This is a genomic window from Yinghuangia seranimata, from assembly GCF_029953285.1.
Classification (GTDB): domain Bacteria; phylum Actinomycetota; class Actinomycetes; order Streptomycetales; family Streptomycetaceae; genus Yinghuangia; species Yinghuangia seranimata.
The window spans coordinates 1-114,133 of the sequence record NZ_JASAOI010000042.1 but is presented as its reverse complement, the minus strand read 5'-3'; the positions used below and the strand labels follow the sequence as shown (position 1 = coordinate 114,133).

The 114,133-nt window shown below is 73.2% G+C and carries 103 protein-coding genes (1 of these 103 cut by a window edge); 48 read left to right on the top strand and 55 right to left on the bottom strand.

The genetic code is table 11. The annotated features are described in order from the left end of the window. The 4 genes from QI554_RS26215 to QI554_RS26200 form a co-directional block, all read right to left on the bottom strand. Positions 1–197, bottom strand: the 5' portion of a protein-coding gene (locus tag QI554_RS26215; RefSeq protein ID WP_281472918.1) for a hypothetical protein. It extends 145 nt beyond the left edge of the window; the window shows 197 of its 342 coding nt (coding positions 1–197); its start codon is at positions 195–197; its stop codon lies beyond the left edge, outside the window. A gap of 55 nt (positions 198–252) precedes the next feature. Next, entirely contained in the window at positions 253–1,767 is a 1,515-nt protein-coding gene (locus QI554_RS26210; protein WP_281472917.1) for a GMC family oxidoreductase, read from the bottom strand. Positions 1,768–1,899: 132 nt separating this feature from the next. Continuing rightward, positions 1,900–2,811, bottom strand: a complete 912-nt coding sequence (locus QI554_RS26205; protein ID WP_281472916.1) for a GlxA family transcriptional regulator — start codon at positions 2,809–2,811, stop codon at positions 1,900–1,902. Positions 2,812–2,821: 10 nt separating this feature from the next. Beyond that, positions 2,822–3,424 carry a cysteine hydrolase family protein gene (locus QI554_RS26200; protein WP_281472915.1) on the bottom strand — a complete coding sequence of 201 codons (603 nt, stop codon included), beginning with the start codon at positions 3,422–3,424 and terminating at the stop codon, positions 2,822–2,824. Positions 3,425–3,593: 169 nt separating this feature from the next. Here QI554_RS26200 and QI554_RS26195 point away from each other — a divergent pair, with 169 nt between their 5' ends. Together QI554_RS26195 and QI554_RS26190 are read left to right on the top strand one after the other, a co-directional pair. After that, positions 3,594–4,745 carry a C40 family peptidase gene (locus tag QI554_RS26195; RefSeq protein ID WP_281472914.1) on the top strand — a complete coding sequence of 384 codons (1,152 nt, stop codon included), beginning with the start codon at positions 3,594–3,596 and terminating at the stop codon, positions 4,743–4,745. An 85-nt stretch (positions 4,746–4,830) separates the two neighbouring features. Further along, complete coding sequence (locus tag QI554_RS26190) at positions 4,831–5,334, top strand: GNAT family N-acetyltransferase (RefSeq protein WP_281472913.1); 504 nt, start codon at positions 4,831–4,833, stop codon at positions 5,332–5,334. Between the two features lie 13 nt (positions 5,335–5,347). On the opposite strand, the gene QI554_RS26185 is transcribed toward QI554_RS26190, so the two are convergent. The 7 genes from QI554_RS26185 to QI554_RS26155 form a co-directional block, all read right to left on the bottom strand. Next, a complete protein-coding gene (locus QI554_RS26185; protein ID WP_281472912.1) occupies positions 5,348–7,777 on the bottom strand; it encodes a hypothetical protein in 2,430 nt (809 codons plus the stop codon). After that, positions 7,774–8,961 carry a VWA domain-containing protein gene (locus QI554_RS26180; RefSeq protein ID WP_281472911.1) on the bottom strand — a complete coding sequence of 396 codons (1,188 nt, stop codon included), beginning with the start codon at positions 8,959–8,961 and terminating at the stop codon, positions 7,774–7,776. The genes QI554_RS26185 and QI554_RS26180 overlap by 4 nt, the downstream gene beginning before the upstream one ends. Then, entirely contained in the window at positions 8,958–12,386 is a 3,429-nt protein-coding gene (locus QI554_RS26175) for a DUF5682 family protein (RefSeq protein WP_281472910.1), read from the bottom strand. Before QI554_RS26175 ends, QI554_RS26180 begins: the two co-directional genes overlap by 4 nt. Positions 12,387–12,392: 6 nt before the next feature. Continuing rightward, complete coding sequence (locus QI554_RS26170; RefSeq protein WP_281472909.1) at positions 12,393–13,520, bottom strand: ATP-binding protein; 1,128 nt, start codon at positions 13,518–13,520, stop codon at positions 12,393–12,395. A 25-nt stretch (positions 13,521–13,545) separates the two neighbouring features. After that, positions 13,546–16,707 carry a DUF4132 domain-containing protein gene (locus QI554_RS26165; protein ID WP_281472908.1) on the bottom strand — a complete coding sequence of 1,054 codons (3,162 nt, stop codon included), beginning with the start codon at positions 16,705–16,707 and terminating at the stop codon, positions 13,546–13,548. Positions 16,708–16,783: 76 nt separating this feature from the next. Next, entirely contained in the window at positions 16,784–19,864 is a 3,081-nt protein-coding gene (locus tag QI554_RS26160; RefSeq protein ID WP_281472907.1) for a DUF4132 domain-containing protein, read from the bottom strand. A 99-nt stretch (positions 19,865–19,963) separates the two neighbouring features. Next, on the bottom strand, positions 19,964–23,362 hold the full coding sequence (locus tag QI554_RS26155) for a DUF4132 domain-containing protein (RefSeq protein WP_281472906.1): 3,399 nt from the start codon (positions 23,360–23,362) through the stop codon (positions 19,964–19,966). A 205-nt stretch (positions 23,363–23,567) separates the two neighbouring features. Between QI554_RS26155 and QI554_RS26150 the strand changes: the two genes are divergently transcribed. Next, positions 23,568–25,574, top strand: coding sequence for a hypothetical protein (locus QI554_RS26150; protein WP_281472905.1), 2,007 nt, complete (start codon positions 23,568–23,570; stop codon positions 25,572–25,574). A gap of 230 nt (positions 25,575–25,804) precedes the next feature. Here QI554_RS26150 and QI554_RS26145 read toward each other — a convergent pair whose 3' ends face one another. The 3 genes from QI554_RS26145 to QI554_RS26135 all read right to left on the bottom strand — a co-directional run bounded on the left by QI554_RS26145 (position 25,805) and on the right by QI554_RS26135 (position 27,976). Continuing rightward, complete coding sequence (locus QI554_RS26145) at positions 25,805–26,131, bottom strand: hypothetical protein (protein ID WP_281472904.1); 327 nt, start codon at positions 26,129–26,131, stop codon at positions 25,805–25,807. Positions 26,132–26,222: 91 nt separating this feature from the next. Continuing rightward, a complete protein-coding gene (locus QI554_RS26140; protein ID WP_281472903.1) occupies positions 26,223–27,134 on the bottom strand; it encodes an alpha/beta fold hydrolase in 912 nt (303 codons plus the stop codon). Beyond that, positions 27,110–27,976, bottom strand: coding sequence for a class I SAM-dependent methyltransferase (locus QI554_RS26135; RefSeq protein ID WP_281472902.1), 867 nt, complete (start codon positions 27,974–27,976; stop codon positions 27,110–27,112). The genes QI554_RS26140 and QI554_RS26135 overlap by 25 nt, the downstream gene beginning before the upstream one ends. A gap of 228 nt (positions 27,977–28,204) precedes the next feature. Between QI554_RS26135 and QI554_RS26130 the strand changes: the two genes are divergently transcribed. The 4 genes from QI554_RS26130 to QI554_RS26115 all read left to right on the top strand — a co-directional run bounded on the left by QI554_RS26130 (position 28,205) and on the right by QI554_RS26115 (position 31,122). Next, positions 28,205–29,026, top strand: a complete 822-nt coding sequence (locus QI554_RS26130) for a nucleotidyl transferase AbiEii/AbiGii toxin family protein (protein WP_281472901.1) — start codon at positions 28,205–28,207, stop codon at positions 29,024–29,026. A 79-nt stretch (positions 29,027–29,105) separates the two neighbouring features. After that, positions 29,106–30,089 (top strand): hypothetical protein, encoded by a 984-nt coding sequence (locus tag QI554_RS26125; RefSeq protein ID WP_281472900.1) that lies wholly within the window; start codon positions 29,106–29,108, stop codon positions 30,087–30,089. A gap of 75 nt (positions 30,090–30,164) precedes the next feature. Beyond that, positions 30,165–30,653 (top strand): GNAT family N-acetyltransferase, encoded by a 489-nt coding sequence (locus tag QI554_RS26120; protein ID WP_281472899.1) that lies wholly within the window; start codon positions 30,165–30,167, stop codon positions 30,651–30,653. 148 nt (positions 30,654–30,801) lie between these two features. Then, positions 30,802–31,122 (top strand): nuclear transport factor 2-like protein, encoded by a 321-nt coding sequence (locus QI554_RS26115; RefSeq protein WP_281472898.1) that lies wholly within the window; start codon positions 30,802–30,804, stop codon positions 31,120–31,122. 82 nt (positions 31,123–31,204) lie between these two features. Here QI554_RS26115 and QI554_RS26110 read toward each other — a convergent pair whose 3' ends face one another. The 3 genes from QI554_RS26110 to QI554_RS26100 form a co-directional block, all read right to left on the bottom strand. After that, positions 31,205–32,068: a ferritin-like domain-containing protein gene (locus tag QI554_RS26110; protein ID WP_281472897.1), complete on the bottom strand. Its 864-nt coding sequence runs from the start codon at positions 32,066–32,068 to the stop codon at positions 31,205–31,207. Next, a complete protein-coding gene (locus QI554_RS26105; protein WP_281472896.1) occupies positions 32,065–32,763 on the bottom strand; it encodes a ferritin-like domain-containing protein in 699 nt (232 codons plus the stop codon). The genes QI554_RS26110 and QI554_RS26105 overlap by 4 nt, the downstream gene beginning before the upstream one ends. A gap of 125 nt (positions 32,764–32,888) precedes the next feature. After that, positions 32,889–33,332: a hypothetical protein gene (locus QI554_RS26100; protein WP_281472895.1), complete on the bottom strand. Its 444-nt coding sequence runs from the start codon at positions 33,330–33,332 to the stop codon at positions 32,889–32,891. 407 nt (positions 33,333–33,739) lie between these two features. On the opposite strand from QI554_RS26100, the gene QI554_RS26095 reads away from it, so the two are divergent. Further along, positions 33,740–34,087: a DUF1330 domain-containing protein gene (locus tag QI554_RS26095; RefSeq protein WP_281472894.1), complete on the top strand. Its 348-nt coding sequence runs from the start codon at positions 33,740–33,742 to the stop codon at positions 34,085–34,087. Positions 34,088–34,095: 8 nt separating this feature from the next. Here QI554_RS26095 and QI554_RS26090 read toward each other — a convergent pair whose 3' ends face one another. Beyond that, positions 34,096–36,303: an RICIN domain-containing protein gene (locus QI554_RS26090; RefSeq protein ID WP_281472893.1), complete on the bottom strand. Its 2,208-nt coding sequence runs from the start codon at positions 36,301–36,303 to the stop codon at positions 34,096–34,098. 325 nt (positions 36,304–36,628) lie between these two features. Between QI554_RS26090 and QI554_RS26085 the strand changes: the two genes are divergently transcribed. From QI554_RS26085 to QI554_RS26070, 4 genes are all read left to right on the top strand, one after another. Next, a complete protein-coding gene (locus QI554_RS26085; protein ID WP_281472891.1) occupies positions 36,629–37,678 on the top strand; it encodes a porin PorA family protein in 1,050 nt (349 codons plus the stop codon). 110 nt (positions 37,679–37,788) lie between these two features. Continuing rightward, complete coding sequence (locus tag QI554_RS26080; RefSeq protein WP_281472890.1) at positions 37,789–38,091, top strand: putative quinol monooxygenase; 303 nt, start codon at positions 37,789–37,791, stop codon at positions 38,089–38,091. Positions 38,092–38,207: 116 nt separating this feature from the next. Further along, a complete protein-coding gene (locus QI554_RS26075) occupies positions 38,208–39,056 on the top strand; it encodes a hypothetical protein (RefSeq protein ID WP_281472889.1) in 849 nt (282 codons plus the stop codon). Positions 39,057–39,152: 96 nt separating this feature from the next. Further along, on the top strand, positions 39,153–41,342 hold the full coding sequence (locus tag QI554_RS26070) for an MMPL family transporter (protein WP_281472888.1): 2,190 nt from the start codon (positions 39,153–39,155) through the stop codon (positions 41,340–41,342). On the opposite strand, the gene QI554_RS26065 is transcribed toward QI554_RS26070, so the two are convergent. Continuing rightward, positions 41,332–41,877 (bottom strand): CGNR zinc finger domain-containing protein, encoded by a 546-nt coding sequence (locus QI554_RS26065; protein WP_281472887.1) that lies wholly within the window; start codon positions 41,875–41,877, stop codon positions 41,332–41,334. The two genes, QI554_RS26070 and QI554_RS26065, sit on opposite strands and share 11 nt — an antisense overlap. Before the next feature lie 39 nt (positions 41,878–41,916). Here QI554_RS26065 and QI554_RS26060 point away from each other — a divergent pair, with 39 nt between their 5' ends. Beyond that, positions 41,917–42,924 (top strand): DMT family transporter, encoded by a 1,008-nt coding sequence (locus QI554_RS26060; RefSeq protein ID WP_281472884.1) that lies wholly within the window; start codon positions 41,917–41,919, stop codon positions 42,922–42,924. A 22-nt stretch (positions 42,925–42,946) separates the two neighbouring features. On the opposite strand, the gene QI554_RS26055 is transcribed toward QI554_RS26060, so the two are convergent. Continuing rightward, positions 42,947–43,546: a CGNR zinc finger domain-containing protein gene (locus tag QI554_RS26055; protein ID WP_281472883.1), complete on the bottom strand. Its 600-nt coding sequence runs from the start codon at positions 43,544–43,546 to the stop codon at positions 42,947–42,949. An 83-nt stretch (positions 43,547–43,629) separates the two neighbouring features. On the opposite strand from QI554_RS26055, the gene QI554_RS26050 reads away from it, so the two are divergent. The 4 genes from QI554_RS26050 to QI554_RS26035 all read left to right on the top strand — a co-directional run bounded on the left by QI554_RS26050 (position 43,630) and on the right by QI554_RS26035 (position 48,710). Continuing rightward, positions 43,630–44,892 (top strand): MFS transporter, encoded by a 1,263-nt coding sequence (locus tag QI554_RS26050; RefSeq protein ID WP_281472880.1) that lies wholly within the window; start codon positions 43,630–43,632, stop codon positions 44,890–44,892. A gap of 318 nt (positions 44,893–45,210) precedes the next feature. Continuing rightward, positions 45,211–46,485 (top strand): metallophosphoesterase, encoded by a 1,275-nt coding sequence (locus QI554_RS26045; protein WP_281472997.1) that lies wholly within the window; start codon positions 45,211–45,213, stop codon positions 46,483–46,485. Positions 46,486–46,610: 125 nt separating this feature from the next. Further along, the gene (locus QI554_RS26040) at positions 46,611–47,462 is read left to right on the top strand and encodes an SAM-dependent methyltransferase (protein ID WP_425528051.1); all 852 of its coding nucleotides are present in this window, start codon (positions 46,611–46,613) and stop codon (positions 47,460–47,462) included. Positions 47,463–47,777: 315 nt separating this feature from the next. After that, complete coding sequence (locus tag QI554_RS26035) at positions 47,778–48,710, top strand: helix-turn-helix domain-containing protein (protein ID WP_281472877.1); 933 nt, start codon at positions 47,778–47,780, stop codon at positions 48,708–48,710. A gap of 33 nt (positions 48,711–48,743) precedes the next feature. On the opposite strand, the gene QI554_RS26030 is transcribed toward QI554_RS26035, so the two are convergent. Next, positions 48,744–50,270, bottom strand: a complete 1,527-nt coding sequence (locus tag QI554_RS26030; RefSeq protein ID WP_281472874.1) for an AMP-binding protein — start codon at positions 50,268–50,270, stop codon at positions 48,744–48,746. 197 nt (positions 50,271–50,467) lie between these two features. Between QI554_RS26030 and QI554_RS26025 the strand changes: the two genes are divergently transcribed. The 3 genes from QI554_RS26025 (at position 50,468) to QI554_RS26015 (ending at position 53,670) form a co-directional block, all read left to right on the top strand. Further along, positions 50,468–50,647: a hypothetical protein gene (locus QI554_RS26025; protein WP_281472872.1), complete on the top strand. Its 180-nt coding sequence runs from the start codon at positions 50,468–50,470 to the stop codon at positions 50,645–50,647. Beyond that, on the top strand, positions 50,641–52,587 hold the full coding sequence (locus QI554_RS26020; protein WP_281472870.1) for a hypothetical protein: 1,947 nt from the start codon (positions 50,641–50,643) through the stop codon (positions 52,585–52,587). The genes QI554_RS26025 and QI554_RS26020 overlap by 7 nt, the downstream gene beginning before the upstream one ends. 177 nt (positions 52,588–52,764) lie before the next feature. Beyond that, entirely contained in the window at positions 52,765–53,670 is a 906-nt protein-coding gene (locus tag QI554_RS26015; protein WP_281472868.1) for a 3-hydroxybutyryl-CoA dehydrogenase, read from the top strand. On the opposite strand, the gene QI554_RS26010 is transcribed toward QI554_RS26015, so the two are convergent. Next, entirely contained in the window at positions 53,661–54,986 is a 1,326-nt protein-coding gene (locus QI554_RS26010) for a LysR family transcriptional regulator (protein ID WP_281472866.1), read from the bottom strand. The genes QI554_RS26015 and QI554_RS26010 overlap by 10 nt on opposite strands. A 16-nt stretch (positions 54,987–55,002) precedes the next feature. On the opposite strand from QI554_RS26010, the gene QI554_RS26005 reads away from it, so the two are divergent. From QI554_RS26005 to QI554_RS25985, 5 genes are all read left to right on the top strand, one after another. Next, positions 55,003–56,466, top strand: coding sequence for an MFS transporter (locus tag QI554_RS26005; RefSeq protein WP_281472864.1), 1,464 nt, complete (start codon positions 55,003–55,005; stop codon positions 56,464–56,466). 117 nt (positions 56,467–56,583) lie between these two features. Next, on the top strand, positions 56,584–57,108 hold the full coding sequence (locus QI554_RS26000) for a PadR family transcriptional regulator (RefSeq protein WP_281472863.1): 525 nt from the start codon (positions 56,584–56,586) through the stop codon (positions 57,106–57,108). Then, positions 57,105–57,926, top strand: a complete 822-nt coding sequence (locus QI554_RS25995) for an ABC transporter ATP-binding protein (RefSeq protein WP_281472861.1) — start codon at positions 57,105–57,107, stop codon at positions 57,924–57,926. Before QI554_RS26000 ends, QI554_RS25995 begins: the two co-directional genes overlap by 4 nt. Continuing rightward, entirely contained in the window at positions 57,923–60,166 is a 2,244-nt protein-coding gene (locus tag QI554_RS25990) for an FtsX-like permease family protein (RefSeq protein ID WP_281472860.1), read from the top strand. Before QI554_RS25995 ends, QI554_RS25990 begins: the two co-directional genes overlap by 4 nt. A gap of 76 nt (positions 60,167–60,242) precedes the next feature. Next, the gene (locus QI554_RS25985; protein ID WP_281472859.1) at positions 60,243–61,637 is read left to right on the top strand and encodes a M1 family metallopeptidase; all 1,395 of its coding nucleotides are present in this window, start codon (positions 60,243–60,245) and stop codon (positions 61,635–61,637) included. A gap of 83 nt (positions 61,638–61,720) precedes the next feature. Here QI554_RS25985 and QI554_RS25980 read toward each other — a convergent pair whose 3' ends face one another. From QI554_RS25980 to QI554_RS25970, 3 genes are all read right to left on the bottom strand, one after another. Further along, complete coding sequence (locus tag QI554_RS25980) at positions 61,721–62,290, bottom strand: hypothetical protein (RefSeq protein ID WP_281472857.1); 570 nt, start codon at positions 62,288–62,290, stop codon at positions 61,721–61,723. A 291-nt stretch (positions 62,291–62,581) separates the two neighbouring features. Then, the gene (locus tag QI554_RS25975) at positions 62,582–62,911 is read right to left on the bottom strand and encodes a cupin domain-containing protein (RefSeq protein ID WP_281472855.1); all 330 of its coding nucleotides are present in this window, start codon (positions 62,909–62,911) and stop codon (positions 62,582–62,584) included. A 10-nt stretch (positions 62,912–62,921) separates the two neighbouring features. Further along, entirely contained in the window at positions 62,922–63,293 is a 372-nt protein-coding gene (locus tag QI554_RS25970; RefSeq protein ID WP_281472853.1) for an ArsR/SmtB family transcription factor, read from the bottom strand. Positions 63,294–63,426: 133 nt separating this feature from the next. On the opposite strand from QI554_RS25970, the gene QI554_RS25965 reads away from it, so the two are divergent. The 4 genes from QI554_RS25965 to QI554_RS25950 all read left to right on the top strand — a co-directional run bounded on the left by QI554_RS25965 (position 63,427) and on the right by QI554_RS25950 (position 67,100). Continuing rightward, on the top strand, positions 63,427–64,425 hold the full coding sequence (locus QI554_RS25965; protein ID WP_281472851.1) for a zinc-dependent alcohol dehydrogenase family protein: 999 nt from the start codon (positions 63,427–63,429) through the stop codon (positions 64,423–64,425). A 175-nt stretch (positions 64,426–64,600) separates the two neighbouring features. Beyond that, positions 64,601–64,948: a YciI family protein gene (locus QI554_RS25960; RefSeq protein WP_281472849.1), complete on the top strand. Its 348-nt coding sequence runs from the start codon at positions 64,601–64,603 to the stop codon at positions 64,946–64,948. A 5-nt stretch (positions 64,949–64,953) separates the two neighbouring features. Beyond that, a complete protein-coding gene (locus tag QI554_RS25955; protein ID WP_281472847.1) occupies positions 64,954–66,198 on the top strand; it encodes an RNA polymerase sigma factor in 1,245 nt (414 codons plus the stop codon). A gap of 191 nt (positions 66,199–66,389) precedes the next feature. Beyond that, positions 66,390–67,100, top strand: a complete 711-nt coding sequence (locus tag QI554_RS25950; RefSeq protein WP_281472846.1) for a polysaccharide deacetylase family protein — start codon at positions 66,390–66,392, stop codon at positions 67,098–67,100. 426 nt (positions 67,101–67,526) lie between these two features. Here QI554_RS25950 and QI554_RS25945 read toward each other — a convergent pair whose 3' ends face one another. Both QI554_RS25945 and QI554_RS25940 read right to left on the bottom strand, forming a co-directional pair. Next, complete coding sequence (locus QI554_RS25945) at positions 67,527–67,889, bottom strand: hypothetical protein (RefSeq protein WP_281472844.1); 363 nt, start codon at positions 67,887–67,889, stop codon at positions 67,527–67,529. 187 nt (positions 67,890–68,076) lie between these two features. Continuing rightward, positions 68,077–68,844: an alpha/beta hydrolase gene (locus QI554_RS25940; RefSeq protein WP_281472842.1), complete on the bottom strand. Its 768-nt coding sequence runs from the start codon at positions 68,842–68,844 to the stop codon at positions 68,077–68,079. A 239-nt stretch (positions 68,845–69,083) separates the two neighbouring features. On the opposite strand from QI554_RS25940, the gene QI554_RS25935 reads away from it, so the two are divergent. Then, a complete protein-coding gene (locus tag QI554_RS25935) occupies positions 69,084–69,629 on the top strand; it encodes a DinB family protein (RefSeq protein WP_281472840.1) in 546 nt (181 codons plus the stop codon). Positions 69,630–69,727: 98 nt separating this feature from the next. On the opposite strand, the gene QI554_RS25930 is transcribed toward QI554_RS25935, so the two are convergent. The 5 genes from QI554_RS25930 to QI554_RS25910 all read right to left on the bottom strand — a co-directional run bounded on the left by QI554_RS25930 (position 69,728) and on the right by QI554_RS25910 (position 75,456). Continuing rightward, positions 69,728–70,768 (bottom strand): winged helix DNA-binding domain-containing protein, encoded by a 1,041-nt coding sequence (locus QI554_RS25930; RefSeq protein WP_281472838.1) that lies wholly within the window; start codon positions 70,766–70,768, stop codon positions 69,728–69,730. Positions 70,769–70,797: 29 nt separating this feature from the next. After that, on the bottom strand, positions 70,798–72,582 hold the full coding sequence (locus QI554_RS25925) for an arabinofuranosyltransferase AftB family protein (RefSeq protein ID WP_281472836.1): 1,785 nt from the start codon (positions 72,580–72,582) through the stop codon (positions 70,798–70,800). Positions 72,583–73,189: 607 nt separating this feature from the next. Beyond that, positions 73,190–73,426, bottom strand: a complete 237-nt coding sequence (locus tag QI554_RS25920; protein ID WP_281472834.1) for a hypothetical protein — start codon at positions 73,424–73,426, stop codon at positions 73,190–73,192. A 192-nt stretch (positions 73,427–73,618) separates the two neighbouring features. Beyond that, positions 73,619–74,263 (bottom strand): LuxR C-terminal-related transcriptional regulator, encoded by a 645-nt coding sequence (locus tag QI554_RS25915; RefSeq protein WP_281472832.1) that lies wholly within the window; start codon positions 74,261–74,263, stop codon positions 73,619–73,621. Next, positions 74,227–75,456 (bottom strand): sensor histidine kinase, encoded by a 1,230-nt coding sequence (locus tag QI554_RS25910; protein ID WP_425528054.1) that lies wholly within the window; start codon positions 75,454–75,456, stop codon positions 74,227–74,229. Before QI554_RS25910 ends, QI554_RS25915 begins: the two co-directional genes overlap by 37 nt. Positions 75,457–76,411: 955 nt before the next feature. Here QI554_RS25910 and QI554_RS25905 point away from each other — a divergent pair. Beyond that, entirely contained in the window at positions 76,412–76,999 is a 588-nt protein-coding gene (locus QI554_RS25905) for a nuclear transport factor 2 family protein (RefSeq protein ID WP_281472828.1), read from the top strand. A gap of 52 nt (positions 77,000–77,051) precedes the next feature. On the opposite strand, the gene QI554_RS25900 is transcribed toward QI554_RS25905, so the two are convergent. The 6 genes from QI554_RS25900 to QI554_RS25875 all read right to left on the bottom strand — a co-directional run bounded on the left by QI554_RS25900 (position 77,052) and on the right by QI554_RS25875 (position 82,221). Continuing rightward, positions 77,052–78,203, bottom strand: a complete 1,152-nt coding sequence (locus QI554_RS25900) for a low temperature requirement protein A (protein WP_281472827.1) — start codon at positions 78,201–78,203, stop codon at positions 77,052–77,054. 555 nt (positions 78,204–78,758) lie between these two features. Beyond that, a complete protein-coding gene (locus QI554_RS25895) occupies positions 78,759–79,565 on the bottom strand; it encodes an inositol monophosphatase family protein (protein WP_281472825.1) in 807 nt (268 codons plus the stop codon). A 135-nt stretch (positions 79,566–79,700) separates the two neighbouring features. Further along, a complete protein-coding gene (locus QI554_RS25890) occupies positions 79,701–79,949 on the bottom strand; it encodes a hypothetical protein (RefSeq protein WP_281472823.1) in 249 nt (82 codons plus the stop codon). A gap of 174 nt (positions 79,950–80,123) precedes the next feature. Then, positions 80,124–81,104: a hypothetical protein gene (locus tag QI554_RS25885; protein WP_281472821.1), complete on the bottom strand. Its 981-nt coding sequence runs from the start codon at positions 81,102–81,104 to the stop codon at positions 80,124–80,126. A 187-nt stretch (positions 81,105–81,291) separates the two neighbouring features. Further along, on the bottom strand, positions 81,292–81,696 hold the full coding sequence (locus QI554_RS25880) for a hypothetical protein (protein WP_281472819.1): 405 nt from the start codon (positions 81,694–81,696) through the stop codon (positions 81,292–81,294). A 93-nt stretch (positions 81,697–81,789) separates the two neighbouring features. Further along, a complete protein-coding gene (locus QI554_RS25875) occupies positions 81,790–82,221 on the bottom strand; it encodes a DUF5959 family protein (protein WP_281472995.1) in 432 nt (143 codons plus the stop codon). Positions 82,222–82,359: 138 nt separating this feature from the next. Between QI554_RS25875 and QI554_RS25870 the strand changes: the two genes are divergently transcribed. Together QI554_RS25870 and QI554_RS25865 are read left to right on the top strand one after the other, a co-directional pair. Next, on the top strand, positions 82,360–82,752 hold the full coding sequence (locus QI554_RS25870) for a hypothetical protein (protein WP_281472817.1): 393 nt from the start codon (positions 82,360–82,362) through the stop codon (positions 82,750–82,752). 55 nt (positions 82,753–82,807) lie between these two features. Continuing rightward, positions 82,808–83,740 carry an alpha/beta hydrolase gene (locus tag QI554_RS25865; protein ID WP_281472815.1) on the top strand — a complete coding sequence of 311 codons (933 nt, stop codon included), beginning with the start codon at positions 82,808–82,810 and terminating at the stop codon, positions 83,738–83,740. A gap of 513 nt (positions 83,741–84,253) precedes the next feature. Here the strand turns inward: QI554_RS25865 and QI554_RS25860 are convergent. From QI554_RS25860 to QI554_RS25845, 4 genes are all read right to left on the bottom strand, one after another. Then, complete coding sequence (locus QI554_RS25860; protein WP_281472813.1) at positions 84,254–84,514, bottom strand: hypothetical protein; 261 nt, start codon at positions 84,512–84,514, stop codon at positions 84,254–84,256. Continuing rightward, positions 84,511–84,861: a DUF6247 family protein gene (locus tag QI554_RS25855; protein WP_281472811.1), complete on the bottom strand. Its 351-nt coding sequence runs from the start codon at positions 84,859–84,861 to the stop codon at positions 84,511–84,513. Before QI554_RS25855 ends, QI554_RS25860 begins: the two co-directional genes overlap by 4 nt. 112 nt (positions 84,862–84,973) lie before the next feature. Further along, the gene (locus QI554_RS25850; RefSeq protein ID WP_281472809.1) at positions 84,974–85,822 is read right to left on the bottom strand and encodes a hypothetical protein; all 849 of its coding nucleotides are present in this window, start codon (positions 85,820–85,822) and stop codon (positions 84,974–84,976) included. Between the two features lie 46 nt (positions 85,823–85,868). Next, positions 85,869–86,261 (bottom strand): DUF302 domain-containing protein, encoded by a 393-nt coding sequence (locus QI554_RS25845; protein ID WP_281472807.1) that lies wholly within the window; start codon positions 86,259–86,261, stop codon positions 85,869–85,871. A gap of 117 nt (positions 86,262–86,378) precedes the next feature. On the opposite strand from QI554_RS25845, the gene QI554_RS25840 reads away from it, so the two are divergent. The 3 genes from QI554_RS25840 to QI554_RS25830 all read left to right on the top strand — a co-directional run bounded on the left by QI554_RS25840 (position 86,379) and on the right by QI554_RS25830 (position 89,434). After that, positions 86,379–88,592 carry an MMPL family transporter gene (locus tag QI554_RS25840; protein WP_281472806.1) on the top strand — a complete coding sequence of 738 codons (2,214 nt, stop codon included), beginning with the start codon at positions 86,379–86,381 and terminating at the stop codon, positions 88,590–88,592. 61 nt (positions 88,593–88,653) lie between these two features. Next, positions 88,654–88,920 carry a metal-sensitive transcriptional regulator gene (locus QI554_RS25835; RefSeq protein ID WP_281472804.1) on the top strand — a complete coding sequence of 89 codons (267 nt, stop codon included), beginning with the start codon at positions 88,654–88,656 and terminating at the stop codon, positions 88,918–88,920. A 52-nt stretch (positions 88,921–88,972) separates the two neighbouring features. Then, complete coding sequence (locus QI554_RS25830) at positions 88,973–89,434, top strand: hypothetical protein (RefSeq protein ID WP_281472803.1); 462 nt, start codon at positions 88,973–88,975, stop codon at positions 89,432–89,434. A 27-nt stretch (positions 89,435–89,461) separates the two neighbouring features. Here QI554_RS25830 and QI554_RS25825 read toward each other — a convergent pair whose 3' ends face one another. From QI554_RS25825 to QI554_RS25810, 4 genes are all read right to left on the bottom strand, one after another. Continuing rightward, positions 89,462–90,319: a hypothetical protein gene (locus QI554_RS25825; RefSeq protein ID WP_281472801.1), complete on the bottom strand. Its 858-nt coding sequence runs from the start codon at positions 90,317–90,319 to the stop codon at positions 89,462–89,464. Next, positions 90,306–91,046, bottom strand: a complete 741-nt coding sequence (locus QI554_RS25820; RefSeq protein ID WP_343230818.1) for a SigE family RNA polymerase sigma factor — start codon at positions 91,044–91,046, stop codon at positions 90,306–90,308. Before QI554_RS25820 ends, QI554_RS25825 begins: the two co-directional genes overlap by 14 nt. 155 nt (positions 91,047–91,201) lie before the next feature. Continuing rightward, the gene (locus QI554_RS25815; protein WP_281472800.1) at positions 91,202–91,387 is read right to left on the bottom strand and encodes a hypothetical protein; all 186 of its coding nucleotides are present in this window, start codon (positions 91,385–91,387) and stop codon (positions 91,202–91,204) included. Between the two features lie 122 nt (positions 91,388–91,509). Continuing rightward, positions 91,510–92,712, bottom strand: coding sequence for a M28 family peptidase (locus tag QI554_RS25810; RefSeq protein ID WP_281472799.1), 1,203 nt, complete (start codon positions 92,710–92,712; stop codon positions 91,510–91,512). Positions 92,713–92,794: 82 nt separating this feature from the next. Here QI554_RS25810 and QI554_RS25805 point away from each other — a divergent pair, with 82 nt between their 5' ends. The 3 genes from QI554_RS25805 (at position 92,795) to QI554_RS25795 (ending at position 96,040) form a co-directional block, all read left to right on the top strand. Beyond that, positions 92,795–93,862, top strand: coding sequence for a DUF2804 domain-containing protein (locus QI554_RS25805; RefSeq protein ID WP_281472797.1), 1,068 nt, complete (start codon positions 92,795–92,797; stop codon positions 93,860–93,862). A gap of 108 nt (positions 93,863–93,970) precedes the next feature. Then, entirely contained in the window at positions 93,971–94,897 is a 927-nt protein-coding gene (locus QI554_RS25800) for a hypothetical protein (protein ID WP_281472796.1), read from the top strand. 102 nt (positions 94,898–94,999) lie between these two features. Then, positions 95,000–96,040, top strand: a complete 1,041-nt coding sequence (locus QI554_RS25795) for an NAD(P)-dependent alcohol dehydrogenase (RefSeq protein WP_281472795.1) — start codon at positions 95,000–95,002, stop codon at positions 96,038–96,040. Between the two features lie 23 nt (positions 96,041–96,063). On the opposite strand, the gene QI554_RS25790 is transcribed toward QI554_RS25795, so the two are convergent. Continuing rightward, positions 96,064–97,563, bottom strand: a complete 1,500-nt coding sequence (locus tag QI554_RS25790) for an MFS transporter (RefSeq protein ID WP_281472794.1) — start codon at positions 97,561–97,563, stop codon at positions 96,064–96,066. Positions 97,564–97,663: 100 nt separating this feature from the next. Between QI554_RS25790 and QI554_RS25785 the strand changes: the two genes are divergently transcribed. Further along, positions 97,664–98,293 (top strand): TetR/AcrR family transcriptional regulator C-terminal domain-containing protein, encoded by a 630-nt coding sequence (locus QI554_RS25785; protein WP_281472792.1) that lies wholly within the window; start codon positions 97,664–97,666, stop codon positions 98,291–98,293. A 94-nt stretch (positions 98,294–98,387) separates the two neighbouring features. On the opposite strand, the gene QI554_RS25780 is transcribed toward QI554_RS25785, so the two are convergent. Then, positions 98,388–98,738, bottom strand: a complete 351-nt coding sequence (locus QI554_RS25780; protein WP_281472789.1) for a 5-carboxymethyl-2-hydroxymuconate Delta-isomerase — start codon at positions 98,736–98,738, stop codon at positions 98,388–98,390. A gap of 222 nt (positions 98,739–98,960) precedes the next feature. Here QI554_RS25780 and QI554_RS25775 point away from each other — a divergent pair, with 222 nt between their 5' ends. After that, a complete protein-coding gene (locus tag QI554_RS25775) occupies positions 98,961–99,773 on the top strand; it encodes an alpha/beta fold hydrolase (protein WP_281472788.1) in 813 nt (270 codons plus the stop codon). Between the two features lie 91 nt (positions 99,774–99,864). On the opposite strand, the gene QI554_RS25770 is transcribed toward QI554_RS25775, so the two are convergent. Both QI554_RS25770 and QI554_RS25765 read right to left on the bottom strand, forming a co-directional pair. After that, positions 99,865–100,488, bottom strand: coding sequence for a dihydrofolate reductase family protein (locus tag QI554_RS25770; protein WP_281472787.1), 624 nt, complete (start codon positions 100,486–100,488; stop codon positions 99,865–99,867). Positions 100,489–100,695: 207 nt separating this feature from the next. After that, positions 100,696–101,043, bottom strand: a complete 348-nt coding sequence (locus QI554_RS25765) for a hypothetical protein (RefSeq protein WP_281472785.1) — start codon at positions 101,041–101,043, stop codon at positions 100,696–100,698. A gap of 178 nt (positions 101,044–101,221) precedes the next feature. Here QI554_RS25765 and QI554_RS25760 point away from each other — a divergent pair, with 178 nt between their 5' ends. Beyond that, the gene (locus QI554_RS25760) at positions 101,222–101,803 is read left to right on the top strand and encodes a hypothetical protein (RefSeq protein ID WP_281472783.1); all 582 of its coding nucleotides are present in this window, start codon (positions 101,222–101,224) and stop codon (positions 101,801–101,803) included. A gap of 21 nt (positions 101,804–101,824) precedes the next feature. Here QI554_RS25760 and QI554_RS25755 read toward each other — a convergent pair whose 3' ends face one another. Further along, the gene (locus QI554_RS25755) at positions 101,825–103,342 is read right to left on the bottom strand and encodes a peptide MFS transporter (RefSeq protein ID WP_281472781.1); all 1,518 of its coding nucleotides are present in this window, start codon (positions 103,340–103,342) and stop codon (positions 101,825–101,827) included. A 124-nt stretch (positions 103,343–103,466) separates the two neighbouring features. Beyond that, entirely contained in the window at positions 103,467–104,072 is a 606-nt protein-coding gene (locus QI554_RS25750) for a TetR family transcriptional regulator (RefSeq protein WP_281472779.1), read from the bottom strand. Positions 104,073–104,149: 77 nt separating this feature from the next. Here QI554_RS25750 and QI554_RS25745 point away from each other — a divergent pair, with 77 nt between their 5' ends. Then, the gene (locus QI554_RS25745) at positions 104,150–104,653 is read left to right on the top strand and encodes a pyridoxamine 5'-phosphate oxidase family protein (RefSeq protein ID WP_281472777.1); all 504 of its coding nucleotides are present in this window, start codon (positions 104,150–104,152) and stop codon (positions 104,651–104,653) included. Positions 104,654–104,697: 44 nt separating this feature from the next. Here the strand turns inward: QI554_RS25745 and QI554_RS25740 are convergent, their stop codons facing one another. The 3 genes from QI554_RS25740 to QI554_RS25730 all read right to left on the bottom strand — a co-directional run bounded on the left by QI554_RS25740 (position 104,698) and on the right by QI554_RS25730 (position 108,088). Continuing rightward, entirely contained in the window at positions 104,698–105,702 is a 1,005-nt protein-coding gene (locus QI554_RS25740; RefSeq protein ID WP_281472775.1) for a carbohydrate kinase family protein, read from the bottom strand. Continuing rightward, positions 105,699–106,730, bottom strand: a complete 1,032-nt coding sequence (locus QI554_RS25735) for a LacI family DNA-binding transcriptional regulator (protein WP_425528050.1) — start codon at positions 106,728–106,730, stop codon at positions 105,699–105,701. The genes QI554_RS25740 and QI554_RS25735 overlap by 4 nt, the downstream gene beginning before the upstream one ends. A 92-nt stretch (positions 106,731–106,822) precedes the next feature. Beyond that, positions 106,823–108,088: an AGE family epimerase/isomerase gene (locus QI554_RS25730; RefSeq protein WP_281472773.1), complete on the bottom strand. Its 1,266-nt coding sequence runs from the start codon at positions 108,086–108,088 to the stop codon at positions 106,823–106,825. A gap of 287 nt (positions 108,089–108,375) precedes the next feature. Here QI554_RS25730 and QI554_RS25725 point away from each other — a divergent pair, with 287 nt between their 5' ends. From QI554_RS25725 to mscL, 5 genes are all read left to right on the top strand, one after another. After that, the gene (locus tag QI554_RS25725; RefSeq protein ID WP_281472771.1) at positions 108,376–109,137 is read left to right on the top strand and encodes an ATP-binding cassette domain-containing protein; all 762 of its coding nucleotides are present in this window, start codon (positions 108,376–108,378) and stop codon (positions 109,135–109,137) included. Continuing rightward, entirely contained in the window at positions 109,134–110,279 is a 1,146-nt protein-coding gene (locus QI554_RS25720) for an ABC transporter permease (protein ID WP_281472770.1), read from the top strand. Before QI554_RS25725 ends, QI554_RS25720 begins: the two co-directional genes overlap by 4 nt. A 124-nt stretch (positions 110,280–110,403) precedes the next feature. Further along, entirely contained in the window at positions 110,404–111,375 is a 972-nt protein-coding gene (locus tag QI554_RS25715; RefSeq protein WP_281472768.1) for an ABC transporter substrate-binding protein, read from the top strand. Between the two features lie 181 nt (positions 111,376–111,556). Continuing rightward, positions 111,557–113,377, top strand: coding sequence for a hypothetical protein (locus tag QI554_RS25710; protein WP_281472766.1), 1,821 nt, complete (start codon positions 111,557–111,559; stop codon positions 113,375–113,377). Between the two features lie 216 nt (positions 113,378–113,593). Next, positions 113,594–114,037 (top strand): large conductance mechanosensitive channel protein MscL, encoded by a 444-nt coding sequence (gene mscL / locus QI554_RS25705; RefSeq protein ID WP_281472764.1) that lies wholly within the window; start codon positions 113,594–113,596, stop codon positions 114,035–114,037. Positions 114,038–114,133: the final 96 nt, after the last annotated feature.

The following is a 114,133-nucleotide window of genomic DNA, read 5'->3' as shown; positions in this document are numbered from 1 at the left end:
AGCGGCGACCACCAGCTGGTCAGGTCGTCGTCGCCGGTCGCGAAGTCCGGGTATTCGTGGAAGCGGTAGAACCAGTACGCCCCGCAGGACGCGCACCGCATGAGCGACTCCACGCCGTGGTTGCCGGACGAGAACAGCCGGACCCTCTCGACCGACGCCGCGGTGCAGCAGTCCAGGAAATCGTTCGCTCGCGCCATGCCGGACCTCCCGTGTGCGGACGCCGACCAGCCTGAACCACGGGCGCGTGCACTGTCACGCCTCCGCGGCCACCAGCTCCGCCCCGAGTTCGCCCAGCGCCGTCGCCAGCAGGTGGGTGTTCGCCCGCGGCACCGTCGGCACGGCCGAGGCGTCGACGACGCTGAGGCCCGCGAGGCCGTGGACCCGCAGACGTTCGTCGACCACGCTCGACGCCGGGTCCGCGCCCATCCGGCACGTGCCGACGCCGTGGTAGAAGGCGTAGTGGGACTCCGCGATCATGGCGTGCAGTTCCGCGTCCGGCGTGCCCTCGGCCGCGGCCCGCGCCGCCGCCGGGTCGAGCGCGAGACCGGACTCGGCGACCACGCGCGCCGCGAGCCGCCAGCCGTCCGCGAGCCGCGCCACGTTCCCGGGCAGGTCGGCGAACGGCCAGGTGATGACCGCGGGATCCTCCGGGGCGGGGCCGCCCGGCACGACCGAGCCCGCGCCGTCGGGCAGTTGCAGTGCGACGCTGATCTCGATCTCGCGCGTCCCGTCGGCGTTGCGCCGCGCGATCGGGGTGAGCTGGAGGTCGTGGACGCGGTCGCTGCCCGGAGCGGTCGCCCGCGCGATGGTCTGGAGCACCGGGCCGCCGTCCGGCACCGACGCGGGCGTCACCGGGGCGCGGAACGACACCACCATGTGGTCGGTCAGGTTCGCCCCGACCGCCGCGAGCTCGTGCACCGGCGTGACGCCGAGCGCGGCGACGCCCGCCGCCGGGCCGACACCCGAGCGCCACAGCAGCAGCGGGTTCTGCACGACGCCCGCCGACAGCACGACGTGCCCCGCGTACAGCCGCGTGCCGTCCGCCAGTTCGACCCCGACCGCGCGCCCGCGCTCGATCAGCAGACGGCGCACATGCGCGTCACCGCGCACGGTGAGGTTCGCGCGCCCGCGCGCCGGGCCGAGGTACGCGGAGGCGTTGGACACCCGCTCGGTGCCGCGCCGGTTCATCGGGATCGCGCCGACGCCGGTGGAGTCGGGCCGGCTGTGGTCGGGGCAGAAAGGCAGCCCCGCGCCGACGCAGCCCGTGACGAAGCCGGCCTGCAGCGGCGTCCAGTCGGCCTCCGAGTGCCGGACGACCGGGATCGGGCCGCGGTCGCCGTGGTACTCCTCCGCGCCGAAGTCCAGGTCGTGCTCGACGCGGTTGAGGTACGGCAGCATCGCGTTCCACCCGAGGGCCTCCGGCCACGCGGCGAAGTCCGCCGGCTCGGGCCGCAGGGCCACCGCGCCGTTCGTCTGCGACGAGCCGCCGACGCCGCGCCCGCGCGCGTAGTTCAGCGTGCGGCTGGGACCGGAGCGGACGTGGTCGCCCCAGTTGTACGGCCAGGCCACCGGCCGCGACAGATGCCGCAGCTGTTCGGGCAGGTCCGCCCCGTGGTCGGGCCCGGCCTCCAGCAGCAGCACCCGCCGGTCGGCTCGCTCGGACAGGCGGGCGGCGACGACGCAGCCCGCCGAGCCCGCGCCGACGACGATGACGTCGTGTTCGGCGGTGGTGGCCGGGACGGATGCCTGGTGCGGTGCCTGTGCCATATCTGACCCCTCCGTAGCGCGCGCTTGCGCTGGCCATCATAGCTATGATGACTATGTTGACCAGGGGGGCATGACAGAACGTCAGCAACCGCCGGGGTGCAGGGGGTGGTGGCTTCCGGGGCTCCGGACCGGTCAGACCGTTCGGGCCCGCAGCCGCCTCAGCATGCGCGCGTCCTCGAACCCGACCGCCCGCGCCGCGGCGTCCACGGTCGAACCGTGGTGGATCATGTGCTCCGCGCGTTCGAGGCGCAGCGACTGCTGGTAGCGCAGCGGCGTCAGCCCGCCCGTGGCGCGGCTGAACAGGCGGGTCAGCGTCCGCTCGCTCACGCCGACCTTCGCGGCCAGCTCGGGCAGCGGCAGGGTGCGGTCGAAGCCGGCGTCCAGCAGGTCCTGGGCCCGGTGTACGACGTCGTCCAGGTGCGACCGGTGGCGCAGCATGGTGCTGGCCTGCGGCTCGTGGCCGTTGCGCCGGGCGTACACGACCATCGAGCGGGCGACCTGTGCGGCGGTCGCGGGGCCGTGCCGCGTGGCTATCAGGTGCAGCGCCAGGTCTATGCCGCTCGCGATGCCCGCGGACGTCACCACCCGGTCGTCCGTCGTGAACAGCACGTCGCGCACCACGGTGGCCTTCGGGTGGCGGCGCGCCAGCTCGTCCTGGAGGTCGTGGTGCGTCGTGCAGCGCCGCCCGTCCAGCAGCCCGGCGCGCCCGAGCGCGTCCGCGCCCGCGCACACGCTCGCGACCGTGCCGCCGCGCGCGTGATGCGCCGCCAGCCACGCCAGGCACGCCTGACTCACACTCGGCCCGTCGGCGAGCGACGGCGCCTCCCACCCCGGGACCACCAGCAGATCGTCGGGCCCCGGCTCGGGCCAGTCCGTCTCGGCGACCAGGGGAAGCCCTTGCGCGGTCGGCACCAGTGGTTGCTCGGCGACGTACGTGAGCGCATAGGCGTGGCCGAACCACGCGGCGCTGGAGAACGCCTGCGCGGGCCCGGCCACGTCCAGCAGGTGGACCCCGGGGGAGAGGTAGAAGACGACGCGGTTCACGATCCGGTCATCATGCCTCGGCCGACGCGGCGGCTTCCAGGCCTTCCACTGTGGCGATCGTCGCGAAGCGGCCGGCCAGGGCGTAGACCGTGCGCTCGATGACGGCCTCGGCGCTCAGCGTGCGCGGGTCCGAGAGCAGCTCGGCCGGCCCGAGGTCGGCGGGTGCCTCCGGGTGCGGGATCGGGTTGGTGGCGGTCGCGTCGACCACGAAGGTCACGCCGTAGCCGAGGTCGCTCGCCACGCGAGTGGTCGTCTCCACGCACTGCTCGGTGCGGATGCCGCACACGGTCACCTCGGACACCCCGCGCGCCGTGAGCAGCTGCTGGAGGTTCGTCGTGGTGAACGCGTTGTGCGAGGTCTTGTGGACGACCGGGTCGGCGTCGTCCGCGGCCAGTTCAGGGAACAGCCGCACGTGCCCCGACGCCGGGTCGAAGAACGGGTCGCCGCTGCCCGGCTCGGTGTGCAGCACCCACACCACCAGGTCGCCCGCGCCGCGGGCCAGCCGCACCAGGCGGTTCACGCGGTCGGCGATCTTCGGGTCGGACATGGTCTCCCACAGCGGGCTCGCGCGGAAGGACTCCTGGACGTCGATGACGATCAGTGCTCGGGTCATGGCACCAGGCTGGCCCGCGCGCGCCCGCCCGCGACAGGCCGCATCGGGTCCCACGGCGGACCGATCCGGTCACACCGGCTGCGCCGAACGGGCGGACTCGCCGCGCGCCGCCCCCAGCCTGACGGCCGACGCGCGCCGCCGTGATCTGGTGGGCGCCGTGGGACGAACCGTGGGACACACCCTGGGACGAACGCACGACCTGCCCGGCCGCCGAGCGCGCCGGGCCGCCGCACTGGCCGCAGCCGCCGTACTCGCCGCCGCCGCACCGCCCGCACTCGGCGGGGCACCGGCCTGGGGCGCACCGACACCGACCGCCCCGTCACCCGGCACCGGGGCCGGTCAACCTGCCGACGGCCTGCCCGCCGTCGGCGCCACCCCCACCGGGGCGCTGCCGACGCCCCCGCCCAACCTCGAACTCCTGCGCGTGGGAAAGCGCGTCGCCGAACTCGCCAAGGCCCTCGACGAGGCCGGCGAACGCGCCACCAAGACCCGCGCCGCCGCCGACGCCGGCCGCGCCCGGCTCACTGGACTCCAGGAACAGCAGGCCGTTTTACAGGACCGCATCGCGTCCATGAAGGACGAGATGGGGCAACTGGCCGCCATCCGCTACCGGTCCGCCGGGTTCTCGCCGACCGTCGAGGTCCTCATGCGTGGCGGCGCGGGACTGCACATGGGTGCGATCTACGAGCGCGTCGCCGCCGCGCAGACCGACATCGAGAAGACCTACACCACGCGGCGGCACGAGCTCGACAAGATCACCGACGAGGCCCGCCGCCAGGCCCGGCAACTCGCCGAGGAGCAGGCGGCCGCCGACCGCGACACCGCCGCGCTGCGCGCCGCCGCGGCCGAGGCGACCCGCGCCCTGACCGGCATGGACGTCGCCGGACTGCTCGGCGGGCCCGTCCAGAACCAGGACCCTGTCGCGCGTGCCGCCGTGCGGTTCGCGATCCAGCAGATCGGCCTGCCGTACGTATGGGGTGCCACCGGGCCCGACTCCTACGACTGCTCCGGCCTGACCCAACGCGCCTGGGAGGACGCCAAGGTGGCGGTCCCGCGCACATCGCAGGAGCAGTGGGCCGAACTCCCGCGCGTCCCGCTCGACCAACTGCGGCCGGGCGACCTGGTGGTGTACTTCCCGGAGGCGACCCACATCGCCATGTATCTGGGTGCCGGAATGATCGTCCACGCGCCGCGCCCCGGACGGCACATCACCACGGCACCGCTCACCTCGATGCCGATCCTGGGCGCGGTCCGGCCCGACGGGGTCCGGGCCGCACCGGCGGTCGTCGCCGCGGCTCCCGCACCGGCGGCCGCGGGCTGACGACAGGGCCGCGCCGGCCACGCCGGTCGCGCCGGCCGTTTCGGGCTGACCGCAGGCCCGCACCGCGCCTGGGCGACAATCGCCTATGCGCATCCGCCCGGCGACCGCCGCCGACTCCCCGGTCCTCCAAGACATCGAGACCGCCGCGGGAGAACTGTTCCGCAGCACCGGTATGGACGCCATCGCGGACGACGAGCCGTTCCCCGCCGACGTCCTGGCGAGGTATGCCCACGACGGCCGCTCGTGGGTGGCGGTGGACGATGACCGGCCAGTCGGTTACCTGCTCGTCGATCTGGTCGACGGCAACTGGCACATCGAACAGGTCTCCGTGCACCCCGACCACGCCGGACACGGCATCGGGCGCGCGCTGATCGACCACGTCGCGGACGAGGCGCGGCGCGCCGGATCGCCCGCCCTGACGCTGACCACCTTCACCGAAGTCCCGTGGAACGCCCCGTACTACGCACGATGCGGATTCCGTGCGTTGCCGGACGACGAGGTGACGCCCGGCCTGCGCGCGGTCCGGGCGACCGAGGCCGAGCACGGCCTGGACCGATGGCCGAGGGTGTGCATGCGACGGGAGCTGTGAACGCGGTGGCCGGTCACCCCGCGTCGTGCAGCTCCGCGGCGACCCACAGGTGCAGCCGGGCGTCGACCCAGGGCTGAACAGCGCCGGCGTAACCGGACGTCCGCCACGCCGCGGCGAACGCGCGCAGGGCCGCGGCCGAACCCGCCAGGCCGATCCGCGCCAGTCCTGCCGCCGCCTCGTCCACGCGCTGCAACGCCGCCGCGTCGAGGTGGCGGAGGCCTTGGCGGGCCGCCTCGGCGAGCACGGCGCGTGCCTCCGCGATCGCCTCGCCCAACGGGTCGCTCGCGCGGACCGGCGGACCCGTCGGCGCGGCACGCGGAACCCCCGCTGCCAGATCCGGCACCAGCACACCTTGCGCCGTCTCGACCGCGACCGGGTCGACGACCAGCCTGCCGCCGGACCTTCGGACCTCGCCCGAGACCCGGCGCACGTCCCCGTCCCGCAGCGCGGCCTCCAACGCGTCCGAACCGCCGGGCGCGTACGGGTTGTACGGCGCGGACAGCAGCGCTGTGTTTCCGTGCGCGTCGTGGAGCTCGGCCTCGACGCACTGAGCGGCCGCGTCGTACCAGACCTCACCGACCGCGGACACCTCCAGGACCCGCACCGCGTCCGCCGCCACCCGCGGCCGCACCGGCTCGGGCGGACGCGCGGCGAGCGCATCCCGGCAGGCCGTGAAGTCCCGGACCAGCAAAGGCTCAGGGAGCTCCGCCCAGGACCGGCCGCTCAACGGCGTGACGCTCGTCGGCGCGACCCGGCTCGCGCCGATCGTGACCACCCGGCCCGCGGTGCGGACCGCGCGTTCGGTGAGGATGTTCGCGGCGGCCGACACGCCGAGCGTCGAACCGAAAACCCGACGCGCCGCCAAGTCCGGACCCGCAGGCGGCGGCTGGTCAGCCGGGTTCGGCCACGCCCGCCGCCACACCAGCACGACACCCGCCGACGGGTGCGCGAAGTAGACTTCCACCGAACGCTCGTCGTCCGGTCGGCCGCCGTCACCGACCCGACACCCCAGCGAGACCAGGCGCACCCGGCGCAGCGCCGTCTCGCCGGCCTCCCGCGCGCCCAAGATGTCAGGGCCCGCCGAGGCCCGCCGCCGCGCGTGCAGTTCGGCGACCAGATCCGCACACCGCTCCGGCCGATGCCGCGCCGCGCGTTCCGCGTACGCCTCGGCCTGATCGACGAGTTCGCCCACGGCGTCCGCCGGCCAGTGCAACCCGGCCCCTGCGAGCGCGTCCCGATGCCGACGCAGCGTCGCAAGCCCGACCGGGCCCACGTGAGCGAGCCCGTCGACGAGCAACGCGTCGACCTCCCCGAGCACGGCCCCCAACGGTGCCAGATCGAGCACCCGAGTGGCCCCACCGACATCCAATGCCACGGAGCCTTCACCGGGCCGGGCCTCGTCTGCGGCCCGACACGCCCACACGGCCAACACGATGACCCCCGCCCGCGCCTGAGCCGACGCGTCGGTCAGCGCATAGGCGAGCTCACCGGGAACGGGGAACCGGACGGTACAGGTGGGCAGTTCGACGGAGGTCTCAGGCGGATCGCCGGGTGCGGGCCGGTGCACCGTGGCGCGATAGCCGCGGGTGAGGGTGCGGCGAGCGTCGGTGAGGGTGCGGGCGCCGAAGAGCTCGGCGAGGACGGTGTCGGGGACGTCGCCGGGCGACCAGGCGTGTGCGGGCGTGGAAAGGGTGGCGGGATCGGGGACGACGCCGGCCCGCGTGGTGGCGGCGGCGGTGTCGGTCGGGTCCGACGGCAGGGCGGAGCCCGAGCCTGCACCGCGCTCGGTGGGCACAGGCCGCTCCGATGCTGTGGCTTGCCGTGGCACTGCGGGCTGCCCCTGCGCCGTACCAGACGCCGACGAGGCAGGGGACGCTGTGGAGTTCGTCCCTACCCGGCGCGTCGCGGGCGCGGACCGACCGGGCACAGCGAGTGCCGATCCGTCGGGTAGAGCCGCCGACGCGGGTGTGTCGGCCTCGCTGCCAAGGGCCGGGTGAGATGGTGCGGCGTCCCGGACCGGAGTTTTGAGGCTGGCCTCGGACGCGGCGGCCTCGGTGGCGGACGTCGGCGCCGGCGTGCGTCCGCGCGCGGCCGTAGCGGAGCCTTCGCGGGTCGTTGGCACCATCCGCTCAGCCGAGGCCTCAGCCGGGTTTCCGGTCTCGTTGGAGGCGTTCGCCCGCTGGTAGGCCAGCACTACGCCGAGGACGTGGCGGCACACGCCCGTCGCGCCGCACGTGCACACCGCCGTGTCCAGACCGCCGCCCGGCGGTAGTTCGGTGCGCGTGCCGTCCGCGAACACGCCGCGCACGGCGCCGTCGTCCGCCAGTGTGACGTCGGCCCCGGCGCCCGCCTCCAACTCCTTGGCGGCGCGTTTGACCAGGCCTCGGTTCGTGAGGGCCGCCAGGGTGTCGGCGGTCAGCGCCAGGAGGTCCGGGCGGTTCATCGGCCCATCCGTTCTGCGACGAACTCCGCCAGTCGGCCCGGGGTCATTGCGCCTACGTGGGCGCCGACGTCCGCCAGCCGTTGGGCCAACTCGCGGTCGTAGTCGGGGTTCGCGTCCTCGTCCAGCGCGGCGAGGCCGAGGACGGTCGTGCCCTGGTCGACCAACTCGCGCACGGTGCGCACGAGCCGGTACGGGTCGCCGCCCTCGTAGAAGTCGCTGATCACCGCGACGATCGTCCGCCTCGGGTTGTCGACCAGGCTCGCCGCGTAGTCGACCGCCCGTGCGATGTCCGTTCCGCCGCCCAGCTGTACGCGCATCAGCAGTTCGACGGGGTCCGTCACGTCGCTCGTCAGGTCGACCACCGACGTGTCGAAGGCCAGCAGGTGCGTGCGCAGCCCCGGCAGCCCCCACAGGCACGCCGCCGTCACCGCCGAGTGGATCACCGATCCGACCATCGACCCGGACTGGTCGACGACGAGGATCAGCTGCCACTGCGACAGGTGCCGCTGCGTCCGCGCGTGGAACTTCGGCCGTTCGATCAACAGGCGGCGCTCGGCGGGCTGGTAGTGCGCGAGGTTGGCGCGGATCGTGCCCTTGAAGTCGAAGTCGCGCGCGAGCGGGATCCGGCTCGGCCGACGGGTTCGGGTGCCCGTCAGGGCGCGGCGTACGTCGGGCCGCAGGCGGGCGAGCAGGTCGCGCACCACCTGCTCGACGATCCGCCGCGCCAGCGCCAGCACCTGGGGGTTCATCAGGTGCTTGGTTCGAAGCACGGCCCGCAGCAGGGCGGGGTTCGGCTCGACGCGGGCCAGGACGTCGGGGTCGGTGACGATCTCCTCGATGCCGTACCGCTCGACGGCGTCCCGCTCGAGGCGCTCAATGGTCTCCTTTGGGAACAGCGCGTGCACGTCGTCGAGCCAGTCGACCGGGCTCACGACGGACGGGCAGTCGCCGCCCTGGCGTTCGGCCCCGTGCAGCGGCTTCGGCCGCGCGGCACCGGACGTGCCCGGCCCGCCGCGGACACCGCGCCGGGCGGCGTCCGGGTCGCGCCCGTACAGCCACTCCAACGCGGCGTCCCGCGCGGCCGCCTCGCCCGACAGCCCGCAGGTGTGCCGCTCGGCCGGCGCGCCGAGGATCAGCCGCCAGCGCTCCAACGCCGGGTCAGGGGTCGGTTGGGGGTTGGTCACTGCCCGCTCCGTAGTCCGTGCCGGTCCAGTACGCGCGCCACATCGGCCTCCAACGCGGCGGCCCGCGCCAGCACCAGCGGATCCGCGGGCAGGCGCAGCAGGCCGCGCGCCGAGCCGCGCAACGCCCTTGCGGCGAGCAGGCGTTCGGCGATCCGCTCGCGCTCGCGCGGGGGGAAGTACGCGAACGCCTGGCGCAGCGCGGGCAGCGCGACGAGGAAGTCGTCGTCCGTAAAGGCCGCGACGAGGCTGTCCAACGCCCGCAGGACGCCGTCGTCGCCCGCACCCGCGACCTCGCGGCGCGCCAGCGCGAACAGCCCGGCGAGCCAGTCCCCGAGGCTCTCCGGCGCGGCCGCGGCGCGCAACGCGGCCGGGACGTCGCCGGGATCGCCGAGCACCCAGGCGAGACCTGTCATCGCACCGCGCAGATCCGCAGGCGCGCGCGAGTCGGCGGCGATGCGCTGCGCGGCGGCCAACACGGCGTCGGGACGCACCGGCAGCACCTCGGGGGCGTGCCGCAGCGCGTCCCGCACCCCGCACAACGCGCCGAGCCGCGCGGCGTCCACGCCCCGCCCTCCGTGCGCGCCGTCGACGAGCCACAGCACGCGCGCGACGCAGCGCCCGATCACGGCGGCGAGCATCGGGTCGCCGGCGACGTGGTAGATCCGGTCGTGACGCCACAGGTCGAGCGCGACCCCGAGCACATCGCCGAGGGCTCCGACGTCCCGCACTCTGCGGACCTGCTCGGCCAGCGCGGTGACAACCTGCTCAGCGGTCGCACCGACGCCGCACTGCACGGCATCGAGCAACACCCCGGCCAGCTCCCGAGGTTCGGCCCGGGCCTCACGACACCGCCGGTCGAGCACCGCGGCCACGGCCTCGTCGAGCCCGGCACCGTACGCCCCCGCCTCGACGAGCGCCGCCTCCCGACCAGCGGTACCGGACGGCTCCCAACGCTCACGCACGACCAGCCCCGAGCCTTCGACACGCTGATGCCCGGGAACGCCGAGGACACGGAGCGAGTGAAGGAGCCGACTGCGGAGGAGATCGAGGGACGGAGGAGGGGTGGGGAGCGACGAGGAAGGCGCGGACGGGACAAGCGTGTTCGGCGACAGGGTGGGCGAGCCGCCCGACGCGGCGAGCGGTCCGGGCGTGGAGACGAGGCCCGACGCAGGTGAGCCGGGCTTGACCGGGGAGGTTGGTGTGGTCGAGGGCATCGCGACTGTGTCGCGCGGGTCTGCGGGTGCATGCGCGGGAACGGCCGCGGACACGAAGCCGTCCGACGCGGAGAGTGACTTGGCGGCAGATTCGACGCCGGGCGACCGCGCCGTCGAGCCGCTGGAGGAGGCAGGTTCCACCGAAGGCGCTGTGGAGCTGTCGGCCAGGGGCCCGGAAGAACGCCGCGATACGTCGCCCGCGTCCGGAGAGTGGGCAGGCGAACCGCCCGACTCGACGAGCAGCCCCTGAGCGCCGGGCTCTGTCGGCTCTCCGTCGGCATGGCCGGCCTGGCCGGCTGAAGTACCCAAGGCCCCGGCGGCGTTCGGCATGCGAGCGCCGTCCGCCTCGCTGGGAACGAGGCCGCCGACGGCGACATCGGGCCGCGCAGGGGGTGCGGTGGCACCGTGGCCTGCGGACTCGGTCGGGTGTGTGGGCTGCGCAGCGCGCGGGGTCGTACCGGCCGTGGGGCTGGGCCCCGGTGACGGCGAGGTCGCGTCGGTGGCGGGGGACGCGGTGGCGGTGCCGTGACCCGCTGACTCGGGCGGACGCGCGGGCAGGGCCAGACCGACCGTAGGGCCGGGCTCCGCCGACGGCGCCGACGAGCGGGTTCCCTCGCGCGTGGTGGGTGCCGCTTGGGTCGGCGGGGCGGGTTCGCGGGCGACGGGAACGTTCGTCGCGGTGGTGGCGAGAGGCCGCTGGCCGGGCGAACCGGCCCCTTGGCGGGTGTCCGCTGTGTCGGTCTCTATCGGCTCTCCGCCGACCTGGCCTGGCTCCAGTGACTCGCTTCGGAGACCGCCGACGGCAGTTTCGACTCCCGGCGTTCCCGAGGGCGCACTAGGGGCGTCGCCGTCGGAGGGCACCGGCTCGTCGGTCTGCGCCTCGGCGAGTGGCGGACGGCCGGATTCCTGTGTCGATGTGGCCGCAGCGTCCGCCCTCAGGGGCAGCGCTGTGGTGAGTTCCGGCGCCGCGCCTGGCGTGTCGCCGACGCCGGACGGGTCCACCTTCGCCAGGTCCAGCTCCACCGGCGCCGTCAGCTCGACCCCCAGTGTCGCGAGGCGTTCCTCTACGTCCACCACCAGCGGTGGCACTGGGGTGTCCGGGTGAAGGCTTCCCGTCCGTTCGCCTGTTCCGGTTGCGACCATCTCTACGACGGCCGGGTGTGCGCCCGGGAGCAGGGGGCCTCGTCGGGTCCAGGGGAGGGGCTGGTCTAGAGCATCGCTGATCAGGGTCGTGGCCAGGGCGTCCAGGACGTCGGTGCGGGTCGGGGTCGCGTTGCCGCGCAGGGCGGCCAGGCCGTCGGTCAGCGTGCGGGCGGCGATCAGGTCGGCTGTCGACACCGGTTGGCCGCGTCCTCGCAGGCGGGCCGTCACGCTTTGGGCCAGGCGCTTGCCGGCTTCCTCCGCGCCGTGTTCCCAGACGTCCTGGTAGAACGCCGGCGACGGCATGCCGGACTGGTAGCCGGTGAACGAGTCCAGCCTCGCGAAGGAGTACGGCACGAGGAAGCTGCCGCCGATCGCGTCCGCCGGGGGCTCCGGGACGGCCGGCCAGCCCTTGTTCGTCGCCGATGCGGAGGCCAGCGCCCGCAATGCGGGCTGGTGGAACCCGCCCGTCACCACCAGCACATGCCGGTCACCGGCGCGGGACACCGCCTCGCGCACCCACGCCGCCATGTACTCCTCGCGGGCCCGGTCCCCGTCCTCGGCCTCGGTGTCGCCGCGCATGAGGGCGAAGTAGGCGTTGAGCCGCTCGGCGAGCCCGTCGTCCGGCGCGGCCTCGAACAGCCGGTCCCACAGGGCGTCGGAGTCGCCGACCTCGAACCGGTCGAACAGCCGTGCCATCGCCTCCGCGTAGCGTGCCTCCGCGTCGGCGTAGCGGTTGGCCCGGTTCTCGGCGGTGAACGCCGCATGCCACGCCGGCAGGTCGATGAACAGGGTCTCGGCCCCGGCCTGCCGCCCGCGATACAGCGCGACCCACTCCGGCGAGTAGTCGCACAACGGCGTCCACGAGCTGAACACCCGTTCCGTGTCCCGGTAGTGGCTGAACACGGCGACCGGCAGCTCGTGCCCGAGCAGCAGCTCGTCGAGCCGGCCGTTCATGTCGGCCGGGCCCTCGACGAGCACGTACGCGGGCCGCAGCTCGTCGATGGCGCGGGCGACCAGCCGGGCACACGCGGGGGAGTGGTGCCGGACCCCGAGGAACGTCGCGGGCACGGCCGGTCAGGCCTCCGCGCCGGCGAGCAGGTGCCGGGCGGCGTGCATGGCCCGCCACTGCGCTCCGCTGCGCCGTCCGACCCGCTGTTCGAGGTAGCGGCGCAGCCGGGCCAGGTCCTCGGGGCTGTCCTTCGCCGCGGTCCCGGCGAGGCACGCGACGACGTCGGCGGCGCTGCCGGGTTCGCCGCGCTGGAACCACCCGCGCAGCCCGACGGCGTGCGCGACCGACACCGCCTCGGCGGTGCTCATGACCGACGTCAGCCGGTCCATCACGGCCCCGTCGGCGGTGGTGCCGTCCCGCAGTTCGCGGAACGTGGTGACCAGCACCTCGAGGACGTCCCGGTCCGGTGCGGCCTCAACGCCGGAGCGGCGCAGCAGCGCGGTCGCCTCGGCCTCGACCAGGTCGAGCTCGATCCGCGCGTCGGCGATCGGGAACACAGTTTCGAAGTTGAACCGCCGCTTCAGCGCCGCGCTCATCTCGTTGACGCCGCGGTCACGTGTGTTGGCCGTCGCGATGACGTTGAAGCCCTGCCGCGCGAACACCATGCCCGCGCGGGCGTCCTCGCCGCCCAGTTCGGGGATGGCCACGACCCGCTCGGACAGCAGCGACAGCAACGAGTCCTGGACCTCCAGCGGGCACCGGGTGATCTCCTCGAACCGGACGATCCGCCCCTCGCTCATACCGCGCAGCATCGGCGCGGGCACGAGCGAGCGCGGCGACGGCCCTTCGGACACCAGCAGCGCGTAGTTCCACGAGTACTTGATCTGGTCCTCGGTGGTCGCGGCGCCGCCCTGGATGGTCAGCGTCGACACCCCGCTGACCGCCGCCGCGATCAGCTCCGACAGCAGCGACTTCGCGGTGCCCGGCTCGCCGACCAGCATCAGCCCTCGGTTGGTGGCGAGCGTGACCAGCGCCCGGTCGACGAGCGACGCGTCGCCGACGAACTTGCGGCTGACGCCCGCGGCCGGGTCGCCGACGATGAACCTGCGCGCCGCGCGCGGGCTCAGGAACCAGCCGGGCGGACGCGGCGCGTCGTCGGCCTCGCGCAGCGCGGCCAGCTCGGCGGCGTACCGGATCTCGGCGGGCGGCCGCTGGAGTTCCTCGTCGGGCGCGGTGGTGGTGACGATGTCCATGGATGCCGTCCTGGTCTCGGGCGGGTCAGCGGCCGGCCTGGCTGGTGAGCCAGGTCAGGTCCGCGATGATCTCACTGGCGGCGACGGGCGGCAGGTCCGAGGGGCGGCGCTTCTCCCAGGCCCGGAAGTACTCGGCCGGCTGGGTGGCCACCCACACGCCCTCGAAGGTCTGGTCGCCGTCGAACTCCTCGACGAAGCCTGTCGAGATGCCCTGTTCGTACGTCCCGACCACGTACAGGTCGTCGGTGAGCCGGCGGGCGATCCACTGCTCGACGCCGTTGTCCAGCGCCGGTCCCCGTTCCCAGCCGCGGTGCACGAGGCCGAGAACAGCACGCGTCGGCACGGCGACGCCCTCGAACCGGGTCAGCCGCTCCGCGGCCGCCTCCTCGTCGGTCAGCCGGAACACCTGCCGGCCCAGCTGCGCGAACGGCTGGAGGATCTCGTAGTCGGCGAACACCTCCGACCAGACCGCCAGTCCGTCGCCCAGTTCGAGCGGGTGGGGGATCCGGACGGCCGCCGTGTCGGGGACGGTCAGCGCGTCGTCGGCGCCGTCCGCGTACGTGCGGTCCTCCGCGACACGGAAGGTCACCGGGCCGCCGTCCGTCTCGGCCAGCCAGACCAGCCGCCGCGTCAGGTGCCCGACGAGCGGATGCCCGACCAGCAGGTCCCGGAACTCCGCGGCGGTCCACGTCCGTCCGGTGACCATCGCGGCTTCGAGGCGGCGGATCGTGTCGGACGCGGCGGTGCGGACGTCCTTCTTCAGCGTGGCGTAGCGCTTGCGTTCGGCGGGCGCGAGCTCGGCGTCGTCACGGGCACCGGGCGCGGGCAGGTCCTTGCGGCGCTTGCCGTCCTGGTCGAGGACGTACGGCTTGAGCTGCTCGTCGAAACCGACGGTGAACCGGCGCGTGCCGTAGTCGACGGTGGTGCTGCCGGACGCGTCCAGCCCGAAGTCGGGCACGAGTCGGTCCGCGAGCTGGTCGGCGGTCAGACCCAGCCCGTCGGCGACCTCGGCGATCAGCTCCTTGGCGCGGGCCTTGAGGGCGGTGAACTTCACCCGCTGGGATATGCCGTGCAGGTGCATGAGCGCGATGTCGGTCCCGATCGCGGCGAGGACCGAGAGCCCGTCCACCGCGCGCTTGTGGGCGCCTTCGCCCGGCCACGCGCGGATGATCGGGTCGAGCCTGCGGACGACCTCGTCGTCGCCGAGCGTGCCCAGGGCGGTCAGCGCCCAACTCTCCTTGGCGGGCATACCGGAGAGCCGCCAGGCCTCGAACAGCGACCAGGCGAAAGCGGCGAGGCTGTCGGGGGTGCACGCCTCCTGGATCTCGGCGAGCGTCGGGTACGGATTCCCCGGCTCCGAGACGGCAAGCGTCGTCAGCAGGTGCCGGACGGCCTCCTCGGGCAGCCCGCCCGCGCCGTCGCGAAGCTGCACCTGGGCGAGACTGTGAGGCGCGGCCCAGGACGGAAGCTTGGGCATCCGGGCCGGGAGGGCGATCACCAGCGGGTCGGCGGCGAGCACGGCCGCGATGGCGTCGACGGCCTCGGGCCCGTACTCGGCGGCAGCGGCCTTGACGAGGTCGGGGCCCTGCGATTCGGCGAGGTATCGGAGAGCGTTACCTGCGGCGTGCGCGTCGGCGTTCGGTTTGCCGACCGCGTCGGGGATCAACAGCGCCACGGCATCGTGGGCGTGGCGGTCGAGCCATGCCTTGCCGGAGGCCCGCACGTCGGCCGTCTTCGCGCTCAGCCGCTGTGCCATACGGCGCGCGACGTCGAGGGTGACGAGGGGGGCCAAGACCGGTTCGTAGCGTGCGCTGCGGCGGATCAGGTGGAGCGCCATCGGGATCGCCGTGTCCCCGAAGCGGCCGACCATGCACTGGAACATCTCGGCCGGGTGGTAATCGTCTCCCGGACGCCAGGCGGCGACGTGGTACGCGACCTTCTCGACCGGCTCGCGAACGAACAGGTCGTACTTCTGGTCGTCGTCGAGCGAATCCACGTCGTCCCAGCGGGGCTCCGACCGATAGCCGATGCTGTACGGCCGCCGCATCGCCGCCCACTCCTCGCGTTCTCCGGGCTGCCAGGCGAGGTAGGCCAGGGCCGGTGGCGTGAGGCTCAGCGGCGTGTACGCGGGCTTCCCCGCGCCGGGACGGGCCCACGGCGGCGAGACCAGGGCCTCCGGCAACGCGGCCACGGACGCCTCGGGGCCGCGCCGGCCGGTGTCCAGCACCGGCGCGACGAGCGCCGCGACGCCCGAAGGCAGTTCAGGGAGCGCCGCCTCCGCGACGTCGCGGTGGGCCGCGACGTGGGCCTGCAGGAGCGTTCGTGCGAGCGAGGCCGGCTTTCCGGTGCCCAGCGACGCCGCGCCCAGCAGGCGCAGGGCGCGGCGGGGGAAGTTGCGGGCCGCGGCGACCAGAGCGGGCTGTGCTTCGGCGCGCTCGATGTGAGTGAGGAGCATGAGGAAGGCCGCGTCGGTGGGTACTTCGGGCAGGCCCGTCATCCAGTTTCGCCAGGTCTGCCCCGTGTTGTACGGCGTGTAGTCAACCTGCTCTTGCATCAACGGAAGCCAGGCGTCACCAAGGCTTTCGCACAGGGTCATGACCAGCTCCAGCGGCCATCCGCCGTAGAGGATGCTCTTGCCGCGCAGCGGTTCAACCTGGCTCGCCCGGTCGAGCGAGCACAACAGCATGCTGCGCAACGTGTCGTCCATGAACGACGTTTGGCGCGCCTCGTCAACGCACTCGTTCACCCACGCTGTCTCGGTCGGCACGAGGTAGCTGACGGCGGTGCGTCGCCGCTCGCCTTCGCGCATCGGGGCCAGCGCCTCGACCACCGATGCGTAAATCTCGTCGTCGGCCGCGACGAGCAGGGCTCGCAGGCGGTCGAGGGCGGGATACGACTGCTCGTCCAGCGAGAACAACTCCACAGCGGCCCGCACTGCGAAGACGAGGCCGTGCCGGGCGACCCATGCGTCCGCGACCACCTCGCGACGGAGTCTCGACCCGTTGGCACGGGCGACTGCCGTGGTGAGGTCCGGCCCACCCAGGTCCGTCCCCACCGCCTTGTCGACGACCTTCGTCGGAGCCGGGACCGGCGATCCCCCGCGCCGAGGGTGCAGCTTGCGCCGCCACGCTTCCGGCAGCACGAACGTGTCCTCGTCCGGTCGCACGAGCTCCCCGGTGCCGCTCACGGACTCTCCACTCCTCAGCAGGCTTCCGACCGGTTGTCCGGCCGGCGGCGAAACAGTAGCGACCGTCGGTGACACGTCAGCGCGTCGCGCCCCTGGTCAACTCGTGCAGGTCCGACAGCACCTCGCTGAACAGCACGGGATCAACGTCGCCGCCGCTCAACGAGACGTGCCGCAGCGTCTGGGTCCCGCCTGCGTCCCCGACCCGGATCCCCGGATCCAGCGAGATCGTGACCGAGCAACCACCGTCGAGGGACCGGTCTATCCAGCCCTGGAAGCCCGCGTCCTGCGGCGCCCCGCGCTGCCAGCCGCGCCGTTCGAGGCTCAGGACTCGGCCGGTGGGCACCGTGAAGCCCTCGAAATCCTCCACGCGGGCGTCCACCGCGTAGCAGGGACGTCCCAGTTGCGCGAACGGCTGGAGGATCTCGTAGTCGGCGAACACCTCCGCCCACGCGCCGAGCTCGTCGCCGAGGTGCAGCGGGTGGGCGACGCGTACCGCTGCGTCCTCCGGCGGTTCCATCGCATCGTCGGAGCGATCCGCGTACGTGCCGTCCTCGGCGATCCGGAACGCCGCCACCCCGTCACCGGTTTCGGCGAGCCAGACCAGCCGCTTCGCCACGTGTGTCAACAGTGGGTGCCGGACGAACAGCGTCTCGAACTCCGGCACACTCCAGGTCCGTTGCGTGACCATCGCGGTTTCGAGCCGGAGCAACGCGCTTGCCGCGGCCCCGCGCACGTCCTTCTTCAGGGCCGCGTAGCGCTTGCGTTCGGCGGGTGCCAGCTCCGCGTCATCGCGCGCGCCCGGCGCGGGCAGATCCTTGCGCCGTTTGCCGACTTCGTCGACGACGTACGGCTTGAGCTGCTCGTCGAAGCCGACCGTGAATCTCCGCGGCCCGTAGTCGACGACCGTCGTGCCGGACGCGTCGAGCCCGAAGTCCGGCACGAGCCGGTCGGCCAGTTGGTCGGCCGTCAGACCGAGCCCGTCGGCGACCTCGGTGATCATCTCCTGAGCGCGGGTCTTCAGGGCGGTGAACTTCACCCGCTGGGATATGCCGTGCAGGTGCATGAGCGCGGTCTCGGTTCCGATCGCGGCGAGCACCGAGAGTCCCTCGACCGCGCGCTTGTGCGCGTTCTCGCCCGGCCACGCCCGGATGATCGGGTCGAGCTTGCGGACGACGTCGTCGTCGCCGAGCGTGCCGAGGGCCGTCAGCACCCAACTGTCCTTCGCGGGCATGCCGGCCAGCCGCCACGCCTCGAACAGCGACCACGCGAAGGCGGCCAAGCTCTCCGGGGTGCACGCTGCCTGCACATCGGCGAGCAGCGGATAAGGACTGTCGGGCTCGGAGATCGCGAGGACGGTCAGCAGGTGCCGGACGGCCTCGTCGGGCAGGCCGCCCGCGCCGGCGCGGAGCTGCACCTGCTCGAGAGCACTGGGGGCGGCCCAGGTCGGGATTGCGGGTAGTTTGCCGGGCAGCGCGACGAGGAGCGGGTCCGCGCCGAGCAGGGCCGTGACGGCGGCGACCGCCGCGGGCCCGTACTCGCCGGCCGCGGACGTCACGAGGTCGGGGCCCTGGGTCTCGGCGAGGTAGCGGAGGGCGAGGCCCGCGGCGCGTGCCAGGACCTTCGCCTTGCCGACGGCATCGGGGACCAACAGGCGTGCTGCGTCCGGCGCGTGGCGGGTGAGCCAGGCCTTGCCGGGAGCGCGGTCGCCGACGGACTTTCGGGTCAGTCGCTGGGCCATGCTGCGTGCGACGTCGAGTGTGACGACAGGATGGAGGAGGTCCGTGTAGGTGTACGGATCGGTGCCGACGAGACGCACCAGCAAGGGGAGTGCGGCGTGGTCGAGGCGGCCGAGCAGCGACTTGACCTCATTCCCGTGCATGTAGATGGACGGCCGCCATTTGGCGACCAGGTGGGCGACCTCGTCGGCCGGCTCGGTGACGAACACCCGGTACTTCTCGCTGTCGTCGAGGGTTCCTCGAGTAAGCCGGTCGCGCCAGTCGGCGGGGAGCGGCCGTTGTGCGTACCAGGGCGTGTCGGCGGCCCACGTCTCACGCTCTCCGGGCAGCCACGACAGGTGGCAGAGCGGCGGCGCCGTGAGGTCGAGCGGCGCGAAATCCGGCCCGCGCTTCACGTTCCGCGTCCAGGGCGGCGAAACCAGGGCTGCGGGCAGCGCCTCGGCGGGTGCCTCGGGGCCCCGCTGCCCCGTGTTCAGCACAGGCGTCACCAAGGCCGCGATCCCGGCTGCCAGCGAGGGGAGTTCGTTCCTCACAAGGTCGCGGTGGGCCGCGACATGGGCCTGCAGGAGCGTGCGTGCGAGCGCAGCCGGCTTTCCGGTGCCCAGCGCCGCCGCGCCCAGCAGGCGCAGGGCTCGGCGCGGGAAGTTGCGTGCCGCTTCGTGGAGGGACGCGACGACGTGCTGCTTCTCGATGTGGGTGAGCAGCATCTCGAACGCCGCGTCCGTGGGCAGTTCCGCCATTCCGGTCGCGAACAGCTTGAGGGCCCGGATGTCGTACCAGCGCGTGCCCTGGAGTTCGTTGTCGATGACCGACAGCCAGTTGTCGCCGGCGCCGTCGCAGAGCGTCGCCACGATGTCGAGCGTCCAGAACCCGTACGGCCTGTGGTCGTGGCGAAGCGGCTCGAAGTGTTCGGCGGTGCTCAGAGAGCACAGAAGCATGCTGCGCTGTGCGGCGTTGCTCCAATGCAGGACGGGTGCTTCCGCGGCGCATTCGGCCGCCCACAGGGTTTCGGTCGGCAGCAGGTAGCTGACGGCGAGACGACGTTTCCGGCCCTCCCGCAACGGAGCCAGTGCCTTGATCGTCCCCGCATACACCTCGTCGTCGGCTGCGACGAGCAGCGCCCGGATACGGTCGAGGGCCGTGCGCGCGTCCTCGTTCCGCTTGAACCGCTCCACCGCCGCCTGCGCGGCGAACACCAACCCGTGGCGTGCCACCCACGCGTCGGCGACGACCCTGTGGGCGAGATCCGTTCCTACGGCGAGCCGGGCCGCCGCAGCCGGGTCGTCCGGCCCACCCAGGTCCACCCCCACCGCCTTGTCGACGACCCTCGACGGCGCCGGTACCGGCGATCCCCCGCGCCGCGGGTGCACCCTGCGCCGCCATGCCTCCGGCAGCACGAACGTGTCCTCGTCCGGTCGCACGAGATCTCCCGCACCGCTCACAACTACCCCGTCCCTGGTGGAAGGCCGCCGACCGGTTGTCCGGTCGGCGGCGAAACGGTAGCGACCGCGGGTGACAGGTCAGCGCGTCGCGCCGGCGGTCAGCTCCTCCAGGTCCCGGAGGACCTCGCTCAGCAGCACCGGGTCGAGGTCGCGGAGCGCCACCGTCGTGGTGTCGGTGGGGCGGTAGCGGATGCGGTAGTCGCCCGGGTTCGTCGTCGCCGACACGTGCCGGAGCGTCTGCTCGGGGATGCCGTCCACGTACCCGATCGAGATCCCGGGGTCGAGCGCGATCGTGATCGAGCGGCCGGCGCCGAGGTAGCGGGAGATCCACAGCTGGGCGCCGGCGTCCTGCGGCGCCCCGCGTTCCCAGCCGCGCCGCTCCAGGCTCATCACCTTGCCGGTCGGCACCGTGAAGCCCGCGAAGCGCTTCAGCTCGTGCCCGTCCGCCTCGTCGGCCGCCAACGCGTAGGAGGGGCGCCCGAGTTGCGGGAACGGCTGGAGGATGTCGTAGTCGGCGAACAGCTCGGACCACGAACCGAGTTGGTCGCCGAGGTGCAGCGGGTGGGCGACGCGTACCGTCGCGCCCTCGGCCAGCTCCACCGGATCGTCGACGTGGTCGGCGTACGTGTTGTCCTCCGCGACCCGGAAACCCACCGTCGCGTCGTCCGTCTCCGCGATCCAGACCAGCCGCTTCGCGACATGTGTCACCAGCGGGTGCTGGACGAGCAGCGTCTCGAACTCCCTTACACTCCAGGCACGTTGCGAAACCATCGCGCCTTCCAAACGGAGGAGTGTGTCGGCCGCGGCCGTGCGGACGTCCTTCTTCAGGGCCGCGTAGCGCTTGCGTTCGGCGGGCGCCAGCTCGGCGTCGTCCCGTGCGCCCGGCGCAGGCAGGTCCTTCCGCCGCTTGCCGTCCTCGTCGAGGACGTAGGGCTTGAGCTGTTCGTCGAAGCGCACCGTGAACGTCCGCGTGCCGTAGTCGACGACCGTGCCACCGGACGCGTCCAGCCCGAAGTCCGGCACGAGCCGGTCGGCGAGCTGCTCGTCGGAGAGCCCGAGCCCGCGCGCCACCTCGGAGATCATGGCCTGGGCGCTCTCCTTCAGCGCCTTGAACTTCACGCGCTGCCCGATGCGGTGAAGGTGCATCAGGGCGACGTCGCTGCCGATCGCCGCGAGGACGCCCAGCCCGTCGACGGCGCGCGCGTGCCCGCCTTCGCCCGGCCAGGCCCGGACGACCGGGTCGAGGCGGCGCACCGTCTCGTCGTCGCCGAGCACCCCGAGCGCGGGCAGCGGCCACGCCTCCTTGCTCGGCATGCCGGCCAGCCGCCAGGCCTCGAACAGCTGCCACCCGAAATCCGCCAGGCTGTCCGGTGTGCAGGCCTCCTTGACCGGATACAGGCAGGGATACGGCATGCCGGGCGGGCTGATCGCCAGCATCGTCATCACGTGCGCGGTCGCCTCGTCCGGGAGCATGCCCGAGCCGTCGCGCAGCCGGATCTGGGGGAGTGCGGCGGGGTCGGCCCAGTCGGGCAGTGCGGGCACGGTGTCGGGGAGCGCGGCGACGAGCGGATCGGACGAGAACAGGTCGCCGATGGCCTCCGAGGCCTCCGGCCCGTACTCGGCGGCGGCGGAGCGGACCGTCTCCTCGCCGTGCAGCGCCGCGAGCAGCCTCAGGGCGCGCTCGGCGGCCCGCCGCGGGGTGCCCGGCCTGCCCACCGCGTCCGGAACCAACAGCCGTGCCGCGTCGGCGCCGTGGCGCTTCAACCAGGCCTCGCTGGTGCGCTGCAACACCTGCCCGCGCAACTGCCACGTGGCGGCGAGGCGCGCGGCGCCCAGGCTCAGCATGGGGTCGATCAGGTGGTCGAAGTCGGACGGATGCGCGGCCGCCAGGCGCAGGACGGGCGCGATCCCGGCCGTCCCGAAGCGGGCGACGAACGGCTTGAACGCGCGCCGCAGTCCCCACTGGTGCGCGGGCTTCCACGCGGCGACGTCGGCGAGCCAGTCCTCGGGTCGGCCGGTCATGAACAGCGCCACCGCCCGGTCCGGCGGCAGTGTGCCGTCGCGCAGCAGGTCGACCCACTCGGGCTCGGCCCTGATCTGGTCGAGCCACGGCACCGGCTCGGCCCAGCGGGCCTGTTCGCCCTCCCGCCAGTCGACCCGCTCGACGGCGGGCGGCACGAGCCCGGTCACCACCTTCGGGTCGACGCGCGAACGGTCGCGCAGCCACGGCGGGTCGACGAGCACGGTGGGCAGCGCGTCGGCGGGGGCGGCGGGGTCGCGGCGCGTCGCCCCCAGCACGGGCGCGACCACGGCAACGACGGACGCGTCGAGTTCCGGCAGGACGTCCTCGACCAGCGCGCGATACGCCGCCACATGCGCCGTCAGCATCTGCCGCGCGATGGCCGCCGGCTTCCCGGTGCCCGAAGCCGCGGGCGCGAGCAGCCGGAGGGCACGCACCGGCGAACGCCGGGCGGCCGTCTGCAGCCCGGCCTGCCCGTGCCGGTCCTCGATCTGCCCGAGGAGCAGCGTGAACGCCTCGTCGGTGGGGAGTTCGGCGAGGATGCCGGTGTACTGCTTGCGGGCCTGCGAGCCGAGGTGCCGGCTCGTCAGCTCGTGCGCGAACAGGCCGGCGAAGGCCGGGCCGACGCCGTCCGCGAGCGCCCCGATGACGTCCGGCTCCGCGCCGTTCCAGCCGAAGCGCCCGTCCCCGTCGGCGAAGGACAGCTGGACGGGGTCGCTGAGCGAGCACAGGAGCATGTGGCGGAACCGGGCGTCCCCGGCGTCCGGGACCGCGGCCTCGAGGCACTCCTCGAGCCAGTCACGCTCGGTGGGAACCAGGTATGACGCCACCACGCGGCGGCGTCGCGTGCCGCGGTGCGCGGCCAAAGCGCCGACGACCGCGTCGTAGGTCTGCTGGTCGGCCGCGGCCAGCAGCGCCCGAACCCGGCTTGCGTCGTCGCGCGTGACGCCGGAGTGCATCCGAACGGCGTGGTGCGGCTCCTCGACACGGTCGAGCCAGGAGATGCTGTCGCCGCGCCCGGTGCCGGACTCGAAGCCGACATGGGTGTCGTACAGCTCGACGACCGCGCAGGCGGCGAAGGCGAGTCCGCGCTCGGCGACCCAGACGTCGACGTACGGCAGGTGGACGTGGGTCTGGATCGGCGCCATCTGCGCGACCGCCGCCGCGCCCAGCGGGTTCGCGTCGCCGTCCAGGTGCGCGCGGGCGGCGGCGACGACGTCCGGGTGGCTGCGGGGGTGGTCCAGGAGCTGGGAGATCCGCTCCCGGCCGGAGAACAGCTTCGCGTCGACCAGCGACGCCGCGTTCTTGAGCGGCTTCGCGGGCTTGCGCACCACACCGCCGCGCCGCGGCTGGGCCTTCTTCCGCCAGGCGTCCGGCATCTCGAAGGTGTCCTCGTCGGGCCGTTCGACCCGCCCCGTGTCCTGCTGCACCACGTGCTCCCGTTCGTCCGTCCGCATCCCGACCACGCCTGCGGCCGCCGGAGCCCGCCACGGTAGCGGCAGCGGGGGACACCACGCTTTCCAGCCGACCGTTCGGTTGGATTCGGTCCCTGCGGGGCGCGACCTGCGGGTCTAAGCTCGGCCGGGCGAACGGACCGCCGCCGACGGACGGGGAATCGGAGTGCTGCGCGGACGCGGAAAGTGGTTTGGCCTGATAGCTGTCGTGATCGCCCTCGGCATCGTCGCCGGGTGGCTGCTCTTCGGAAGAGACGGCGGCGACGACGACAACGGCAGCGCGAGAGGGGGCGACGGCAAGCCCGCGAAGCCGTTCGCTCCCCAACCGATCCCGCCCGCGGGCAAGGACCCCGGGCCCGCCCTCACAGGGCTCGACGTGTCGGCCGCGAACCGGCGCGCGCCGCTGCCGGGACTGTACGACTGGTCGAAGGCCGGATTCCGCTCCGGCGCCCCGCTGCCCGGTGAGGGCCAGATCCGGCCCGACGCGAAGTGCCGCATCACGCCGGACGTCCTGGCCAAGGACTTCCAGGTCGCGCCGAACGACGGCAAGGACGACACCGACGGCCTCCAGCGCGCCGTGGACCGGGTGAAGGCCGAGTGCTCGCCGACCGGCGGTTACGACCGCGAGAGCCTGATCCAACTGCCGTCCGGGCAACTGGACTTCACGCACGAGGTCCACCTGGACGCCGACTACCTCGTGCTGCGCGGCGCGGGCTCCGACCCCGCGACCGGCACGCGGATGGTCTACCGGCCCGACAAGGACACGCTGTACGACGTCCTGTCCAAGGACGGCTCCCGCTGGGACCAGGACAAGACCGACTACAAGGACGCGAACGGCGGCTGGCTCTGGCCCGGGCGCGGTCTGCTCCGCGTCCAGTCGCGTGCCGTGCACCCGGACTACGCCAAGCAGTACGCGGACGCCCCCGCGAACCGCAAGGACCTGTACGAGGGAACGGTCAACGTCCACTGGAAGGCCGGGCTGAAACTGCGCGAGAAGCCCGGCGGCGCCGGGTTCGCCGCGCGCACGGGGGACACCGTCGTCCCGCTCGCCAACGACGCCCCGCTGGACAGCGTCAGACCAGGCACCCTGGTCAACGTCCGCGCCGCCAACTCCCGGGCGTTCTACGAGGCGATGAACGCGGCACCGCCCGCCGGCGCCACCGGAAAGAACGGCAAGCCGGACGACGGCGCCATGGAGAACCAGCACATGCGGCAGCAGATCTTCACGGTGACCGCCGTGGACGCCGCCGCGCACACCATCACGCTCGACAAGCCGCTGGAGTACGACGTGCCGGTCACGTCGGTCTCGGACGGCTCGGCGCCGATCCAGAACAAGACCTACGACTCGAAGGTCGCCCCGCTGGTCGACCCGGTGCTGGGCGTCGGCGTGGAGGCCGTGTTCATCACGCAGGACATGCCGAAGCTCGACGCCGCCCAGGCCGTGCACAACTACGGGAACATGGACCCGGCCGCGGCGATGCACGGCATCGTGTTCAAGTGGGCCGCCGACTCGTGGGTCAAGGGCGTCGACCTGCGCATGACCGGCTCGCACCCGATCGTGACCGAGGAGGCCGCGCACCTGTCGATCGTCGACAACGTGCTCGAAGGCGCCTGGAACAAGGGCAAGGGCGGCAACGGCTACCTGCGCGGATCGCGCGTCTGGGACTCGCTGTACGCGGGCAACACCTCCCGCGGGCTGCGCCACTTCACGTTCCAGTGGTCGGCCTCCGGCAACGTCGTGATCGGCAACAGCTTCGACTCCGACCTGAACCTGCACGGCGGTTGGGAGCGCAACAACCTGTTCGAACTGAACAAGGTCGCCGTCCCCGCGGGCCACCGGCCGGACAGCTGCCGCGCGAACTGCGGCGACGAGGGCGGCTCCGACCCCGACAACGCCGCCTGGTACCCGATCTGGTGGGCGGCCGGACAGAAGGCCGTCAAGTGGTCGGGGGCGAGCGGGCCCGACAACGTCTTCTTCCGCAACGAGATGACCAAGCAGACCGCCAAGGACGGCCCCTACACGCCGTTCTACGACAAGCCGGGTACGGTCTACCGCTTCGGCTGGGACGGCAAGGCGTACAAGCCGCTGTCGGACGCCGGCAAGCCCATCGCCGACTGGGCCGGCAACGAGACGAAGGACTTCACCGCGGGCCAAGGCGTCGACACGACCTATGCCTTCGACGGCCCGTCGATCTTCCTGAACCGGGTGGGATAGGGGGTGTGCCTGGGGGTTCGGCCCACTCCGTCGCGGGGTGCGTCTCTGGCTTGCGAGCCAGCCGGCATGTGTTGGTTGGGACTCGGTCGCTGCGGCGTGGAACCGTCGGCCATGCACGGTCCCCTGGGCTGCGGTGCCAGCGCGGGGCGGGAGGCCACCGACAGCGGACCAGGCCAGGGACGGTGCCTGGCAGAGGACTTCCCCGCCGCAACCGAACAGGCAGCCCTCGTTCAGCAGTGTTCCTCCACGTACAGCATCCGCAGCCCGGCGCCGGTCCTGAATTCATGGGCGAGATATCGCCCCGAACCGCCCCCTCCAGGCCCGGCGTACGCGTCCTTGACCAGCTCCCACATGCCCGTGCGCTCCGAAGTGCCCGTGGCACGCGGGTCGATGCCGCCCTCGGTGCCCCATACGACCGGTGTGGCAACGTCCTTGATCAGGCGCTTGACCGCGCGGATGTCGAGGCGGCGGCGGTGCAGGAGCCAGTGCGTGCCCTCGTCGTCGACGAGCGTGACCGGGTCGGGGAGCTTGTCGGGGTTCGTGGGGAAGCGCTGCATGGCCGCGAGCCTCCCAGACCCGCGGGGTCGCAGCGCGCCGTTTTCCGGTGCCGTCAGGCGTCGTCCGCCAGGCGGATTCGGTGAGGCCGGCTCACGGACTCGAAGTCGGCTGTTCCGTCGGGGGTTTCGTGGGGTCGCGCGTGAGGTGTTCCCGTACGGCCTCCAGCCAGGCGTCCGCGCGTTCGGTCTGGGGGTTGTGGCCCGCGCCCCGGATGACGGCGAGTTCGGCGTGGGGCATGCGGCGGAGGAACGTCCGTGCGGAGCGGCGTAGTCCGGTGTCGCGGGCGCCGTTGAGGACGAGTACGGGGCAGGTGACGTCGGCGAGCCGCCCGCGGAGCGACGGGTAGGTGCGGATGCCCCGGCTCAGTGCGACGAACGCGGCCGGGTCCATCGCCGCCAGTGCGGCGCCCTGGCGTTCGAGTCGGGCGCGTTCCTCGGGGGTGGCGCCGTCGGGCACCTTCACCAGCCGTTGGACCAGCCGCAGCAGCGGGTCGAGGCCCTTGCGCGCCACCACGACGTTGAGGGCCTTGAACAGCAGTCGTACGAACGGCGCCGCGGCCGGCTTCGGCGCCGTGCTCACGAGCACCAGCGACCGCACGCGCTCCGGGTGGGCCAGCGCGTAGCGCAGCGCCACGACGCCGCCCATCGAGTGCCCGACCAGGTCGACCGGCCCCGGCAGTACGCGTGCGGCGAACGACTCCAGGTCGGCGTCCAGCAGGTCGAACGTATAGGCGGACCGGTCGCCGGACTTCCCGCTGCCGCCGTGCCCGCGGTGGTCGTACGCGACCACCCGCCGGTCGGCGGCCAGTGCCGGTGCCACCGCGTCCCAGTCGGCGACGCTCCCGGCGAACCCGTGCAGCAGCAGGAGCGGCGCGGTGCCGGGGGCGGCCGCCGAGGCGGGCAGGTCGAGGTAGTGCAGGTCGGCGACCTCGTCGAGCCCCGGCAGCACCTCGCCGGTGTCGGCCCACGCCGCCGGCGTCAACGCGAGCCGTCCGCGCGGCACAGGCTCACCCGGTACGCGTCCGCGCTGTTGCGGAAGATCGCCCGTGCGACGGCCATCCCGCGCCGCTGCATGAACCCCATCCGCGCGAGCACCGCCTTCGGCAGTTCGACCAGCCCCCGCGAGTCGGCCACGGTCAGCCCGACGCCCCAGGCCTCCACCGACTTCGGGTCGTCGCACGCCCACGTGAAGCTCGCCGCCAGTTCTTTCTTCAGTGCCTTGTGGTCCTGGTTCTCGACGACGCCCGTCGATGCGCTGTCGAACGCGATCAGCGCGCCGGGGAACGCGTCCGCGAGCGTTCCCAGCACCCCGCGCACCTGTTCCTCGGTGAAGTAGAGGAGCACGCCTTCGAGCACGAAGAGGTACGGTCCAGGGCCCGTCGCGACGTCGGCGAGCCACGACGTCTCCAGCACCGATCCGGCGACCATGCGCCGCCGCGGCCCCTCGGCGTAGAACCGGCGGCGCAGTTCGAGCGCGTCGGCCAGGTCGAGGTCGGTCCACGCCGCCCGCCCGTTGTCGAGGCGTTCGTAGCGCGAGCTCAGGCCCGCGCCGATCTCGACCACGGTCCCGTCGGGGTGCTCGTCGAGGAAGTCCCGCACCCACTGGTCGAGGATCAGGGTGCGCAGTACCGCGAGCGGCAGCGTCGCGGAGCCTTCGAACTTGCGGAAGTCGTAGGCGCCTTCGGCGACGAGCTGCTCGACGATCTCGACGGCCTTGGCGTCGCTCAGGATGCCGTGTTTCTTGCGGGATTCCACGGCACGTGCGTACAGCGTCGCCAGCAGGGTCTCCTGGACCTCCCCGAGCCGGACGGACTCCGGGCCCGGGCCGCGTTCGGTCGTGCTCACATGCGACCCCTTCTGCCGGGCGCCGCGACCTCGCGACGCCGTCTGGAGGCGTGCTCGCGACGGGAGTTCGGCCCGCGCGGTGACGCACCGTAACACTCGCCGCGACCTGCGAGAACGCGCTTTCCGGCGGATGGGGGAGATGGCATGGATGCATGCCGGGAAGGCAAGGTTGGGCGGTGCGCGGGCCGGCCGCCCGCGCTGTCTCCGCGCGCCGTTACAGTTCGGCGCGTGCCGATATCCGATGCCCACCGCGCCGTCCTCGACCATGTGCTCGCCGTGCTGGCCGGATCGTCGTGGAGTGCCTCGCTCGTGCTGCGCGGCAGCATGGTCATGCCCGCCTGGGTCGGCGACCGGGCGCGCGAACCCGGCGACCTGGACTGGATCGTGCTCCCCGACGAGGAGCCGGACTGGCTGTACGCGGACGACGAGTTCGGCCCCGCCCTCGTCGAGGAGCTGCGGACGCTGATGCCCGCACACGAGGACGTCCGCCCGGGGCTGCGGCTGCACGGCGCGGACGTCACCGCGGACTCCAGCTGGGGGTACGCGTACGAGGGCTCGGTCGGCGTCCGCGTGCTGATCCCGTGGTCGGACGGCGGCGTCGAAGGCACGCCCGTCCAGGTCGACTTCGCGCGCGACGAGGTCCTCCCCGAGCCGCCCGTGTGGACGCGCGTCCCGCGCGCGGACGCCGGACCTCCCGTCGCCGTCCGCACCGCGTCCCGCGAACTGTCCCTTGCCTGGAAGCTGCTGTGGATGCACAGCGACGCGTACGGCGACGCGGGCTGCGCGCAGGGCAAGGACCTTTACGACGCCGTCCTGCTCGCCGAGTCGGCGGACACCGGGCCGTGCGCCGACCTGGTGCGCCGCGTGCTGCGCGACGGCATCGACCCCGACATCGACCCGGACATCGACTCCTTCGGCCCTGGGCACGTGCGCTGGTGGTCGGTCGACTGGTTCGCCTTCCAGGCCGCGAACCCGCACGTGCACGGCGACGCGGACGCCTGGCAGGGCCGGCTGGAGCGGGCGCTGTGGCGGCTGTTCGGCACTCCCTGAGCGCCGGTCCGACCGCATCGGGCCGGTTCGCGAACGCACCTTTCAGCGGCAGCGCCTGACGGCGGGTAGGGTCCCGGACGTGATGACGGAAGCCCTGGTCGAGCAGGCCCTCGACGAAGACGAAGACGCCATCGAGCAGCTCGTCGAGCTCGCCAAGACGAACCCCGGAGAGCTCGAGCTCTACCTGCCCCGCCTCCTCGAAGGCGGCGTCCTGTGGCCGCCGACGCTGTTCCGGTCGCTCGACGCGGACAGCAAGGCCGAGATCATCGCGCGGCTCGACGCGACCGAGGAGGAGGAGTGGTACTCGCTCCTGCTCGTCCTCGCGTTCGCGCGCGGCGCGGAGGTCGAGGCCGCGTTCCGGCGGTGGACGACCGCGCCGCCGCCCGGCGTCACGGTGCCGATGGTGTACCGGTGCATGCTCGAGGCGGGCTGGCTGTTCGACGACCTCGGCCGGGACGGCGCCCCGGCGGAGCACTCGGCCGTCCCTGGCCCACCGCGCGAGCTGTACGGCGCGACCGCGTACCGCCTCGTCCCCGACGGCGAGATGGAGACCCTCGCCGACGTGCCGTGCCCCTGGTGCCGCAGCCCCATGTGGGTCGCCCTGGACGTCGACACGGCCGACCCGCGCGTGGCAGAGGCACTGGCGCACACGGGCTGGTCCGGCCGGCTGCGCATCACCACGTGCTTCCTGTGCGCCTGCTACACCACCACCTATGCCGAGGTCGGCACGGACGGCAGCGCGCGCTGGTCCGACCACACCGTGCGCCCCGAATGGGTGAAGGACAAGGAGCCCGAACAACCCGCGGGCTTCCGCCTCGCGCTCGGCGAACGGCACCCGAACCGGTACGCCGCCGACCCGTGGAACGAGGGCGGCTCGGCGCTCGGCGGCGATCCCGACTGGATCCAGGACGCCCACGTCACCTGGTGCCCCGGCTGCGGCCACGCGATGGACTACGTCGGCATGGCCGGCAGCGCCGACCTGTACGAGCACGGCGACGGCGCGTACTACCTCTTCCTGCACGCCGCGTGCGGGCTCGCCGGCATCGAGTACCAGCAGACCTGACCGCGTCGGCCGGGCGGGCGGACGTGCGCCGATAACCGTTGGCGCGCCGTGCGGCCGCCCGGCAGGCTGTGCCGGATGAAGATCAGGACGGCGACCGCCGAGGACTGGCCCGCGATGTGGTCGTTCATGCGCGGCATCATCCGGGCGGGGGAGACGTACACCTACTGGCCGGACACCGACGAGGCGACCGCGCGGGCGATGTGGATGCTCGACGCGCCCGGGCACACCGTCGTCGCGGTCGACGACGACGGGGCGGTGCTGGGCACGGCCAAGATGAACCCGAACCACATGGGCGGCGCGTCGCACATCGCCAGCGCCAGCTTCATGGTCGACCCCGAGCGGCAGGGCCGCGGGACCGGCCGGGCGCTCGGCGCGTATGTGCTCGACTGGGCGCGCACCGAGGGCTACCGGGCCATGCAGTTCAACGCCGTCGTCGAGACGAACACCCGTGCCGTGGCCCTGTGGAAGGCGCTCGGGTTCGAGATCGTCGGCACGCTGCCCGAGGGCTTCCGGCACCCCGAGCACGGCTACGTCGGGCTGCACATCATGTACCGGATGCTCTGAGTCCCCGGCGGGCGCCCGGGTCCGTGTTCACCCGTTCCGCGCAGCATCACAGGGCCCGCCGCGCCGCCGCGTGCTCGACTGGGTGCGACCGGGCAGGCCGGATCCGCCGGCCACCGGCCCCGGACCGAGCACGAGGAGCACGACCCTGATGATGCCCACCAAGCAGCTCAGCGACCCCGTCGTCCGCCAGTTCGTCACGGCCGTCAACGCGCACGACAAGGCCGCGTTCACAGCGGTCCTGACCCCCGACGCGACGATGTCGGACGACGGCAGCGACCGCGACGTGACGGACTGGACCGACCGCGAGATCTTCACGACGCGCGGCCACATGGACGTCGTCGAGGAGTCCGACGACGGGCGCGAGCTCATGGTCGAGTACCGCAACGACACGTGGGGCAGCATGCGCACCTCGTGGAAGTTCACCGTGGAGGGCGGCCGGATCAGCCGTTTCGAGACCGGCCAGGCCTGACCCGTACGCCGAGGGGCGGCGGCCCCGGACACGTTCCGGGCCCGCCGCCCCTTCGCGGCATCGGTACGGCGTCGGTACGGGGTCAGGACGGCGTCGCCGCCGGCAGCATCAGGTCGGTCACCTGCGCCGCCTTGTCGACCGGCAGGAAGTCGTCCGGCGCCGGGTACTCGCCGAGCATGTAGTGCAGGATCGCCGCGTGCATCGCCTCCACCGGCGCGATGGACGCCGCGACGCCCACCCCCGCCGCGTCCTTGACCGTGTACTGGGCGACCAGGTACGTCTGCGCGGCCTGGTTCTCCAACTGCAGGGACAGCCTCGCGACGCCGGGGATGTCCGTCACCTGCCCCAGCGCCTGCGTGACCGCAGCCTGGCTCTTGAGCGGCACGCCGGTGATCTCCGGCTTCCCGGCGTCCGTCAGCGCCTTGTTCCACACCTTCGCGTGGTCGCTGTGCTGCGCGAGCGCGGTCGCCGCGAACGTGTTCACGGCCGGCGGCACCGTCCCCAGCTTGCCCGACGAGGCGGCCTGGACGGCGGCCTGGTAGGCCCCGACGGCCTGGTTTTCCAGGGCGACGGCGAGCGCCACCAGCACCAGGTCGCCCGCGTACGGGCCGACCGTCGCGGGTGCGGCGGCCGCGGCGGACGGGGACGGCGACGCGCTGGGGGACGCCTTGTAGCCGGACTTCTTGTCGTCGCTGCACGCGGCGAGTCCGAACGCGGCCGCGCCGACCGCTCCGAGGCCGAACAGAAACCGGCGGCGGTCCATCCGGGGGCCGCCGGGCCCGTCGTCCGCGCCGTCCGTACCGCCGTCGCGCAGCCGTTCGCCCAGGTCGACCGCCGCCGCCTGCATGGCGGGCAGCGACGCGCGGTGCGCCTCGTCCATCGCCCGGGTGAAGGAGCGCAGTTCGGCCTCCGAGCCGGGCAGCTCCCAGTCGCGCTCTCGGGTCACTTGACGGCTCCTTCGTCGATCGGGGACGCCTTCTCGGTGGGCATGAACGTGTAGGGGAACCCGGCGTTGCCGGCCGCCGCGGGCAGCTTCGCCAGGTCCGGCGGCAGCGCGATCAGCTCGGGCGTGCCGTTCTGCAGGACCGTCTGGATGGCCAGCAGCACGGCGAGGTGCTGCGCCTCGACCGGTGCGACCGAGCCGAACAGGTGGCGCAGGTCGGGGTCGGTGACCGTCGAGACGTACTTCGTGTACGTCTGGGCGGCGACGTCCTCGAGGGTGACGCCGAGCTTGACGACGTCCGCCGGCCCCTGGATGGTCGGCTGCGCCTGCTGGAGGACCGCCGCGTACTTGGGGTCGGGCGCGGTCTGCGCCTGGCCGCCCGCCTTGACCGCCGCCGCGTTGAACGCCTGCGCGTGCGCCTGGTGCTGCTGCGCCGTGCGCGTGACGAACGCCAGGATGATCGGGTTGCCGGTCTGGATGAAGGGCAGGCCGATGGCGGCGGTGTAGGCGGCGACCGCGAGGTTCTCGATCGACGCGGCGGTCTGCAGCGCCTTGATGTCGTCGGGGGTCACCGCCGCACGGTAGGCGCCGAACTCGTCGAGCGACGCCCGCGTGACGCGCTGGGCGTCGCTGTGCAGGTCTTCCGACTGTTCGACCAGCTGCGCCAGCAGCCGGGTATCCAGGGTCTCTTTGCCCACCGCCGCGGCTCCTTCCGTTCCACCCGCCGGATGCGGGCGTTCAGACGACACGTTCGCGACTGCGGCGGCGGGGGATTGGTGACCTCACACGTGAGCCACGCGGTTTTCACCCATACGGCGTAGGCCTACAACTCCGCGCCGTCGCGCCAGACGACCGGCACGTCGCATTGGGCGTGTACGTCGTCGGAGTCGGCGCCGTCTCCTGCCGGGGCACGCAGGACAAGGCCCAGCCGGGCGCCGAGGATCTCGGTGCCGGGCTCCTCGCAGGGCAGGGCGAGGCGCAGGTCGAACTGGCGCCCTTCCGCCCCCAGGGAGCCCAGCAGGTAGTCGACGGTGTTGCGGTTCGGGCCCGGCCACGGCGCGCCGACGTCACTCAGAAAGGGCGACACCTGGTGGAGCCTGGTGACGCGCACCGACCGGGGTGTCCACACCCGCAGATAGAGGTTGGCGATGTCCTTCTCGAGCCAGGAACCGACGGCCTGCGCGAGGTCGGCGGCCAGCCCGGCCGGGTCCGCGACGATGTCCAGGGTCCCGCCCAGGGGTTCGGCGATGCCGCGCAACTCGCCCACGTCCCAGTCGGTGCCGAGGCCGCGGCAGTCCGCTTCGAATCGCCCCCGGGATCACCGCGAGCTCCCGGCCGCCGTCGGGCAGGTACGGGGAGTAGTACGCGGCGAGGGTGGCGCGCCGCGGCGCCAACAGCACCGACGGCGGCGGCTGCTGATCCTCGGTCAGCCCTCCTGCGGGGCCGCCGTCCGCCGGTGCGTTGTCCCGGTCCACCCCGCCCCCGTTCACGACCTCGTGTGCGGTCCACGGTAGACGCCCGGCCTGAAGCATCACCGACGCATGACCGCGTCCGAGGCTCCGGTCCGCGTGTAGCTTCGTGGTCGGCGAAGACACGCGGACCACCGCGGAACCACCGCGGCCGCAGGCCCACCGCCGTCGGGACAGCGTGACGGCTGACGAAAGGACCAAAGCCATGCCGGCCTACGTCGTCGACGACCTGCGGGCCGCGGCCTCGCACCCGGACGTCGCCGAGTACATCGAGCGGCTCCCCGGCACGATGGAACCGTACGGAGGCCGCCGCCTCGTCGACTTCACGGAGCACGAGGTGAAGGAAGACGGCCCGGCCGGAGACGTCGTGATACTCGGCTTTCCCGGCATCGACGAGGCCCGCGCGTGGTGGGACTCACCTGCCCGTCGTGAGATCGCCCCGCTGCGGTCGCGGCACGTCACCGGCGACGTCGTCATGGTCGACGGCGTGCCCGAGGACTACACCCCCACCGCGACCTTCACCGCACTGCTCAAAGGCCTGGCCTCCGGGTGATCCGACCGTCAGCCGATCGTCCACTGCTGGAGCGGTGATCCGGTGTCGGGTTGCTGGGTCACCAAGCCTCCGTTCGCGGTGGAGGAGGTGGTCATCAGCAGTCCGCTCCTGACGTTGGTGACGGTGTAGGCGCCGTTGGCGAGTCTGGCGACCGTCCAGCGCTGGTTGGAGCCGCCGGTGCAGGGCCACTGGATCACCTTGGCGCCGGGTGCGGTCGAGCCGCCGTCGTCGTCCGCGCACAAGGTGGAGTGGGCGTTGACGATGGTGTAGGAACCGTCGGGCTGTCGGGTGAAGACCCAGTTCTGGTTGGCGCCCCCGTTCGCGGCCCAGGTGTCGAGCTGGGTGCCGTTGGTCTTCGACCAGTCGGGGTCGTCCAGGGCCTTGCCGGAGAGCGAGACGGTGTGGGTGCCGTCGAGCCGGGGCGTCGGGTCGGGGACGCTGCCGACTGGAGTGAGCGTCAGGGTCTGCTCGTCGGCGGTCCGGCCGCCGCCGACTCCGCCGCTGCCGGCGTCGGTCCAGGCGCGGGCGGCCGTGGTCTCGGCGGAGCGGCCGGCCGCCGACGACAGGCCGAGCACCAGCCCGCTGTACCGGTTGACGATGCGGAACGTGCCGGTCTTGGCACCGCCGGCGGTCGTGTTCTCAAGGACGAACCACTGCTGCCCGACGGTCGGCCCGCCGGACCCGAGCGCCGTGACGGTCGGCTTGGCGCCCCAGGCCCGGCCCGCCGTCGCCGTGGAGTCCACGCCGAGGGCCAGGCCGCCGCCGGCGCCGGTGATGCGGTACGAGCCGTCGCCGTTCGCGGTGAAGACCCAGCTCTCCAGGCCCGACCCGGTCGCGGCCGGCACCGAGGTGGTCGCCGAACCCGCCGTGCCCGCGCGGGCGAGTACCCGGCCCGCTCCGTTCGCGATCGTGTACGACTTCGTCAGGTCGAAGGGTGCCGCCGCCGGCGTGGAGGCGTTCACGGTCACGTTGACGTACTCGCCGGAGGCCCCGTGGGAGCAGCCGAAGGAACAGTACGTGCGGAACGTCTTGCCGACGATCGCCGAGCTCGTGCGGTTGGCGCCGTCGAGGAACCAGCGGTACCAGGAGGCGGTGTGGTAGCTGCCGCTGTCGCCGATGGGGAACCACTTCTGGGTCGCGAGGTTGTCGGTGGCGTAGTACTGCTGAGGGGCGTTGCCGCTCTGGTCGACGGCCTGCGGCTCGCCGATGTACAGGCCCAGGTAGGCGTTGTACGTGATGTCCATGACGAACAGCGGCGAGGTCGGCGGCATCTTCCCGGCCGCGATCTGCTGGTCGGCGGTCCCTGTGGAGGCCGGGCTGTACTCGCCGGACACGGGGGTGTACCCGGTGCCGCCGGACGCGCCGACGGGCACCATGTTGCTCTCCCGCCCACCCACACCGGGCTGCGACCAGGCGCCGTCGTACCACTTCTGCCACGACCCCGGCGCCATCTTGGCGGAGATCGGTGCGCGCGCCACGTGCTCGTGGAAGGCCTTCCAGCCGGAACCCTTGTCGACCACCCGGGAGCCGTAGAAGACGTAGAAGTATCCGGAGGCGGTGTCGACGAACAGCCGCTGGTCGCCGTCGCCGTAGTAGTACGTCTGGTTCGGGAAGGCGGCCGTGTCATCCCGGCGGGTGGAGTACGGGGAGGTGATGGCGTGGTCGCGGATGGTCCAGGTGCGGCCCTGGTCGGTGGACACCGCGTAGTCGATCGCGTCGTAGTGCAGCCCGTCACCGAAGGGCTGAGGGGTGAACTCGTTGTGCACCAGGCCGTACCAGTCCCCGGTGTCCGGGTCGACCCACAGGCCGGAGAGGTCGCAGAAGTTGTTCTGCGAGTAGCCCGAGCCGGCGGGAGCGAAGCTCGCCTCGACACCGGTCGGGCTGGTGTTGCACCGCCAGGTGGTGTCGTTGTTGCGGTCGCGGGAGTCTGCCGGGTTGACGGCGTTGCTGATCACGCTCGACCGGGTCGCCGTGTCGAAGTCGGTGCCGGTGTAGAAGTCCCAGAACCTGCCCTGGGAAGCGCCGTACAGCGCGGCGGACTGCTGGTAGTAGAACGTGCCGTCCTTGTCCACGTAGGGAACGGCCGGGGTGTCGGTCGGGTGGCTGAACGTCACTGGCGCGGAAACACTCACCGAGAAGGTGCCGGCGGGCGGCGCGGCCTGCGCCGGAGCCGGCGCCAGGAGCGTGCCCGCGAGCAAGGGGATGGCAGCGGCCATCCCCCACATAGCGGTCCGTTTGCGCGACAAGGGGAGACCCTCTCTGTCCGGATGCCGCCCACAGCGGGCGCTCGCCCGATCTCACAGCGCCACCCGTGTCCGGGAGTAGGCCTTTTCCTCGCGGGGACTTGGGTTTTCGTGGCGCCGCGACGTGATCGGCGAGACGGCGTGTCACTCGTTCAGGCGAATTACGGCCGCTGCCCTTTCCCGCTGGGCGCGATACCACGAACCATCGTTTCCGGTAGCTGAACCGTCTTTTCGCATACGTGGCCGCGCCACCTCTGGTGTCGTCGTCGCACTGCACGCGGCTCTTGGGGAGGGCGCAATGAGACGCGCTTCGTGGATCCTCGGATCGGTATCCGTACTGCTGGTGGCGACCGGCGCGGTCAGCAAGTTCGCCGTGTACCCGGAACTGCACCAGATGCCCGACGACGCCAAAGGCACCATGCACTTCCAGGGGACGCTGACCGCGCTCGACCCGGCGGCCGTGCAGAAGGGCGACCTGGCGCACGCCGTCACCCGCGACCTCCCGGTGACCGCCGACCGCACGGTGAAGGCGGTCAAGACGTCCGGCTCGACGATCGTCCTCAACGACCACACCGACCTGTACGGGCAGCAGCGGGCGCTCGTCTCGATCAGCGAGCACCAGTACGCCGTCGACCGCCGGGACCTCATGGAGAAGGCGACGCCGAAGGGCGTCAACGCCGAGCCCCACCGCGGCCTCAGCGCGGGCTTCCCGCTCAGCCCGAAGGCGCACGACTACCCGTTCTGGGACGCCGAGACGCAGACGACGGGCACCGCCGCGTACACCGGGACCACGCACCGGCAGGGCCGCGAGGTGTACGTCTTCCGGATCACGGCCGCGGGGCCGCTGCAGGACCCGACGATGAAGGGCGCCCTGCCGCCGGCGATGCCGAAGACCGCGCTCGCCGCGCTGAACCCGCAGGCGCCGCTGGGGAGTCAGCCGGACGTCGTGCCGCTCGCGTACACGTCCCTGACCGACATGACCGCGTACATCGACTCCGAGACGGGCGTGACGATCGCGCTCGACTCGCACAAGAGCGTGACAGCGGTGCTGCCCGGCGAACCGAAGGTCGAACTGTTCCCCGTCGCGGACGCCAAGCTGTCGACGACCAAGGCCTCGGAGAAGGACCTCGCCGACACCGCGTCGACCGGCGCCCTGGTCTTCTGGCTCCTGTCCGACGCGGGGCCGTATGCCGTGTGGGCCCTCGCGCTGGCGCTGCTGCTTCTGGCGTACTGGCTCGAACGCCGCCACCGCCGCGCCGCGGTGACGGACACAGACCCGCTGGACGACGGCCAGGTCCCGGGCCAGCGCAGCGACACTGCGGAAAGCGCTCCGCACGAGCAGCGCTGACCTCCACCGGGGCGGTCCCCTCGACGATGTCGGGCGGGGCCGCCCCTCGGCCGTTCCAGGATCCGAAAATGCCGTGCCGACCAAGATCGTGATCTTCTACGCTCCGCCGCATGTCCGAATCCATACGCCTCGTCATCAGCATCACCACCCGGCCCGGCCGCGGCCGCGAGCAGGTGGACGCGTACCACCGCCTCGCCCCGGTCGTCCGGGCTGAGGAGGGGTGCCTCCAGTACGACATGCACCAGGTCGCGGGTGATCCCGACCGGTTCGTCCTGGTCGAGCACTGGGCGTCCCGCGAGGCCCTGGCCGCGCACGACGCCACGCCGCACATGGTCGCGGCCGACGCCGCCAGTCCGGCGTTCCGCGCGGGTCCGGCGCAGGTGGTCGAACTCGTCGCGGAGCCGCTGGCCTGAGCGTCGCGCGGAGGGCCGCCGCGTCTTGAAAGTGACGGGGTGTCAGTTTAGCTTTCGGCTGGTCGGGGGCGCGGCGCGACAGCGTCGTGGAGGACGGACCAGCCGGGAGGCGCGCAATGAGCTACCAGCCGCTCGAAGTGGGCGGGGTCGACGACTACCCCGTCAAGGTCGGCAGCATGCTGCTGACCCTCGTCGACCCGCACCGCGGCTTCGAACGCGCCTACAACCGCTGGTACGAGCGCGACCACTACTACGGGGGCTGCCTCGTCGGCCCGCACCTGTACGCCGGGAGTCGGTGGGTCGCCACGCGCGCGCTCAAGGACCTGCGGTGGGGCGGCGGCGTGCCCGACGGCGGCGAGCCGGTCGCGGAGCCGGCCGACGCCGGCAGCTATGTGGCCATCTACTGGGTCGAAAAGGGCCGCCACAAGGAGCACTTCGACGACTGGGCGCGCCCCCAGGTCGCCGCGCTGTACGGCGCCGGGCGCGGCTTCGCCGAGCGGACGCATGTGCACACGGTGCTGTTCGACCACGTCGGGGCGTCGTACCGCGACGAGGACCCGGTGCCGGTCGACGTCGCGCTGGACGCCTGCTACGACGGCATCGTCGCGCTGTGGCTCGACGCGCGCGACGGCCGGACCGCGGCCGACCTGGACGGCGAGCTGACCCGGGACCACCTGCCCGCGCTGCTCAAGGACTCCACGCTGGAGATCGCCTCGGCGTGGGCCCCGTCCCCCGGCGAGGACGAGGTGCGCAAGAAGCAGCCCATGCCGCTGGGCAGTGCCCCCGGCGGGCCGGAGAGGCTCGTGCAGCTGTTCTTCTGCCGCGGCGACGTGACGGAGGCCCTGCCGGCGCTGCGGGCGTACACCGACGCGTTGGAGGCGGCGGGTCTGGCCGACGTCCGGCTCGCGGCCCCGTTCGTCCGCACGCACGTCGGCACCGACAAGTACGTCGACGAGATCTGGTAGGCCCCGTCGGACGCGGGCGGCGGCCTCAGCGCCGTCGCCCGCGTCCTCGTTCGGACCCCTGCGCCGCACGGGCTGCTCAGCCTCTAACATCCCGCCATGGCTGCCATATCCGCCGACGCGGACCAGAACACCGGCCGCGAGGCCGGGCCCGACCAGCACGCCGCCGGACGCCTCGCGCGGCTCGGGGCCGCGTGCGCACGCCGGCCGCTCGTCGTCCTGCTGGTCTGGCTGCTCGCGCTGGCCGGGGTGCTCGTCGCCCGGCACGCCGTCGACGCGTCGTACAGCAACGACGTCAGCCTGCCGGGGACGCAGTCCGACACCGGCATGCAGCTGCTCAAGCGCTCGGCCCCGGGCGCGGGCGGCAACACCGGGCGGGTCGTCTTCCATGTCGAGGGCGGGCGGGTCGCGGACCGGCAGGACGCCGTGGCCGCGTCCCTCACCGGGCTGCGCGGACTGCCGCACGTCACCGACGTCACCGCCCTGGCCACCAGCGAGGACGGCGGCGTCGCCTACGCGTCCGTCATCCTCGACGTCCGGCCCAAGACCCTCGGCCCGGACTACGTCCACGGGCTCGACGCGGCCACCGGACCCGCCCGCGCCGCGGGCCTGAAGGTGGCGTACGGCGGCGACTTCGACCAGATCACCCGCGCCGCCGCCAAGGACGGCCGCAGCGAACTGATCGGCCTCGCCGCGGCGTTGATCGTGCTGCTGCTCGCCTTCGGCAGCGTCTTGGCGGCCGTGCTGCCGCTGCTCACGGCGGCCGTCGCGGTCGGGGTCGGCATGTCGGTCGTCGGGATCGTCGCGGGCGTGGTCACCTTCGGCACGTCCGCACCGACCCTCGCGATCATGATCGGGCTCGGCGTCGGCGTCGACTACGCGCTGTTCCTCGCCACACGCTTCCGGCAGGACATCGCCGACGGCTACGACCCCGTCGACGCCGCGGGCCGAACCGCCTCGTCGAGCGGACGCGCGGTGCTGGTCGCGGCGGTGACGGTCGCGCTCGCGCTGCTCAGCCTGTACGCGTGCGGCGTCTCCTTCATCGGCAAGCTCGGCCTGGCCGCGACCTTCACGGTCGCCGTCGCCGCGGCCGCCGCGCTGACGCTCGTTCCCGCCGCGCTCGGCCTGTGCGGCCGCCGCATCGACAAGTTCGCGGTGCGCAAGCCCGTCGCGGAGACGACCGGGGACCGCGACCGCTGGATCCGCTACGCGGGCGTGGTCGCCCGGCACCCGTGGCGGTTCCTGGTCGCGGGGCTCGCGGTCCTGGTGCTGCTGTCCGCGCCGCTGCTGGACATGCGGCTCGGGCACGTGGACGGCGGGTCCGACCCGGTCGGCTCGCACAGCCGCACCGCGTACGACCTGGTCGCCGACGGCCGTGGACCCGGCTTCGGCCCCGGCGCGAACGTGCCGCTCACGGTGGTCGTCGACCTGCAGGGCGCGCGCGTGCCCGCCGAGCGCATCGGGGCGGCCGTCGACGAGGCGCTGCGCGCGACCCCCGGTGTCGTCCCGCGCAAGGCCGTGCACCCCAGCCCCGACGGGCGGCTCCTGGTCGCCACCGTCACGCCGAGCACCCGACCGGCGGACGCCGCGACAGGAACACTGGTGCACACGCTGACCCGTGACACCCTGCCGCACGCGCTCGCCGGCACCGGCGCACACGGCTACGTCGCGGGCAGCACGGCGGGGCAGCTCGACTTCCGGGACATCATCACCCAGCGGCTGCCGATCATCATCGGCGTCGTGCTGGTCGCGGCGTTCGTGCTGCTGATGCTGGTGTTCCGCAGCCTGCTCATCCCGGTCAAGGCGGTGCTGCTGAACCTCTTCGCGACCGGCGCCGCGTACGGGGTCGTCGTCGCCGTGTTCCAGTGGGGCTGGGGCCGGAGCCTGCTCGGCATCGACCAGGCCGTGCCCGTCGAGTCCTACGTGCCGATGATGATGTTCGCGATCGTCTTCGGACTGTCCATGGACTACGAGGTGTTCCTGCTGTCCCGCATCGCCGAGGCGTGGCACGAGACCGGCGACAACACCCGCGCGGTCGGCGTCGGACTCGCCCGGACGGGACGCGTGATCGGCAGCGCGGCGCTCATCATGACCGCGGTCTTCCTCGCCTTCGCGGCGTCGCCGACGGTCGTGGTGAAGATGCTCGCGATCGGCCTCGCCGCCAGCGTGGTCATCGACGCGACGCTGGTGCGGCTGGTGCTGGTCCCGGCCTCGATGGTCCTGATGGGGCGCTGGAACTGGTGGCTGCCGAAGCGGCTCGACAAGGTGCTGCCGCGCGTCAGCGTGTAGCGGGCTTGGCGCGTCGGGCGCGGTAGGCGGCGACGGCGTTGCGGTTGGCGCAGGTGGTGCCGCAGTAGCGGCGGGAGCGGTTGCGGGTGAGGTCGAGCACGACGCCCTCGCAGCCGCTGTCGGCGCAGACGGACAGGCGGGAGAGCTCGTCGACGCGGACGAGGTCGCTCATGGCCATCGCGGTCTCGACGGCGACCCGGACGACGAGCGGCGCGTCGTTCGGGACGGCGTGCAGGTGCCAGTCCTGGTCGTCGTGGCGGACGAGCTGGGGGAGCGCGCGGGCGTCCGCGAGCACGGTGTTGACGAGTGCGGCGGTGTGGTCGCGGTCGGCGGTGAGGAGCTCGCGCAGGACGGGCCGCAGCGCTCGGAGCTCGGCGAGTTCGGCGGCGTCGGCGTCGCGGCGGCCGGTGTAGCGGTGCTCGGCGTACCAGGCGTCGACGTCCTCGACCGTGGTCAGGGTGTCCGGTGCCTCGCCGCTGTTGACGAGGGCCACGGCAGCGAGCAGCGAACTCTCCACGTCATGTGCAAAAAGCATTTTGACATATTACATCGTGCGCGGATAGCGTCATGGTCTATGACGCATATTGCCCATGACGTGCCGCCGGTGCCGGTCGCCGCAGGGGGTTCGCAAGCCTCCGTCGCCACCGGCGGTTCGGGCGGTGCGGACACCCGTGGCGGCCACCGGGCCGGCCTGCGCGGCGGCCTGCTCCTCGCGGTCGTGTCGGCGATGGCGTTCGGCATGTCCGGGTCGCTGGCCCGCGGGCTGCTGGAGACCGGGTGGAGCCCGGGCGCGATCGTGATCGTGCGCACCGGCATAGGCACGCTCGCCCTCGCGCCGTTCGCGGTCGCGGCGTTGCGCGGCCGGTGGCGGCAACTGCGCGCGCAGGCCCGCACGGTGCTCGTGTACGGACTGCTCGGCGTGGCCGGTGCGCAGTTCTGCTACTTCTCCGCCGTCGCCGACATGGACGTCGCCCCGGCGCTGCTCATCGAATACACCTCCCCGGCCGCGGTGGTCGTGTGGCTGTGGATGCGCCACGGCCATCGGCCGCGGCCGCTCACGCTGGCCGGCGCGGGACTCGCGGCGCTCGGCCTGGTCCTCGCGCTCGACCTGCTGTCCGGCGCGGACATGGCCTGGTCGGGCGTGGCATGGGCGTTCGCGGCGATGATCGGGGCGACCGGCTACTTCCTCGTCGCGGCGGACACCGACACCGGGCTGCCGCCCATCGCCCTGGCCGGTGTCGGGCTCGGGGTCGGGACGCTCCTGCTGGGCGTGCTCGCGGCCGTCGGCCTGCTGCCGATGCACGTGTCCGCGCGGTCGGCCGAGTACGCGGTGGGAACCGTGCCGTGGTGGCTGCCGGTCCTCGTGCTGGGGCTGGTCACCGCCGCGCTGGCCTACGCGGCCGGCACCGCGGCGAGCCGCATGCTCGGCTCGCGGGTGGCGTCGTTCGTGGGCCTGCTGGAGGTCGTCGCCAGCGTCGTGTTCGCGTGGCTGCTGATCGACCAGGTGCCGGGCGCGTTCCAGACGGTCGGCGGCCTGCTCATCATCGGCGGAATCGTCCTGGCGAAGCTCGACGAGCGGTAGCCGGCCGCCTTCACGGGCGTCGTCAGTCCCTGGCCGTCTCGCGGTGCTTGGCCGCCTTCGCGCGGTTGCCACAGACGGCCATCGAGCACCAGCGGCGCCGACCGGAGGGGGACCGGTCGACGAACCGGCCGCCGCAGTTGGGGCCCGGGCACACGCGTAGGCGGGCGCGGTCGGGGGAGCCGAGGAGCTGCGCGGCGTCGGCGGCCAGGGCGTGGAGGGCGTGCAGCGCGGGGTCGGTGTCGGCCGGGCCGCGCAGGACGACGTCCGGCCCGTCGCGGTGCAGGCGGGGCGACGGGGTGTCGGCCAACCACGCGTTGAGCGTGTCCAGTGCCGTGTCGGGGATCGCGGTGCCGTCGACCGCGGCGCGGATGCCGCTGTCGACGGCCTCGCGCAGGTCGAGGGCACGGGCGAACAGCGCGTCGTCGGGTCCGGCGGCGCGGCGCGCGCGGCCGCTACGTGCGGGGGCGAGGTCGGCCGCCGCGAACCAGGCCGCCAGGTCGGCGGGTTCGGTCAGGTACTCGACCGGTTCGGCGTGCCGTCGGCGCCGCGTGTTCACGAAGTCGACGCTCGGCTGACCGCCGTACCAGACCCATGCGCGTTCGCCGCCGCTCGCCTCCGCCATAACCCCATGTTAGGTTATCCGGCGTCCGACGCCGTAACCGTATTACCGGTTACCCATGCGGCTGGCTGTCGAATGGGGGATACATGAAGGAAAGCCCGTCACCGGCACCGGAGTTGACGCGCCGCCAGACCCTGGTGCTGGCCGCCGCCTGCGGGATCGGTGTCGCGAACGTCTACTTCCCGCAGGCCGTCAGCCCGCTCGTCGCCGACGACCTCGGGGCGTCTCAGGGCACCGCCGCGGCGGTCGTCACCGCCGCCCAACTCGGCTACACCGCGGGACTGTTCCTGCTGGTCCCGCTCGCCGACCGGGTGCCGGCGCGGCGGCTCGTCGTGCTGCTCGGCGTGCTGTGCGGCCTCGGGCTGTTCACCGCGAGCGCCGCACCGGGCGTCGGCCTGCTCATCGCCGCGAGCGCGGTCATCGGCGCGCTCGCGGTCGTGCCGCAGGTGGTCATCCCCGCCGCGGCCGGGATGGTCGCGCCGGAGCGGCGCGGCGCCGTCACCGGCACGCTGCTCAGCGGACTCATCGGCGGGATCCTGCTCGCCCGCACCTTCGGCGGGACGCTGGGGGAGTGGGCCGGCTGGCGCGTTCCGTACGCGGTGGCCGGGACGCTCATGCTCGCCCTCGCCGCGGTCCTGGCCGCGACGCTGCCGCGCACCGGCCCGTCGAACGCCCTTGAGGCGCCCGGCTACCGGTCGCTGCTCGCCGCGCCCCTGCGCCTGTTCCGCGCCGAGCCCGAGCTGCGCCGCTCGTGCCTGTACCAGGCCGCGGTGTTCGCCGGGTTCAGCGCCGCGTGGACGTGCCTCGCGCTGCTGGTGACCGGAACGACGTACGGCCTCGGCGCGTACGCCGTCGGCGTGATCGCGCTCGTCGGCGCGGCCAGCATGTTCGCCACCCCGCTCGCGGGCCGCCTCGTCGACCGCCGCGGCGCCGACCGCGTCAACCTGGTCTGCCTCCTCGGCGTCGTCGCCGCGGCGGCCGTCCTCGCCGTCGGCGCGGTCGGCGGCCCGGTCGGCCTCGCCGCCCTCGTCGTCGGCATCCTGCTGCTCGACGTCGCCATGCAGTCCGGCCAGGTGGCCAACCAGACCCGCGTCCTGGCCCTGCGCCCGGACGCCCGCGCACGCCTCAACACCGCCTACATGACCTGCTCGTTCCTCGGCGGCAGCGCGGGCTCGTGGGTCGGCGTGCGGCTGTACGTCGGCGTGGGCTGGACCGCGGTCTGCGGCCTGGTCGCGGCACTGGCGGGCGTCGCGCTGGTCCGCCACGCCGTCGCCGTCCGCCGGCGGGCCGACGTCAGCGCCTCTCGTTCCGCGCAGCACCGCACCCCACTTGCGCGCGATCGGGTCTGACACGCACCGGGCAACGACCGAGGACAGGAGCGCGGATCGTGGAAGCTCCGCCGATCAGCGTGGTTCCACGGGGATCGGCGACCGCAGGATCGAGGTCGTGACGACGGTCCGGACGGTGTCGGGCTGCTCTCGGAAGGTGCCGGCACGGTCTGGCGGGCCGTCATCGGCGCAGCAGGCCGATCCGGCTGGTCAGCCCGGCGTTTAGCCGGGACGCCGCGTCCACGGAACCTCCACGCGTCCCCCGCGGGGCGTTCTCACACCGCAACGTAATGTGGCGTGCGGTCGGCCGGGTCCGTGGTCGCCGGGTTCGGGGACGGAGTGGTCTGCGTGTGGGCTTTGGCCGTGTTGGGGTTGGTCGCGGTGCTCGCGGCGGCCGGCGGCGTCCACTGGTATGTGTGGCGGCGGATGGTGCGGGACACCACGCGGGCGGGCGGATGGCCGCGGCGTGCCGGGACGGTGGCCGTGGTCGCCTTCCCGCTGATGAGCGTCGGCGCGATGGCCTCGACGCGGCTCAGCGCGCCGTTCCTGCTCCAGCAGGTGCTGGCCTGGCCGGGCTACCTGTGGATGGCGTTCCTGCTGTACCTGGTGATGGCGTTGGTCGTGGGCGAGTTCGTCCGGCCGCTGCTCAAGCGGGTGCTGCGGGTCCGGCGTACCGAACCGGCACCCGCACCCGCGCCCGCGCCGGTGCCGGTCGCGGCCGGGACGGGTGAGCCCGTCGAGGAGGAGGGGCCGGCCGGGGAACGGGCCGACACCGCGCCGGTCGTGGACTCCTCCCGGCGCCTGTTCATCGCCCGCACCGTCGCGGTCGGCGCGGCGGCGGCCGCCGCGTCCACGGTCGGCTACGGCATGTACGGCGTGCTGCGCGGCCCGTCCGTCAAGCACGTGACCGTCCCGCTGGCCAAACTCCCGCGCTCCGCCCACGGATTCCGCATCGCCGTCGTGAGCGACATCCACCTGGGCCCGATCCTCGGCCGCGGCCACGCGCAGCGCGTCGTCGACGCCGTCAACAGCACGAACCCCGACCTGATCACCATCGTCGGCGACCTGGTCGACGGCGACGTCGACGACCTCGGCCCGGCCGCCGCCCCGCTGCGCGAACTGACCGCCCGTCATGGCGCGTTCTTCGTCACCGGCAACCACGAGTACTACTCGGGCGCGCAGCAGTGGGTCGACTACGTGCGCGGCCTCGGGATCCACCCGCTGGAGAACGCCCGCGTCGAGATGCCGGGTTTCGACCTGGCCGGCGTCAACGACTACCAGGGCGAATCCGAGCACCACGGCCCCGACTTCCGCAGGGCGCTCGGCGACCGCGACCGCACGCGCGCCTCCGTGCTGCTCGCCCACCAGCCGGTCGCGATCCACGACTCGGTGAAGTTCGGTGTCGACCTCCAGCTGTCCGGGCACTCGCACGGCGGCCAGCTGTGGCCCGGCAACTACGTTGCGGCGCTCGACAATCCGACCGTGGCGGGGCTGGAGCGCTACGGCGACACGCAGCTGTACGTCACCCGCGGCGCCGGCGCGTGGGGCCCGCCGGTCCGGGTGGGCGCGCCGTCCGACGTCACGGTCGTCACACTCGCCTCGCGGCAGGCCTGACCGAGACGGTTGGGGCGTTGCTGAATCGGATCGGCACGAGCGCTAGCATGCTGATCGCATGATCTGATCAAGAGTTCGCCGCACCAGGGGTGTTCCGGCGTGGCACGAGACGGGGGCGTGAGCTCATGGAGTCCGCATTCGAGCGATCGGCGGGACAGGAAGCCCTCATCGCGGACTGGAATCCCCCGGTGATCGACACCAGCAAGCCGCACTCCGCGCGCATCTACGACTACCTGCTGGGCGGCAAGACCAACTTCGCGCCCGACCGGGAGGCCGCCGAGCAGACGCTCGCCGCCGTCCCGCACGCGAGCATCGCCGCCCGCGCCAACCGCGCGTTCCTCCTGCGCGCGGTCGACCACCTCGCGCGCACCGGCGTACGGCAGTTCCTCGACATCGGCACCGGCATCCCGATCGAGGGCCGCAACACCCACGACGCCGCACAGGCCGTCGCACCGGAGTCCCGGGTGGTCTACGTCGACAACGACCCGATCGTCCTCGCCCACGCCCGCGCGCTGCTGAGCAGCCACGCGGACGGTGCCACCGCGTACATCGACGCCGACGCCCGCGACCCCGAGGCGATCCTCGCCCACTCCGCGCTGAGCGAGACGCTCGACCTCGACCAGCCGCTCGCCGTCCTGATGCTCGCGGTCCTGCACTTCTTCCCGGACGACGACAAACCCGCCGACGTCCTCCAGCGCCTGACCGACCGCCTCCCCGCCGGCAGCCACCTCGTCCTGTCGCACCTCACCGGAGACTTCGACCCGGTCACCACCGGCGGCGGCGTGACCGTGTACCGCAAGTCGGGCATCCCGATGCAGGTCCGCAGCCGCACCGAACTCGCCGCGCTCCTGCCCGACGGCTGGGAGCCGCTGGAGCCGGGCGTGGAGCTGGTCTCCCACTGGCGGGCGGAGGACGGCGCCGACCTCCCGGACCCGTCCGAGATCGGCTGCTACGGGCTGGTGGCGCGCAAGCTCTGACCCGGTCGCGCCCCGGCCCGGGAACAGCCGTACCCGAGCGGCGCGGCCTTCGTCCTCGGAGGGGATCGAGAATGCGGGCCGCGCACGCCCAGGGGGTGACTCGGGCCGCGTGGCCCGAACGGCGAAGGGCGTGCCGTTGCCTCGGCCGATGCCCTCGCCTTCGTGGTGAGGCTGGCGGGCCTCGGGCGCAATAGTGACCGGGCGGTCGACTACCCGGCAACGTCCATTATTTGAACGGTTACGACCTGCACCGCGGCGATCTATGATCAGTGCCTGCCCGCGCCGGGCCGCCTATGGGGGAGCGACCACAGCACCATGTCGAGTGACCGCCGAGGCACCGCCGAGCCCTCCTCCCGACTGCCCGCGTCGGCGTACGCGCTGCGCTGGCTGCGCCGCCACCGCGGCTACACGCAGGAAGAGGCCGCGAAGGTCACCGGCGTGGCGACGTACCGGCACTACGAGCACACGCGGCCGCTCCGGGACCACGCGCTGCAGCGCATCATCGCCGGCTTCGCGCTCATCGACGAGGAGATCGCCCCGCTCGCCGAGGCCGCCGACCGCGGCCGGCCGGTCGTCGACTGCCTCAGCGAGGCGCCCGAGCAGCTCGGCGACCTCGGGGGATTCATCGACTCGCTGTCGGTGCCGGCGTACGTGACGGGCCCGTGGTGGCAGGTCGTGCACAGCAACGCCGCCGCGGGGGAGTGGCTGTCGCCGCTGCTGGAGCCCGACGCCCCGCAGACGATCGGGCGCAACGCGCTGTCGATGCTGTTCGCCGAACAACGCCGGGTGGCGTCCCGCGACGGCAGCGAATGGGAGAACGGGAAGCAGGCGTTCCCCGAACCGTCGCAGGAGCGCCAGGAGTACCTGGACTCCTTCATCTGCGCCTACAAGGCCACCTGGCTGCGGCACTGCTCGCACCAGCCGTGCCGCGGCGGCCTCGACGCGGTCGTCGCGCACCTGTCCGCCACCAACGACTACTGGGCGCGCCGCTGGGACGAGGTTCCTGCCCGCGAATGGGGCAACGCCGCCACCACGTGGACGCTCACCCCGCGGTGGAACTCCATGCCGGGCCACCGGTGGTACGACCCCGACCGCGAGCTGGTCTACCGCGTCTCGGCGCTCATCACCGAGCCGTGGACGCCGCTCGCCCGCACCGACTACCGCGTCAACATCGTCTCCGTGCCCGGCCTCGGCACCCCGGACGCACCCTGCCCCGAACCCGTGGCGTGGCGGCCGCGCGGGACCTGACACCCCGTCCGCGACCGCCACACGCCGGGCGCTTCAGTGCACCTGGCGCTCGTGCCCCGCCCAGTACGGCTCGCGCAGCTTGAACTTCTGCAGCTTGCCCGTCGCCGTCCGCGGCAGCGACTCGACGAACTCGATCCGCTTCGGGCACTTGAAGCCGGCCAGCCGGGTCCGGCAGTGCGCGATCAGCTCCTCGGCCGTCACGCCTTCGTCGGCGACCACCAGGCCGGTCACCAGCTCGCCCCACTTGTCGTCGGGCGTGCCGATCACCGCGACCTCGCGCACCCCCGGGTGCCCGGTGAGCGCGTCCTCGACCTCGATCGACGAGACGTTCTCGCCGCCGGAGATGATGACGTCCTTCTTGCGGTCGGAGATCACGAGGTAGCCCTCGTCGTCGATGTGGCCGCCGTCGCCGGTGTGGAACCAGTTGCCGGCCTGCGCCGCGGCGGTCTCCGCAGGCTGCTCCCAGTACCCGTCCAGGTTGTGGTTGGACGCCGCCAGCACCTCGCCGTCCACGTCCACCTCCAGGCGCACGCCGAGCCCCGGCACGCCGGCCCGGGACAGCTTGCGGGCCTTGTCGCCAGGCGTCAGGCCCGCCCACTCGTCGCGGTCACGGTTGATCGTCAGCAGCGGCGACGTCTCGGTCAGGCCGTAGATCTGCAGGAACTCCCAGCCCAGTTCGGTCAGGATCCGCTCGATCGTGCGCGTCGGCGGCGGGGCACCCGCGCAGATGATCCGCACCCGGTCGCGGCCGGGGATCTCGCCTTCCCACGTGGTCACCGCGTCCAGCACCGCGTTGACGACGGCGGGCGCGGCGCACATCAGCGTCACCCCGTGCTCGGCGACGCGGCGCAGGATCTCCGCGCCGTCGACCTGCCGCAGCACGATGTGCCGGCCGCCGAGGCCGGTGACGCCGTACGGCATGCCCCAGCCGTTCGCGTGGAACATCGGCAGCGTGTGCAGGTACACCTCGCGCTCGCTGACCGACGCGTGCATGGCGAACGTCGTCGCGTTCAGCCAGAGGTTGCGGTGCGTCAGCTGCACGCCCTTGGGCCGCGCGGTCGTGCCCGACGTGTAGTTGATGGTCGCGGTGGCGGCCTCGTCCGGGGCGGCCCACGGGCGCGGCTCGGCGTCCGGCCGGAACAGCGCGTCGTCCTCGCCGAGCACGAACTTGTGCTTGACGTCGAGCCCGTCGAGCACCGCCGCGCACGACGGGTCGGCGTACACGACCTCGGCACCGGAGTGCCCCACGATGTACTCGATCTCCGGCCGGGTGAGCCGGAAGTTGATCGGCACCAGCACCCGGCCCCACCCGGACACCCCGAAGAACGACGTCATCAGCCGCGCCGAGTTCTGCGACACGACCGCGACGCGGCCGCCCTCCGGAACCCCCAGCTCGTCGAGCCGCGCGGCCTGCGCCCGGGCCAGCTCGCCCAGCCGGCGATAGGTGACGCCTTCCAGCGGCGCGGCCGGCTGGTCGGGTTCGTCCACGACCGCGGTCCGGTCGGGATACACGTGGACCGCGCGATCGAGGAAGTCCCGAATCGTCAGGGGGTAGTGCACGGCAAAACCTCCGGTGTCGTCGGCCGACGGAGCAGCACGCCCGGATTGTCGCAGGAGTCGGGGACGATCGGAGGGCACGACGACGGGGTTTCGCCACAGACTTGCCGGCGAGCGATGCGCCGGCACCCGGGGCGCCGATGGGCGGTCCTCGAAGGCGGTGCCGTTCGTCGCGGCCTTCTGCGAGGATCGCGGACACCATGGTGACCAGGAAGAACCGCCTTCACGTGATCGCCACCCCAGTGCGACTGGCCCCGCCGCACGTCGCCGACGAACTCGCCGAGCGGTTCCGGCTCCCGGGGACGATCCCCGAACTGCTCGCCCTCGCCGAGGTCACCGCCGGTCCCGCCGAGGCCGGAGGGCCGCCGCCTCCGTGTTGAGCGAAGACGCTTTCCTCGCACTTCCAGCTGCGTTGCGGCTCGCGCCGCCGCGGGTCGCGGACGCGCTCGCCGAGCGGTTCCGGCCTGATCTCGCCGTCGGGCTCGGGCGGTATCTCGGGGTGGCCGACGCGGTTGCGGGCGAACTGCTCGCGGAGGAAGGCATACCGGGCCGCGCGCTGTTCGACGCCGAGGGCAGGTGGAACCTCGTGCTCGTGCGCCGGGCGGTCCGGAGCCGGCGGGTGTGGCGTGAGCCGGACACGCGGCTCTTGTTCCACCTACGGAGCGACGCCGGGCTCGTGCGGGCCCTGGTCGACGAGGTTGCCGAACCCGACGACCCGTTCTGGGATCCGCTCGTCGAAGCGATGTGTGAACACGCCAAAGAAGGCGACCCGTTCGCCATGGCCCGCGGGCCGTTCCCCAAGGTGACGCTCGAAACCGCGATCGAACGCTGCGCCCAACTGCCCGTCGAGCTCGCCATGGACCTGTGCGTCGAGGTCGCCCGGCGGTGCGGGCGGGCCGGGCTGCGGGAACTGACGGACGCGGCACTGGGCAGCCGGTGGCTGCACGAGCAGGTGGCGGCCGCCGTGGGCGAGGCGGAGCCGGTCGCGTATCTGCTCGCGCGGCGTCGGGCCGACCGGTGGGGCGACCCCGACGCCGCGGCGCAGTACGTCCGGGCGGTGAGCGACCGGGGGCCCGCCGAACCACCTGACGACCTGCCGCCGATCGACTGGGGACTCATCCGCCACGAAATCGCCCGCGAGGAGGACTGGGAGCACCACTACCCCGACCTGACCTGGTTCACCGCGTGGGAGGACTGCCCGGCGGACCTGCGCGACCGGGCGTTCTCGGACGACCCGGCGCTCGCGGCGCGGCGCTGCCGCAGGCCACCCGTGGAGGTCCTCGCGCACCCCGCGCTGGTGGGACGGCCTGCCGCGCTGACCGAACTGCTGCGCCGGTGCATCCGGGAAGGCTGGTTCACCGTCGACCGGTTGACGGCCGAGGGCCCGGGCGTGGCCACGCTGTTGGCGGCGCTGCCGCGCGAGGAGCCGTCGGTACGGGACGCGCTGACCGGCCTCGCGGCCTCGTTCGGCACCGACCCGACGGCGTGGGTCACCCTGTATGCCACCCTCGGCACGTTCACCGGCCCCGCCGTCGCCCTGCCGCACGCCGTCGCCCGGGCCGAACCCGTCGTGGTCTGGCCCGACCCGGAGCCGGCCGCCTTCCCCCTCACCGCACCGGAGGGCGCCCGGGCGGCCTTCGTCGCGCTGCTTGCGCACGCGTCCGAGGAGACCCGGCTGGCCGTCGTACCGCACCTCGACCAACGCGCCGCCCAACACCTGCTCGTGTGCGAGGACCCGGCGCCGCGCGTGCGGGCCGCGCTGCTGGACGCGCACTGTTCCGCCGCCTCCTCGGCGGACGTCCACGCGCTGGTGAAGGAACTGGCGTACGACACCGAGAGCTCCGAGCCGGCACTCGTCCGCTACGCGCGCAAGCACCTCGTCCTGCCGTGGGACGCCCTGCTCGAAGCCGTCGACGAGGGCGACCCGCACGAGACCTCGGTGCTCGCGCTGGCCCAGGACGCGGGCCACGACGAGCGGTTCGCCTGGGCGGTCCTGTGCTTCGTCTCCCGTCTCGGCCGCCGTTGCCCGCCGATGTACGCGCCGCTGCCCGAACGCCCGGGGCCGGAGTTCTTCCTGACCCACGTCCCCGATCCGGTCGACCACCTGTGGTCCCTGACCCTCGACCCGAACGACCGCGACCTCGACCCGGCCGAACCCTGCGCCGCCGCCCGCGCCCTCACGGACAGGTATCTCGGCACCGACGTCGAGGCCTGGACGATCGCCCTCGGCCTCGTCGAGACCTTCACCGGCACCCTCCCCGAACTCCTGGCCACCGCCAGGGCCGCGGCGGGCGGGGGCGGGGGAGCGGGACCGGTCTGAACCGCCGAGGGCGCGGCCCGCGCGCGGGGGCGGGCCTGCGGACACTCCACGGCCGGCTGCTGCTCAACCGACCCGACCGACCCTCACCCGTGCGCTCACGCCCCGAGCACCCCCGCCGCCACCGACACGCCCCCACCCCGCGACCCACCCCGTCGCCGGAGGGCCGACAATGTGGTGATGACAGACACACAGATCATGTCCCAGGACTCCGGCGCGACCGCTCACGAGGCGATCCGGCGGATCGGCGTCGTCGGTTCCGGGCTGATGGGTTCCGGGATCGCCGAGGTCTGCGCACGGGCCGGCCTCGACGTCGTCGTGCGTGAGATCACCCCGGAGGCCGCCGAGCACGGCCGGCACCGGATCACCGACTCGCTCGACCGCGCCGTCAAGCGCGGCAAGCTGGCCGAGGCGGACCGCGACGCGGCGCTCGGGCGGCTGCGGTTCACCGACGACCTGGCGGAGCTCGCCGACCGCGACATGGTGGTCGAGGCGATCGCCGAGGACGAGGGCGCGAAGGCCGAGCTGTTCGCCGCGCTGGACCGTACGGTCACGCGCGAGGACGCGATCCTCGCGTCCAACACCTCGTCGATCCCGATCATGAAGCTCGGTATGGCGACCGGCCGGCCCGAGTGGGTCGTCGGCGTGCACTTCTTCAACCCGGTGCCGGTGCTCGACCTTGTCGAGCTCGTGCCGTCGCTGCTGACCGGCGAGGAGACGCTCGGCCGCGCGGAGGCGTTCGTGCGCGGCTCGCTCGGCAAGCACGTGATCCGGTCGAAGGACCGCGCGGGCTTCGTGGTGAACGCGCTGCTGGTGCCGTACCTGCTGTCCTCGATCCGGATGCTGGAGTCAGGGTTCGCGTCGGCCGAGGACATCGACTCGGGCATGGAGCTGGGCTGCGCGCACCCCATGGGTCCGCTGCGGCTCGCCGACCTGATCGGCCTGGACACGCTGGTGGCGATCGCGGCGTCGATGTACGAGGAGTTCAAGGAGCCGCTGCACTTCGCGCCGCCGCTGCTGCTGCGCATGGTGGACGCGGGCCTGCTCGGCCGGAAGTCCGGCCGGGGCTTCTACGACTACCACTGACGGTCAGCGCACGGCCGCCGCGTCCTCGGTCGCGGCGGCCGCGTACAGCAGTTCGCGGTGTCGGGGTGCGTCGCACGGTCGGCGCGCCACACCAGGCGCAGGCTGAGCTCCATCCGCGCGTCGGGGACGTCGAGCGGCAGCGGCCGCAGGGTTCCGGCGGCGAGGTCGTCGACGACGGCGAAGCGCGGCAGCAGCGTCATGCCGAGGCCCTGCGCGGACCACGCCCGCATGACGCCGATGCCGCCCGCGCGCACCCGTTCGACGTCGTCGCCGAACAGGCGCTGCCCGGCGAGCCGGAACGAGCACGCCGCGACGTTGACCAGCAGCCGCTCTCCGCGCAGGTCGGCGGGCGTGAGCCGGTCGGCGCCGGCGAGCGGGTGGCCGGGCGGGGCGACGAGGACGAGCGGGACCGGTTCGAGGTCGACGAAGTCCAGCGCGGCGGCGGGCAGCGGGAAGCCGAGCTCGCCGAGGACCGTGCCGGTGTCCAGGAGCAGCGCGGCGTCGAGGTCGCCGGACGCGACGGCGCCGAGCAGGTGGTCGCGGGCCGCGTCGGCGGTGACCTCGACGCGCAGGTCGGGCCGTCGGGCGGCGAGCCGCAGCAGGATGCCCGGCACGTGCTTGGCGGCCAGCGTCTCCAACGCGCCGAGCCGCAGCACCTGACCGGTGCCGGCGACCTCGCGGCGCACCTGCTCCTCCTGGTCGAGCAGTCGGCGCGCCCAGCCTTGCAGCCGTTCGCCCGCCGGGGTGAGGGCCATACCGCGCGGCCCGCGCGTGAACAGGGTGACCTCCAGGGACTTCTCCAGCACCCGGATCTGCTCCGAGACCGACGAGGGGGTCATGCCGAGGACGTCGGCGGCCCGGGTGACGGTGCCGTGCCGGACGACGGCCTCGAAGGTGCGCAGCTGGCGGAACTCCATGCCGGGGCAACCGCGCACGAGCGTTCGGATATTCCGAACGCCGCGTGAGGGATCGCCGGTGGAGCGGGCCCTGGTGCCGGCGGCACGCTGGGGCCTCCTCAACCGCTCGGAGACTCCCATGACTTCCGCTGCCCTCGGGGCGTCCACAGGCGTGCCCGGACCGACGACGGACCCGACCCCCGTGCCGACGACCGGCGCCGCGTCGGAACCGGCGACGGACAGGACTTCCGCGCCGACGGCCGGTGCCGCGCCGGGACCGGCGAGGGACTCGACCTCGGCGCCGACGGCCGGTGCCGCGCCGGCATCGGCCGCCGCTTCGGCGCCCACGGCGACGCCCGGTTCGACGTCGTCGCCCGCCCCCGCGTCGGCGGCGAACCCCGCGTCAGACCTGCCGGACACCGCTCGTCCGGCCCGCATGCCCCACCCGGCGGTCGGCCGTGCTCCTGGACTCGCGCAGGAGTCCCCGCCCGCGCCCACGGCGACGCCCGTGTCGGGCCGGCCGGATGCCGCTCGTCCGACCCCCGCGCCCGGCTCGGTGCGCCGTACGTCCCCCACCGTCCCGCTCCTCGGCCTCGCCCTCGGCTACTTCATGGTCCTGCTCGACATGACCGTTCTGTCGGTCGCCGAACCCGATCTCGCGGCCTCGCTGGGGAGTTCGGTGGCCGGGCTGCAGTGGGCGGTGTCCGCATACACCGTCGTGTTCGGCGCGCTGCTGCTGTCGGCCGGGGCCGTGGCCGACCGGTACGGCGCGCACCACGTCTTCCGCGCGGGTATCGCCGCGTTCGGCGCGGCCTCGCTGGCCTGTGCGTTCGCGCCGAACCTGGCGACGCTCGTGGTGCTGCGCGGGGTGCTCGGCGTCGCGGCGGCCGCCGTGGTGCCGGCCTCGATGGCGATCGTCGCCCGGCTCTACCCGGTGCCCGCCGAGCGCGCGAAGGCGGTCGCGGTGTGGGCGGCGGTCAGCGGCGCGGCGCTCGCGGCCGGGCCGATCGTCGGCGGTGTTCTGGTCGACGTGTTCTCGTGGCGGGCGATCTTCGTGGTCAACGCGCCGCTCGCCGTCGCGACGCTGCTGCTGGTCGCCGGCCGCGCCGTGCGGTGCGAACGCGGCGCGCGGACGATCGACTGGCCGACTCAGCTGGCCGCGTGCGCCGCGCTCGCCCTGGCGACCGACGCGCTGATCGCCGTCGGGTCGGGCGGCTACGTCCACGCCGCCGCGTCGGCGGCCGCCGCGGTCGTGGCGGGCGGCTGGTTCGTCGCGCGCGAACGCCGCAGCGCGAGCCCGGTGTTGGTGCCGGCCGTGCTGCGCGCGAAGGGCATGGCCGCCGCGCTGCTCGCGGGCGCCGCGGTGAACTTCACCATGACCGGCGTGCTGTTCGTCCTGCCGCTGCTGTTCCAGCAGACGTTGGAACTGTCGCCGTTGCGGACCGGGTTGCTGTTCCTGCCGATGACCGTGCCGTTCGCGTTCAACCCGCTGCTGACCGGGCGCATCGTGGCGCGGTCGGGCCCGCGGGGACCGGTGGCGGGCGGGCTGGCGCTGCTGACCGTCGGCGGCGTGGTGTTCGCCGTCGCGGTGGAGACGGGCGCGCACTACGCGGCGCTCGTCGCGGGGTTGGTGTGCACGGGCTTCGGCGTGTCGTTCGCGCTTCCGGCGCTGGTGACCACGGTCGTCAACGCGGCGCCCGAGGGCACGGCGGGCGCGGCGGGAGGCATCCTCAACGCGGTGCGGCAGACCGGCGCGACGCTCGGCGTCGCGGTCCTGGGCGCGTTCGTGTCGGTCGACGGCGAACTGCCCCCGGGGCGCACGGCGGTCGCGCTGTTGCTGCCCGCCGTCGTGTGCGGGGCGGCGGCGCTCGCGGTGGCGGGCCGCACCGAGCGCGGCTAGCCGACGGTCCGTCAACGACCGGGCGGGCGGGGCGATATCGCCCCAAAGGACGCCGCCCGGTCCGCCCTGCACCGGGGGTATATACGCGGGGTATACCTCCGGTGTACGGTCGTTCCCGTGAGCGTTCCCTTCACCCTTCTCGGCCTCCTCGAACGCGAGCCGAGCCACGGATACGACCTCAAGCGCGACTACGACGCCTTCTTCGGACGCGGCAAGCCCCTTCCGTTCGGCCAGGTGTACTCGACGCTCGGCCGCCTCGCCCGCGACGGAAAGGTGGTCGTCGGCGAGGCCGAGCCCGGCGACGGCCCGGACCGCAAGCGGTACGTCATCACCGAGACCGGCGCGACCGAGTTCGAGGCCTGGCTCACCGAGCCCGTCGAGGCCGAACCGCACCTGCAGACCGTGCTGTTCAGCAAGGTGGTGCTCGCCCTCATGCTGGGCCGCTCCGCCGAGACCTACCTCGACACGCAGCGCGCCGCACACTTGCGCCGCATGCGCGAACTGACCGCGGTCAAGCGCACCGGCTCCCTGGTGGACCGGCTGCTCGCCGACCACGGCCTCTTCCACCTCGAGTCCGACCTGCGGTGGATCGACCTGACCGCGGCCCGCCTCGACGCCCTCGCCCAGGAGGTCCGCCGATGACGCTCGACGCCCTGACCACGCCGGCCCCGGCCGGCACCGGTCCCGTGCCGCCGCTGGTCGAAGCCCACGGCATACACCTGGCGTTCGGCGAGACCCCGGCGCTGCGCGGGGCCCGGCTGACCGTACGGCGCGGCGAAGTCGTCGCCGTCATGGGCCCGTCCGGGTCCGGCAAGTCGACGCTGCTGCACTGCCTTGCCGGGATCCTCGTCCCCGACCGGGGCGAGGTGCTGTTCGACGGCCGCCGCGTCGACACGATGAACGAGGCCGAGCGCAGCCGACTGCGGCGCGACCACTTCGGGTTCGTGTTCCAGTTCGGCCAGCTCGTCCCCGAACTGACCGCCGAGGAGAACGTCGCGCTCCCGCTCCTGCTGGCCGGCACCCGCCGCGCCCAGGCCGTGACCGAGGCGCGCGGCTGGCTCGACCGGCTCGGCCTCGACGGGCTCGGCAGGCGCCGCTCCGGCGAACTGTCCGGCGGCCAGGCGCAACGCGTCGCGGTCGCCCGCGCGTTGGTCACCGGACCCGAGGTGGTGTTCGCGGACGAGCCCACCGGCGCGCTGGACTCGCTGACCGGCGAGGCCGTCATGGAGCTCCTGGTCGGCGCGGCCGCCGAACACGGCACCACGGTCGTCCTCGTCACGCACGAGGCGCGCGTCGCCGCCTACGCGGACCGCGAGGTCGTCGTCCGCGACGGCACCGTGGTCGGGCTCGTCGACGACGAGCCGGACGGGTACGGCGCCGAAACGCCAGGCGTGCCAGGCGCGTCCGACGGGTCGGGCCTGCGAGGCGCGTCCGCCCCGGCCGACGGGTCCGCGCCGTGATCGCCCTCGGCCTGCGGCTGACGTTCCGCGCCGGCCGCGACGCCGTCGTCCGCCTGCTGATCACGGCCGCCGCCGTCGCGCTCGGCGTCGGCCTGCTGCTGACCACCCTCGCCTCCGTCAACGCCACCCGCGCCCAGAGCGACCGCAACGCGTGGCTCAACACCTCCTTCACCGAACGCTCCGGGCCCCGCCCGGGCGTCGACCCGGTGTGGTGGCTCACCCGCGCCGACAACATCGACGGCGAGCTGATCGCCCGCATCGACGTCGCCCCGACCGGCCCGAACCCTCCGCTGCCGCCCGGCGTCAGCAGGCTCCCCGCGCCCGGCACCCTGTTCGCGTCGCCCGCGCTGGCGGAGCTGCTGCGCGACCGCCCGCACGACGAACTCGCCGACCGCTACCCGGGAACGGTCGTTGGCCTCATCGGCCGCGAGGCCCTGCCCTCGCCCGACTCGCTCGTCGCGGTCGTCGGCCGCACCCCCGACGAACTCGCGCACACCGTGGACGCGCGGCAGGTCAGCCACGTCGCCGACACCCCGCCGTCGTCCTGCAACGGCTGCGTCGTCGGCGTCAACGAACAGGGCATGACGCTCGTCCTCACCGTCGCGGCCACCGCGATCATCGTGCCGATCCTCGTCCTCATCGGCACCGCCACCCGCCTCGCCGCCACCCGCCGCGAGCAACGCTTCGCCGCCATGCGTCTGGTCGGCGCGACCCCGCGGCAGACGGCCGTGCTGTCCGCCGTCGAGTCGACGGTCGCCGCGGCCGTCGGCGCCGCGGCCGGGTTCGCGCTGTTCTACCTGCTGCGCCCGTGGATCGCCGGATTCTCCTTCACGACCGACCGGTTCTACACCTCCGACCTCGTGCTCGGCACCGGCGACATCCTCGCCGTGGCCCTCGGCGTGCCGGTCGCCGCCGCGGTCGCGGCCCGCGTCGCGCTGCGTCGCGTGCAGATCTCCCCGCTCGGCGTCACGCGCCGGGTGACCCCGCCCCCGCCGCGCTGGTACCGGGTGCTCCCGCTCGTGGCCGGCCTCGCCGAGCTCGGCTACTTCGTGGGGCGCAGGCCGGTCACCGTCAACGGCCAGATCTGGGCGTACACGAGCGCGTTCGTGGTCATCATGCTCGGCCTGGTGTACGCCGGGCCGTGGCTGACGATGGCCGGCGCCCGCGCGATGGCGCGGCGCACCGGTCGGCCGGCCGTGCTGATCGCCGGGCGGCGGCTGGCGGACAACCCGAAGGCCGGGTTCCGCGCCATCAGCGGGCTCGTGCTGGCGCTGTTCGTGACCACGGCGGCCGCCGCGATCGTGCAGTCCATGGCCGACAACGAGCGGAACCGCTTCCACCGCCGGGACGTCGCGGACGTCCTCATCGTCGACTTCACCCACCAGCGCGGGCCGCGCGCGCCGCAGGACTCCGCGCCGCCGCCCGCCACCGCACTGCTCGACCAGGTGCGGGGGATGCCCGGCGTGCGAGGGCTCACCGTCCTGCACACCAACCCGCTCGGCGTGCCGTACCCGTACGCCGACGACCCGCAGCTGCTCGCCGGGCTCGCCGACTGCACGCAGCTCGCCACCACCTCCGGGTTCGGAGAATGCGCGTCCGGCGCCCGCGTCGCCGCCGTGCCGCCCGAGTTCGACGGCTGGATGCCCACGGGACGCCTCATGCCGTGGCCCGGTGTCGACGTCACCCCCGAGCGGCTCGCCGACATCCCCATGCGCCAGTTGGTGGTGGCCACGGACGGCGACACTCACCACGTCGAACGCGTGCGCACCCTGCTCGCCACCATGTACCCCGGCGAAGGCCTGCCCACCACGATCAGCGAGCGCGACTCGTGGGGCACCCGCGACCTGGCCGGGCAGGAACGCCTCGCCGAGGTCGTCATCCTGGTCAGCCTCCCCATCGCGGCGTGCAGCCTCGCGGTCGCCGCCGCGGGCGGACTCGCCGACCGCAAGCGGCCGTTCAGCCTGCTGCGGCTGACCGGGGTGCCGCTGGGCATGCTGCGCCGCGTCGTCGGTCTGGAGACCGTCGTCCCGCTGCTGCTCGGCGCGGCCGTCGCCACCGGGACCGGGTTCCTGGCCGCGCACCTGTTCCTGCGCGCCCAACTGGGCTACGCGCTCGAAGCGCCGGACGCCGGGTACTACCTCGTGACCGGTGTCGGACTGGCCGCCGCGCTCGCCGTGATCGCGTCCACGCTGCCGCTGCTCGCCCGTGTCACAGGGCCCGAGACGGCCCGCAACGAATGAGCCGCCGTGACGGTTTCCGCAATATCAACGCGCGTCCCCTATCGGAAACGGCCGCCGAGCCTCGATGATGCACGCCATGACGAGAAGACAACGGGGCGCGGCGGCGATCGGCCTCGCGTGTGCGATGGCCATGTTCGCCGGCGTGCCTGCCACGGCCCACGCGGCCACAGCGGGCGGTTCTCCGGCGGGAGCAGGGGACCCCTACTTCCCGCTCGCGGGGAACCAGGGCTACGACGTGGCCCACTACGACCTCGACCTCGACTTCACCCCGGCCACCCACGTCCTCAACGGACAGGCCACCATCTCCGCCGAGGCCAAGAAGGACCTCACGCGGTTCAACCTCGACTACTCGGGCCCGGCGATCAGCCGCATCACCGTCGACGGGCGCGACGCGACCTACAGCCAGGACGGCCAGGAGCTCACGGTCGTCCCGGCCAAGCGCCTCAAGTCCGGCCACGACTTCACCGTCAAGGTCTGGTACGGCGGCGTGCCGGTCACGATCGACGACCCGACGCTCGGCATCTACGGCTGGATCTACACCGACGACGGCGCGGTCGGCCTCAACGAGCCCGACGGCGCCCGCAACTGGTACCCCGTCAACGACGACATCGGCGACAAGGCCACCTACACCTTCCGCATCACCACCCCGAACGGCGTCAACGCGCTGGCCAACGGCGAGCAGCAGGGCCCGCCGTGCGTCAACGGGGACCGCACCACGGTGACGTGGAACGAGCGCAAGCCCATGTCCAGCTACCTGTCCATGGTCGCGATCGGCAAGTTCGACGTGACCAACGGCAGGATCGGCAACCTCGCCAACGTCACCGCGGTCGACCCGACCAGCGACGGCGACGGCGCGGTCCTCCAGTCCACCACCGCCGAGGCGATCGCCTGGGAGCAGCAGAAGTTCGGCCGCTACCCGTTCGACTCGGCCGGCGGCATCGTCGACAAGAGCGGCGTCGAGTACGCGCTGGAGACCCAGGGCCGCCCGGTCTACGACGGCATGCCCGACACCGACACCATCGTGCACGAGAACGCGCACCAGTGGTTCGGCGACGCGGTCACCCCGAAGACGTGGCGTGACATCTGGCTCAACGAGGGCTTCGCGACCTACGTCGAGTGGATGTGGGACGAGGAGCACGGCGGACCCACCGCGCAGTCCGTCTTCGACAAGTACTACGCCAAGCCGGCGGGCGACAAGTTCTGGAAGCTGAAGACCGGCGACCCGGGACGCGACGAGATCTTCAGCGGCTCGGCCGTCTACTACCGCGGCGCGATGACGCTGCACCAGCTGCGCACCACCATGGGCGACCGGGACTTCTTCACCCTGCTGCGGACGTGGACCGAGAAGTACCGCTACCGCAACGTGGAGACGAAGGACCTGCTCGACCTCGCGCAGTCCATCTCGCACAAGAACCTCAAGCCGCTGTTCGACGCCTGGCTCTACACCGAGGGCAAGCCCGCTATCCCGTAACGGGGTTCGGGGAGGACGAGGACGAACACAGCAAGGGATCGGGGCCGGTGTCCCGGGCGGTGCGCCCGGGACACCGGCCCCGGTCACGCGCGCGGCACGACCTGGAGCCGCCGCCTGGCCGGCCGCAGCGTGTCCGCGACCCGCGGGGTGTTCAGCAGCCGGCTCATGCGCTCGGGGCTGTGCTCGCCGAGCCGCAGCAGGGCGGCTATCGACGGTTCGTCGGCCTCGTCGTCGGCGCGGTCGGGGTGGTCGGTGCTGTCGAACAGTCGTTCCACGTGGGCGAGTACGGCGTGGTCCTCGGGTGCGACGTCGCGGCCCTCCCACTGCGGGGCCGTCGGGTGCGCGCGGCGCGCGGCGCCGCCGGTGGCGACGGCCTGGGCGAGCGTGCCGTCGCGGTGCGCGGCGATCGCCCGGGCGGCCCAGGCACGCGGCGTCTGGTGGCGCAGGAAGCCCATGCGGTAGGCCGAGAGCTCGACGGTGCGGCGGCCGCCGCGGGCGGCGTCGGCGAAGGGGTACATGCGGGCGACGGTCGGGCCGTCCGCCCAGTGCAGCGTCCACGCGGCGGCGGCGTCTTCGACCACGCGCACCTGGATTCCGGTGACGCGGGTCAGTTGGTCGGCGAGTTCGGACATACGTATGGCGCGAGTGCTCAACACGGGCTCCGTCCCGGGCGCGACGCGAGTCTTCGATCGAACAGCAGCCGCAAGCCTATCCGTGCTTCTCCCCTTGCTTCTGCCAGGTGCGGCGCCGGTTCCTTCGGGCATACGCGAACCCTCCGGCGGGCCTGGGCGGAGGCCGAGCCGGACTGTCCAGGTGCAGCCTGCCACGACCGGCGCCCGCACGCCGAATCGGGGCGCGCGCGTAGATTCGGGGCGCGCACACCGAATCGGGGCGCGCCGGACGTCACGGCCGCGCGGAGGCGTCCGGAACCCGCGCGTCGGGGCTCAGGACAGCGCGACGGTGAGCACGAACGCGGCGTCCTCGAGCGCCTCGACGCTGTGCGGTGCGGGCGGCACGACGAGCAGGTCGCCCTGCCGGGCCTCCCAGTCGTGGCCGTTCGACGAGAGCAGGATGCGTCCGGAGAGCACCAGCACGGTGGCCTCGCCGCCGCTGTCGTGTTCGGCCAGCGCGGTGCCGGCGGTCATCGCGAGCACCGTCTGCCGCAGCGCGCGTTCGTGACCGCCGACCACGGTGGTGGCACTGCGTCCGGACGGCGCGTCGCGGGCGGCCTCGAGTTGCGTGCGGGCCAGGGCCTCGACCGAGAACTTCTGCATGCCCCCACTGTCACCCGGCACGGCCCGGCGTGCACTCCGGGCGGGCCCGGCGCTCGGCGTCGACGACGGCGTCGAGCAGGCCGGGGAAGGCGGTGCCGAACTCGGCGCGGCGCAGCGCGTTCTTGCGGGACGTGCCCACGTAGTACTGCCGGATCAGCCCGGCCTCGCGCAGCACCCGGAAGTGGTGGGTGGCGGTCGACTTGCTCACCGCGAGGTCGAAGCCGCCGCAGCTGATGTCCGCGGCGCGCGCGTCGTCGGCGTCGCACATCTGCCGCACGATGCTGCGCCGCGCGGGGTCGACGAGGGCGTCCAGCACCTGCTGCAGCGGTACGCCCGCCGGGTCGGGGTGCTCCGGCGCGCGGCCGTCGTCCGATTCACGCATGCAGCGATAGTACGACACTCATCAAAGTTTGACAGCGGTCGTACTTCGGGGGTTCAGTTGATCACCACTGATCGCCACTGATCACCACCTGGCACCGGCCGCGGAACCCGGGCGGCCACGAAAGGACACCGCCATGACCAGGACCGTGCTCTTCCGCGAACTCGGCGGCCCCGAGGTGCTGAAGGTCGAGGACGCCGACCCCGGCACGCCGGGCCCCGGCGAGGTGCTCATCCGGGTCGACGCGGTCGGCGTCAACCGCGCCGAAGCGCTGTTCCGCAGCGGCAATTACATCGAGACCGTGCGCCGCTACCCCGCGCGGCTCGGCACCGAGGCGGCCGGCGTCGTCGAGGCGCTCGGCGAGGGCGTCGCCGGGCTGCGGGTCGGCGAGCCGGTCAGCACCGTCCCGTCGTTCTCCCCGAACGACTACGGGGTGTACGCCGAACGGGCGATCGTGCCGGCCCGCGCCGTCGTGCCGCGCCCCGAGGGGGTCGGACCGGTCGAGGGCGCCGCCGTGTGGATGCCGTACGTCACCGCCTACGGCGCGCTCGTCGAGGTCGGCGGCATGCGGCCCGGCGACACCGTCGTCCTCAACGCCGCGTCCAGCAGCGTCGCGCTCGCCGCCATCCAGGTCGCCGAACGCGTCGGTGCCACGCCCATCGCGCTCACCCGCACCGAGGCCAAGAAGGACGCCATCCTCAAGGCCGGCGCCGCCGAGGTGATCGTCACCGACACCGAGGACGTCGTCGAACGCGTCCTCGCCGCCACCGGCGGCCGCGGCGCCGAGTACGTGTTCGACGCCGTCGCCGGTCCCGGCATCACCGACCTGGCCAAGGTCGTCGCCGACGAGGGCACGCACCTGGTGTACGGCGGACTCAGCGGCGCGCCGACGCCGTACCCGGGCTTCGAGCTGGGGATGCCCGCGCTCAACATCCGCACCTACACGCTGCACGAGACCACCCGGCGGCCCGAGCGGCTGCGGCGCGCGGTGGCCTTCGTGAACTCGGGGCTGCGGACCGGCGCGTTCCGGCCCGCCGTCGACCGTACGTTCGACCTCGAGGACGTCGTCGACGCACACCGCCACCTGGAGGGCAACAGCCAGTTCGGCAAGATCGTCCTCACCGTGGCGCAATGAGTGGGCACGGACAGGCGCACCGAGTGGCGCACCGAGCCGTGTACCGGCGGGCCGGCGCGGGCGCGCGGGCGGAGAATTGCCCCGACCGGCGGTGTCGAATCCGGCCGGGGCCGTTCGTATAGGGGGTGAGAGCCCCCGGCACACCGGCCGGCGGCCGCCGAGGAAGGACACCGCCGTGAAGCAGTACCTGCTCGCCATGTACCAGCCGGTCGGGCCCCGCCCGCCCGCCGAGTTCCTGGAGAAGGTCATGGCCGAGCTCGGCGCGATCCGCGCCGAGCTGGAGGCCCGGGACTCGTGGGTGTTCGGCAACGGGCTGCACGACCCCGACAGCGCCACCGTCCTCCGCGCCTCGGACGGCGACGTGCTCATGACCGACGGACCGTTCGCCGAGGGGAAGGAGTACCTCGGCGGCGTCACGGTCATCAAGGCCGAGGACCTGGACGCGGCACTCGCGTGGGCGCGCCGCTACGCCGAGGCGACGGGGCTGCCGATCGAGGTGCGGCCCTTCCTGGGTGAGGCCTGACGCGCGTGGGCGGCCACGACCGCGCGCCCGACGTCGACGCGGTGTTCCGCGCCGAGTACGGGCGCGCGGTCGCCGTCCTCACCGGTGTCTTCGGCGACCTCGACCTCGCCGAGGACGCCGTCCAGGAGGCCTTCGCGACCGCCGCCGAACGCTGGCCGGACACCGGCGTGCCGCCGAGCCCCGCCGGATGGATCATCACGACCGCCCGGAACAAGGCCGTCGACCGGCTGCGCCGCGAGGCCGCACGCGACACGAAGCACGCCCAGGCGCACCTGCTGTACCCCGCAGACCACCCGCCCGTGGAACCCGCCGAGGAGGGGCCCGTGCGCGACGACCGGCTCCGCCTGATCTTCACCTGCTGCCACCCCGCGCTCGCGCGCGCCTCGCAAGTCGCCCTCACCCTGCGGCTGCTCGGCGGGCTCACCACGGCCGAGGTCGCCCGCGCGTTCCTGGTCAGCGAGGCGACGACGGCGCAGCGGATCACGCGGGCGAAGGCCAAGATCCGCGACGCGCGCATCCCGTACCGCGTCCCCTCCGACGCCGACCTGCCCGACCGGCTCCCGCCTGTCCTCGCCGTCGTCTACCTGGTCTTCAACGAGGGCTACGCGGCCGGCTCCGGCGACCGGCTCACCCGCGACGACCTGTGCGCCGAGGCGGTCCGGCTCGGTCGGCTGCTCGCCGAGCTGATGCCGGACGAGCCCGAGGTCCTCGGGCTGCTCGCCCTCATGCTGCTGATCCAGGCGCGGCGGCCCTCCCGCACCGACGCCGACGGGGCGCTCGTCCTGCTCGCCGACCAGGACCGGACGCTGTGGGACCGGGCGCTGATCGCCGAGGGCCAGGAGCTGGTCCGGCGCTGCCTACGGCGGGACCGGCCGGGGCCGTACCAGATCCAGGCCGCCGTCAACGCCGTCCACAGCGACGCGGCGACCGCGGGGGAGACCGACTGGCGGCAGATCGTCGCGTTGTACGACCAGCACATGCGCGTCGCGGGCAGCCCCGTCGTCGCCCTGCACCGCGCCGTCGCGGTCGCCGAAGTCGACGGGCCCGCCGCCGGGTTGGCCCTCGTCGACGGGCTGGACCTGGACGGCTACCACCTGTGGCACGCGGTCCGCGCCGACCTGCTGCGCCGACTGGGCCGGACGGGGGAGGCCGCCGCCGCGTACGACGCCGCGATCGCACGCGCGGAGAACGCCACCGAACGGGCCTTCCTGGAACGGCGGCGCGCGGCACTCGGCGCGGACGGCGGGTGAGGCCGAGGCGGCGAGGGCGTGCCCAAGCCCCTCCTCGGGCGCGCGTCAAGCCGTGGGCCGCCGGCCGGGCGAATACGGCCGCACCCGGGTGATCCGGGCCATGCCGGCCGTCCCCGGCGGGTAACCCCCGTGTGGCCGCCGCCCGGCGGCCGTCCACCACACGACGGGGGTGGAACGACGTGCGTACCCGCGTGTCCTCTCTGACGAGCCTGTTCGCGCTGCTCATCGGCATGCTGATGGTGCTCACCGCGACGGCGCCCGGCGCCGCCGCCGCGCCGCGGGCCGCCCCGCGGGCCGTCGACTGCTCGCGGGTCAAGTGCATCGCGCTGACGTACGACGACGGGCCCGCCTCGTCGTCCACCGCGCGGCTGCTCGACACGCTCAAGGCCAACGGTGTGAAGGCGACCTTCTTCATGGTCGGTTCGCAGGTCGCGAGGAACCCGAAGACGGCGCGTCGCGTGGCCGCCGAGGGGCACGAGATCGGCAACCACACGTACTCGCACAAGGACCTGCGGCGGCTGACCGCGTCGAAGATCCGCAGCGAGGTCGCGCGCGGAGCGACCGCGATCCGCAATGCGACGGGCGTCGAACCCACGCTCGTGCGGCCGCCGTACGGGTCCTTCAACGCCACGGTGCGGGCCAACGTCAACGCGCCGATGATCCTGTGGAGCGTGGACACCCGCGACTGGGCCGACCGCAACGCGTCGGTGGTCGCGTCCCGCGTCATCGCGCGGGCCAGGCCCGGCGCGATCGTCCTGATGCACGACATCCACCCGACGACCGCGGCCGCCGCACCCCGCATCATCGCGGCACTCGCCAGGCAGGGCTACGTGTTCGTCACCGTGTCCGAACTGCTCGCGGGCCGCGCGCTCGCGAACGGGAAGGCGTACAGCCAGCGTTGAGCCGCGGTGATGGCTGCGGACGCCAAGGAGGTCCCGGCGGTGCCCGTCGGGGCCGCGCTACGCGGTGTCCGCCGGAGAGGTGCGGAAGACCGTGTGAGCGGCCCGGCGCCGTTCTTCCCCCTCGTGACCCCAACTCCCGGCTGCTGCCCACCCGTCGCCGCCAACGAGTCGGGGCCGCGTGCGGGTACGTCAGGCCATCGTGCCGTCGAGGCGGACGACTTGGCCGGACAGGCGTCCCGCCCCGGGGCTGACCAGCCGTCCGACGGCGGCCGCGGTGTCGTATGCCTCGAGACCGCCTGCTGCGTCGGACGCCGCCGGGCGGCCGACCGCGTGGTGTTGTGTTCTTCGGCGACCACATCGCGAACGACCTCGCGTGACGGACCTTCAGATCGGTCATGCGTCAACGTCGGCCGCCCGAGGCCGCTGTCATGACGGGCTTCTATCCTGATGCCCGCCCGCGACCCGAACCCCCTTGGCGGAGATCACTGTGAGACCTGGCCGCACCTCGACACTGCCGGCTGTCGTGCTGGCCGCCACCGCGCTGCTCGCGGCCTGCACCTCGTCCGGCAAACCGAGCAACGCCCATCCCACGCCGCCGCCGGCGGCGCCGTCGGCGGCCGCGTCGAGCGCGGAATCTCCCGCGTCGGCCGGGGCCGTGTCGCCGACGTCCGCGAACCCGGTGGCCACGTCCGGGCCGGCGTCTTCGACGTCGGCTCCCGCGCCGCGAACGTCCGGTCCGAAGGCGGCGGCGACCACCCGTCGCCCGACCGCGCCGACGCCGAACTGCATCAACCCGCGTACTGCGGACGAGGCCCTCAGGTGCCCGAACATACGGCCCACAGGCGTCGGCGACGGTCATCTCCAGACGGCGAACCCGTACCCGTGGGGCGGCGGCGTGGTCAGCGCCTCGGCGGTCCCGGGTCCGCCCGACCCGCCGCCGTTCCAGAATCCTGATGCCCCGGGGCGTTGACGTGTCCTAGGCGGCGGCGAGTGCGGCGAGCGCGGCCACGATCTCCGGCCACGCGGCGGCGTTCGGGTCGATGACGTCGAAGTGTGCGGTCGCCGGGAGTTCGAGCAGTTCGGCCTTGGTCGTCCCGGTGTAGACCCGCGAGGCCTCGACCGAGACCGACGCGTCGAGGGTGCCGTGGGCGATGGTCACCGGGATCGACGGGGAGCCGAGGAGCGTCGGGTCGGTCGCCGCGTAGCGGTCGGGGTACTCCGCCGGGCCCCCGCCGAGGAAGTCGTGGACGGCGCCGACGCCGCTGCCTTCGGCGGCGCGGTAGGCCTCGACCAGGTTGAGGACCGGCGCGAGGGCGAGTGCCCCGGCGGCGGGCGGCGTGTGGGGGAGGCGCCCGGGCGCGCCGGCCGGGAGCCGGTCGCGCAGCGCGGCCCACAGGGCGAGGTGGCCGCCGGCGGAGTGGCCGGCGTAGACGGTCCGGGCGTGGTCGACGCGGCCTGGGTGCAGCTCCTCGACGAGCGCCGGGAGCGTGTCGACGGCGAGGGCGGTGTCCTCGAGCGTGGTCGGCCAGCCGCCGCCGGTGCCGACGCGGCGGTACTCGATGTTGGCGACGGCGTAGCCGCGGGCCACGAGGTCGTCGACGAGCGGCCGGACGTGGTGCCGGTCGTGCTTGGCGCGCCAGAAACCGCCGTGCCAGAAGAGGATCAGCGGCGCCGGGGTTCCGTCCGGGATGGGGAGGAAGAGGTCGGCGACGTGGTCCTCGTGCGGGCCGTAGTGCAGGGACATGGGGGTGTGCCTCCGTGCGGGTGGGCTGGTGCTGTCGGGGTGCCGACCGCGATAACTCTAATCGAGGTATCGGGCGGTTCGCAACGGCCTGGACGGGGGCGTGGCGTGCGTGACGTGCAGTGCGGGGCGTGGCACGCGGCGGGACGATGAGCGCGAGGCGCGGTACGGAGAGCGCGGCGCGCGGGGCGCGGGTCCGAAACCCGCTACCCGAGCATCGGGCGGGCCGGAATCATGGCGGCATGATCATTCGCAGCAGGAAAGCCGAACTGTACGGCGGCGACGAGAGCCGGTTCAGCGGTCCCACGACCGGTGACGAACGCGCGATGCTCGTCGACATGCTGGCCGCACAGCGCAGGACGCTCGAGCTCAAGTGCGCCGGGCTGGAGACCGAGCTGGCGAACCGGTCGGTGGAGCCGTCCACGCTGTCGCTGCTCGGCCTCGTCCGGCACCTCGCCGACGTGGAACGCCGTTGGTACCGCATGGTGTTGGCGAACCAGGACGTCCCGCCGCTGTTCGTCTCGCCGGACGACCCGGACGGCGACTTCGACGGCGCGACGCCCGACGCCGACGTCGTCGCGGCGGCGTGGGCGGCCTGGCGTGAAGAGGTCGCGTTCGCCGACCGCTTCGCGGCCGAGGCGCCCAGCCTCGACGTGGAGGGCGAGGACGGCTGGCGCGGCATGGTGTCGCTGCGCTGGGTGCTCGTCCACATGATCGAGGAGTACGCGCGGCACAACGGGCACGCCGACCTGCTGCGCGAGCGGATCGACGGCGCCGTCGGGGTGTGATGTCGGGGTGTGATGTCGGGGTGTGATGTCGGGGTGTGATGTGCCGGGGTCTGATGTCGGAGTGGGATCTCGGCGGGTGACGCGGGCGCCCCTGCGGATCAGGACCCGAGGAACCGGGCCACGGCGGCCGACTCCGCGTCGGCCGCCGCGCCGACCGCGTCCGGCCACGGCGGGCCGAACGGCGTGAACTCGACGCCCTTGGCGCGCGTCCACGTGCCGATCGCACGGCCGTCGGCCACGACGGCGGCGCGCAGCACCCCGCCGCCGGGCCACACCCGGCGTTCGAACTCCTGTGGCACGGCGAACTCGCGGGACCGGTAGGCGAGGAAGTAGCCGTCGTACGCCGGGAGCAGGCGGACGTCCGGCGTCCTGCCGGTGCCGGTGGCGGTGTCGGAGACGCGTTTGTGGGGCGCGGCCGCCGAGGACCCTGCCGCCGCCCACGCCTTCCGGGCTGTGCCGGCCGGGAGGCCCGACCAGTGCGCGAAGTCCTCGGCCTCCGCCGGGCCGTGGGCGCGGGCGTAGCGGACGGCGAGTTCGGCCGCCGCGGCGTCACCCCGCGGGCCCTCGTCGGGCGGCAGCCAGTCGGCGGTGAGTACGTACGTTCCGGCACCGTCCCGCCGAGGCCCCGCGCAGACCAGCCCCTGCACCGCCGCGTGCCGGATCACGTGGAACGCGGCCTGTCCTTCCGGGTCGACGCCCACGCGCGCGAGCCGTTCCGTCAGATCGGCGCGGCCCAGCGGGCCTTCGGCGGTGAGGGCGTCGACCACGGTGGCGGTGGCTCGCTCCAACAGGTCCGCGGTCAGGCCGAGTTCGCGTTGCCGCCGGGCGGCGCCGGCGACCAGGCGCGGCCCGAGCAGGGCGATCAGCCACCGCGCGTCCTCGGCCGGAACGGTGTGCAGCGTTCCGCGCATGAACCAGGCCGTGACCACCGAACGGTCGTCCTCGTACGCCGCCCGCACCTGCTCGGCCGTCAGATCGCGACCGCGCGCCCGGATCCCGAGCGCCGCGGCCTGCGCGTCCTGCGCCTGCACCGCGAAGACGCGGCGGACGACGCCGGCCGCCGTGCCCTCGCGCACGTGCCCGGCGACGGCCTGGGCGCGGGCCCGCAGCAGACGAACCTCGGCGGCATGCTCGGTCATGGTCGCCAGCGTAGGCCTTCCGGCGCGGCCTACCCGCAGAACCGGCGCTCCGCCGCGAACGGGTCGCGGGGGATCCGGAGCTTCGTGCGGTCGTACGAGCCGATCAGGTTCCGCAGGAATCGCGACGGGGTGAGCGGCGCGCGCGTCGAGTCGAGGAGTTCCTTCAGGTCGCCGCAGCTCAGCGCGTGCCGGGCGGCCGCGAGGCCCTGGTCGGTCACGTCCGGGATCCCGTCCGGCACGTGCGTCACGGCCGGGTCGAGCTCGGTTGCCAGGATCCAGACGTCGTCGATCGGCTTGCGGTGCCCCGGCCAGTTCTTCGCGGCCTTGGGGGCGTACTCCAGGTGCGCGGCGACGGTGTTCGCCAACCCCCAGTACTCCATGATGTATTCGTCGACCGGCATCATCTCGCCGACGACGCCGAGATATCCGCCCGGCATGGCGATCGTCGCCGAGCCGTGGCCGGGGCGCAGCGGCAGAAGCAACGGCGGTGTGCCGTCCGGCGATTCGCGGATCAGGACGGGGCGCCCGGCGGCCAGTCCTGCGTCGATCGCGGCCTGCAACTGCGGGAAGGCGATGCGCCATGCGGAGGTGTGGTCGGGGTTGCCGCTGCCGGTGAGGCGGATGTCGTTGTCGCGCACACGCATCGAGATCGTCCGGTCGTCGCCCTTGCCGTGGTACGCCGCCTGGTTCCACGGCCCGAGCACCGCCACCGCCCACACCGCCGTCGAGGCGGCGAGTGCCGCGTACGGCAGGGTCATCGGCAGCAGGAACGCGGGCAGCACGGCGAGGAACAGGACCGGCAGCAGCATCCGCCCGTGCATGTAGTCGCCGCCGAGCCGCACCACGTATGCGCCGAGGACCACGGCGGCGACGAACGGCGTTGCGGCGACCGCGAGTCGGCGCCGGTCGCGGCGGGAGGCGAAAACCCAGGCGGCCAGCACGACGCCGAACAGCACGGCCGGCACGTATAGCGTCACCGGCTCGGCGAAGTCCCACGTGTACCGGAATCCGCGCCGCGGGTCGCTGTCGCCCGCCTCCTTGGTCAGCGCGGGCATCGGCACGAGCAGGCCGTAGTAGCCCGCGCGGAAGACCTCGTACGCGATCGGCGCCGCGGCGCCCGCGGCCGCGTACCCCAGCGCCCGGCGCCAGGTCGGCCGCAGCAGCACCCACATGCCGGCCAGGAACACCGCTGTCACGAGCGCGAAGTCCGGTCGGACCAGCACGCCGGCACCTATCCACACCGCGTGCCAGGCCTGGCCGCGCGCCCGCGGGCGGGCGTATGTGCGGACCAGCAGCCACCAGCACCCGGCCAGCCAGAACGTGCCGAGCCCGGTGTCCAGCCCGGCTGTGGCGAAGTCCCAGAACACCGGGACCGCGAGCGGGACCAGCACCCCGGCGGGCACCAGCGGCCGCGGCCCGGCCGCCGTGTGCAGCCTGCGCGTGGCGTCGAGGGCGACCGCCACCCCGGCCGTGGTGAGGACGAGGCCCGCGACGACGGCCGTGAAGCCGAGGTCGCCGGGCGTCAGCCAGGCGAGCAGCACGAGCAGCCACTGCCACAGCGTGCTGGTGTTGGCCTCCACGCGCTCGCCCGCGTTCACGTTGGGGCCGTTGCCCGCCAGGATCTCGCGCACGGTGCGCAGGAAGATCGTCCCGTCGTCGGTCAGCGCACGGTGCCGCCAGCCCAGGACGGCGATCGCCAGGGTGGGGACGACGACCATGGCGGCGTTCCACCGGCGCGACAGCGGCCGACGGCGCGTCAGGGCGGCGGCCCCGTCCTTCGGTTCGACGAGGGACGGGGTGAAGACAGCGGACACCAGCGCTGTTCCTTTCGGTGGGCGCGAGATTCCGGGCAGGCCGAAATCGCCTGACGGCGCGCGAAAACGACCGCAGGCGGCGGGGCGCGGCAGGGCGCGCGAGATGGGATTAGGGGAGTGAACGCCGTTTGCCGCGCTCGATGTTCAGCGAGCGGGAGTGGGTGGCGAGGGCAGGGCGTGACGGACCGCGGGGTCAGCGGCGTCAGGCTTGTGGGGAGTCAGCGCGGGCGCGCGGGCGCGCCGGTACGCGGGTTCGGGTGCACGGCTGCATGGATGCACGGCTGCACGGGTGATCGGGTGCATGTGTGATCGGGTGCATGCGTGCACTAGTGCGCGCGGCGTGAAGAGGCGCGGACACGGCGGGTGCGCGCTGCGGCGGGACGGCGCTAGCGCATCGGGAAGCACGTCCTCGACGGGCCGGGCCGCGGCGGCGCGGGCGAAGGGGGTGAGCTCGGCTGGTCCTTGCTCGGTTTCGGTGCCATAGGCGTCTCCGTACGTCGGGCTACACGTACTAGACGTATGGGCGCCGGATGGCGTTACCGGGGCCGGGTGGGGTCGCGCAAAGCGGCTGAACCGGGAACGGCCGGACGATCCCGGCGGGCCTCCGTCAGGGGCTTGCGGCGTCGAAGCGGTACCGGACCGGTGCGGCCGTGTCGTCCATCGAGACGACGTCCCGCCGGTACAGGTGCAGCGCGTGGACGAGCTCGTCGGCGTCGCCCTCGATCACGCACGGCCGGGTGACCTGCAGCACCAGGGGCCGCCCCGGCACCCGTACGCGCAGCCCGTGCGCGGGCCCGCCGTCGAGGACCGCGGCTTCCCACACGGTGAGGTCGTCCTGGGTCATGGGTCACCCCTTCGGGCAGGCGCGCCGGTACGGCCGCCGGCCTACTGCCGAGCAACTACAAGGCTGTAGATTATCTGATCACGCGGACGCGGAGAACGACCCGCGTGATCGGACCAACCGGTGGTGGCGCTCGGTGGCCACCGCGGGCCGGTCGGGCGCCGACCCCTGTGGCCTGCGAGATGACCGGCGGGATCAGCGGTCGAGGTACGCCAGAACCGCGAGGACGCGCCGGTTGTCGCCGTCGTCCTGGTGCAGGCCGAGCTTCGTGAAGATGCTCCCGATGTGCTTCGCGACGGCCTTCTCCGTGATGAACAGCGCCTGCGCGATGCCCGCGTTGGAACGCCCCTGCGCCAGCGCCTCGAGGACCTCGCGCTCGCGCGGCGACAGGCTGCCCAGGCCGGCGTCCCGTTCCCGCGCCGCCACCAGCTGTCCGACGACCTCCGGGTCGAGCGCGGTGCCGCCCTCCGCCACCGTGCGGATCGCGTCGAGGAACCGCGGCCCGTCGGTCACGCGGTCCTTCAGGAGGTAGCCGACGCCTTCGCCGCCGCTTGCCAGCAGCTCGTGGGCGTAGAGCGGTTCGACGTACTGCGACAGCAGCAGCACCGGCAGTCCGGGCAGCTCGCGGCGGGCGGCCAGGGCGGCGCGCAGGCCCTCATCGGTGAAGTCGGGGGCGAGCCGGACGTCGACGACCGCGACGTCCGGACGCTCCTCCAACAGCGCCGCGAGCAGATCCGGGCCGTTGTCCACCGCGGCGGCGATCTCGTGGCCGAACGCGGTCAGCAGCCGGACCAGGCCGTCCCTCAGAAGGAAGTGGTCTTCGGCGAGGACAACGCGCACGGGAGCTCCATCGTCACAGTGGTCGGGCCGCCGGCGGGGCTGTGCACGGCCAGCACACCGTCGAAGGTCGCGAGCCGCCGCTGGATCCCGCGCAGGCCGGTGCCGCAGGCGACGTCCGCGCCGCCGTGTCCCCAGTCCGTGACGGCGATACGCAGGACCCCGTGATCGTAACGGAGGTCGATCGCGGCCCGCTCCGCGCCCGAGTGCTTGGCGACGTTCGCGAGCACCTCCGAGACCGCGAAGTAGGCCGCGGACTCGACCGGCATGTCGGGCCGCCCGGGCAGGTCGACCGCCACCTCGGTCGGGACCGGGCAGACCAGCGCCAACGACCGTACGGCGTCGGCGAGTCCGCGGTCGGCGAGGACGGGAGGATGGATGCCGCGGACCAGGTCGCGCAGCTCCACGAGCGCCTTCGACGACGACTCGCGGGCCTCGACGAGCAGGGCGCGCACCGCCTCGGGGTTGCTGTCCAGGAGGTACTCGGCGGCGTTCAGGGTCATGCCCATCGCCACCAACCGGGCCTGGGCGCCGTCGTGCAGGTCGCGCTCGATGCGGCGCAGCTCGGCGGCTTGCGTGTCCACGGCGTCCGAGCGGGTCGCGGCGAGGTGCTCGACGCGGCTCGCGAGCATTTCGCTCTCGCTCGGGGCGAGCATCGCGCGGACGTACAACGCGTGGCGGCGGACCGCCCATGGGGCGACCCAGAGCGCCAACGGCAGTTGCAGCGCGCCGAGTACGCCCGCGAGCGCTGCGGTCGTCGGGCCCTGGATCGGGATGAACTCGTACCAGAGGCCGTCTCCCCACTCGTGGGACAGCTGGACGCCGAAGAAGGCCAGGAACACGCCCCACAGACCGCTGAGGACGAACGCGATCGGCAGGAAGGCGAGGAACGCGCCGACGATCGGATCGACCAGCACCCACACGAACTCGCGGCGGTTCTGCGGGTTTCCCATGACCCAGCGGTAGCGGGCCAGGACCCCGGACGCCCCCTGGGGCGCGGGGGGTAGCGGGCCGACGGGGCCGGGAACGTCGACGCCAGACCAGTCATGTGCCAGCGCGCGCTGCCGGTCGCAGAGGCCACGCACGCCGCCCATGGCCCGCGGGGCCAGGCCGAGGCCGGGGCCGACGAGGGTGATCGCGGACGTGATGGCGAACGACCGCACGAGCGCCGAGGCGGCCAGCCGACACAGGGTCAGGGCGCGACGCAGGCCGAGGAATCCGGCGCGGGGGGAGAAGGTGGATATGGGGGTGGGAGCGGACGTGGGGGTGGAGCCGGAGCCGGGGTCGGGAGCCGAGCTCGAACCGGAATCTGAGCCCGAGCCGGAACCTGAGCCCGAGCCGGAACGCGAACCTGAGCCCGAGCCCAAACCCGAACCCGAACCCGAACCCGAACCTGAGCCCGAGCCAGAACCCGGGCCAGAACCCGGGCCCGGGCCCGGCCCAGGACGCGAGCCCGAACTTGAGTCGGAACCGGAGCCCGAACCTGGACGCGAGCCCGAGCCCGAGCCGGAACCTGAGCCGGAACCCTGGCCGGAGTCGTGGCCGTGGCGGTTGTCGTTGCCGCGGGCGGGCGGGGTCCGGTCGGCCCCACGGGCCTGCTCGCGCTCGGTCGCGCGGTCCATACGTTCGCTCCTCGGTGGCGCCGTTGCTGGTGCCGGCGGTGGCGGCACTTCGCGGTGGTCGGCCGGTGGTCTCGGCCGCGCGATCATTCTGTCGGCGGGCGGGGGCGGAGCGCGGGGGAGAAAACTCCCCTCTTCGCGGAGCGGGTGGGGGCGGGGTGCGCCGGGAGCGGCATCGACTTCGCCTGGCCCTGCCGGAGCGCGGGGGAGGGAACTCCCGTCGTCGCACGGCGGGTGGGCAGGACCGGCTTGCTCCGGGCTCCGTACTGGCTCCGCCGCACCGTGCCGGGCCGGACCGTGCTGGGGCTCGGGTCCGGCTTGGGTCCGGCGCGGGTGCGGCGTGGATCGGGCGGTTGCTGTAGTCGTACGTCGGCGCAGCTCTAGACCGCCGCGGCCCTGCGCCGCCACGGCCGTTCGCCGCCCGGGGCGTTGGGCCCTCCCGCCGCTTTCGCTCTTGAAGGTGCGCGCGCATGGCGGTATTCATGACCTCCATTAATTGTGGCCATTAATCGATGCCGCCCGGGAGGCAGCCATGACCTTCGCCCGCGTCCGCACCCGTCCCGCAGGCGTGTTCCTCGCCGTGGTCGCCACCGCGCTGGTCGCGTGGCTGCTGGCCACCCCGTCCAGCGAGGCGGGCGAACCGTTCGCGGACCGCGCGCCGAGCCTGTCCGACCGCGCCGAGGTGCTCGACCTGCTCGCGCGCTACGGCCAGTACTTCGACCAGCACGAAGCCCAGGCCTGGGCCGGGCTGTTCACCCCCGACGGCGAGCTGAGCTTCCCGACCGCGGCCACGCCGGGCGCGCCCCGCTACACCGTCAAGGGCCGTGACGCGTTGCTGGCGTTCGCGTCCCGTCCTGCCACGCCGAACGTGACCGGCATCCACTTCCCCGGTCCTTCGGTCCTCGTCATGGCCGGGCCCGGGCACATCAAGGCCCGCACGCCGGTCGCCGTCGGCGAGGTCCGCAACGACCAGCTCCAGGGCGCCACGTTCAACGGGTACGGCGTCTACGAGGACGACATCGTCAAGACCCGGGCGGGCTGGCGGTTCGCGAAGCGGACGGCGGACAGCTATGGGGCGAAGCCGATTTCGCCCGAGTTCATGACGATGCCGCGGTTCTGACGGCGGGCGTCCGCCGCGCGTCCGGCCTGCGAGGCGGGACGCGTGGCGGGGCTCAAGGCGTCCGGAACCGGAAACGCGTGCGGGTCAGCCGCGCCAGTTTCGCGAGCGCGAAGACGATGGCCGCCGCACAGCCCACCGCCGCCCACGCCGGCAGCACACCGCTCAACGGCACGAGGAGGCCGAGCGTGAGGACCAGGCACGGGACGTACCAGCGCAGCACGTTGCGCAGGCCGTCGCCGAAGCGCAGCGAGATGGTCGCGTTCGCGGTGTAGAACGCGAGGATGCCGCCGCACAACGCCCAGCGCGCGCCCGTCGGCAGGTCGTGGTGCGGCTCCTCGACTGCTGTGCCGAGCGCGGCGGCCATCGCCGTCACGCCGGAGATCAGCACGTACGGCAGGTACATGACGGTGTCGCGGACGGCCTGCGTGGCACCGCGGGCGCGGGCCCGGTCGAGGCCGTGCTCGGCATTGCGCGTGCCCCACAGGAAGAAGATCATCGCGAGCTCGACCACCACGACGAACCCGAGCAGCGCGGCCGTGCCCGACGCGGCGGTGAAGTGCTCCTCAAGCGCCACGACCAGCGTGAACACGCTCTCGCCGAGCACGATGACCACGAACAGGCCGATCCGCTCGACCAGATGCTCCAAGTGCAGCCGATCGTAGAACGCCACCTGCATGTCGGTGCGGATCGCCAGGATCACCACCTCGGCGGCGATCGCGACACCCCACAGCACGAACCGGCCGGGTGAGGGCACCGCCGCCGACACCGCCCACACGCCGGCGGTGGCCAGACCGTACGAGAACGGGCGCCACAGCGGGATGGCGGGGTCCTCGCGGGCGTACCAGTACCACGGGATGAACAGCATGAGGCGTGTCCAGGCGGCGCCCAGTGCGTACGCCCATGCCCGGTCGCCCAATCCCTCCGGTACCGCGGCCGCCATGAGCCCGAGGCCCGGCATCGCGCCGAGCAGCACCGCCTGGCCGAGCCGTGACGCGGAACCGAACACATTGACGGTGACCATGAGGTTCACCCAGGCCCACCACGCCGGGAAGAACAGGACGAGGAACGTCCCGAAGTCCTCGGCGGACGGGTCCCCGTGCAGCCCGTGCGCCAGCACCGACACCGTGACCACGAACACCAGGTCGAAGAACAGCTCGAACCACCCGGCCCGCTGCTCCTCCGGGGCGGCCGCCTCATCACTCATCCGCCCACCGTCCCGGGTCCGAACGAGCCACGGAAGACAGGCGCGCCGTGACCGAAGAACGACACACCCGCTCGGCGGCGGGTGCGTCTCAGGCCCGCACCTGCAGACGACCGGTCCCGGCGGTGTTCGGCCCGCCCCGCTCAGCTCGCCGGGTGGCGGCGACGCCGCGAGTGTGCGGGCCACGCGGCGCGGGCCACGAGCCTTCCACCAAGCGCGCCCTAAGCGCTTGCTGCAGGGCGCAGATCCGCCGGCTGCCTGGCCGCGGGCGTCGCGCGGCTGGAGTGCCCTTCGGAACCCGGTGGTTGCCAGTGGTTGCCGCAGGCTCCAGTCCGCTTGCGGACCGAAATCTGGAACTTGGGCTGGTCGGTTTTGCGGCAGCCTTTGTTTCGGGCTGAGACCTGGTGCCGGGTCGGTCTGAGGGCGTTGGGGCACGGCGTTCCGCGGGCGGTCGTCGGCTCACGACCACGAACGTGGAGGTCGGGCACGTCGGGTACGCCAGGCTCGTCGAGTCGGCCGGGCGGGTCCGTTCGGCCGTAGCCCGTCGTTCCGTCGGTCTCAGGCCTGGTGCCGGATCAACTCCAGCAGTGCGCCGTGCGTGGCGTCGTCGGCGGCGACGAGGAGGCCGCCCGTGCCGCTGTGCACCGGCTTGCCGTCGAGGTCGGTGACGACGCAGCCGGCCGCCTCGCACAGGGCGATGCCTGCGGTGAAGTGCACGCTGTCGTCGAGGTGTCCGTCGGTGACGTACGCCGCCCGCCGCCCCGCCGCGACCCACGCCACCGCGAGCGTGGTCGACACGACGCGCGGGCGGAACCGGCCGATGAAGCCCGGGTCGGCCAGGAGCCTCGCGGGCTGGAACCGCGGGGCGTTCGGGAACGGCGGGTCGAGGTTGACGTCGACGAGGTTCGACGCGGCGGAGGGCTCGAGGACGCGGTCCTCGCCCTCGGCCCGGACGTACGCGCGCTCGCCGTCCGTCCAGAACACCTCGCCGTTGAAGGGGTCCGCGGACGCCGCCGCGAGGGTGTCCCGCCCGGAGCGCAGCGCGACGTTGACGGCGACGAGCATGTTCCGCACCGCGTAGTTGAGCGTGCCGCACAGCGGGTCGACGAGCCACCGGCGGCGCGCGTCGTCCGCACCGGTCCGGCCGCTCTCCTCGCCCGTGACCGCGTCGTCGGGCCGCGCGGTGCGCAGGACGTCGATGATCGCTTTTTCCGCGTCGACATCGGCCGCGGTCGCGAAGTCGCCTGCGTCCTTCTCGAACCGGGCGAGCGGGCCGCCGTACATGGCCCGGACGACGTCTGCCCCGGCCTCGGCGGCCGCGATGGCGAGGCGCGCGTCGTCGGCGTGTGCGTTCAAGATCGTCATCACGGAAGCATAACGGGGCCGTTCGGCCGGGCGCCGGGGGAGGCGCGGGGGCCTGCGTCGGCTGTTCTGGCTGTTCGTACCGCCCCCATCGGCCACCTGTCACCCGCCATCGCCACCCGCTGCGGCCCGCCCCGGTTACGAGGCCCGCCGCGTCGCGTGGTCGACCCGCCACGCGCCGGGGTAGCGCGCCCCGCACGTGGCGCACTGCGCGTAGTACAGCGCCGCCGCCGGACCGGGCGTAGCGGCCGGGCGCGCGGGCAGGACCTCGTCCTCGACGTGCGCGACGAGCCGGGCCCAGGGAACCGGGCACACGCAGGTCGAGGGCGGTGCGTCGGAGTGGGTGGGGTCCAGGGTCTCGTTGCTGGAAACGTCCGTTTGCGGCACGGCGTCGGATGTCGGCCGATCGCCCGCAGCGGCGTCGGATCGAGGGTCTTCGTTCGGCGGAAAAGCGGTCACGGCGGTCACCCCCCGAGTGGCTCTCGTGGTGGACGGTGGTCTCCGGTCTGACCTCCATACAAGCACTTCGCTCTGACGTTCGACTCCGCCGCGAACGGCGCCTCACATCCGCCCGTACCGCCCCACACCAACCCGCGCCCCACCCGCGAACGCCACCAGCGCAGCGACCAGCTCCGCGCTGTACACCGCCGTCATCCCAGCCGACGGCGCGTGGTCGCTGCCGACCAGCGCACCGGTCAGCCCGATGAAGCCACCCCAGCCGAACGCCACAGCGGTGCCCACCCACGCGAGCACCACCGGCACGCGCACCGACACCCGCCCCGCCGACGGCCCCACCAGCGCGAACACCCCCACAGCGCCCGCCAACGCGAACAGCCCCTGCACCGCCTCGACCGTGCGCGCCACACCGTCGAGATCCTCGATCCGCTGCGCGGTCAGCCCCGCCTCGACGCCGCACGCCCACCCGATCCGCACCGCGGCGGCGACGGCCAGCAGCCCCGCCGCGACGAACCCCGCCGTACGCCACCCCGGCGTGAACCGCGTGCCGCGCACGGGCGAACGCAGCCACACCCCCCAACGCTCGTCCGCGTACAGCGCGAACGCGCCCAACAACACCGCACCTTCGACGATGAAGCCGCCGTAGACCAACGCGTACACCCACGGTTCGAGGAACCCGTCACCTGAGAACGGATTCGGCGCACCGAACGGCAGCGCCGCCAGGCTCACCGGCACGGCGAGCATGATGACGCCCAGCAGCCCCGACGCGATCCACATCGGCACGACGATCAGCCACGGCCGCACCCGCGGCCCGCCCGGCCGCGACAACGCGAACGCGATCAGCGCCGCGACCGCGTCCATGACAAACGTCGCCCCATTGGCCGCCGCCCACGCCGCGCCGCTGACCCGGTCGTGATCGATGACCCCGACATCGACACGACACACCCACAGGAACTTCAGCCCGAGATAGGGCAGGCAGGCGACAACGGCAGCAACCCCGAGCCTGCGCCGCAACCGCTCCCGCTGCCCGCCATCGACAACGGTCTCAACAGATCCGGTAGCAGCCTCGGCGCGCATGATCTCCATGCCCCAACCCTGACGACAGCCCCACCCCCACCACCTCCCGCGCCAAGACGATCCAGATCCCCCACCCGGGGGACACCCACCCCACCCCCAAGCCCGAACGAACCCCCACCACCTACTAAAACGACCAACCCCACCCCCAGGTTGGGCAGCCGCCCGTCATCGCCGCGCGCGGCCGCGCGCTCGGGCGTCAGTTGAGTGAGCTGCGGAACGCGCTGAAGAGATGGTGTAGTTCGCTGGAGGAGATCGGATCGATCTCCATTTGGAGACGGCAGACGTTGTCGTCGCCGTTAGGTGTGAGCATTGCGAGGACGGCGAAGCCGTCGCCGACGGGGACGCCAGTCAGTGTGATCGGATTGTTCCTGGAGGGAGTCACCGCTGCGGTGAACGGCGCACGCGACGCGGCAGCGAGGTGGGCGAGTACCCGGTCGGCGAAGTCGAGGGCTTCTGCGGTGGTCAAGTGAGTGGTGAACTCAGCGGTCAACCACGAGCACCAGTCCGCCGAGATCCTCCACACGTTCCCGTCGGTCCGCGACAATTCCAACCACGCCTCGTTGCCGCCGAGACGTACGCGCGCCGGTTGGGTTTTTGCCATAGGGCTCCTTGGAGATCGATCCTGCGGATCGTGCGCGAACGTGCGGGTTCTGCGGTCTTCGTGACGGGGTGTTCGCCTATGTTTCGAGCGGGCTCACGGGGTGAGTCGCAGCCGGGCCTGGTCGAGCATCGCTGTGTTCACGTCCAACCACTCTGCGGGTAGGTCCAACGGGATCTGGATGGTGATGCCCGTGCGAGGTCCGTCGGTGACGCTGACCTGATACGGGTCGTCCGCGGCGATTCTCACGTAGCCTCCTTCGCCGGAACTCGGCCATTCCACTGTGGTGTTGGGCTCGCCGTTGATTTCCCAGTCGCCGAGACGTTGAAGCAGCTCAGCCCATTCGGTCAGCTCGTCGTCGGCGCCGCCGATTCTGACGTCCAGATCGGTCCGGGTGTTGATCCAGTCGCTCTGCACTATCAACTCGGCGTTGTGGTAGCGGTGGTCGCCGCTTCGGAAGCTCGGCTCGATGGCAACCTTCAACACCACGCTTTGGCTTCCGTCGTCCAGTCGGAAGACCTCCACCATCGTCACGTCGACTGCCTCCCCGACCCGGCCGGTTTCATCGGAATGCGTCCGCACATCATGACGTCGCGCTCCGACCGTCCTGCGGGCGGGGCGGTGGGCTGCGAAGCGGCGCGTGAGTGCAGTCGATAGGGTGCCAACATGATCGAGTTCGGGCGCGTGGAGTGTTGTGGTGGCGAGGATGCTGAGGCTGCTCTTGAGTACTGCTTCAGCCGGCTCACGTCCGAGCATCGGGTCGTCGAGGACTCGCATTTCGGGGTGAGTGTGCGTGTCTGCCCGAGCTGTGGGCAGCGGTTCGTCGTGATCTTCACCGAGTTCGTCGACTGGTCCGGTGGCGACGATGCGCAGTACTTCGACATCGTCCCGGTGACGGAGGACGAGGCCGCGGCGGTGGTCGCGGGCAACGGGGCTGATCTGGCGGCGCTGGGTGCGCTCGGGGCCGGGCGTCGGCGGTTGTCGTCGGGCTGGCCTACGGGGGGCGTCAAGACGATCTCGTGGCGGACGGGCGCGTTCAACGTGACTGAGGGGCACTGAGATCGCGCAGGCGACCCCGCCGTTCGATCCCGAACTGGGCGCCGTGCTGGCGGCGATGGGGCGGGTGCGTCGGGAGCCGATCACGCCGGAGAACCTGCGGGCCGTGCGGGAACGGGACGCGGCGTCGCGGCCCCGGCCCACCGTCGCGGAGCTCAGCGACGGCGGGCGGTTCGAGGTGGCGGAGCTGCGCGTTCCCGGGCCGCCCGGGGGACCGGACGTCACTCTGGTGAGCGCGCGACCTTCCGGCCTCGTCGGCCCGCTCCCGCTGCTCTACTACATGCACGGCGGCGCGATGATCATGGGGAACGCGTGGTCCGTGCTGCCGCGCGTCCTCCGGGATTGGGCGCTGCCCCTGGGACTTGCCGTCATCTCGGTCGAGTACCGGCTCGCCCCGGCGACGCCCTACCCGGGCCCGCTTGAGGACTGCTACGCCGGCCTGCTCTGGGCGGCCGAGCACGCGGCGGACCTGGACGTCGATCCGAACCGCATCGTCTTCGGCGGCAAGAGCGCCGGCGGCGGTCTGACCGCGGCCCTGGCGCTGCTCACCCGGGACCGCGGCGGTCCGGTGCCGTTGGGGCAACTGCTGCTGTCCCCGATGCTCGACGACCGGAACAGCTCGTTCTCCAGCGGTCAGATGACGGGCGTCGACGTGTGGGACCTCACGTCCAACGCGACCGCGTGGCAGGCGTTGCTCGGTGACCTTTACGGCACCGCGGACGTGCCTCCGTACGCCGCCCCCGCCCGTGCGACCGACCTCACCGAACTCCCGGCCGCCTACGTCGAGGTCGGCTCGGCCGAGATGTTCCGCGACGAGGGCGTCGCGTACGCGAACGCGATCTGGCAGTCCGGCGGCCAGGCCGAACTGCACGTGTGGCCCGGCGCGTTCCACGGCTTCGACAGCCTGGCCCCCAAAGCCGCCCTCACCGAAGCCGCCCGCGAGGCCCGCCTGACCTGGCTCCGGCGCCTCCTGTCCCAGGCCGACACCTGAGGCGAGGTGTATGCGTTCGCCCGCGATGCCGCCGCCAACGCGATCGCAGGATCGCCGCCGAAGCGTCCTTCGCAAGGAATGGGCTCCGACGAGGACCACGGCTCCCTGCCCCGGGCGACGCACCAAGCGCGGGCCGACCTTGAGGACGCGCTCCGCGAGTGGCCGGACAGCCGTCTGTGTGCCGTGAGGGCGAACGCGTACGCCTAGAGCCCAGACCGGCGCCGGGGAGGTCCCCGATAGCTGCCTACGGCGGTGAAGTACACGATCAGGAGCGAGGCGGCGGCAGAGTCGGCGTACAGCGCGACGTCGGAGCCGGTGGCGCCGGTGCGCTGCCGGTAGTCGGGAGACAGGGGCGCGCGATGGTGCGGTTCGAGGTGTCCGGCGTCGGAGTGCCATCGCACTCGTCGCCGCACGAGTGGCCAGCGTGCGTCGACTGTGGGCAGTGCCCGTTGTGACGCCGTCCACCGGCTCGACCGTCGGCCAGGGAAGTTGCGGGCATCGGTTGGCGCGTAGTCAGCTCTCGAAGAAGGGATTCATCGTCAACTGGCGTACGTACACGCACTCAGACCGTACGACGATCAGGTGCGCGAACATGCCCATTGGCACGCGGGCGACCTGCCCTTTCGGCGAGGAGCCCTCGTACAAGGCGCCGTCTCCGTACATCGTGGACGCCGCGCGTACCAGCTCGTCGGCCCTCTCCCGCACCTGGACGAGGAACGCCTCAGATACACCGTCGGCGAGCTCCTCGGGGTGATACTCCCAGTGCCAGGTCACTCGCCGACAGTAGCGAAGGCCGCTCGGTACATGTCGCCGGATACCCGGACTCCGCGCAGGCGGATGTCCGGATCATCGCTCATCGTGTCGATCCGCTCGGCTTGGTGGTAGGCCCGGCTGGTCTCCGGGTGCCGCTCGATCTCCACGATGGCCGCCCAGTGCCGCAACCACGAGCGAACGTGCCAGAGTTCGCCGGTCGTGACAGCCATGTCCAGTGCCTCACGCTGTGACTGGTCGAAGTCCGTGAGCCGGCTCGGATCCAGGGCGATCAGGGCCTTGCGCAGAGCCTCGGCCGTGCGTTCAGGCTGAGGCATCGTCGCGGGGACGTGCTCAGGCTGCGCTGTCACGGCTGTCTCCTTCGGGTCGATGCGTCCCGGGGGCCGCTGTCGTCGAGGCCCCCAGTATTGCGCGTCTGGACGAGCCGGCCAGGTTGAACGGCGCTGACAGTCACCGGGGGTATCAGGCGTCGGTCAGTTGCCAGGTGCTGGTGGTGGTGTCGAAGGTGGCGATGCAGTCGGGGGTCGGGGAGGTGTCGCCTAGGCGCCAGGGGGTGGGGAGGGCGGTTAGGGCTATGCGGATCGTGGTTGGCGGGGCGGGGGTGGTGGTGCCCAGCCAGTGGGGGTTGTGGGTGAGGAGGGTGGTGGCCAGGGCTGGGGGTGGTTCTGGGAGGTGGGTTGTCGGGGTGGCGGTGGTGGTGAGGGTTTGGCCGGCGAGGAGGGTGAGGAGGCGGGTCAGGAGGCGTGGGGGGAGGGTTGGGTCGGTGGTTTCGAGGAGGGTGTAGCAGTCGTCGTGCATGGAGAGCCATGCGTGTGAGTTGAGTAGTGCCGGGAGGATCGGCTCGGGGGGTTTTGCGGTGGCGATGGTGAGGGCGAGGGTGTCGAAGGCTTCCGGCGTGATGGTGTGAGGGACGTCGGTGATCGACAGTTCGTAGGGGGTTACGCCGTCGAGGAAGACGGTCAGCTGGTCGTAGGGCATGACGAGGAGTTCCTCGCTCACCTCCCAGCAGCCTTCCTCCCACCCGCTGAAGCGATGGACGCCGCAGTCGATGCCCAGGTCCCGGGCGATGCGCGACGGGGACCAGGGTTGGTAGCCCTCGTCCAGGTAGGTGTTCGAGGCGAGGTTCACGACCACGGCCATGCGGTCGTCGGTGCGGGGGAGGAGGTCGGCTATCTCTCGGGCCTGGGCGGCGGCTGCGGTGACGGTCCAGAGGTCGGCGTCGCGGGTGGCGCTGAAGCTCAGGGGGAAGGGCGCGCGTTCGAGGCCGACGCAGTTCACGCTGAAGGCGCCCGTGTTTGTCACTTCGATCACGGCGGCATCGTCGCACCGGGCGGGCGGCTGCCGCTGAGGTCAGGTGTTACGCGGCGGTCAGGGTCGCCAGGGCCGCGCGGAGGCGGGAGGCGGCTTCCTTGGCGACCGGTTCCAGGGCCGGGAGGCCGGTGAAGGCGACCATCACGTCCGGGTCGAGGGCCTGGACGAGGGTGTGGTCGCCGTCGCTGCGGACGACGACGTTGCAGGGGAGCAGCAGGCCGATGGTGCGGTCGGCGTCGAGGGCCTGGCGGGCGAGCGGGGGGTTGCAGGCGCCGAGGATGACGTAGTCCTCCATCGTGTGGTCGAGCTTGGCGGCCATGGTGGCGGTGACGTCGATCTCGGTGAGGACGCCGAAGCCCTGGGCGGCGAGGGCGTCGCGGACGGCGGCGACGGTGGTGGGGAAGTCCGTGGTGAGGCGGACGGTCAGGTCGTACTGCATGGGTGGGGTCCTTTCGCGGTGCTGTCGTCGATACCCCCATGGGTATTTTGACATACGGGCGGGGGTATTGCTTACGCTGTCCGTGACATTACCCCCGGGGGTATCTCAGGAGGACTCGTGAGCACCATCCGCCCCGCCGACCCCGTCGGCCACGGCGACCGGCCTGACGCCGCAGGGGCGGCCGACGCCGCCGAGATCGCCGACGCGCCCGGCCGCCCCGCCCGCCTCGGCCCGCTCGGCCGACTCGGTACGTGGGCCGCCGACCGCCTGCGCCTGGTCGGCGTCCTGTGGCTGGTGCTGGTCGCCGCCCTCGGGGCCTTCGCGCCGCAGGTGACGTCCGCGCTGGCCGGTGCCGGCTGGCAGGCGAACGGCTCCGAGTCCGTGCAGGTCCGCGATCTCGCGCGGGAGCACTTCGGCGGCAACGCCTCGACCGCACTCCAGGTCGTCGTCGCGAAGGACCGCCCCGTCACCGACCCGGCCGTCCAGGACGTCGTCACCCGCGCCACCGCGCTGCTGAGCGCCGACTCCCGCATAGCCGGTGTCGTCCCGCCGCAGCCCGGCGCCACCGTCAGCCCCGACGGCCGTACCGCGATCATCCTGGCCGGCGCGGCCGCCGACGAGAACGACATGGTCCGCGCCGCCGACGACCTCAAGGGTCCGCTCGCCGCCCTGTCACACGACGGCGTCGAGGTGTCCGCGACCGGCTCGTCCGTCCTGTGGAGCGACTTCAACAAGGCGAACCACGACGCGATGATGAAGTCCGAGATGCTGTCGTGGCCGGTGACCATGGCCATCCTCGTACTTGCGTTCGGGTCGCTGGTCGCCGCCGGTCTGCCGCTGCTGCTCACGATGGCCGGACTCGGTGCGTCCGCGGGCGCGTTGGTGCTGCTCAACCACCTCACGCCGACGTCCATCTGGGCGATGAACTTCGCCATGATGTTCGCCCTCGCGCTCGGCATCGACTACGCGCTCTTCCTCGTCGTCCGCTTCCGGGCCGCGCTCGCCGCGGGCAAGACCGCGCGCGAGGCCGTCGGGGAGACGATGGACACCGCGGGCAAGGCGGTCGCGCTGTCCGGCGCCACGGTGCTGGTCAGTCTGTCCGCCGTCATGCTCGTCCCCGCGCCTGCGTTCCGGTCGATGGCGCTCGGCATCATGCTGGCCGTCGCGTTCGTCCTCGCGGCCACCCTGACCCTGCTGCCGGCCGTCCTCGGCAAGCTCGGCGCGCGCGTCAACGCCGGCGCGCTGCCCTGGACCCGGAAGGGTGAAGACGCGGGCGGGTCACGGCGGTTCGGCGCATGGGGCGAACGCCTGTGGCGCCACCCGTTCCGGTACGGCGTGCCCGCGCTGCTCGTCCTGGTCGCGCTGGCCGCGCCGGTCGTCGGGCTGCGCACCGCGATGCCGTCGATCACCGTCGTCCCGGAGGACTCCTCCGCCCGCACCGGATACGCCGCCGTCCAGCGGGCGTTCGGCCCGGGCGCGCCCGGCATGCTCCAGATCGTGGCCCCGGCGGAGCAGGCCGCGACCGTCGCGTCGGACGCCGCCACCGACCCCGGCATCGCGGCCGTCCTGCCGCCGCAGCCGGCCGCCGACGGGTCCGGGCTGCGGCTCGTCCAGGCCGTCCCCAAGGCGGATCCGTCCGACCCCGCGCTGAAGGACACCGTCGAACGCCTGCGCGCCGGCCTGTCCGATCAGGCGCTGGTCGGCGGCGCGGCCGTCGAGAACCTCGACCTGCAGAAGACCCTCGACGCCAAGACGCCGCTCGTGCTCGGGGTGGTGCTGGCGCTCGGGTTCCTGCTGCTGGTCGTCGCGTTGCAGGCGCCGCTCGCGGCACTGCTCGGCACCGCGACGAGCCTGCTGGCCACCGGCGCGGCGTTCGGCGCGGCTCGGCTGGTCTTCCAGGACGGGCACGGCGCGGGGCTCCTGGGGTTCACCCCGCAGGGGTTCCTCGACGGCTGGGCGCCGGTGTTCTTCTTCGCGATGATCTTCGCCATCGCGATGGACTACACCGTGTTCCTGCTGGCGTCGGCGAAGGAGCACTACGAGTCGACGGGCGACCCGCGCAAGGCGGTCGTCGGGGCGCTCGCCCACTCGGGGCGGGTCATCTTCGCGGCGGCGGCCGTCATGGTCGCGGTGTTCTTCACCTTCGCGCTGTCCGGGCCGCTGCCGCCGAAGGAGATGGGCGTGGTCCTGGGGCTGGCGGTGCTGCTGGACGCGGCGCTCGTACGGCTGGTCCTGCTGCCCGTCCTGCTGCGCCTGACGGGGCGGGCGGCGTGGTGGAGCCCGGCGTGGCTGCGGCGCGTGCTGCCGGACATCCGGTTCTCGCACCAGTGAGGGACCGGGCGACACATACCCCTGGGGGTACCATGGATTACGAGCCGCAAGGAGGACCCAGATGACCGTCGACGAGGATGCCAGCAAGGTCGTCCTGAACCGGCTGCGCCGCGCCCAGGGGCAACTGGCCGCCGTCATCGCCATGATCGAGGCCGGCCGCGACTGCAAGGACGTCGTCACCCAGCTCGCGGCCGTCTCCCGAGCCCTCGACCGGGCCGGCTTCAAGATCGTCGCGAGCGGCATGCGCCAGTGCATGGCCGCGGCCGACGGCGAGGCCCCGCCGATGAGCGAGGCGGAGCTGGAGAAGCTGTTCCTGTCCCTGGCATGAGCGGCGCCGACGACGCCGTGGTGAGCACGGGCGGGGACAGGTGAGCGGGCACGTGCCCCCGTCCCGACTCGTCGGCAGGCGCCTGCTCCGCGTCACGTCGGCCTGGTACCACTATGGCGACAACGAGCCCGAACTGCTCCACGTGTGGCTGCACATGGACGGGCTCGGGCCGGTGCAGGCGCACACACCAGGGGAGGGCTTGGCGCTGCTGCTCACGAAGCCGCACGAGCCGTACACGATGGACGAGTACGGAAGCGTCACGCTCGACGACGACTCACCCGACGTCGCCCTGACCCGGTTCGTCGGCGAGACGGTGCGCGCGGTGCGGAGCATCACCTACCGCGACGGGCGGTTCGCGTCCCCCTCCGGTGTCGTCCTCGAGTTCGACGGCGGCCGGGTCCGCCTGCTGGCGTTCGGCGACGGTCTCGTGGTTGGTGACGACCGACGCCTGGGTACGGTCGAGGCGTGTCTCCACGAGGAGGACGACACCGGGGGCCACGCGCGAGGAGGGTGATTCCGGCGCGGTCTCGGCGTCGGGGGGTCAGCGGCCCGTGCCTGTCACCGGTCCCGTGCCGTCCTTCATGCGGACGGTGTACTGGAACTCGGTGTCCGGGCCGGGTCCCGGGAACTCGACCACAACGAACCGCGCCTCCTGCAGGTTGGGCGCGGAGACCGGCGGGACTTCGCCGGTGGTGACCCCTCCGAGCGAGACGCTCATGCCCGCGGCGGCGGGGGACACCCGGGCCACGACGAACGTGGCGCCGCGCACCTCCGTCCCCCTGACCCAGTCGACGGCCTGACCCGGCGGCAGCGCCCGGCGCTGGTCGGCGGAGCAGGTCTCGGCGACCGGTACGCCCTCGTTGCCGGCGCCCGGGGCGAAGATGACGAGCGACTCGCAGTACACGCTCTCCTGCATCGCCGTCGGCACCGGCGCGTTCGTCGACAGGCGCCGGAAGTCGTCGACGTACCCGGCACGGACACGCTTCACCCAATACATCCGCCGGGACAGCGCGAACTCCCCGGCGGTGTCCTGACTCCGCCAGATCTCCGAGCTGTACAGCAGCTTGCGGTCGAGCTCGCCGGGCGCCGCGCCCGCGGCCCGCCGCGGCGACGATGGAGTCGGCGCCACCGCGACCGGCGCCTGCGAGGTCAGCGCGGCCGGCCGCGACGCCGAGGCCGAAGGCGTCTGGCCCGACCCGCCGTTGATCAGCATCGTCGCCGTCACCGCCCCGCACACCGCGACCACACCGGCCACCGACGCCGCCACCGTCGCGCGTCGCCGCCGGATGCGCCGCGCCCGGCACTCGACCGCCGCCAACGGGATGTGCGAGTCGGGAAGCTCGCTCACGCGCGCGGCGAACCGCTCACGCACCCACGTCGGGTCGTCAGGCGCACCCATGGCTGAGCCCTTCCGCGTACGCGCGCTGCCGGCTCTCCGACCGCCCGCCGCCCGCCCCGCCGTGCTTCGCGCCGCCGCTGCGGACCGTCTGGTCGTACGCGGCCGCGCCCGAGCGAGGAGTCGGTACGTCGGCACGCGAGGCCTTGGCACGCCGCGCGCCGGCCCGTTCGGCGACGGCCCCCGGTGCGTCGTCGGCATCGGAGCGCCGCCGCGCCGCGCCGCCGCCCGCGTCGTCACCGGCCAGCGCCGGATCGGAGCGCAGCTTCGCCAGGCCCTTCGCGGCCTGGCTCTTGACGGTGCCGACGGTGCAGCCGAGCGTCTGCGCGACCTCCTCCTGCGACATGTCCTCCCAGTACCGCAGGACGACCACCGCCCGCTGGCGCATCGGCAGCCGGGCGAGCGCGGCCAGGAGCGCGTCGCGTTCCTCGAACCGCCCGTGCTGCGGCGCGGTGTCGGCCCGGTCCGGGACGAGCGCGCTGAGCAGCTGCGTCACCCGTCGGCGGCGGAACCGGTCCGAGTTGCAGTTGGCCAGGATGCGACGCACGTACGCGTCCGGGCTGTCGCTCGCCCGCACCTTGTGCCAGGCCACGTAGGCCTTGGCGAGCGCCGTCTGCACCAGGTCCTCGGCGTCGCCGTGGTCACCGGTGAGCAGGAACGCCGTCTGGACCAGGCGCGGCCAGCGCGCCTTGGCGAACTCGTGAAAGTCCGCGCGTTCGTCAGATCGCAATGCGCAGCCTCCTCTCGCAGGTCATGACGGCCTCCGGGAACCGGAGCGTTGCCCGCTGACCGCGAGAGATTTCCGACGTGCCCGAACGAGGCGGTATTCCACCACGAGGAGGGGCGGCGGCCGTCAGCCCACCGCCCGTTCCAGGTGACGGTGGGTCAGAGGCCGCCACCGGCGGGGGTACGCATCCAGGCCGTCCGGCCTTCCGCGCGCCGCGTGGCGGCGAGCGATCCGGGGGCGCCGCTGTCACCGGCCCGCAGCATGTCGTTGTGCACGGGCTCAGCGGCCACCTGCCGCCGCCCCCGCCGGGTGATCCGATGAACGATTGCGTCCTTGAGGGACATGAAGGCCTCCAAGATCGAACGTCTGCCGGCACCTTCCTAACACGCCGAGTTGAACGGCGGTCGATGGAAGACCCTCAGCCTGCCTGGCCGTTCGTCGAGGTGGCCCCGTCGCTGTCGATCGGTCAGGTGGCGGCCAGGTCGCGGGCCACGGCCTCGGCGACGACGGCGGCGTCGGCGACGGAGGTGAAGTCGACGTGTTCGGGGAGGTCCGTGTGCAGGTGGTAGTGCGGGATCAGCTTGTCGTCGTCGATGGAGACGATGGTCGCCGTGCGGTAGCCGTGGCGCATCGGGACGACGCCGTCGGTGGAGCTGCGCGAGCGGAGGCCTCGGAGGAGGCGGACGCCGTGGTCGGCGGCGAGGGCGGTGATCTGGTCGCCGAAGGCCGCGTCGTAGTCCTCCATGGTGACGGGACCTTCGGCGTCGAGGAGGACCAGGTTGCCCGAGCCGAGCGTGTCGAGGTTGAGGAACCACGTGGTGTCGAGGGGGAGTTCGGGGAAGTGGCGGTGCGCGAAGCCGCGTACACCCTCCTGGAGGGCCTCCTCGGCGCCCGCCGAGAACAGGATCACGCGCAGGCCCGGGACGGGGCGTTCGCGGAAGGTGTCGGCGAGGGCCACGAGCACGGCCACCGCCGTCAGGTTGTCGTTGGCGCCCGGGACGGCCGTGCTGCGGCCGATCTGGGTCAGTGCCGCCGTGGTCACGGCGCTCAGGACCGTGCCCGCGCGGCGCAGCCCCCGGCTGCCCGCCGCGCAGCCGGCCGCGACCAGGGCGGGGCCGGCGAGGACCGGCCACCACATCGGCGGGTTCTCCGTCGCGCGGTCGACCATCGCCGGGTAGCGCCGGGCGAGGTGCCGGGCCAGACGCTGGTCGAACACCGCGCCGGTGGGGGCCGCGTCGTGGTGCGCCATCACGACGAGCGTGCGCGGCGCGTCGTCGTCGCCGACCGTGGCCACGACGTTGGCGGCGGTCCGCCGGTGCCCGCTCAGCAGCCGGCGGGCGTACTGGCGGCGGTACGAGATGTCGTCGGCGATGCCCGCCACGGCCAGTGCGCCGACCGCCGCGCCCAGGAGGCTGCGCCCGCGCCTGGCGGTCAGCAGCCCCGCGGCGGTGGCGGCGGCGGTGAGGGCGCCGATCGGGCGGGCGTACGACGGGTAGGCGGGCTCGCGTTCGACGACGGCCCGCGCACCCGCCTCGGCCAGGCGTTCCGCGATGCGCTCAGCGGCCTCGTGCTCGCCCGGCGACGTCGGGAGCCGGTCGAGGAGGGCCAGCGGTTCGATGACCTTGCGCAGTTCGGCGTCGGTCGGCCGACGGACCTGAGGCGGTGTCATCGTCCCACCGTGGCACGGGCCTTGCCGGATGTCGACGCGGCCCGCGCGCGCGACGCCGGACCGGCGCGCCTAACCTGGGGCGATGACGACAGCGGAGCACGAGATCACCGGTCCGGTCGACCTGTGCCTTCCGGACGGCCGGCTCAACCCGGACGCGGTCGGCTGGTCGCGGCGGCCGTGGCAGCGCACGAACCTGCGCGGCTGGGGCCGCACCAAGCGCTGGGAGTACTGGTGCGTGACCACGCCGACGCACCTGATCGCGCTCACGGTGAGCGACCTGGACCTGTTCTCGCTGGACGCTGTCTACTTCCTCGCCTTCGACGACGACGCGGTCACCTACGAGGTCGAGCGCACCTCGATCCTGCCGCCGCGCGGGGTTCGGCTCCCGGACAGCATCACCGGTGTCGCCGGCCCGGACGGTACGCCCGGCCGCAGCTTGGCCGTCGGCCCGGAGCGTCCCACACGCGGCAAGGTCCGCGTCGAGATCCACGCCGAACCGGGTGGGGCGACCCGCCTGCGCGCCCGCTGCCTCACCCCCGACCGGCGCCCGCTGGAGGCCGACCTCGTGGTGGCCGCGCCGACCGGGCACGAGACCATGAACGTGGTGGTGCCGTGGGACGACCGGCGGTTCCAGTTCACCTCGAAGCAGACCGCGCTGCCCGCGTCCGGCACCGTGCGGGTGGGCGACGAGGTGTACGCGTTCGGCACCGACACGTGGGCGACCCTCGACCACGGCCGGGGCCGCTGGCCGCGCCGGATCACGTGGAACTGGGGCGCGGCCTCCGGCATGTGCGGTGACCATGAGGTGGGCCTGCAGTTCGGCGGCAAGTGGACGGCCGGCACGGGCTCGACGGAGAACGCGCTGTGCGTCGACGGTCGGCTGAGCAAGCTCGGCGGCGAGCTCGAATGGACCTACGACAGCACGGACTTCCTCAAACCGTGGACGGTGCGGACCACCGACAGCGACCAGGTCGACGTGACGTTCACGCCGTTCCACAACCGCCACGCGCACACCGACGCCAAGCTCATCGCGAACCGCGCCGACCAGTGCTTCGGCCGCTACACCGGCCGCATCCGCACCGACGACGGCGAGACCGTCGAGGTCGACGGGCTGCTGGGCTGGGCGGAAGAGGTCGACATGCGCTGGTAACCCCGGTGCGGTGCGCCACCGGTCGGCCGGGGGCGGCGCCGGCGGGCGGGGTGCCTCAGAGTCCCTGAAAGCCCCCGCCTGCGGTCTGCCGGCCTCTACCCTCGCCCCGTGACCCGAATACTGGGCGGCCTCGCCGTCGCCTGCGCCGTGGCCGCCGTCGTCGTCGGCAACCTTCCGTTGTTCCTGGTTCCGCCCAAGGGGCCGATGCTCTATCCGGGCGTGGCGGCGCTGGTGTTCGTCCTGGCGTGGGCCGGCGTGTCGGCGTACCGGCAGCGGGGGATTGCGCGCGTCGATCTGGACGGGGCCGACGCGGGCGGTCGGGAGCTCGGTGGGACGACCGCCTGGCTCATGCGGTTCGGCATCGCGTTCGTCATCGGGATGGGCGGCGCCGCAGCGCTCGTCCAGGTGGTCGGGCCGGACGGGGAGAACGGCCGCTGGGCGGCGGACGTCCGGGCGGCGGGCGGCGGTTCGCACACCGTGCCGATCGACGCCGTGGTGGGCACGCCGGGGGAGACCGGCACCACTATCAACGACCAGGTGCAGTACAAGTCGACCGTCGTGCTTACGGTGCCGTTCGCCGACGGGCCCCGCCAGGTGACCGTCCATGGTGTCCGCACGCTCGGTCTGCCCGCGCCGGGGCGCGACGCGCATGTCCTCTATGCGCCCGACAACCCCGAACTCGGGGTGCGGGACGACCCGTTCGGGTTCTTCGACACCCTGTTCCCGATGATCTTCTTCTGGGCTTTCGCCGGTGTTCCGACGATCCTCCTCACCGTAGGGCTGACGTTCGCCAACCTCGAACGCCTGCGCGTGTTCCATCCGCGCGTGCACCTGCCGGCGATCGCGTTCCTCGCCGCGGGCGGCGCGCTCATGCTGCCGCTGGCGCTGGGCTATCCGGAGGACGGCGTCGACCTCGAGCTGGCGATTCCGGCGGCGATCGCGCCGTGGGCGGCCATGCTCTGGGTGACGGTCCAACTGGTGAAACTGCACGGCGCCGCGGCCGTACTGCCGCCGGTGCACGTCGACGACGACTGACCGCCGGCCGCGCGGACCAGGGGCCGTCGACCCGTTTCCTCTGCGACGCCTCGGGACACTCACGTTGGTGACGCGTCGTCGACCCCGTTGCGGAGGACCCTGATGAAGGCCGTGCAGTACGTCGAGCCCGGCGCCGCCCCCGTGGTGGCCGAGGTGCCGACCCCGACGCCCGGGCCCGGGCAGGTGCTGCTCAAGGTGACGGCGGCCGGGGTGTGCCACTCCGACATCGCGGTCATGGAGATGCCCGCCGAGCGCCTGTCGTTCCCGCTGCCGCTCACGCTCGGGCACGAGGGCGCGGGGATCGTCGCCGAGGTCGGGGACGGCGTCCAGGCCGTGCGGGTCGGCGACGCCGTCGCGGTGTACGGCCCCTGGGGCTGCGGCTTGTGCGCCAAGTGCGCGCTCGGCAAGGAGAACTACTGCCTGCGCGCCGGCGAACTCGGGATCTCCCCGCCGGGGCTGGGCGCGCCCGGCGCGATCGCCGAGTACCTGCTCGTCGACCACGAGCGGCACCTGGTCCCGCTGGGCGACCTCGACCCGGTGGAGACCGTGCCGCTCACGGACGCGGGACTCACGCCGTACCACGCGATCAAGCGGTCGCTGCCGAAGCTGGTGCCCGGCTCCACGGCGGTCGTGATCGGCGCGGGCGGGCTCGGGCACGTCGCGATCCAGTTGCTGCGGGCGCTCACCCCGGCGCGGGTGGTCGCGCTCGACGTGTCGGAGGAGAAGCTCGCGCTCGCCCGCGAGGTCGGCGCCCACGAGGCGGTCGTCTCCGACGCGGACGCGGCCGCCGCGATCCGGGGCCTGACGGGCGGCCTCGGCGCCGAGGTCGTCCTGGACTTCGTCGGCGCCGCGCCCACGGTGCTCACCGCGGGCGCGGCCGTGCAGGTCGAGGGTGATGTGACGATCGTCGGGCTGGGCGGAGGAGCGCTGCCGGTCGGGTTCGGGACGCTGCCGTTCGAGGCGACGGTCACCGCCCCGTACTGGGGGAGCCGCGCCGAGCTCATCGAGGTCCTGGACCTCGCCCGGGCCGGTGCGGTGAAGGTGCACGTCGAGACGTACGGCATCGACGAGGCGCCGCTCGCGTACAAGCGCCTGCACGAGGGCAAGGTGCGCGGCCGCGCGGTGATCCTGCCGAACGGGTGAGTGGCGCGGGAGCCGGCGAGGCCTCACCCCTCCGGCCGTGCCTCCAGCCCCAGTTCGTCCTCGCTCCGGAACCGCCGCGGCAGCAACGGCACCAACGCGACGGCCACGGCCAGGACACCGAGCGCCGCCGCCGTGCCCCATCCGAACGCGCTCGGGACACCCGCGTCCACGTGCCGCAGGAACACCGCGCCGACGACCACCACCCCCAGGGCGCCGCCGAGTTGCTCGACGGACTCCAGGGTCCCGGACGCCGTCCCGGCCCGCGCGGCGCCCACGTCCTGCAGCGTGATCGCGAACAGCGGCCCCATCAGCAGGCCGAGGCCCACCCCGGCGACCGTCAGCCCCGGCAGGAGCGCCCACACCGAACACGCCGGGCCGTAGTGGTGCACCGGCCAGGCCAAGGCGAACAGCCCCGCAGCGAGCGCGACTCCGCCCGCCGTCACCACGTGCCGCCCGATGCGCGGGATCAGCGGCTCGGCGAGCACCGCCACACCGACGACCATGCCCGCCACCATCGGCAGCGTCGCCAGGCCCGCGGCGGCCGCGCCCAGCCCGAGCCCGTCCTGGAGCAGGAACGTCGTGGTCAACGACAGCCCGCCGAGCACCGCCTCCACGAGCAGGCTCACCGCGAGTCCGGCGCTGAACGAGCGCAACCGGAACAGCTCCGGCTCGACCAGCGTCGCCGCGCCCCGCCGGGCCCGCGTCCGCTGGTCGTACGCGAACAGCCCCAGCAGCGGTACCGACGCGGCCAGGCACACCCAGGTCCACACCGGCCAGTGCCGCCCGGGGCCTTCGACGAGCGGCAGCATCAGCGACGTCAGGGCGACGACGGCCAGAACCGTGCCGTGCGCGTCCAGCCGGGTTTCGTGTGACGCGCGGCCGCGCGGGAGCAGTGCCGTGCCCGCGGCCAGGGCGAGCGCGCCGACGGGGAGGTTCACCAGGAAGATCGGCCGCCACCCGGCGCCGAACAGGTCGGCACGCAGGATCAGTCCGCCGACCAGCGGGCCGAGGGCCGCGCTCAGCCCGGCGATCGGGCCCAACAGGCCCATGGCCTTGGCGCGTTCGTGCGGCGCGTACATGAGCTGGAGCAGCGCCGCGGCCTGCGGGACCATCAGCGCCGCCGCCGCGCCCTGCGCGGTCCGGGCCGCCACGAGCGTGCCGGGGTCCGGTGCGAGCGCGCACGCGAGGGACAGCACCGTGAACGCCGCGGTGCCGATCAGGAACATCCTGCGGTAGCCGAACAGGTCGCCGAGCCGGCCGCCGAGGGTGACGAGGACGGCGAACGCGAGCGTGTAGCCGGCCAGGAGCCACTGCAGCGCGGCGCCGCCCGCGTGCAGGTCGCCGCGCAGCGTCGGCAGCGCGACGTTGACGACGGAGGCGTCGAGCATGTCCATCGCGACGGCGAGCATGAGCACGGCGACGGCGAGGGCGCGGCCGCGCGGAGCCGAAGGGGCCGGTGTGGTCGAAGCGGTCGAGGCCCGGGCCCGGCCCGGCTCGGCGGTGTGCGGGCTTGTCGTGCTCATCGGCGGTCACCCCCAGAATAAGACTAGACCGTCTAGTCTCGTTGCGACTCCGGAAATTAGACGAGACCGTCCAGTCTTGGCAAGGGGTAGGATCGCCGCCATGGACACCGCGGAAGGCCCGACGACCGCCCGCCGCCGCTCGCCGGCCAAGCGCGAGGCGATCCTGCGCGCCGCCCTAGAGGTGTTCCTGCGTGAGGGGTACGCCGGGGCCAGCGTCGACGCGGTCGCGGCCGTCGCGGGCGTCGGCAAGCAGACCGTCTACAACCACTTCGGCGACAAGCAGCGACTGTTCCTCGCGGCCGCCGGTGCCGCCCGCCCCGCCGATCCCGCGGCCGCGTGGCCCGGCCCGCCGACCCCCACCGGCGACGCCCGCGCCGACCTGGCCGCCGCGGGCGTCCGCATCCTCCGCGCGGTCCTCGCCCCCGACGCCGCCGCCCTCCACCGGCTGACCATCGCCGAGATCGCCCGGCACCCCGAACTCCAGTCGCTGTGGCGTGACAACGCCCCGACCGAGGTGACGGACGACATCGCCGCCTACCTCGCCGACCGCGACACGGCGGGCGAGCTCGACGTGCCGGACCCGCACCGCGCCGCCCGGCAGTTCGTCCTGCTGCTGGCCACCGAGGGCCGGGTGGCGAGCCTGCACGGCGTCGAACCGCTCGGCCCGAAGCGCCTCCGCGCGATCGCCGACGAGACCGCCGACCTCATCATCCGGGCTCACCGCCCCTGACCGCCCCTGATCTCAAGACGAACGGGCGGCGGCCGACCGTATCCACGGTGCGGCCGCCGCCCGTTCGCGACGAATCCCAGAGGCCTACGAGGCGTCAGCTTCCGTCGTGGTGCGCGAACCGGTAGATGTCGCGGTCCAGTTCGGTGACCTGCACGCCCAGTCCGGCCGGTACCGTCACGTACCGCCGCACCAGCTCCATGACACGCGCGGCCAGCTCGGCGCGCGCCCCCGCGCTGCGCCCCGCCAGGATCTTGATCTCGACCAGGACGACCGCACGGCCTTCGGAGCCGTCGCCGACCAGGTACTGCGCGGCCGGACGGAACACGGTCTTGCACTCGCGTACCGCGACGTCGATGACCTCGGTGACCAGCGGGTGCAGCTCCTTCGCGAAGCCGTCGCGGTCGAAGTCCAGATCGGCCGAGTAGTCGACCAGGATCTGCGGCACAGCAACCTCCTACGGGACGGGCCCGAGGCGGTGCGCGACTGGCGGTGCTCCGACGCGACAGCGCGCCGCCCAGGGTGGTTATTCCAGTCCCATGCTGGGCCATCCCCCACAAACGGGGGGCCTGGGTACACCTGCTGCGGGCCGCGAAGCTGAGGGCACGCCGCCGGACGGGAAGCCCCGTAGCCGGCACCACCGCCCGCCACGAACCGTGAGGACACCGCCATGCCCGCCACCCCCGCCCCCGTCACCCTCCCCGTCGCGCTCGCCCACGGCCCCGCCGAGGTCGAGTACTTCGTCTCCGGGACCGGCCCCGGCCTGGTGCTCGTGCACGGCACCTTCGCGGACGCCCTCGGTAACTGGCAGCCGCTGATCGACGCCGTCGCCGACCGCTACACCGTCGTCGCGGTCAACCTCGTCGGATCCGGCGGCAGCACCGGCCCCGAGACCGTCTCCGCGGACGACCTGGCCGGCCTGGTCGCGGCCGCGGCCGAGCACGCCGGACTGGACACGTACCACCTCGTCGGGCACTCGCTCGGCGCGGTGACCGCCGCCGCGCTCGCCGCCCGGCACCCCCGGCGGGTGCGCTCGCTCGCGCTGCACGCGCCCTGGGCCCGGACCGACGCCCGCGGCCGGTACCAGTTCGCGCTGTGGGAGCGGCTGCTGCGCGAGGACCCCGCGCGGCTCGGCGAGCTGCTGCAGCTCACCGCGTTCCGCCCTGAGGCCACCGCGGGCGCAGACAACGAGGACGTCGCCGCGTCCGTGCAGGGCCTCGCCGGCATGGTCTCCGTGCGGCACGTCCCGCAGCTGCGCGCCGACCGCGACGCCGACCTGCGCGACCGGCTCCCGCACGTCACCGCGCCGACCCTGGTACTGGTGAGCGGCCGCGACCAGATCGTCCCGCCCGCCGACCAGCGCGCGGTGGCCGCGGCGATCCCGGGTGCCGCGCTGGAGGAGTTCGACGCCGGGCACGCACTCCCGTTCGAGGACGGCGACGGGTTCGTGAAGGCCGTCACCGCGTTCCTCGACGCGCACTGAGAAGCCGGCTGAGCGCGGTGCGCACGACCGAGGGGCCCGGCGCCGTCAGGCGCGGGCCCCTCGGTGGGTCGGGTCGGGTGCGGGGCGCGGGTCAGCCCGCGGCGTTCTCCTCGGCGACCGGGACGTGCCGCTTGACGTCCTCGTACGTCGCCTCGCCGCCCGCCGCCGGGGCGTACACCAGGCTGAGCACGCCCTTCGGCAGCACCTCGGACGACACCAACGTCAGCGGGACCGGCGTGTCGCCCTCGTCGAACAGCCGCATGCCCTTGCGCACCGCGATCGGGTGCACGAGCAGTCGCAGCTCGTCCAGCAGCCCGGCCGCGAGCAGCTGGCGGACCACCGACACCGAGCCGCTGAGCGCGATGTGGCCGCCCTCCTGCTTCTTCAGCGCGGTGACCGCCTCGACGAACTCGCCCTCCAGCTGCTCCGAGTTGCGCCAGGTGAAGTCGAGCGTGCCGTGCGAGACCACGATCTTCCGCAGGTCGCCGAGGATCTTCGCGAAGCCGGCGTCGGGGCCGCCCGCGTCCTCGCGCTCCGGCCACGCGCCGGCGAACGAGTCGTACGTCGTGCGGCCGAACAGGATGGTGTCCGCGCCCTCGAGGGAGGTGCCGACGGCGGCGCCCATCTCGTCGCTGAAGTACGGGAAGTGCCACTCGTGGGGCGCCTCCACGACGCCGTCGAGGGCGATGAACAGGCCCGCGGTGATCTTCCTCATGATGTCGCCTCCGCTGTATGGGGGTCGGTGTCCCGGTGTCCCGGTGTCCCGGTGTCCCGCCGTGTTGCCGTCTTCATGGGGTAAGACCGCCGCCGTGCCGCGGACTCATCGGCGCGCGGGGACCTTTTTCCGGGACCTGTTCAGGACCTCCTCCGGGGCACTTCCGGACCCATCCGGGACCTTCCGGCGCCTCTTCCGGGACGCCCGTCAGGACACCCCGCCCGAGTCGGCCCGCACCACGCCCTCGTCCGTCGCGACGATGCCGTGCGCGTCGGTGAACGTCGACCACTCGCTCTCCTCGCAGATCCGCAGGATCCGCCGGTACGCCTCGCCGGGCTCCAGCTCCCAGCGGGCGAACCCGGACGGCGTGGTGCTGCCCGCGACCGCCCAGCCCCCCGTGAGGAGTTCGTCCAGCACCTCGGCGGCGAGCTCGCGGTCGTCGCGCTGCTGCGCCGGGGCCGTCTCGCGGGCCCACAGCAGCACGACACCCAGCGGCAGCGGATCGTCGGCGGCGGCGAGCAGCACCGCGTCGGCAAGGTGATCCACAGGGCTCACAGGGGTCCTCCTCGGCGTACGGTCGATCCCTTCCGAGTGTCCTTCGTGGTGGTTGGTGAAACCTGGTGGGACACGGGGGACTTCGCCGGTTCGGCGGCTCGGGTGACGGGGATCGCCTTGACCCGCCCTTGGGAGACCAGGTAAGCCTTACCTAAATTATTCATCCCGGAGGTCCCCCTTGTCCGCGTCGCCCGCCCCCGCAAGACCCGCGGACGACCGCGCTCCGCGCCGGATCGGCGTCCACGACTCGTGGCTCACGGTCTCGGCCGCCGCGGTCCTGGCGTCCCTCGGACTGGTCGCGGCCGCGTGGACCTCGGCGCACCTGCACGCGGACGCGCCGCTGCGCACCGCGGCGCTCTTCCTCCACCTCGCCTCGCTCGTCGTCGGCTTCGGCGCGGTGCTCGCCGCCGACTTCCACGGCCTGCTGTGGATCACCGGGCGCTGCGATCTGCGCGAGGCGGTCGTCGTCACCAACCGGCTCAACACCCCGATATGGGCGGGCCTCGTCGGACTCGTGCTCAGCGGTGTGCTGCTGCGCCCCGACCTCGACTCGCCGTTCACGTGGGCCAAGCTCACGTTCGTCGTCCTGCTCACCGGCAACGGGCTGCAGGCCGGCCTGCTCGCCAGGCGCCTGGCGGACGCGGACCGGGCCGGACCACCCGCGCGGCGCACGATGGCGTGGGGCCTGGGGACCGCCCTCGTGTCGCAGATCTGCTGGTGGGGCGCGGTGCTGGTCGGCTTCCGCGCGAGCAACGGCTAGCCGCGGCTGCCAGGGCCGGTTCTAGCGCACCTGCCCCATGCCGGCCTGGATCCGCTTGCGGAACACCCACACGGCGACGCCCGCCCCGATCGCCATCGCGCCCTGCATCGCGAAGTACGTCGACGACCCGGTCGCCGACCCCGCGATCTGCTGGGTGAGCGCGGCCACGCAGTCGCCCGCCGTGACGCTCAGGAACCACAGGCCGACCATCTGACTGCCGTACTTGGCGGGCGCGAGCTTGGTCGTCACCGAGATCCCGACCGGCGACAGGCACAGCTCCGCGACGGTCTGGATCAGGTACACCGCCGCGAGCCACAGCGGCGTCACCCGCGCGTCGGCCGCCGCGGCCTGGGCCAGCATCATGACGACGAACGACGCGCCGACGCCCACGAGGCCGTACGCGAACTTCGTCATCGTGCCCGGCTCACGCCGCCCCAGGCGCCGCCACAGCACGGCGACCAGCGGCGCCAGCGCCATGATGTAGACGGGGTTGAGGGACTGGAACCAGGTGGCCGGGAAGGACCAGCCGAAGACCGTGTTGTCCGTGTGGTCGGTCGCGAACAGGTTGAGCGTCGAACCGGTCTGGTCGTAGATCATCCAGAACACGGCGGCGGCCGCGAAGATCGCGATGTACGCGGTCATCTTCGACCGCTCCGCCGGGGTCAGGTCCGGGTCCCGGCGGATCCGCCCCAGGTACAGCGCCGGGACCACGAGGCCCAGCACCGTCAGCGGCCACGTGAACCAGCCGGCGCTCAGCGAGCCGGACGCCGCCACGATCCCGTAGAACAGCACCGCGACGCCCAGCCACATCAGGCCGCGGCGCAGCACGGTGCGGCGCTCGGCGGGGGTGAGCGGCGCGTGGACGCGCGAGCTCGCCGGGGCCAGGTGGCGGCGCCCCGCGACGTACTGGACCAGACCGAGCGCGATGCCCGCGGCGGCCACCGCGAAGCCCATGCGCCACCCGGCGTGCTGGGCGATCCAGCCGACCAGCAGCGGCGCGGCGAACGCGCCCAGGTTGATGCCCATGTAGAAGATCGTGAAGCCGCCGTCGCGGCGCGGGTCCTGCGGGCCGTCGTACAGGTGTCCGACCATCGTCGACACGTTGGCCTTCAGCGTGCCCGACCCGACCGCGATGCCGGCGAGGCCCACGAAGAACGCCGCGGTGCCGGGCAGCACCAGCAGCAGGTGCCCGAGCAGCATGACCGCGCCGCCGATCCCGACCGCGCGGCGCGCGCCCCACATGCGGTCGCCGAGCCAGCCGCCGGGCAGCGCCAGCAGGTACACCATCGCGTTGTAGATGGAGTAGATGGACGTGGCCGTCGCCATGTCGAAGCCCAGGCCGCCCTGCGAGGTGGGCGCGACCAGGTAGAGCACCAGCAGCGCGCGCATGCCGTAGAAGCTGAACCGCTCCCACATCTCCGTCATGAACAGCGTCGCGAGCGCCCGCGGGTGCCCGAGGAACGTCTTCGCGGACCCCGGGGCCGGGGAGGTCGCCGAGGTCTGCGGCCGCACTGCGGGGGCGGGGACGGTGCCGGTCATGCGCTGCCTTCCGAAAGATGCACAGACCATCCATCACACGTCACGCCGGGCGGGCGGGGGTACCGCCGCAAGGCCACCCGAAACCGGGACCATGGGCCCGAGCGCGGGTGGGCGAAGGTCCTGGCTACGTGTCGGCGGTGCCGTCCTCCGCCAACGCCGCGCGTGCCGTCCGCACCGACAGCGCCTCCAGCCCGCGCGGCGGAAGGCCGCCCGCGCCGAGGTGGCGGCGGATCGCCGCGTACGGGATGTCGACGAGCGCGAACGTCACCCGCTCCACCGCCGCGCGGTCCGCACGGCCGAAGCGGCGCCGCGCGTACGCCTTGAACGCCTCCTCCAGCGTGTCGTTGAGCGTGGCGGCCTCGGCGCCCGGCCCGTCCGGCATCCGCGCGACCAGGTCGCGTCGGCGGTGCAGCAGCAACAGCTGTGCCTCGTCCGGGTGTTGCCGCACCCATCGGAACACCGCCCGCACCGGTTCGTCCGACTCGGCGTCCCCTTGGGTCGCGGCGCCCAGCACCACCAGATAGGGCTCCTGGAACCGGCGCACCGTGCGCAGCCACAGACGGGCCAGCAGCTCCTCGCGCGACGCGAACCGGTGGTACACCGACCCGACGGGCGCCCCGAGCTCGGCCGCCACGTCCGCGATCGTGCAGGCCGCCGCGCCTTCGCGGGCGATGACCCGCAGCGTCGCGTCGAAGAAGTCGTCGTCGGTGAACTTCGCTTTGCGCCCCATGTGTCGCACCCCACACAGCTCATATCTGAATTCATATTCTAGTATCAGCCCTCAACAAAACCTCAAGAGGGGGACCGATGACCGCATCCGAACCGACCGCCGCCGACCTCCTCGCCTCGGCGCTCACCACCCTGCGCTCCCACCCGCTGGGCTTCCTCACCACCGGCGGCGCCGCGCACTCGACCCGCCTCGTCCAGCACCTCCTCGTCGAGGACGACGCGACCGTGTGGGTCTCCACCAGCCCCCGCACCCGCAAGTCCGACGAGATACGCGCCGTCGCCGACGCGAGCTACGCGGTCGAGGACCGCACGGCCGTCGCCTACGCCGTCCTCCACGCCGAATGCCGCCTGGTCGACGACCCGGCCCGCCGCACCGACCTCTGGACGGACGCCCACGCCCCGTACTTCCCGGACGGCCCGCTCGGTGACGACTTCGTCCTGCTCCGCCTGCGTCCCTACCGCATCGAAATCATGGACTTCACCCGCGCGATCCACCCGGCCCCGTACGGCCTCCACGCCGCCACCCTGGAACGCCCCCGCGAGGCCGACGCCACCGACGAGACCTGGCACCGCACCGCCTGACCCCGTCGGCCGGCGTTCACGGCCGCCCGGGGCCGCTTCGTGTCTCAGCCCCGGTGTGCCCGGATCTCCGCGGCGGTCGGGGGGTCGGCACCCGGGCGGGCGCAGGTCAGGGCGGAGACCAGCGAGGCCTCGCGCAGGAGTTCGCCCAGGAGCGCCGGGGTGACCCGGGCTGCCAGGTCGGTCGTGCCCAGCAGGCCGCGGCGGCGCAGGGCGTCGAGGAGGCCGGCGGTGTAGGCGTCGCCCGCTCCGACCGTGTCGGCGACCGCGACCGGGGTGGCCGGGAGCGACACCTCGCCCTCGCGGCACACGCCGTACGAGCCCTTGGCGCCGAGCGTCACGACCACCAGGGCCGGGCCGCTGCGGAGCCAGTCGGCGGCGACCTCGGCGGGGTCGCGGTGCGGGTGGAGCCACGCCAGGTCCTCGTCGCTGACCTTGACGACGTCGGCGAGCGCAACCAGGGACTCGATGCGGCGCCGGGCCGACTCCGGGTCGCCCATCAGCGACGGGCGGCAGTTCGGGTCGTACGACACGCTCATCCGCCCGCGCGCCTGGTCGATCAGGTGCCGCACGGTGAACGCGCCCGGGGCCAGCGTCGCCGCTATCGAACCCGTGTGCAGGCACAGCGAGTCGGCCAGCAGCGAGGCGGGCACCGGCGGGCCCGCCGCGTCGTCGCACTGCTGCGGCCCGTCCGTCAGCCAGTCGGCGAGCAGCGAGTCGGCCTCGGCCGCTTCCGCGACCGCCGCCGCGAGGTCCCACGCGATGTCGAACTCGTACGTCGCCACCCCGGCCCCGTCCAGCAGGGCCCGCGCCACGCTGGTCCGACCCGCCCGCATCGACCCCGGCACCACGGTGACCGCGCTGCCGGCGAGGTGCGCCATGAGCAGTTCCCCGTACGTGTCGAGCCCGAACGACGACACGAGCCGCACCGCCGCGCCCAGCCGCCCGAGCCCGACCGCGACGTTGGCCGGGCTCCCGCCCGGATGCGCCACGGGCGTCCCGCCCTTTGCCTGGACGAGGTCGACGAGCGCCTCTCCCACCACGGTGATCACGGACCGACCTCCCCGGAGCCGCGCGGAATGAGCTTGGTGCGCAGGTGGATGTGCTGGACGGGTGTCGCGTCGCCGTTCAGCCGCCGGAACAGCAGCTGCGCCGCCGCCCTGCCGAGCCCGAACGGGTCCTGCGACACGACGGTCACGCCGGGCGTGAGCAGGTCGGCGAGCTCGAAGTCGTCGAACCCGACGAGCGCGGGCCGCTGCGGCGCCCGCGAGATCTCGCGGATCGCCTCGACGCTGAACCGGCTGTTGCCGCAGAACAGCGCGGTCGCCGGATCGGGCCCCGCCAGCATGCCGCGCAGCCAGGCCGGCATCTCCTCCCCGTACGCCGGCCCGTTGAACACCAGCCGCGGGTCGAACGCGATCCCAGTCTCGGCCAGCGCCTCGCGGTAGCCGCGCAGGCGCTCGCGCGCGGTGAAGATCTCCAGCCGGTCGCCGATGAACGCGATGCGCCGGTGACCGTGCCGGACCAGGTGCTCGACGGCGGCCCGCGCGCCGCCGACGTTGTCGACGAGCACGGTGTCCGCCTCGATGCCGTCCGGCGGCCGGTCCACGAACACGCACGCCATGCCGGCGTCGATCTCCGGCAGCAGGTACGTGTGGCTGCCGCTGGCCGGCACCACGATGAGCCCGTCCACGCGGCGCGCGCACAGCGCCAGGACCAGGTCGCGCTCCTTCACCGGGTCCTCGGCCGACGACGCGCTGAACAGCACGGTGCCGTGCTGGTGCGCGACGTCCTGGATCGAGCGGGTCAGCGCCGACGAGAACGGGTCCGCGGCGTCCTCCAGGACCAGCCCGATGCTGGACGTGTGGCCCTGCCGCAGCAGCGCCGCGCTGTCGTTGCGCCGGAAGCCGGTCTGCGCGACGGCCGCGAGGACCGCCTCCTGCTTGGCGGCGCTGACGTTCGGCTCGCCGTTGATGACGCGCGACACGGTCTTGATGCCGACGCCGGCGATGGCGGCCACGTCCCGCATGGTGGTGCGGCCGCGGCCGCGGGGCCGTTCCGGGGGCGTCGCGTTGACCATCTGTGTCCTTTCGGGCGGCCGGCGCGGGGCGTCGGTGTCCGGCGTGCGATCGGTGCTTCCGCGGCGGGCCCGCGACCCCCGGTGCGGTCCGCTCAGGGCGCGAGCAGCCCGCGGCGCAGCGCCTCGGCGGCCGACGGCGAGGCCGGCAGCCGGGGCAGCAGCGTCGCCTGGACGGCGTGGTAGGCGTCGGGTCTGCCGGCCCACACCGTGCCGGAGGGCCGGTTGTCCGCGTCGAGTTCGTGGTGCCAACTGCCGCGGTCCCGGTCCACGAAGAAGGCGTCGGCGTGGGCCCACCACGTGCGGTACCAGTCATCGTAGTGACGCTCGCCGGTGGCCTCGCGCAGGGCCGCCGCGGCCAGCACGGCCTCGGCGACCACCCAGTGCATGCGGGCGCGGACGACGGGCTTGCCGTCCCAGTCGACGGTGTAGACGAAGCCGTCGCGGCCGTCGGCGTGCCAGCCGTCGCGCACCCCGGCGCCGAACAGCTCCACGGCCGCCTCCACGAGCCACGCGGGGGGTCGCGGCAGCGCCGCGGCCAGGTCGACCAGCAGCCGTGCCCATTCGAACCAGTGCCCGACGGTGGCGCCGTACGGGCGGAACGGGTCGTCCGGGTGCTCGCGGTTGTAGCGGGGGAGCGGCCGCCAGTCGCCGTCGAAGTGCTCGACGAGCCGCCAGCCGTTGGCCCGCGCGTGTCCGTCGACGAGCTTCTGGGCGATCCGCAGCGCGCGGCGGAGCCACCGGTCGTCCCCGGTCACGTCGGCCGCGGCCAGGAACGCCTCGACGAAGTGCATGTTGCTGTTGGCGCCCCGGTAAGCGGGGTCGCGCCACTCCCAGTCGAGGCTCCACGTCTCGACGCACGCGCTCTCGGGCTCGCTCCAGAACCGGCGCTCCACGGTCTCCAGCACGTCGGCGAGGAGCTCGTCCGCGCCGGGGCGTCCCGCGGCCGCCGCGCTGGAGGCGGCCAGGACGACGAAGGCGTGGTCGTACGCCCGCTTCCCGAACGAGGCGGGCTGACCGGCGAGTTCGAGCGGGGTGTTGCGTCCGTGGCGCTTGACCGACGTGTACCAGCCGCCGTGCTCGCCGTCCCGCAGCAGTCCGGTGAGCGCGGTGACCCCGTGGTCGGCCAGCGGCGCGGTGTCGGGGAGTCCGCGCAGGTGAGCGAGGGCGAACACGTGCGTCATGCGGGCGGTGATCCAGGTGTGCACGGCCTCGTCGGGGACGGGGACGCCGTCGTCCCCGAGCCACCCGAAGCCGCCGGTCTCCAGGCGGGCGCCTCTGGCGAACTCCACGACCCGTGCGAACTCGGCGTCCAGCCACAACGGTTGGCCGGGTGTGTCCGGCGTTCCAGCGGCTTGCATGTCAGGCCCGCCCCTCGTTGACATCGTTGTCAGGCGAGGATAGGGCGCGGCCGTCCGTATGTCGACATGCTCGACGAACGGCGCCCCGCGTCTCGGCTCCGCCCGGGGAGAACGGCCAACAAGGGTCCTGTTTACCCCGATTGACCAACCGTCTTGATGCGTTCCAGACCCTTGACAGGCTCTCCGGGTGCCTCCACTGTACTGACATCGTTGTCAGTCGCTCTAGCGACCTGCACGAAGGCGCGCGATCCGCGCGAACACCACCGCCATCGTGAGGAGTTGGGCACGTGCAACCCCTGCTGGAAGGCCGCGGCCTGGTCAAACGCTTCGGACAAGTGCAGGCCCTGCGCGGCGCCGACTTCACCGTCTTCCCCGGCGAGGTCGTCGCGCTCATCGGCGACAACGGCGCGGGCAAGAGCACGCTGACGAAGGTGCTCGCGGGAGCGGCGCGCCCCGACGAGGGCGGGATCCTGTTCGAGGGTGCGCCCGTCACCCTCGAACGCCCCACGGACGCACAGCGGTTGGGCATCGAGACCGTCTACCAGGACCTCGCGCTCGCCCCCGACCTCGACGGTGCCGCCAACCTGTTCCTCGGCCGCGAACTGCTCCGCCGCGGCCTCGCCGGACGCCTCGGCGTCCTCGACAAGGCCGCGATGCGCCGCCGCGCGGTCGACGCGTTCGCCCGCCTCGGCGTCGAACTCCAGGACATCGACGCCCCCATCGGCACCCTGTCCGGCGGCCAACGGCAGAGCGTCGCCATCGCGCGCGCCGTGGCATGGGCCGACAAGGTCGTGTTCATGGACGAACCGACCGCCGCGCTCGGCGTGCTGCAGCGCGGCCGCGTCCTCGACGTCGTCCGGAAGGTCCGCGACGCCGGCACCTCCGTGGTGCTGATCAGCCACAACATGCCCGAAGTCCTGTCGGTCGCCGACCGCGTGGAGGTGCTGCGGCTCGGGCAGCGCGTCGCGACGTTCACCGCCGCCGACACCTCGGTCGAGGAACTCGTGGGCGCGATGACGGGCGCACTGGACGAAGGGAGAGCGGCATGAGCCTCGGAGAGACCACGACGGACACCGGGCCCGGACCGGGCGACGACGCGGCCGCCACCACGACGTCGACCGCGAAGTCGGCCGGAGAAGCGGCGAGTTCCGCCGACGTGAAGGACGAGACCGTGACCGCGCCAGACCCCCGCCCCGACCTGTCCGACACCGCCCGCCGCCTGGCGCGCCGCCTCGTCCGCACCAACTCGGCGTGGACGTTCCTCGTCCTGCTCGTGCTCATGACCGCGTTCTCGATCATGAAGCCCGCGCACTTCCCGACCACCTTCAACCTGCGCAACGTCGCCACCGATGCCGCGGTGCTGCTGATCATCGGCGTCGGCATGACGTACGTCGTCATCACCGCCGGCATCGACCTGTCCGTCGGCTCCGTCCTCGTCTTCTCCGGCGTCGTCGCGGCGAAGACGATGACGGGGATCTCCGATGTGGACGCCGGATGGGGGCCGATCCTGCTCGGCCTGCTCGCCGGGCTCGCCGCCGGCGCCGCCTGGGGCGCGCTCAACGGATTCCTCGTCGCCAAGGCCAAAGTGCCCGCGCTGATCGTCACACTCGGCAGCCTCGGCATGGCGCTCGGCCTCGCGCAGGTGATGACCGAGGGCCAGGACGTCCGAGGCGTCCCGACCAGGCTGAGCGACACCATCGGCAACGGGCGTGTGCTGGGCGTCCCGTGGCTCGTCGTCATCGCCCTGCTGGTCACCGTCCTCGGGGCGCTCGCCCTCGCGACCACCCGCTTCGGACGCCGCACGTACGCCATCGGCTCCAACGCCGAGGCCGCCCGACGGGCCGGCATCCCCGTCGAGCTCCACCTGATCAAGGTGTACGCGCTGTGCGGCCTGCTCGCGGGCCTCGCCGGCATCCTGTCGCTCGCCCGCTTCACCACGACCACCATCGGCGGCCACACCAACGACTCGCTCGGCGCCATCGCGGCCGTCGTCCTCGGCGGCACCAGCCTGTTCGGCGGCGTCGGCACCATCGTCGGCACGCTCATCGGCGTGTTCATCCCGGCGATCCTGCAGAACGGCTTCATCATCCTCGGGGTCCAGCCGTACTGGCAGAGCGTCGCCGTCGGCGGCGTCCTGATCGCCGCGGTGTACGCCGACCAGCTGCGCCGCCGCGCCACCCAACGCGCTTAGCCCGCACGGGCGTTCCCTCGCACCGAACGCCCCACCCCATCGCTCCACGCTCCGCACCACCGTTCCGCGCGCCACCACCCCCGCCAGCGCCCGTCCCACACCGCGTGCCAGGAGGCCGACCGCGATGAAGATGAGAAGAACCACCTACGCCGCCGCCGTCACCGCGCTCAGCGCGATCGCCGCGATCACCGGCTGCAGCGACGACAGCGACTCCGGCGGCGGCCGCAAAATCACGTTCATCCAGGGCGTCAAGGGCGACGAGTTCTACATCTCGATGGCCTGCGGCGCCCAGGACAAGGCCAAGGAGCTCGGCGTCAAGCTCGACGTCACCGGCGCGGACAAGTGGGACGCGTCCCTCCAGACGCCCGTCGTGAACGCGGTCGCCGCCAAGGGCCCCGACGCCGTCCTCATCGCCCCCACCGACACCGCGGCGCTGCGCCAGCCCGAGCAGCAGCTCAAGTCCCGCGGCGCCAAGGTCATCGAGGTCGACACCAAGCTCGACGACGACAGCATCCGCGAGACCTCGATCTCCTCCGACAACGAGCAGGGCGGAGCGCTCGCCGCCCGCACCCTCGCACAGCTGATGGGGGACAAGGGCAAGGTCTCCGCCATCAGCGTCAAGCCCGGCATCTCGACGACCGACGCGCGCCTGAAGGGCTTCGAGACCGAGATCAAGAAGCACCCCGGCATCACCTACCTGGGCGTCCAGTACAACGACGACGACCCGGCCAAGGCGGCCTCCATCGTCAGCTCGACGCTGGCCGCCAACCCCGACCTGGGCGGCATCTTCGCCGCCAACGTCTTCAGCGGCGAGGGCGCGGCCACCGGCATCGAGCAGACCAACAAGACCGGGCAGCTCAAGCTCGTCGCGTTCGACGCCACACCCAAGCAGGTCGAGGCGCTGCGGCGCGGGTCCATCCAGGGCCTGATCGCGCAGAAGCCGTACGACATCGGCGCGAAGGGCGTCGAGCAGGCGGTCGCGGCACTCGACAAGAAGCAGGTGCCCAAGAGCATCGCGACGGACCTCGTGGCGGTGACGAAGGACAACGTCGACCAGCCGGACGTGAGCAAGTACCTGTACAAGGGCGCGTGCTGACGGCCTGACGGCAGCGCTCCCGGGGGACGGCACCGGCTCGTGGCGAGCCGGTGTCGTCCCGTGTCGTCCCGTGTCGTCCCGTGTCGTCGGTCTTCGGCGCCGCCCGAAACCCGTTCGCGTGCCCGGCCGCCCGCTGGCAGGATGCCCGCATGACCTACGGAATCGAGCACCACACCGGCCGGTGAGCGCCCAGGAAGAGCGCGGGACGCGCGAACTCCAGGACGTTCAGCCGACAGCCCTGTACGACGTCGTGCTGGGAATGCTGCGGGACGGCCCCGACGGGCTTCCGGAGCAACCGACCCTCCCCAAACCACCCGAGTCCTCCGGCCCGTCGCTGTCCGTCGACGAGGTGAAGGCCGCCGTTCGCGACGCCCTCGACCCGATGCCGGACGACGTCGCGGCCCTGGAAGGCCGACTGGCGGAACTCGGCGGGCGTGAGGCGCGGCTCGTCCGCCTGATCCGCTTCGCCGTAGCCGGCCTGCCCGTTGCGGACGAGGCCGCGGCGCGCGCGTTCGGGCGGCGGCTGGCCCGTACCGGAACCACGAAACCCGGCGTGGCTGTCGGCCTCGCGCTGCTCGTGCGCTTCGGCGAGGCCGAGGACGTGGCGTGCCTCGCGGCGTTCGCTTCGGTCCGCGACCTCACCCGCCTCGCCCTCGAGGCCCTCGACCGCGTCGACCCGCGTACCGCCGGCGCCGTCGACCTCGCGATGCGCCTGCGCGGCGACGAGCTGCGGCCCCTGACCGTCGCGTTGTGGAATCGCGACCAGGAGGCGACGGCGGCCGAACTGTCGGTGCTGCCCGGCAGCGTCGACAGCCACACCGCGCGCCGCATCGCCGAGGCGTCCCTGCTGCCCGAGTTGCTCGGGCAACTCCCCCTCAGTGACAGCGTCTTGACCGCCCAGGCGGGCAAGCTGCTGGTGCGCATGGGGAGTACGTACGACCGGAGCGAGGTCCCGTCCTATCGCGAAGCGGCCGCCCTGTACGAAGCGGTCGTCGCGCGGTCGGGCGCTCTGGAGCCGACCCTCGACCACCACGCGATGCTGGTCTCGATCGCCTTGGACCTGCGCAGTGGGCCCGGCGTCCTGGTCGGCTGGCCGCCCGGTCGGCGCGAGGCCCTGCTCGCGACGCTCACCCGGCTCCTGGCCGAGCCCGCGTGGGCCTCGGCCGTCACGCCCGACCCCGACCGGCCGATGGACGCGCCCCGCGCGGACTGGATCCTGCGTACGCGGCAGCGGCTGTCGGAGGAGCCCGGGCCCGCCCGCGACGGGCTCCGCTTCGAGGTCGTCGTCACCGATCCGGGGGACCGGGCCCGCGTCGAGACCCGCATCCTCGTCGACGGCCGCCCCGTCGTCGCGGAGTTCTTCCGGCAGGGACCCGCTTACAGCCCCGAACACCTGCTGGACGGGGGCGAGTTGCGGGCCGACGCCGAACCGCGCGAGGTGTGCCTCGCGGAGGCGTCCTGCACCGAGGGCTGCTGCGGCGCGCTCTACGTCACGATCCGCCGCGACGGCGACACGGTCGTGTGGGACGGCTGGCGGCGTCCGAACACATCGCTCGTGGACCTGCCCGCCGCACCTCCGCCGACCCTGCGCTTCGACGCGGAGGCCTACGACGCGGAGCTCACGCGCGCGACGGACGACCGCTCCTGGGCGTGGCGCGCCCGTACCGTCGCCCGGCTGCTCAAGGAACAGCTCACCGAGCGACCCGGGCTGCTCAGTCGATGGGACACCCAACTGGTCTGGTGCGGGACGGTGTTCGACCGGCCGGACACCGCCGCCGTCACGGTCCGCCACGCGCCGGGCCTCGGCGGCCGCGAGCCGGCCCCGGACGACGACCTGCTGTACTTCCGCTGGGACGTGACCGACGACGGGACCCCGCCCGAGGCCCAGGCCGCCGCGGCCCTGCGCCGGCTCGCCGACGAGGACGTGAAGGCCTCGGCGGTCGTCTGCGGCGGCCGTCGCGAAAGGGCCGAGGAACTGGGCTACACCTGGCCCGGCCGGTAGAGCCCGCCCGGGGGATCCCGCCGGGGCCGTACCGCCCGCCACCGACGAGATCCCCCGGACAGCCCTCGGCCCATATGATGTTTCACCGCCACGGGTGACCGGGGTGGACTCGGGGCCCGCGGAGTCGGCAGCATGGCCCGCCGGGCCGTCGCCCCCTGGCCGCTTCGGCCCGCGCGTTTTCCCCCTTCCCCACCATCACACGAACTGAGGCGCCCTGTGTTCAAGGGTTTCCGTGCTTTCCTCCTCCGCGGCAACGTGGTGGACCTCGCCGTCGGCATCGTCATCGGTGCCGCCTTCACGGCGGTCGTCACCGGCTTCGTCACGGCGTTCCTGACCCCGCTGATCGGTGTCGCCACCGGCGCGGTCGGCGACTTCAGCAAGGAGGCCTTCACCGTCGCGGACACCACGTTCCCCTACGGTGCCTTCCTCAACGCGCTGATCAGCTTCGTCCTGATCGCCGCGGTGGTGTACTTCTGCGTGGTCGCGCCCGTCGTGAAGCTCCAGGCCCGCTTCGAGGGCCCGGCGCCGGAGCCGATCGCCAAGATCAAGTGCCCGGACTGCCTGAGCACCGTCCCGGCCGCCGCGGTCCGCTGCGCCTACTGCACCACCGAGCTGGCCGGCCGTCCGGGCTTCCCGGCCCAGATGACGGTCACCCGCTGACCCGGCAAACCCCCGAGGCGGGGGGGCCCCGGGCCCCCCCCCCCGGGGGGGGGGCGCGGGGGGGGGGGGGGGGGGGGGCGCGCCCCCCCCCCCCCC

What these genes read in the sequence shown, in the direction of transcription:
- QI554_RS25845 (WP_281472807.1), bottom strand. Translation starts at nt 86,261, where the DNA reads ATGCAGTACGACCTGACCGTCCGCCTCACCACGGACTTCCCCACCACC.
- QI554_RS25815 (WP_281472800.1), bottom strand. Translation starts at nt 91,387, where the DNA reads ATGTCCCTCAAGGACGCAATCGTTCATCGGATCACCCGGCGGGGGCGG.
- QI554_RS26055 (WP_281472883.1), bottom strand. Translation starts at nt 43,546, where the DNA reads ATGGCGGAGGCGAGCGGCGGCGAACGCGCATGGGTCTGGTACGGCGGT.
- QI554_RS25795 (WP_281472795.1), top strand. Translation starts at nt 95,000, where the DNA reads ATGAAGGCCGTGCAGTACGTCGAGCCCGGCGCCGCCCCCGTGGTGGCC.
- QI554_RS26005 (WP_281472864.1), top strand. Translation starts at nt 55,003, where the DNA reads ATGCCCCACCCGGCGGTCGGCCGTGCTCCTGGACTCGCGCAGGAGTCC.
- QI554_RS25985 (WP_281472859.1), top strand. Translation starts at nt 60,243, where the DNA reads ATGACGAGAAGACAACGGGGCGCGGCGGCGATCGGCCTCGCGTGTGCG.
- QI554_RS25865 (WP_281472815.1), top strand. Translation starts at nt 82,808, where the DNA reads ATGGGGCGGGTGCGTCGGGAGCCGATCACGCCGGAGAACCTGCGGGCC.
- QI554_RS25880 (WP_281472819.1), bottom strand. Translation starts at nt 81,696, where the DNA reads ATGGCAAAAACCCAACCGGCGCGCGTACGTCTCGGCGGCAACGAGGCG.
- QI554_RS26060 (WP_281472884.1), top strand. Translation starts at nt 41,917, where the DNA reads ATGACGCATATTGCCCATGACGTGCCGCCGGTGCCGGTCGCCGCAGGG.
- QI554_RS26015 (WP_281472868.1), top strand. Translation starts at nt 52,765, where the DNA reads ATGACAGACACACAGATCATGTCCCAGGACTCCGGCGCGACCGCTCAC.
- QI554_RS25745 (WP_281472777.1), top strand. Translation starts at nt 104,150, where the DNA reads ATGACCGCATCCGAACCGACCGCCGCCGACCTCCTCGCCTCGGCGCTC.
- QI554_RS26190 (WP_281472913.1), top strand. Translation starts at nt 4,831, where the DNA reads ATGCGCATCCGCCCGGCGACCGCCGCCGACTCCCCGGTCCTCCAAGAC.
- QI554_RS25755 (WP_281472781.1), bottom strand. Translation starts at nt 103,342, where the DNA reads ATGACCGGCACCGTCCCCGCCCCCGCAGTGCGGCCGCAGACCTCGGCG.
- QI554_RS25870 (WP_281472817.1), top strand. Translation starts at nt 82,360, where the DNA reads ATGATCGAGTTCGGGCGCGTGGAGTGTTGTGGTGGCGAGGATGCTGAG.
- QI554_RS25935 (WP_281472840.1), top strand. Translation starts at nt 69,084, where the DNA reads ATGATCATTCGCAGCAGGAAAGCCGAACTGTACGGCGGCGACGAGAGC.
- QI554_RS25975 (WP_281472855.1), bottom strand. Translation starts at nt 62,911, where the DNA reads ATGCAGAAGTTCTCGGTCGAGGCCCTGGCCCGCACGCAACTCGAGGCC.
- QI554_RS26120 (WP_281472899.1), top strand. Translation starts at nt 30,165, where the DNA reads ATGAAGATCAGGACGGCGACCGCCGAGGACTGGCCCGCGATGTGGTCG.
- QI554_RS25930 (WP_281472838.1), bottom strand. Translation starts at nt 70,768, where the DNA reads ATGACCGAGCATGCCGCCGAGGTTCGTCTGCTGCGGGCCCGCGCCCAG.
- QI554_RS25900 (WP_281472827.1), bottom strand. Translation starts at nt 78,203, where the DNA reads ATGAGTGATGAGGCGGCCGCCCCGGAGGAGCAGCGGGCCGGGTGGTTC.
- QI554_RS25720 (WP_281472770.1), top strand. Translation starts at nt 109,134, where the DNA reads ATGAGCCTCGGAGAGACCACGACGGACACCGGGCCCGGACCGGGCGAC.
- QI554_RS26025 (WP_281472872.1), top strand. Translation starts at nt 50,468, where the DNA reads ATGGTGACCAGGAAGAACCGCCTTCACGTGATCGCCACCCCAGTGCGA.
- QI554_RS25885 (WP_281472821.1), bottom strand. Translation starts at nt 81,104, where the DNA reads ATGGAGATCATGCGCGCCGAGGCTGCTACCGGATCTGTTGAGACCGTT.
- QI554_RS26155 (WP_281472906.1), bottom strand. Translation starts at nt 23,362, where the DNA reads ATGCGGACGGACGAACGGGAGCACGTGGTGCAGCAGGACACGGGGCGG.
- QI554_RS26095 (WP_281472894.1), top strand. Translation starts at nt 33,740, where the DNA reads ATGCCGGCCTACGTCGTCGACGACCTGCGGGCCGCGGCCTCGCACCCG.
- QI554_RS26065 (WP_281472887.1), bottom strand. Translation starts at nt 41,877, where the DNA reads ATGCTTTTTGCACATGACGTGGAGAGTTCGCTGCTCGCTGCCGTGGCC.
- QI554_RS25775 (WP_281472788.1), top strand. Translation starts at nt 98,961, where the DNA reads ATGCCCGCCACCCCCGCCCCCGTCACCCTCCCCGTCGCGCTCGCCCAC.
- QI554_RS26080 (WP_281472890.1), top strand. Translation starts at nt 37,789, where the DNA reads ATGTCCGAATCCATACGCCTCGTCATCAGCATCACCACCCGGCCCGGC.
- QI554_RS25805 (WP_281472797.1), top strand. Translation starts at nt 92,795, where the DNA reads ATGACGACAGCGGAGCACGAGATCACCGGTCCGGTCGACCTGTGCCTT.
- QI554_RS25970 (WP_281472853.1), bottom strand. Translation starts at nt 63,293, where the DNA reads ATGCGTGAATCGGACGACGGCCGCGCGCCGGAGCACCCCGACCCGGCG.
- QI554_RS26210 (WP_281472917.1), bottom strand. Translation starts at nt 1,767, where the DNA reads ATGGCACAGGCACCGCACCAGGCATCCGTCCCGGCCACCACCGCCGAA.
- QI554_RS26200 (WP_281472915.1), bottom strand. Translation starts at nt 3,424, where the DNA reads ATGACCCGAGCACTGATCGTCATCGACGTCCAGGAGTCCTTCCGCGCG.
- QI554_RS25790 (WP_281472794.1), bottom strand. Translation starts at nt 97,563, where the DNA reads ATGAGCACGACAAGCCCGCACACCGCCGAGCCGGGCCGGGCCCGGGCC.
- QI554_RS25945 (WP_281472844.1), bottom strand. Translation starts at nt 67,889, where the DNA reads ATGCAGTTCGGCGTCGGCGCGGTCGGGCGACGGGTGGTCGCCGCCGCC.
- QI554_RS26070 (WP_281472888.1), top strand. Translation starts at nt 39,153, where the DNA reads ATGGCTGCCATATCCGCCGACGCGGACCAGAACACCGGCCGCGAGGCC.
- QI554_RS25785 (WP_281472792.1), top strand. Translation starts at nt 97,664, where the DNA reads ATGGACACCGCGGAAGGCCCGACGACCGCCCGCCGCCGCTCGCCGGCC.
- QI554_RS26185 (WP_281472912.1), bottom strand. Translation starts at nt 7,777, where the DNA reads ATGAACCGCCCGGACCTCCTGGCGCTGACCGCCGACACCCTGGCGGCC.
- QI554_RS25965 (WP_281472851.1), top strand. Translation starts at nt 63,427, where the DNA reads ATGACCAGGACCGTGCTCTTCCGCGAACTCGGCGGCCCCGAGGTGCTG.
- QI554_RS25810 (WP_281472799.1), bottom strand. Translation starts at nt 92,712, where the DNA reads ATGACACCGCCTCAGGTCCGTCGGCCGACCGACGCCGAACTGCGCAAG.
- QI554_RS25730 (WP_281472773.1), bottom strand. Translation starts at nt 108,088, where the DNA reads ATGCAAGCCGCTGGAACGCCGGACACACCCGGCCAACCGTTGTGGCTG.
- QI554_RS26170 (WP_281472909.1), bottom strand. Translation starts at nt 13,520, where the DNA reads ATGGACATCGTCACCACCACCGCGCCCGACGAGGAACTCCAGCGGCCG.
- QI554_RS25735 (WP_425528050.1), bottom strand. Translation starts at nt 106,730, where the DNA reads ATGGTCAACGCGACGCCCCCGGAACGGCCCCGCGGCCGCGGCCGCACC.
- QI554_RS25920 (WP_281472834.1), bottom strand. Translation starts at nt 73,426, where the DNA reads ATGACCCAGGACGACCTCACCGTGTGGGAAGCCGCGGTCCTCGACGGC.
- QI554_RS25825 (WP_281472801.1), bottom strand. Translation starts at nt 90,319, where the DNA reads ATGGGTGCGCCTGACGACCCGACGTGGGTGCGTGAGCGGTTCGCCGCG.
- QI554_RS26115 (WP_281472898.1), top strand. Translation starts at nt 30,802, where the DNA reads ATGATGCCCACCAAGCAGCTCAGCGACCCCGTCGTCCGCCAGTTCGTC.
- QI554_RS26075 (WP_281472889.1), top strand. Translation starts at nt 38,208, where the DNA reads ATGAGCTACCAGCCGCTCGAAGTGGGCGGGGTCGACGACTACCCCGTC.
- QI554_RS25715 (WP_281472768.1), top strand. Translation starts at nt 110,404, where the DNA reads ATGAAGATGAGAAGAACCACCTACGCCGCCGCCGTCACCGCGCTCAGC.
- QI554_RS25875 (WP_281472995.1), bottom strand. Translation starts at nt 82,221, where the DNA reads ATGGTGGAGGTCTTCCGACTGGACGACGGAAGCCAAAGCGTGGTGTTG.
- QI554_RS25770 (WP_281472787.1), bottom strand. Translation starts at nt 100,488, where the DNA reads ATGAGGAAGATCACCGCGGGCCTGTTCATCGCCCTCGACGGCGTCGTG.
- QI554_RS26050 (WP_281472880.1), top strand. Translation starts at nt 43,630, where the DNA reads ATGAAGGAAAGCCCGTCACCGGCACCGGAGTTGACGCGCCGCCAGACC.
- QI554_RS25835 (WP_281472804.1), top strand. Translation starts at nt 88,654, where the DNA reads ATGACCGTCGACGAGGATGCCAGCAAGGTCGTCCTGAACCGGCTGCGC.
- QI554_RS25995 (WP_281472861.1), top strand. Translation starts at nt 57,105, where the DNA reads ATGACGCTCGACGCCCTGACCACGCCGGCCCCGGCCGGCACCGGTCCC.
- QI554_RS26090 (WP_281472893.1), bottom strand. Translation starts at nt 36,303, where the DNA reads ATGGCCGCTGCCATCCCCTTGCTCGCGGGCACGCTCCTGGCGCCGGCT.
- QI554_RS25940 (WP_281472842.1), bottom strand. Translation starts at nt 68,844, where the DNA reads ATGTCCCTGCACTACGGCCCGCACGAGGACCACGTCGCCGACCTCTTC.
- QI554_RS26040 (WP_425528051.1), top strand. Translation starts at nt 46,611, where the DNA reads ATGGAGTCCGCATTCGAGCGATCGGCGGGACAGGAAGCCCTCATCGCG.
- QI554_RS26145 (WP_281472904.1), bottom strand. Translation starts at nt 26,131, where the DNA reads ATGCAGCGCTTCCCCACGAACCCCGACAAGCTCCCCGACCCGGTCACG.
- QI554_RS26035 (WP_281472877.1), top strand. Translation starts at nt 47,778, where the DNA reads ATGTCGAGTGACCGCCGAGGCACCGCCGAGCCCTCCTCCCGACTGCCC.
- QI554_RS25750 (WP_281472779.1), bottom strand. Translation starts at nt 104,072, where the DNA reads ATGGGGCGCAAAGCGAAGTTCACCGACGACGACTTCTTCGACGCGACG.
- QI554_RS26085 (WP_281472891.1), top strand. Translation starts at nt 36,629, where the DNA reads ATGAGACGCGCTTCGTGGATCCTCGGATCGGTATCCGTACTGCTGGTG.
- QI554_RS25905 (WP_281472828.1), top strand. Translation starts at nt 76,412, where the DNA reads ATGACCTTCGCCCGCGTCCGCACCCGTCCCGCAGGCGTGTTCCTCGCC.
- QI554_RS25895 (WP_281472825.1), bottom strand. Translation starts at nt 79,565, where the DNA reads ATGACGATCTTGAACGCACACGCCGACGACGCGCGCCTCGCCATCGCG.